This is a genomic window from Parvimonas micra, assembly GCF_021300775.1.
Classification (GTDB): Bacteria; Bacillota; Clostridia; order Tissierellales; family Peptoniphilaceae; genus Parvimonas.
Map to the genome: position 1 here is coordinate 230,687 of NZ_JAJTJP010000001.1, position 115,343 is coordinate 346,029.

The following is a 115,343-nucleotide window of genomic DNA, read 5'->3' on the forward strand; positions in this document are numbered from 1 at the left end:
CTATGGAACATTTGTAAGAGATAAAGACGCTGTTGGAGCTTCTATGATGGTTGTAGAAATGGCTGCATATTATAAAAAACAAGGAAAGAGTTTATTAGATGTTTTAAATGATATTTACGAAGAATTCGGATATTATAATGAAAGACAAGTTTCTCTAGAACTTGAGGGAATAGAAGGACAACAAAGAATTGGAAGAATGATGGAAGACTTTAGGGATAATCCTATTAAAGAAATAGGAGAAATTTCTTTAGAAAAAATAATAGATTTTAAAGATGGATATTTAGATTTTCCAAAACAAAATTGTCTTAAATATTATTTAAACGATGGATCTTGGTATGCTCTAAGACCATCAGGAACAGAACCAAAAATTAAATTATATATTTATACAATAGGTAAAACTGAAAAAGAAAGCATAGATAAATTAGATTTAATAGAAAAAGTATGTAGAGAAAAAATGAATAGTGTTAAATAAAGAAAAAAGGTATGATAACTCATACCTTTTTCGTTATTTAAATTTAAATATAGTATTTGGTAAATTCTATAATTAATTATACTGTTCTAAGATATTTGCCAATCCTTTTTTATGCCAAGAAGCTGCAATAGTAATTTTATTTACTCTACATTTTAACTCAAAATTTTCTCCGCTAATAACTAATTGATATGAGAGAAAATTCTTTTTAAAAATTATACTTTTAATTCTATTATTAGTAATTAAAAAGCTAGATTTAGATTCGATTTTTCCTGTTAAATTATTCAAAAGCATAACAGCAATGCCGTCTTCTCCAAAATGTAAAGCAATATATTTTGTTGTAAATATACCACCAGTTCCAAAAAATAAATCTATTTTACTAGGCATAATAACTCCAACTATTGATTTATTATTAGAAAAATTCCAGCCTTTTTTCGTAAGAAATTCTTCTATATTCTTTTCTTTTAACATTATATATTGCTCCTTTGTTTAAGTTTTTTGTAATAAAAAAACTAACAAAAGTTAGTTTTTAATATGGTGCCGGCAGTGGGACTCGAACCCACACACCCTTGCGGATAACAGATTTTGAGTCTGTCTCGTCTGCCAGTTCCGACACGCCGGCGTATTCAATTACTGGAATAGTATAACATAAAAGTAGAAAGATTTCAATAATTATATTTTAAATTTTTGTATAAAATTTTTATAAATATTATACCGAAATATTCAATAGACTTTACTATTTAATAAAAATTTTGTATAATAGTAAAAATTATAATTTAATAGGGTAAAAATTTTTGTAAAATTATAGGAGGTAATAATATGTCAAAATTAACAGTATTTGACCATCCAGTTATTTCACATAAGCTAGGATATTTAAGAGACAAAAACACTGGTGGAAAAGATTTTAGAGCTTTGATAAATGAAATTTCAATGCTTATGGCTTACGAAGTTACAAGAGATTTAAAAACTGATGAAGTAGAAATTGAAACACCATTACAAAAGACAAAGGTTAAAAGATTATCTGGTAAAAAGTTAGGAGTTGTTCCTATCTTAAGAGCTGGACTTGGAATGGTTGAGGGGATATTAAACATTCTTCCCGCTGCTAAAGTTGGACATATCGGATTATATCGTGATCCTGAAACATTACAACCAGTTGAATATTATTGTAAATTACCTGTTGATGCTGAAGAAAGAGACTTTTTAGTTCTTGACCCAATGCTTGCAACTGGAGGTTCAGCGTCTGATGCGATTAAACTTTTAAAACAAAAAGGATGTAAAAATATAAAATTAGTTTGTATAATTGCCGCACCTGAGGGTGTTGAGGCAGTTCAAAAAAATCATCCAGATGTAGATATTTTTGTAGCTGCTCTTGATGAAAGATTAAATGAACATAGCTATATTATTCCAGGACTAGGAGATGCAGGAGATAGATTATTTGGAACTAAATAATTAATAGATTTAAAAAGTTGGACTTTTCTCCAACTTTTTTTATTCTATTATTAATATACTTTATATATTTTAATATTTGTGATATAATTATCAAAGAAGAAAATTAGAGGTGATAGAAATGTTTAAAAATAAGAGAATTTTATTAGTAGCGTTACTATTTGGAATCTTTACTTTTACCGCATGTTCAAAAAAGGAAATTAGTGAAGTATTAGAAAATGCTAAAAATGTTAATAATACCGTGAATTCATATTATTTAGTAAATGGAATTAGCAATGAAAGTACAGGAAAGTTAAAAACTCAGTTGATGAAAGCTCAGATATTTGTAGACCCTATCAGTAAAAATGTATCTAAAGGGATTGCTGAAATTGATTATAATGGACCTTCGAATGAAGCTGAAAATAGCTATATAGCTAAAATGGTAGGAGATCAAAATAGAACTCTTATTTTAACTAAAATGGTTGATGGTGTAGAAGATACTTCTGAAAAAACTAATGTTACTTATAGTATAAATCCTGATTATTTTAAATTATTAAAAGGAATTTATGCTTTTAATCAAAATGATTTTGAATTAGAAGAAAAAGATGATGAATACCGCATAAAATTTAAAGATGGTGCTAATTCATCTGATTTATATAAGTTATTAGAGACAGAATATAAATTAAAACTTGATAAAGTTACTCCAAATGAAGTTAAATTTTCTTTTGAAGCTGTTTTTATAAAGGATTCATATTATTTAAAAAGAATTCATTGGACAGCAGATTATTCTGGAACTAAAGGTCTTGTAAAAATAGAAAGTACAACATCTTATTCAGATTGGAATTCAGTAAATTTAGAAAAATAATTATTAAAATGTTACTCATTTATGAGTAACATTTTTTTGTTCAATAATTATTTTGTATATCTAAAAAAATAAAATGGGTATAATTTAATCAGGTGATAAATATGAACAATAAAAATGTATTATTTATTGGACATGGCTCACCAATGAACGCAATAGAAATCAATGAATTTAGTGAAAGTTGGAAATTTTTAAGTCAAAAAATAAAAAAACCAAAGATTATTCTTGCGATTTCTGCTCATTGGTATACTGATGGACAATTTGTAAGAACTGCAGAAATTAATGAACAAATTTATGATATGTATGGTTTTCCAAGAGAACTATATGAAATTAAATACGAACCAAAAAATGATGTTGATTTTGCAAAAAGAATAATATCTGAACTTGATGTTAAAGAGGATAATTCATGGGGAATAGATCATGGAATTTGGAGTTTATTATGCAAAACTTATCCTCATTCAGATATACCTGTTGTAATGTTAAGTGTTGATAAAAATAAAAGTCCAAGAGAACAATATGAGTTTGGAAAAGAATTAAAAAAATTATTGAATGATGATATAGTAGTTGTTGCAAGTGGAAATATAGTCCATAATTTACAGTTAATAGATTATAATAAACAAGATGGATTTAACTGGGCCAATAAATTCGATAATTTTATTAAAGAAAATATTATTAATAAAAATATTGAAGCAATAGTTAATTTTAATAATAGCATTTTTGATTACAGACATTCTGTCCCGACTCCTGAGCATTTCTATCCTTTACTCATTGCGTTAGGTTGTGCAGAAGAATATAAGCAAGTAGAAATATTTAATGAAGGATGTTTCCTAGGATCTATTTCAATGACAAGTTATATTTTTGAAAGCTAAATAGTGTAATATTCCAATAAAATGTATCTTAAATTTAGCAAAATGTATTGAATTATATGATATTTTATGTTATAATTTTTAGGTATGTAAATAGAAAATAATATATTTTTATATAGGCATTAGGAGGAATATGTATGAATACTAAATTAGTATCAAGAGATGAAAAGAAAGTTGTTTTCACATCAGAAATAAGTCCAGAAGCATTTGAAGCTTCAATTAATAAAGTTTATAACAAAATGAGATCAAGATTTAACATTCCAGGATTTAGAAAAGGAAAAGCTCCAAGAAAAATTATCGAATTAAACTATGGAGAAGGAATTTTCTTTGAAGATGCTGTTAATGAATTATTACCAGATTTATTTGAAGAAGCTGTTAAAGAATTAGAATTAAACAAAGACATCTGTGGAATGCCAAAGATTGACATTGAAGAATTTGATAAAAATAAATCTATTGTAATCAAATTTGAACAAGAATTAAAACCGGTTCCAGAACTAGGTGACTATAAAAATCTAGTTGCTGATGATGTGAAATTTGAAGTAACTGATGAAATGGTTGAAGATAGAATTAATAAAGAACGTGAAAATAACGCAAGAATAGTTTCAGTAGAAGATAGACCAGTTAAAGATATGGATACTGTAAATATTGATTTTGAAGGAAGCGTTGAAGGTGTTCCTTTTGATGGCGGTAAATCAGAAAATTATGATTTAGTAGTTGGATCACATACATTCATTCCAGGATTTGAAGAACAATTACTTGGAAAAAATATTGGAGATAATGTTGATGTTAATGTTATTTTCCCTGAAGAATACCACTCAGAAGAATTAAAAGGAAAAGAAGCGCTTTTCAAAGTTAAAATAAATTCAATTAAAGAAAAACAACTTCCAGAATTAGATGACGAATTCGCAAAAGATGTTTCAGAATTTGACACATTGGAAGAATACAGAGCTGATATTAAGAAAAATTTAACTGAAGCAGCAGAAAGAAATGCATTAGTTCAAAAACAAAATAATGCGATTGATGCTCTTATAGAAAGTTCAAATGTAGAAGCTCCAGAATCTATGATAAATGAAGAAGTTGATAAAGCTTTTAGAGATTTTGCAGGTAGAATTAGACAATACAATATGGATTTAGATAATTATTTCAAAATGTTAAATACTACAGAAGAAGCAGTTAGAGAACAATTAAGACCAGAAGCTACTAAAAGAGCTAATGCTGAACTTGTTATTGACGCTTTTGCAAAATTAGAAAATATTGAAGTATCTGAAGAAGAAATTGATAAAGAAATTGATGAATTCGGAAAGAATATGAAAGTAAAAGATTTTGAAGGATTCAAGAAGGAATTAAAATCAGGAGAAGGTCTAGAAGGTATTACTGCAAGTTTAATTAGAAGAAAAGCGGTTGATCGTTTGGTAAGTCTTGTTAAATTCCAAGAACCTAAAAAAGAAACTGTTGAAGAATAATTAGTTAAAATATAGCTTGCGTTTTGTTAAGCTATATTTTTTATTAGGAGGTAGTTATGGCACTTATACCTATGGTAGTTGAACAAACTAATAGAGGAGAAAGGTCTTATGATATTTATTCAAGACTTTTAAAAGAAAGAATTATATTTTTAAGTGGAGAAGTGAATGATCAAATGGCAGATTTGATTGTTGCACAACTTTTATTTTTAGAATCAGAAGATCCTAAAAAAGATATTCAAATATATATAAATAGTCCAGGTGGTTCTGTTAGCGCGGGACTTGCAATATATGATACAATTCAATACATTAAACCTGATGTAAGTACAATTTGTATCGGACGCGCTGCAAGTATGGGGGCATTTTTATTAACGTCTGGAGCAAAGGGAAAAAGATTCGCTTTACCAAATGCTGATATTATGATTCACCAACCATTAGGAGGAGCTCAAGGACAAGCTGAAGATATTAAAATTCAAGCTGAAAAGATACTTCAAGTAAGAGCAACTTTAAATGAGATATTAGCAAAAAGAACAGGACAACCACTTAAAAAGATTGAAAAAGATACAGATAGAGATTTCTATATGACTGCTTATGAAGCAAAAGAATATGGAATTATTGATGAAGTAATTGAAAGTTAAGGAGTTAATTTTGGAAAAAAAGATTACAAGATGTTCTTTTTGTGGGAAAGAAGTTGAAGAAGTAGATCAAATTGTAAGCGGGATTAATGCAAATATTTGCAATGAGTGTGTTGAGATTTGTCATTCTATGCTTGAATATCAAGAAAGAACAAAGAAAAGAGAAAGCTTAGAAAAATTACCAACTCCTATAGAAATAAAAAATATTTTAGATGAATATATTATTCAACAAGATAATGCTAAGAAAGCATTAAGTGTTGCTGTATACAATCACTATAAGAGAATTAATAGAGATGTAGAAAGTGAAGTCGAAATTCAAAAGTCTAATATTTTACTTGTTGGACCTACAGGAAGTGGTAAAACTCTTTTAGCTCAAACTCTTGCAAAAGTTTTAGATGTACCTTTTGCAATAGCAGATGCTACTACTTTAACAGAAGCGGGTTATGTTGGTGAAGATGTTGAGAATATAATTTTAAAATTAGTTCAAGCAGCTGACTATGATATAGAAAGAGCTGAAAAAGGAATAATATATATTGACGAAATTGATAAAATTACAAGAAAGAGTGAAAATCCTTCAATAACTAGAGATGTTAGTGGAGAGGGTGTTCAACAGTCTCTTTTAAAAATAATAGAAGGTACAGTTGCTAATGTTCCTCCTAAGGGAGGAAGAAAACATCCTGATCAACAATATATTCAAGTTGATACAACTAATATTTTATTTATTGTTGGAGGAGCATTCCAAGGTATAGATTCGATTTTAAAAGCCAGACTCGAAAAAAAATCAATGGGATTTGGCGCAGATGTTAAAACAGATAAACTTGATGATTTTTCTGAAATAATTAAGAATTTAAGACCGGAAGATTTACTAAAATATGGATTAATACCTGAATTTGTAGGTAGAATACCAATGATAGTAACTTTGGAAAGTTTAAATGAAGATTCTTTAATTAGAATTTTGGAAGAACCTAAAAATGCATTAATAAAACAATATAAAGAACTTTTATCTATGGATAATATTGAATTAGAGTTTGAAAAAGATGCAATAAAAGAAATAGCTAAAATAGCTCTTGAAAGAAAAACTGGGGCTAGAGGGTTACGTGCTGTTATTGAAAGTGCTCTCTTAGATACAATGTTTACATTACCTTCAGAGAAAGATGTAGAAAAATGTATTGTTACAAGAGATGTTGTTTTAGGTAAAGCAAATCCTGTTTTAATATATAAAGAAAGTAAAAAATAAAGGAAAAATATTTATGAGCAATATAAAGTTTAATATTGAAGAAAAATTAAATAGACCAGTAATAGCTCTTAGAGGGCTTTGGATTTATCCATACTCAGTTGTTCATTTTGATGCTGGTAGAAAAAAGTCTATAGATGCAATAGAGTCTGCGTTAAATAAAGATTCAATTTTAGTTGCTTTTACACAAAAAGATATTAGGACAGAAGATCCTAAGTCTGAAGATTTATATGAAATGGGAACTGTTGTTATCGTTAAACAAATTTTAAAAATGAATAATGGAATTACAAGAGTTTTAGCTGAAGGTATATGTAGATGTAAAGCAAAGAAGATATACGATGATGGGAAATTTTTAACAGCAGATGTTCAAGAATTCTATTATGATGAAGTTTCTGAAGAAGTTGATTCAGAATTATCAACTTTAAGAAATATGGTAGAAGTAGCATTTCAAGAATATACTGCAAAGAAAAGACATTTAGATGTTGATACTGAAGTAAGTGTTCAAAATTCTTCAAATATGGACAAGTTTACAAATAATGTAGCTAGTTATATTATGAGATTAACAGATGATGAACATTACGAAAACTTTAAGATTTTTGATATGAGAGAAAGACTTGAAAAGTTGTATGAAACTTTACAAAACTCTATTGAATTATCGTTTCTTGAAGAGAGTTTGTCTAGAAAAGTGTCTTCAAGATTAAATAAAAATCAAAGAGAATATTATTTAAGAGAACAACTTAATATAATAAAAGAAGAACTTGGAGATGGTGAGGACCTTAGCTCTGAATTGGATGAGTATGCAAATACTATAATGAGTTTTGGATTTGATGAGAACATTGAAGAAATGTTATTTAAAGAAATTAGAAAACTTTCTGAAATTCCATCAGGTTCTCCTGAGGGGAATGTAATAAGAAGTTATCTTGATAAAATAGTTTCACTACCATGGAAAAAATCAAAAAAAGAAAAATTAGATGTAGCATATACTAGAAAAGTATTAGACAAAGAACATTTTGGACTTAAAGATGTTAAAGACAGAATTGTTGAGTCAATAGCTTTAAGAAAGATATCAAATAATCAAAAGGGTTCAATTATATGTTTAGTAGGGCCTCCAGGAGTAGGTAAAACGTCAATTGCTAGATCAATAGCTAAGTCCTTAAATAGAGAATTTGTTTCTATGCGTCTAGGAGGACTTCATGATGAAAGTGAAATAAGAGGACATAGAAGAACATATGTAGGAGCAATGCCTGGAAAGATATTAACTCTTTTAGAACAATGTAAGGTTAATAATCCTGTAATGTTACTTGATGAGATAGATAAAGTTTCTAATGATTTTAGAGGGGATCCTTCTAGTGCGCTACTAGAGGTTTTAGATCCTGAACAAAATAATAAATTTACAGATAATTATATAAATATTCCATTTGATCTTTCAAAGGTTATGTTTATAACAACTGCAAATACAACTTCTACAATTCCATCACCTTTACTTGATAGAATGGAAGTTATTCCGGTTTCTAGCTATACTTATGATGAAAAAGAAAAAATAGCTATTAATCATTTAATTCCAAAGGAATTTAAAACTTTTTCTATTAATAAAAAAATGCTAGATATAAAACCAGAAGCGGTTAGAGATATAATTAGATATTATACTAGAGAATCTGGTGTTAGAAATTTAGAAAGAATGATAGAAAAAATTATAAGAAAAGCAGCTGTCATTTTGGTTTCTAAGGATAGTAAAAAAGTAACTGTTAATTCAAAAAATCTAGTTGATTTCTTAGGAAAAAGGAGATTTCATGATGATGTTCTTGAAAAAGAAGATAGAGTTGGATTGGTAAATGGTTTAGCATGGACAGAAGTCGGAGGAGAACTTTTAACAATTGAAACTGATATTGTTAATGGTACTGGAAAAATTCAACTAACCGGACAACTTGGTGATGTTATGAAAGAATCTGCTATGACTGCAATTTCTTTTGTTAGAAGTAAGGCTGAGAAATTTAAAATTGATGAAAATTTCTATAAGGAAAAAGATATTCATATCCATGTTCCAGAAGGAGCTGTTCCTAAAGATGGTCCTTCAGCAGGAATAACAATGACAACAGCTATAGTTAGTGCTCTAACAAATAGGAAAGTAAACAGACAGTTTGCAATGACAGGCGAAGTTACTTTAAGAGGTAGAGTTTTAGCTATAGGAGGTCTTAAGGAAAAAATACTTGCAGCTAATAGATATGGAATAAAAAATATAATAATTCCAAAAGAAAACGAAGTAGATATTGATGAAATTCCTGAAGAAATTAGAGAAACATTGAATATATATACTGTTTCAGATGTTTGTGAAGTATTAGATTTAGTTTTAGAAAAAGAGGTGTAAAGTGAAAATAATCTCAAGTGAATTAGAGCAAATTGCTGCGATTGTTTCACAGTATCCTAATTCGGATTTAAAGGAAGTTGCCTTTGCTGGTAGAAGTAATGTGGGTAAGTCAAGTTTTATAAATGCTTTTATAAATAGAAAAAATCTTGCAAGAACCAGTTCTAAACCGGGAAAAACAAGAACTGTAAATTTCTATAAAATAAATGATTCATTTAGATTAGTAGATTTACCGGGATATGGATATGCACAAGTTTCAAAAAGTGAAAAAGAAAAATGGGGAGTTATTATAGAAACCTATCTTTCAAATAGAGAAAATTTGTGTGAAGTTATACTTGTAGTTGATATTAGGCATGCCCCGAGTAAAGAAGATGTGCTTATGTATAATTGGCTTTTAGAATATGGTTTTACAGGATATGTTATTGCTACAAAAGCTGACAAAATATCTAAAGGTCAATGGAATAAACATATAAAAATAATAAAGGATACACTTAATATAAAAGATGGTAGTTTGGTTTTACCATTTAGTTCGGATTCTAAAGTTAATTTGGAAATGATTCATCAAAAAATAGAAGAAATTTTAATGGAAGAATAAAATTAAGGATAGAGATTGCCCAATAGTCTCTATCCTTTTTTACAACTAATGTTTGTTTTAAGAAAAAAACAATAAATTATATTTAATAGTTTTATTTACTTAAATCCAATTAATATAAAACAGTTAAAATTATTGACAAATTAGTCTGTTATATATATAATTAGAGTGACTAGCAAAAAAATTATTTTTTTGCTACATCTGCATGGGGAAAACTTAGTTTATTTTTTAAAAGATTGATTTCATTATATTGATACTATTAATTAAACAGAAGCTTACAATGCATTTATTAAAAAATTTTTTAGGAGGAGATGAAATGAAAAAATTTTTAAGAAATTTTAAAAAACCATTATTAACATTTATGTTAATGTTAGCTGTGTTGGTTCCTATTATTTCTAGTGTATTTATTAATGCAGAGGATAATATTTATGAAGCTTACACAAAGCCGGGTGAATATCCAGCAACCGATCATATTAAGAATCCAATATATATTAGACCAGAAGGATCAAATGAAAAAGGAATTGTTGGCTATTGTTTTAATGATCATAGATCATTCCCAGAAAGTTTGAATTCACCAAGAAGAATTAAGTACACTAAAGAGCTTGGAACTGCTGAAAGATTTGAAGAACTTGCTGATACTGAAAGATTTACTGGTGAGGACCTTTATAATGGATTAGTAAGAGTTATTTATAATGGATTTCCAAACAATAAATCAGGAATAAAAGAAAAATATGCTTTAACCGATGGACAATTTAGACAAATAACTCAATTTGCTGTTTGGTACTATACAGATAAGTATAATATGCCTAATAGAGATACGAGTGGAAATAATTATACTCAAAATGAGAAAGATGCATTTAATGATTTAGTTAATAGTACAACTGAGATACCGGCAGGATTAAAGCTTGATATTTATAGAAGTAAAAATGCTGATTATCAAAACTTACTAAGTGGTCATTTTCAAGAATCTGAAAAAGTAGAAGTTGAGTTTAGTAAGGTAAAATTAGGTGGAACAGAATTAGCTGGAGCAAAGATAGAAATCTATAAAGGAACACAAAAAGTAGAAGAATGGACAAGTGGAGCAACAAGTCATAAAGTTCAACTTGAACCAGGAGAATATAGATTCCATGAAGAAGCAGCACCAGAAGGATTTTTAGCAGTTACAGACTTTACATTTACAGTAAAAGCAGACGGAACTGTAACACTTGGAGCAATAGCTCAAGGAGAAACAGTAGTAGCAGAGAATGGAAAAGTAACAATAACTGACAATGCTAAACCTAACCCACAACCAACAACAAAAGAAGTTGAGTTTAGTAAGGTAAAATTAGGTGGAACAGAATTAGCTGGAGCAAAGATAGAAATCTATAAGGGAACACAAAAAGTAGAAGAATGGACAAGTGGAGCAACAAGTCATAAAGTTCAACTTGAACCAGGAGAATATAGATTCCATGAAGAAGCAGCACCAGAAGGATTTTTAGCAGTTACAGACTTTACATTTACAGTAAAAGCAGACGGAACTGTAACACTTGGAGCAATAGCTCAAGGAGAAACAGTAGTAGCAGAGAATGGAAAAGTAACAGTAACTGATAATGTTAAACCTGACCCACAACCAGGTCCACAACCTGCTCCAAAACCAGAACCTAATAAACCTAATGTTGAGAAAAATTCAAAATTACCAAAAACAGGAATTACTCAAGTTAGTTCTATAGTAGTTGCTATTATATCAGGTATTAGTATTATTACTGTAAAAAGAAGAAATAAATAATTATTAAAAAGTTAGGATTTTTTCCTAACTTTTTTTGTTAATAATCTTTATTATTTTAAAAATATGTATTGAAATATAAATATTATTGTGATACTATGATTGTGTTATAAATTTTTAATTATGGAGGGAATATTTTATGATTACAAACGAAATGATGAAAAATTTTAAAGAAAGATTTGAAAGTGATTTATCAAGTAAAGTTATTTCAAATGCGATTGCAAAAAACGGTATAGAAGCAAGTTCTTTAAATAATGATGCTTTAAGATTTCATAATTTTAAGTTTTCTAATAGTGTAAAGAAGGCGTCTATTACAAACCAAAAACAATCTGGACGTTGTTGGATGTTCTCAGGTTTAAATGTATTAAGATTAAAAGTGATTGAAAAACTTAATTTAAGTGATTTTGAATTTTCACAAGTATATTTATTTTTTATGGATAAAATGGAAAAATCAAATAACTTTTTAGAAGTAATGATTGAACATATTGACGAACCTATAGGTTCTAGACTTATGGATAGTTTATTATATCTTGGTGCAGATGATGGTAATTATTTTGAGTGTTTTGATGGTTTAATTTCAAAATATGGAATTGTTCCAAAGTCTGTAATGCCTGAAACTTTTAGTTCTTCTAATTCTAATGCTTTTGTTGAACAAATTAATCTTAGACTAAAAAGGACCGCAATGAATATGAGAAAAGCTCATTCAGATGGAGCATCAATTGAAGATTTAAAGAAAATAAAAGAAGAAACTCTTTATGAAGTTTATAATATATGTACAAAAACTTTAGGAAAATTACCTGAAACTTTTGATTTTGAGTATACTGATAAAGATAATAACTTCCATAAAGTTAATAATTTAACTCCTAAAAAATTCTATGAAGAATATGTTGGAGATTATTTTGCGAATAAAGTCGATTTAATTGAAGATCCAAGAGGTAAATATCCATATGGTAAAAAAATAGAATTAAAATATTTTAAATCAGTTAGAGAAGCTAGTCCTGTTGCTTCTTTAAATGTACCACAGGAACAAATCAAAAAGGCAATAATAGAATCAATCAAGTCTGGAGAAGCAGTGTGGTTTGCTTGTGATGTTATGAAAAACTGTGATAGAAAACTAGGTATAATGGATAAAGATTTATTCAACTATGATGAGACTTTAACAGAACTCGGCGAGTTTTCTAGAGCTGATAGAATTGATTATAGATGTACAGATTTAACTCATGCAATGACATTTGTAGGCGTTGATTTAGATGAAAATGGTAATCCGATTAAATGGCAAGTTGAAAATTCTTGGGGAGATGAACTAGGAGATAAAGGAATTTTTTCAATGAGTGACTCTTGGTTTAATAATGAAAACATCTGTGCAATTGTTGATAAAAAATTTGTTGATGAAAAATGGTTAAAAGGTTTGGAAGAAGAATCTATAAAGATTGAGCCATGGGAACCATATGCAATGATGTTAAGAAGATAAATTTAAAAGGAATTACTAAGTTATTTCTTTTTAAAAATTATTATTAAAAAAGTTTTTTATATAATAATTATGTTATAATAGTTTTATAAATTGGATTTATAGGAGGTAGTTATGACTAAAGAAAATTTAGATTTAAAATTTGAGGACTATAAATATATTCGTCCTGATTTAGAAAAATTAACAGCAGATATTAGAGCCTTAACTGAAAGACTTGTAAATGCTAAAACAGTTGATGAAGCTATTGAAACTTATAATGAGCTTAATGAAGTAATATCAGATGCAGATAGTATGGTTTCTTTAGCACATATTAAAAATTCAATAGATACTAAAGATGAGTTCTATGATAAAGAAATGCAATTCATACAAGAAAATTTTCCTAAAGTTGAGGAAGTTTCAGTAGAATATATTAGAGAATTTGTAAATAGCAAATTTAGAAAAGGACTTGAAGAAAAGTTTGGTGTATATTTATTCCAAAAATATGAAAATTATTTATTGACATTCAATCCTTCAATTATAGAAGATTTAGTAGAAGAAGCAAAGGTTGTTATGGAATATCAAAAACTTTTATCTTCTTGTTCAAAAGAATGGAATGGAGAACAATTAAATTTAACTCAACTTTCTAAATATTCTCAAGATAAAGATGCTGATGTTAGAAGAAAAGCTACAAATCTTATTTCAGAAGTTTATGAAGAACAAACTGAAAAATTAGATGAAATTTATGATAAGATTGTTAAGATAAGAGATAGAATGGCTAAAAAGTTAGGCTATAAAAACTTTGTTGAACTTGGTTATAAAAAAATGGGTAGAGTTGACTACAATGCAAAAGATGTAGAATCCTATAGAAAACAAATTGTAGAAACAATAGTTCCTATTTGTAATAAGCTAAGAGAAGAACAAAGAAAGAGAATAGGATTAGATAAACTTACTTTCTATGATGAACCAATTTTCTTTAAGTCAGGAAACCCTGCTCCTCATGGAGAAAAAGATTGGATGCTTGAAAGAGCTGAAAAAATGTACAGCGAATTATCACCAGAAACTAAAGAATTTTTTGATTTTATGAAAAGAAAAAATCTTTTTGACTTAGATGCAAAGAGTACAAAAGCTGCTGGTGGATATTGTACTTATTTAAGTAATTGGAGAAGTCCATTTATATTTGCTAATTTTAATGGAACAACTCATGATGTTGAAGTTTTAACGCATGAAGCTGGACATGCATTTCAAGTTTTCTCATCAAGAGATTATATTCCAGAATACACTTGGCCAGGAATGGAATCAGCAGAAATTCATTCTATGAGTATGGAGTTTTTCACTTGGCCATGGATGGATTTATTCTTTGAAGAAGAAGCTGATAAATTTAGATACAATCATATTACTCATGCATTGATGTTCTTACCTTATGGAGCATTAATAGATGAATTCCAACATGTTGTATACGAAAATCCTGAACTTTCTCCAAAAGAAAGACGTGCAAAATACAGAGAATTGGAAAAGAAATATTTGCCACATAGAGATTACGATGGAATTAAAGTTCTAGAGGAAGGTGGATTCTGGTTTAGACAAAGACATGTTTATCAAATGCCTTTCTATTATATAGATTATACTTTGGCTCAAGTATGTGCTTTCCAATTTTGGAATAAGGATAGAAAAGATCATAAAACAGCATTTGCTGATTATTTAAGATTATGTAAGACTGGTGGAACAAAACCTTTCTTACAACTTCTTGACGTAGCAAAATTAGAAAATCCATTTATTAATGGAACAATTAAAAAAGCTGTTGAACCAATAGAAGAATACCTAAATTCTGTTGATGCAAGTAAATTTTAAGTAATAAGAACCTCGCTGTTCCACGATGCTCTTCATCGGTCGGGTTCCTGAGAACCTTGTTGTTTAACAATAAATTAAAAAACGCTCCAAATGGAGCGCTTTTTTTATACTTGAATTTCTTTTGTCTCTTCAATCAAATTTTTATTTTCTTCTAAAATAGGATTAACTTCGTTTTCTATAAATTCATCAACTTGAGAAGGACATCTTCCTATATATTTCATAGGGTCTAACACTTCATTAAGTTCCTCTTTACTTATATCAAAGAAATCATCATTTACTATTAATTCTAATAAATTATTCTCAAGACCTTCTTCTTTTACATTTTTTCCTGCAATTTGAGAAAGTTCTCTAATTCTTTCGTGAAGTTCTTGTCTATCTCCACCTTTTTTTACTTGATTCATCATGATATTTTCACTTGCCATAAATGGTAATTCTGCCATTAAATGTTTTTCTATTACTTTTTTATATACTACCATTCCATCAACAACATTAGCATAAAGCTCTAATATACCATCTAATGCTAAAAATCCTTGAGATATTGAAAGTCTTTTGTTTGCACTATCATCTAATGTTCTTTCAAACCATTGAGTAGCAAAAGTTATTGAAGGATTAATAACATTTGCAATTACATAATTAGATAGAGCTCCAATTCTTTCTGATTTCATAGGATTTCTCTTATAAGGCATTGCAGACGAACCTATTTGGCTTTTTCCAAATGGTTCTTCAATTTCTTTAAGATGTTGTAAAAGTCTTAAGTCATTAGAAAATTTATGAGCAGATTGTGCTATATTTGATAGTAAGAATAGGACCTTACTATCAATTTTTCTTGAATATGTTTGTCCTGTTACGGCATATACACCTTTGAAGTTCATTTCTTGAGCAATATAATTATCGAGCTTTTTAACTTTTTCTTCATCATTATCAAAAAGTTCCATAAATGAAGCTTGACTTCCAGTTGTACCTTTTGCTCCACGAAGCTTTAAGTTGTCTAAAATAAAATTTAATTCTTCAAGATCTATTAACAAGTCTTGCATATATAGAGTTAATCTTTTTCCAACAGTTGTAGGTTGTGCTGCTTGAAAATGTGTATATGCGAGAGTAGGAATATTCTTATATTTTAAAGCATTAGTTTTTAATAAATTCAAAACATTTATAATTTTTTTCTTAATAACTAGAAGTGCTTCCTTGATAACTATAAGTTCAGTATTATCTCCTACAAAACAACTTGTTGCACCTAAGTGAATAATTCCTTTTGCATTTGGACATTGAATACCATAGGCGTAAACATGACTCATTACATCATGTTTTACAATTTTTTCTCTTTCTAAAGCAACGTCAAAATTGATGTTATCTTTAAAAGATTCAAGTTCTTTAATTTGTTCGTCTGTTATATTCAAGCCTAAACTTTGTTCGCCTTTTGCTAGAGTTATCCATAGTTTTCTCCAAGTTTTAAACTTAAATTCGTCAGAAAAAATATAACTCATTTCTTTGCTTGAATATCTACTTGTTAGTGGATTTGAATAAATGTCTTTCATAAAAACTCCTCAATTGTATTTTTAGTTTAAAAATATTTTTATCCATAATTTATAATAAACTATAAAATAGTATGGATAAATTCTCAATATATGTACATCTTTTTTACAAGATATAATGTTATATTTATTATATCATAAATTGTTTTATTAAAATAGATACAAAAAAAATAAAAAAATGTTGATATAACTTATATTTCAGTTTACAATCTATTTATAAATATGGTATAATAAGCAAAGCGTTAAGCTTTAATTATATGAAAAACAATTAAAATATATTCTAATAGGTAAAGAATATGATGAATATAAACAAGGAGGTCGTTTTAATAATGAATAATGAAGAAAAAATTAAAGTAATGAAAAATAGAAGAAAGAAAAGAAGACGAAGAGAAAATTTTATTATAATAACAGCTGTATTCTTAGCACTTTTTGTGTTTTTAGGTGGGAAATATGCCTTAGGTGTTATTTACCAAAATAAGAAACAAACACAAAACAAGGAAGCTAAGACTGGGAATTCAAAAGAAAATACTGAAACTAATACAAGTGAAAAACAAACTGAGAATTCGAAAGAAAATGCCGAAAAGAAAACATCTAATGGTTTAGAACTTTCAGAATCAGGAAGTCATATAAAATCAGCTGATTCATATGCTTATGATACTGCTGAAATAAGAGATTATATAATGAGTAAAAAAGAATATACAGGAAAGAAGATTGTATTTTTAACTTTTGATGATGGAGTTACGCCAGGAATTACTGATAAAGTTTTGAATATTTTAAAAGAAAAACAAGTTCCTGCAACTTTCTTTATAGTTGGAAAAACATTAAATGATCAAGCTAAACCTTATTTAGAAAGAGAATTAAAAGAAGGTCATGGTATTGCTATTCATAGTTTTTCTCATGATTATAATAAATTATATCCAAACAGAGTTCCTAATGTTTCTGTTATAAAACAAGAAGCTGAAAAAACAATAAGCAGATTAAAAGAACTATTAGGAGAAAACTTCAATACTGGTGTTTGGAGATATCCAGGTGGACATATGTCTTGGAAAGGTCTTGATACTGCTGGAAATGGTGATGAAGTTTTAAAAAGTTTAGGTCTTGAATGGATTGATTGGAACAGTTTATCTGGGGATGCAGAACCTCAAAAGGTTAGACCTACAAATAAAGATGAAATGTTAAAATATGTTAAAACTTCTTTAAGTTATTGGAAACAACAAAATGTAGCTGTTGTTTTAATGCATGACTCTCAAGGAAAGAATTTAACAGTAGAAACTTTACCTAGTATAATTGATTACTTTAAATCAAATGGATATGAATTTGGTATTTTAAAATAGGTGAATTATGAATTATATATTAATTGGAATTTTACTTTTTTTAGTTATGATTTTAATTGTATTAGTTTTGAAACTTTTAAATAAGTCTAATAGTGATGTTATAACTGATGAAGATGTTCTAAAATTAAAACTTAGTTTTTCTGATGAATTTAATAAATTAAGTGAAAAATTAAATGGAAATAACGAAAAAATTTCTAATCAACTACTTGATTTTAAAAATTCCACTAATGATAATATCATAAAAGCGGGAAAAGAAAACATTGATTCTATTTTCAATTTTAACGACAAATTAAAATCAGAGTTAAAAAAAGATTTTTTAAATCTTACTGTTGTTGTTGAGGGAAGACTTGATAAAATTAATGAAAGTGTTGAAGTCAAACTTGAAAAAAGTTTTGAAGACACAAAAAAGACTTTCAGTAATGTTATGCAAAGTTTAGGAAGACTTGATGAAGCTCAGAAGAAAATGGAATTTTTATCTAATAATGTTCAAAATTTGAATAATGTTTTGACAGATAAAAAAACACGTGGTATTTTTGGAGAAGTACAACTATATCAAGTTTTATCTTCTGCATTTGGAAATAATACAGAGATTTATCAAAAACAATATAAGCTTTCTAATGGCGCAATGGCTGATGCGGTATTATTTGCTCCAGAACCTGTGGGAACAATATGTATAGATAGTAAATTTCCATTGGAAAATTATAGAAGAATTTTTGAAGATGTAGCTGATAATAAGCAAGAAAATGAAAAGAGTTTTGAACAAAACTTAAAGAAACATATTGATGATATTTCTACTAAGTATATAATAAAAAATGAAACAACAGATCAAGCTATTTTATTTTTACCTGCTGAAGCTATATTTGCTTACTTGAATGCTTATATGCCAAAAATAGTAGAATATGCATATTCTAAACGTGTGTGGATAACTTCTCCAACAACTATGATGGCTATACTTACAACTATTCAAGCAGTTTCACAAAATTTAAAACAATCTCAATATGCTTTAGAAATACAAAAAGAATTAAATTCTCTTTCTGAAGAGTTTGAGAGATATGCTAAGAGATGGGAAACTTTAGAAAAAGATATAAATAAAGTAAGTAAGGATGTTAAAGATATTTTTACTACTTCTACAAAGATTACAAGACGTTTTGATAATATAAAAAATGTTGATGTTTTCGATAAAGATGAAGCAGAAGAAGTTCTAAAAATTACGGAATAAAGAACAAAATAGGTAGTGTATGACTAATAAAATACACTACCTAATTTTTTGTAAATTTATATTATAAAAAAATTAAAAAAATTTCAATAAAATCTAAAAAAAGTATTGCATTATTGGATTTGATGTAGTATAATATATGGGTGCTCATATGCACATAATAGGCGTTGACGAAATAGGTTGCTCAAATAAATGGCTATTTTACGGTCTTTGAGGTAATTATTTCTGAGTATGTCGAACTAGATTTCGGCGACTGGTCGCCGTATTTTTTGGAAGTGAAAATGGAACACACGGATGAGTTGATACGGAAGACCTAGTTGCATGATGCCAAAACATGCGAAACAAGGAGGTAAAAAAATTGGCAAACAAACAAAAAATCAGAATTAGATTAAGAGCTTACGATCATGAATTAATCGATAGCTCAGCACAACAAATAGTGGAATCTGCAAAAAGAACTGGTGCAGAAGTATCAGGACCTATTCCACTACCAACAGAAAAGGAAATCATTACAATCTTAAGAGCTGTTCACAAATACAAAGATAGTAGAGAACAATTCGAACAAAGAACACATAAAAGACTTATTGATATCCTAAATCCTAACCAAAAAACTTTGGAAAGTTTAAAGAAATTAAATCTTCCAAGTGGTGTAGATATCGAAATTAAGTTATAAATCTTAGAATGATTGTAAAATCAATCCGCTGTAAGTAATAGGAGGTGTACTCAATGAAGAGTATTTTAGGTAAGAAAATTGGAATGACTCAAATTTTTGCTGAAGATGGTTCAGTTATTCCGGTAACAGTAGTTGAAGCGGGCCCTATGTTCGTTACTCAAGTTAAAACTGTTGAAAATGATGGTTATAATGCAATCCAATGTGGATATGTAGACAAGAAAGAAAAGAAGGTTACAAAACCTCTTAAAGGACATTTTGACAAAGTAAGTGTTGGATATAAGAGATTTGTAAGAGAATTCAGATTAAACGAAGGCGAAACTTTTGAACCTGGACAAGAAATAAAAGTTGACTTATTTGCTGAGGGAGATAAAGTTGATGTTATCGGAACTTCAAAAGGTAAAGGTACTCAAGGTGCTATTAAGAGATGGAATTACGGAAGAGGTCCTGAAGGACACGGTTCAAAATCTCATAGAGTAGCTGGTGCTAGAAGTGCTGGTACATTCCCAGGTAGAGTACTTAAAGGTAGAAAAGCAAGTGGAAAAATGGGAAATGCAAAAAGTACTGTTCAAAATCTTGTTGTTGTAAAAGTTGACGTTGAAAAGAACCTAATTCTTGTTAAAGGTGCTATTCCAGGACCTAAAGGTGGTTTAGTAACAGTTAGAGAAGCGGTTAAAAGATAGTTTAAGGAGGATAAATAATGCCTAAGGTTAATGTTTATAACCAACTTGGAGAAGTTGTTGGTGATATAGAATTAAACGAAGCTATTTTTGGTATTGAAGTAAATGAACATGTTGTTTATGAAGTAGTAAAGAACCATTTAGCTAATAGAAGACAAGGCACTCAATCTGCTAAGACTCGTGCAGAAGTACGTGGAGGCGGAAGAAAGCCTTGGAGACAAAAAGGTACTGGTCGTGCTAGACAAGGTAGTATAAGAGCTCCTCAATGGAAGGGTGGCGGAGTAGTATTCGCACCAAAGCCAAGAAGCTACAGATACTCAGTTCCTAAAAAAGTAAGAAGACTTGCTATGAGATCAGTTCTTACTTCAAAAGTTCTTGAAGGAGAATTAAGAGTTTTAGATGCTTTAACAATTGATGCATTTAGCACAAAGAAAGCAAAAGAAATTTTGAAAAATTTAAATTTAGAAACAAAGACTATAATAGTTTTATCAGAAGGAAACGAAAAGATTGTTAAATCATTCGCTAACCTTCCAAAAGTTGAAACTGTTGTTGTAGATTATATGAATGTTTACGATTTATTGAGATTTGATAATCTTGTAATTGTAAAAGATGCCCTTTCAAAAATTGAGGAGGTGTATGCATAATGACAGCATATGATATTATTATTAAACCAGTTGTAACTGAACGTTCAATGGAAAATATGGAATCAAAAAGATACACTTTCAAAGTTGACACTAGAGCTAATAAATCAGAAATCAAAAAAGCCGTAGAAACAATTTTTGGTGTAAAAGTTAAACAAGTAAATACAATGAATATTACTGGTAAGAAAAAAAGAATGGGAGCTAATGTTGGCAAAAGACCTGATTGGAAAAAAGCCATTGTTACTCTTACAGAAGATTCTAAAGAAATTGAATTTTTTGAAAGTATTTAATATAGGAGGTAATATTAATGGCTATTAGAAAGTATAAACCAACTTCTGCTGGTGTACGTGGAATGAGCGTTTTAACTTTTGATGAAATAACTAAGACTAAACCAGAAAAGTCATTATTAGTTTCTTTATCAAAATCAGGCGGAAGAAATTCATTAGGTAGAGTTACCGTTAGACATAGAGGCGGCGGTGCTAAAAGAAAATATAGAATAATAGATTTTAAAAGAAATAAAGATGGAGTACCAGGAAAAGTTGCTTCAATCGAATACGATCCAAACAGAACTGCTAATATAGCATTAATCCATTATTTAGATGGAGAAAAGAGATATATCTTAGCTCCAGAAGGATTAAAAGTTGGAGATAAAATTGAATCAGGGGAAAATGCTGATATCGTAATCGGTAACGCATTAAAATTAAAAGATATTCCAGTTGGTACAAATGTTCATAATGTTGAGTTAAAACCAGGTAAAGGTGGACAACTTGTAAGAAGTGCAGGATCCGAAGCTCAATTAATGGGTAAAGAAGGAAGATTTGCACAATTAAGATTACCATCAGGTGAATTTAGATTAGTTCACTTAGAATGTAGAGCTACAGTTGGTCAAGTTGGTAATTTAAGTCACGAACTTATAACTATTGGTAAAGCCGGAAGATCAAGACACATGGGTAAGAGACCTCATGTTAGAGGATCTGCAATGAACCCAGTAGATCACCCTCATGGTGGTGGGGAAGGTAGAACTCCTGTAGGACGTCCAGCACCTTCAACTCCTTGGGGCAAACCAGCTTTAGGACTTAAGACTAGAAAGAAAAATAAAAAGTCTAATAAGTTCATAGTAAGAAGAAGAACTAAAAACTAATTAAGGAGGAAAACAAATGGGTAGATCTCTTAAAAAAGGACCATTTTGTGATGATCATCTTTTAAAGAAAATAGATGCATTAAATAGTGCAGATGAAAAAAAAGTTGTAAAAACTTGGTCAAGAAGAAGTACAATTTTTCCACAATTTGTTGGACATACTATAGCTGTTCATGACGGAAGAAAGCACTTACCAATATATATTACTGATGACATGGTAGGACATAAACTTGGAGAGTTCGTTTTAACAAGAACTTACAAGGGTCATGTTGGCAAAAACGAAAAAAATAGTAAAGTAAGATAATAGATAAGGAGGATATAACATGCAAGCTAAAGCAATTGCAAAATATCAAAGAATTTCACCTCTTAAAGTAAACTTTATTTGTAGAGAAATAAGAGGAAAGCATGTAGATGAAGCTTTATCTATTCTAAGATTCACTCCTAAAGCGGGTGCAAGATTATTAGAAAAGGTATTAAAATCAGCTGTTGCTAATGCGGAAAATAATCATAATTTAGATAGAAAAGACCTTTATGTATTAGAAGCTTATGCAAATGATGCTCCAGTTATGAAAAGATGGAGACCAAAAGCTAAAGGTTCAGCTTACCCAATATTAAAAAGATCAAGTCATATTGGTGTAACGGTAGCAGAAAGATAGTATAAGGAGGATAAAAAATGGGTCAAAAAGTTAATCCTCATGGGTTAAGAGTTGGAATAATAAAAGATTGGGACTCAAGATGGTTTGCCGATAAAAAAGAATTTGGTGATTTATTAGTAGAAGACCACAATATTCGTAAACTTGTTAAAAAAGAGGTAGCTCTTTCAGGAGTACCAAAAGTTGAAATAGAAAGATCAGCAAATAGAGTAAAGGTAACTGTATTTACTGCTAAACCTGGAATGGTAATTGGAAAATCAGGTGCTGGTGTTGAAGAGTTAAGAGTTAAGATTGAAAAATTAACTGGTAAAAAAGTAATTGTTAATGTTGAAGAAGTTAAGAGACCTGATTTAAGTGCTCAATTAGTTGCTGAAAACATTGCTGGACAATTAGAAAGACGTGTATCTTTTAGACGTGCTATGAAACAAGCTATGCAAAGATCATTAAAATCAGGAGCAAAAGGTATTAAAACTGCTGTTTCTGGAAGACTTGGTGGAGCAGATATGGCTAGAACTGAAGGATATTCTGAAGGAACTATTCCTCTACAAACTTTAAGAGCTGATATTGAATATGGATTTGCTGAAGCAGATACAACTTATGGAAAATTAGGCGTAAAAGTTTGGTTATATAAAGGAGAAGTTCTTCCAGGAATGAAAGCTGCAGTTGTTGAAGAAAAACCTGCAAAAAAAGACAGAAGAAACAAGAAAGACAATAAGAAAAGATTTAATAAAACTGGTGCTAAGAAAGAAGCTTAGTTGCCGGAAGGAGGAAAGAGTCTATGTTAATGCCTAAGAGAGTAAAATATCGTAGAGTTCATAGAGGCAGAATGACTGGTAAAGCTCTAAGGGGAAATACAATTTCTTATGGAGATTATGCAATTCAAGCGTTAGAACCTTGCTGGATGACTGCAAACCAAATTGAATCTGCAAGACGTGCGATGACAAGATATATAAAAAGAGGCGGTAAGATCTGGATTAAAGTATTCCCTGATAAGCCTGTTACAAAAAAACCTGCTGAAGTAAGAATGGGTTCCGGTAAAGGAGCTCCAGAATACTGGGTAGCAGTTGTTAAACCGGGTAGAGTATTATTCGAAATGAGTGGTGTTCCTGTTGATGTAGCTAGAGAAGCTATGAGACTTGCTGCTCATAAGTTACCGGTAAAGACTAAATTTATAACTCGTGAGATGAAGGAAGGTGAAGCTAATGAAAATTAAGGAAATTCGCCAAATGAATGATAGTGATTTACAAGCAAAATTAAAAGATTTAAAAGTAGAATTATTTAATTTACGTTTTCAATTAGCCACTGGACAATTAGAGAATCCTATGAGAATTGGTGGCATTAGAAAAGATATAGCTCGTGTTAAGACTATTATCAGAGAACGTGAGCTTAATGCTGGAAAGGAGGCTTAATACTATATGGAAAGAAATAGTAGAAAAGTCATAATAGGAAATGTAGTTTCTAATAAAATGGATAAGACAATTGTTGTTGAAGTTGCAACTTTTGTATCTCACCCACTTTATAAAAAACAAATGAAAAAGACTACAAAATTTAAAGCACATGATGAAAATAACGAATGTTTAATTGGTGATAGAGTTAAAATTATGGAAACAAGACCTCTTTCAAGAGAAAAGAGATGGAGACTTGTTGAGATACTTGAAAGAGTAAAATAATTTTCATCTGGAAAGGAGTATCGTATGATTCAAACAGAAAGTCGTTTAAAAGTTGCTGACAACTCTGGCGCTAAAGAACTTCTTGTTATCAGAGTACTAGGTGGTACTAATAAGAAATATGCAAAAGTTGGCGATATAGTAGTTTGTACTGTTAAAAGTGCTACACCAGGTGGAGTTGTTAAGAAAAGTGACGTTGTAAAAGCGGTAATTGTTAGAACAACAAACAGCATAAAAAGAAATGATGGAAGCTACATTAGATTCGATGATAATGCAGCAGTAATTATAAAAGATGATAAAAACCCAGTTGGTACAAGAATTTTCGGTTCAGTTACAAGAGAGCTAAGAGCTGGTAACTTTATGAAAATTATATCTCTTGCACCTGAAGTATTATAATAGGAGGTGTTAGAATGAAAATAAAATCTGGAGATACTGTTATTGTAATTGCAGGAAAAGATAAAGGTAAAACTGGTAAAGTTATAAAAACTTTAGTAAAAGAAAATAGAGTAATAGTAGAAGGAGTAAACATTCAAACTAAACACAAGAAAGCTAAAAGTCCTAAAGATGAAGCTGGTTTAATTAAAATTGAGGGAAGTATTGATGTTTCAAATGTAATGTACTTTGATACTAAAGTAAATAAACCTTCTAGAATTGGTTATGCTCTTGAAGGAGACAAAAAAGTTAGAATCAGTAAAAAAAGTGGTTCAAAAATAGATAAATAGTTGAAAGGAGGAATCTTAAGTGACTTCCAGAATGCAAGTTAAATATAAAGAAGAAATAGTTTCTGCTTTAATGGAACGTTTTAAATATAAAAATATTATGGAGGTTCCTAAACTTAATAAGATTGTTATCAATATTGGTTTAGGTTCAGCTAAAGATAATCCAAAAGTTTTAGAAAGCGCTTTAAGAGACTTAGAAATAATCTCAGGACAAAAGCCTGTAATAACTACTGCTAAGAAATCAATTGCTAATTTCAAATTAAGAGAAGGTATGAAAATTGGTACTAAAGTTACTCTTAGAGGAGAAAAGATGTATGATTTCCTAGATAGATTAGTTAACATAGCTCTTCCACGTGTAAGAGACTTTAGAGGTGTTAGCGCGTCAAGCTTTGATGGAAGAGGAAATTACGCATTAGGTATAAAAGAACAATTAATATTCCCAGAAATCGTATATGATATGATTGATCAAATAAGAGGAATGGATATTATAATAGTTACTACAGCTAAGACTGATGAAGAGTCTAAAGCATTATTAGAGCTATTAGGAATGCCTTTTAAAAAGTAGTAGGGGGAGAAATTTAATGGCTAAAAAATCAATGGTACAACGTGAATTAAAACGTCAAAAGTTAGTTGAAAAATATGCTGCAAAACGTGCAGAATTAAAAGCCAAAGGGGACTATGTTGGTTTAAGCAAATTACCAAGAAATGCTTCACCAACTCGTTTACACAATCGTTGTAAAATAACTGGACGTCCTCATGGATACATTGGAAAATATGGAATCAGCCGTATTGTGTTCCGTGAATTAGCTTACAAGGGAGAAATTCCTGGCGTTAAAAAGGCTAGTTGGTAATATTAAATAAAGGAGGAAGCTTATATGATGACTGATCCTATAGCAGATATGCTTACAAGAATTAGAAATGGTAATAACGCAAGACATTCATCTGTTGAAATACCTGCATCAAAAATGAAAAAGAATCTTGTTCAGATTTTATTAGATGAAGGTTTTATTGAAGGATATAATGTAATTGAAGATGACAAACAAGGAATCATCACAGTTGACTTAAAATATGGAAAAAATAACGAAAAAGTTATTTCAGGACTTAAGAGAATTTCAAAACCTGGCTTAAGAGTTTACGCTAGAAGCCATGAAATTCCTAAAGTTTTAGGAGGACTTGGAATCGCAATTATCTCAACATCAAAAGGAGTTGTAACTGATAAAGTTGCTAGAAAAGAAGGTATTGGTGGAGAGGTTCTTTGTTACGTTTGGTAACATGTTTAAGGATTAAAACTAAGGAGGTAAACCAATGTCAAGAATTGGATTAAAACCAATTGTTGTTCCTGCTGGAGTTGAGGTAATTTTAGGTGAAGAAAACTTCGTTGAAGTAAAAGGACCTAAAGGAAAATTAGCTCAAAAATTAAGCAGTGAAATGAACATTAAAATAGAAGGAGATACAATTAGTATAGAACGTCCTTCTGAAATAAAAAGACATAAATCACTTCATGGTTTAACAAGAACTCTTCTTGCTAACATGATTGAAGGTGTTTCAAAGGGATTTACTAAAACTTTGATTATAGAAGGAACTGGATATAGAGCAGCAAAAGCTGGAAATAAATTAACTTTAAACTTAGGATATTCTCATCCAATTGAAGTTTTAGATCCAGAAGGTATAACTGTAGAAGTTCCTGAACCAACTAAGATAGTGATTAATGGTATAGATAAACAAAAACTTGGAAACTTTGCGGCTAATATTCGTGCTCATAGAAGACCTGAACCATACAAAGGTAAGGGTGTAAGATATGAAGGAGAATATATCAGACGTAAAGTTGGTAAGACTGGTAAATAGGAAGGAGTGAAATTTAATGTTAAAGCAAATTAGCAAAAATGAAAATAGAAAAGCAAGACATGCTAGAGTAAGAAAAAAAGTTTCTGGAACTCCTGAAAAACCAAGATTAAATTTATATAGAAGTAATACTAATATATATGCTCAAATTATAGACGATACTAAGGGCGTAACTTTAGTTTCAGCTTCAACATTAGATAAAGAATTTGCTTCATTAGAATCAAAATCTAATAAAGAAGCTGCTAAAGCTGTTGGTCTAGCAATTGGTAAAAAAGCTGTTGAAAAAGGCATTACAGAAGTAGTTTTTGATAGAAGTGGTTATTTATATCACGGAAAAGTTAAAGAATTAGCTGAAGGTGCCAGAGAAGCTGGACTTAAATTTTAGTATCAGGAGGGTAATTAATGGAACTTTTAATTAAAGAAGTAGAAGGATTAGAATTAGAAGAAAGAGTAGTTGCCATCAACCGTGTTACTAAAGTAGTAAAAGGTGGTAGAAACTTTAGATTTAGCGCTCTTGTAGTAGTTGGAGATGGAAATGGACATGTTGGAGTAGGTGTTGGTAAAGCACTTGAAGTTCCTGAAGCTATCAGAAAAGGTGTACAAGATGCTAAAAAACATGTTATCAGAGTACCTCTTGTAAACACTACAATTCCTCATGAAATTGTTGGAGTTTTTGGAGCTGGTAGAGTTTTATTAAAACCTGCTGGAGCTGGTACTGGAGTTATCGCGGGTGGTCCTGTTCGTGCGGTTTGTGAACTTGCAGGAATTAAAGATGTTAGAAGTAAATCTTTAGGAACTACAAATGCTAGAAATATAGTTAATGCAACTATGGAAGGGTTAAAGAATCTTAAGAGAGCTGAAGATATAGCTAAATTAAGAGGAAAATCCGTAGAAGAAATATTAGGTTAAGGGGGGCTTTTAAAATGGCAAAGCTCAAAATAACACTTAAAAAGAGTAAAATCGGTAGAATACAAAAACATATTAAAAATGTTGAAGCTTTAGGTTTAAAAAAAGTTGGTCAAACAGTTGTTAAGGAAGATACTCCATCAATTAGAGGTATGATCAATCAAATAAGTTTTATGCTTGAAGTTGAAGAAATTTAAGGAGGTATAAAGCGTGAAGTTACATGATTTAAGACCTGCTGAAGGTGGAGGCTCAAAAGCAAGAAAAAGACTTGGTAGAGGTTACGGTTCTGGGCTAGGTAAGTACGGCGGTAAAGGACGTGACGGCCAAAATTCAAGATCAGGCGGAGGAGTAAGACCTGGATTTGAAGGTGGACAAATGCCACTATTTAGAAGACTTCCAAAAAGAGGTTTTACTAATATTTTTGCTAAACAATATGCAGAAGTAAATGTAGAACAATTAAATATTTTTGAAGATGGTACAGAAGTTACTGAAGAATTAATATTTGAAGTTAATTTAGCTAAAAGAGCTAAAGCAAAAGATGGTGTTAAGATTTTAGGTAATGGAGAATTAACTAAGAAATTAACTGTATCTTGCAGTAAATTTACTAAGAGTGCTATCGAAAAAATAGAAAGCACTGGAGGAAAGGTAGAGGTGATCTAATATGTTCAAGACTCTATCTAATGCGTGGAGAATAAAAGAAATCAGAAGTAAAATGATTTTTACATTATTGATGATTGTTGTTTATAGACTTGGTAATATAATTCCAATTCCATTTATAGACAAAAAGGTTGTTAGTCAACTTATGAGTTCAAACGCTGGTGGCTTAGTAAATCTATTAGATTTACTTGCCGGAGGTAGTTTAAAACAAATGAGTGTTTTTGCTCTAAGTATTTATCCTTACATTACAGCATCAATAGTTGTACAACTTCTTACTATTGCATTCCCAAGACTTGGAGAAATTGCAAGAGATGGTGAAATGGGTAAGAAAAAAGTTGCAAAATATACTAAAATAGGCGCAGTAATACTTGGAATATTTGAAGCTATGGCAATTGCAAATGGATTATTTGCTAAAGCTATTGTTGCTAATGGATATATTCAATCAGCATTGATTATTACATCTTTATTAGCAGGCTCAATGTTCTTAGTTTGGTTAGGTGAAATAATTACAGAAAAAGGAGTAGGTAATGGTATTTCAATTATTATCTTCCTTGGTATTGTTTCAAATTTACCAACACAAATCGGAACTTTTATTTACGGAATAATAACTGGAACAGTTGGAATTCTTACTATAATAGGTGTAGTACTAGCGGCTATTGCAATAGTTGTAATTGTTGTACTTATAAATGAAGGTGAAAGAAAAATAACAGTTCAATATGCAAAAAAAGTTGTTGGAAGGAAAATGTATGGCGGACAAGCTACTCATATTCCTGTAAAAGTTAATATGAGCGGTGTAATGCCAGTAATCTTTGCATCATCTTTATTAGCAATGCCACAAACTCTTTCATTATTATTTTCTGGTGGAACTCCAAATTGGATTAGTTCATACTTAACAGTTGAAGGTTCAGTTGGTGTGTATGTATATTCAATATTGAATTTTATATTGATAATATTGTTTGGATTCTTTTATTCATCAATTCAATTTAATACTGTTGAATACGCAAAAAATTTACAACAATACGGTGGATTTATTCCTGGAATTAGACCTGGAAAACCAACCGGAGAATATTTACAAAAAATATCAAATAGAATTACTTTCTCAGGTTCTATTATTCTAGCTTTAATTGCTTCAGCGCCAATTGTTATTTCTCGTATAAGTGGAATGAAAATTAACTTTGGTGGAACATCAGTTATAATTATAGTTGGTGTAGTAATTGAAACAATGAAGCAAATAGAATCTATGATGTTGATGAGACACTATAAAGGTTTTTTGAATAAATAGTTTATAGGAGATATAATATGAGACTAATTTTGTTAGGGCCCCCGGGAGCCGGAAAGGGAACTCAAGCGTCAAGTATCGTTGCTGAATATGGAATAACTCATATTTCAACAGGAGATATATTTAGACATAATATTAAAAATGAAACAGAACTTGGAAAAAAAGTTAAGTCTTATTTAGACAATGGACAATTAGTTCCAGATGAACTTACTATTGATTTAGTATGGGATAGACTTTCAAATGATGACTGTAAAAATGGATTCTTATTAGATGGTTTTCCAAGAACAATTAATCAAGCAGAAGCCTTACAAAAAGGCTTGGAAGAAAGAGGTCTTAAACTAGATAGAGTTATTAATATTGATGTTGATAAAAATATATTAGTAAAAAGACTTTCTGGAAGAAGAGTATGTAAGAATTGTGGAGAAACTTATCATGTTGACAACAAACCAACATCAAAAGATAGTGTTTGTGATAAATGTTCTGGTGAAGTTATTCAAAGAGCGGATGATAATGAAAAAACAGTTTTAGATCGTATAGAAGTATATGAAAACCAAACTTTTCCACTAATTGATTTTTACAAAAATTTAGGATTGATTTTAACTGTTGATGGTACTTTACCTATTGAGGATGTCTTTTCACAAATTAAGGAGTCTCTTTCTTAAAATGTCAATCATTTTGGAGAGTATACTATGGATCTAAATTTTGATTTTAAAGTAGGTCAGGTTGTAAAATCACTTAAGGGCCGGGACAAGGGCGAAGTAATGATCATAGTTGAGGTAATTAGTTCATCATTAGTAAAAATTGCTAATGGTAGTAACAGACCTCTTTCTAAACCTAAACTTAAAAAGTCAAAGCATTTGCAAATTTATAATGACGTGCTTAAAGATTTTAGTTTGAATCCATTATCATTTAATGATTCTAATTTGAGAAAATTATTAAAATCATATATACAAGATAATGTAGAAAAATAGGAGGTTCTTTAAATGTCCAAAAAGGATGTTATAGAAGTTGAAGGAACTGTTATTGAAGCTATGCCGAATACTATATTCAAGGTTAAACTTGCAAATGGTCATGAAATAACAGCTCATATATCAGGAAAATTAAGAATGAATTATATAAGAATTCTTCCAGGTGATAAGGTATTGGTTGAACTTTCACCTTATGACTTAACAAAAGGAAGAATAACTTGGCGAAACAAGTAGCATAGGAGGGACTTAAATGAAAGTAAGACCATCAGTAAAGAAAATGTGCGAAAAATGTAAAATCATCAGAAGAAAAGGTAGAGTAATGGTGATTTGTGAAAATCCAAAGCACAAACAAAAACAAGGTTAATGAAGATGGAGGTGTAGGTAACAGTGGCAAGAATTGTAGGTGTCGACTTACCAAGAGAAAAAAGGGTAGAAATAGGTTTGACTTATATCTATGGTATAGGTAGAAAGACTTCAAATGATATTCTTAGAAATGCTGGAATCAATCCAGATACAAGAGTTAAAGATTTAACTGAAGCTGAAGTTGCTTTAATAAGAGCTGAAATAGATAAATATCTTGTTGAAGGTGATTTACGTAGAGAAATCGCTATGAATATTAAGAGATTAAGAGAAATTAACTGTTACAGAGGAATCAGACATAGAAGAGGTTTACCTGTAAGAGGACAAAATACTAAAAATAATGCCAGAACTAGAAAAGGTCCAAAGAAAGTTTCTGGAACAAAAAAAGGTAAATAAGGAGGGGATTTAATTGGCAATTAAGAAACAAAAAGCTCGTGTTAAGAGAAGAGAGCGTAAAAATATTGAAAAAGGACAAGCTCATATCGTTTCTTCATTTAATAACACTATGGTAACTCTAAGTGATTTAAACGGTAATGTAATTTCTTGGGCAAGTGCTGGACAATTAGGTTTTAGAGGATCAAGAAAATCTACTCCATTTGCTGCACAACAAGCTGCTGAAGAAGCTGCAAAAAAAGCTATGGAACATGGACTAAAAGTTGTAGAAGTTTATGTTAAAGGACCTGGATCAGGTAGAGAAGCTGCTATCAGATCATTACAAGCTACTGGACTTGAAGTTAGTTTAATTAAGGATGTTACTCCAATTCCACATAATGGTTGTAGACCACCAAAGAGAAGAAGAGTGTAATTGTAAACTTTTAAAAGTATTTAAAAGTTTCAATATGAATTAGACTAAGGAGGATAAAGTCTATGACAGAAGATTTAAATACAAATATTGAAGTTTTAGATATAGATCTTGAAAAAAACTATGGTAAATTTGCTATTATGCCTCTAGATAGAGGATATGGTACTACATTAGGTAATTCTATGAGAAGAGTTCTTTTGGGGTCTCTTCCTGGATCTGCCATAGCAACTGTTAAAATTGATGGTGTTGGACATGAGTTTACAACTATTAAAGGTTCAATAGCTGATGTTCCAGAAATTTTAATTAATATAAAAGGAATTGCATTAAAGAAATTTAATGATGAGCCTGTAGTATTAGAATTAAATGTAAAAGGGCCAAAAGTTGTAACAGCTGGAGATATTTCTGAAAATCAAAATGTTGAAATAGCTAATAAAGATCATTATATAACAACTCTTAATGAAGAGGGAGAAATCAGAATGGATTTATTAGTCTTAAATGGTAAAGGCTATAGAGTTAGCGATTTGAATAAAGAATACTGTGATATTAATTCAATAGCAGTTGATTCTTCTTTCTCTCCTGTAAAGAAAGTTAACTTTACAGTAGGGAATACTAGAGTTGGACAAAGTATAGATTTTGATAAACTTGAAATTGAAGTTTGGACAAATGGAACTATAACTCCACAAGAAGCTCTTTCAACAGGTGCTGGAATTTTTATAGATTACTTAAGTCTATTTAGATCACTACCAGACATTAACCTTGATAATTCAAGTATAAAAGATGGTAAAAATTTAGACACTAATAGTGTTTTATCAAAGAGTGTTGAAGAATTAGATTTATCCCTTAGAAGTTTTAACTGTTTGAAAAGAGCAAATCTTGATACAGTTAAAGACATTATTTCTCAAGATATAGAACAACTAAAGAAAATTAAAAACTTTGGTAAGAAGTCTGTAGAAGAAGTAATAGATAAAATTCACGAATTAGGTTTAAAATTTTTAGATGAAGAATAAAAAGAGGAGGTAGTACTTTGGCTAATTTAAGAAAACTTGGACGTAGAGCAGATCATAGAGATGCAATGCTTAGAAATCAAGTTCAATCTCTTTTTGAAAATGGAAAGATTGAAACTACGTTAACAAGAGCAAAGGAAACTAGAAGAGTAGCTGAAAAGATGATAACTCTTGGTAAAAAGGGTGATCTTCATGCAAGAAGACAAGCCTTAGCTTATATTTACAAGACTGAAACAGTTCATAAGCTATTCGAAGAAATTGCTCCACTTTATAAAGAAAGAAACGGTGGATATACAAGAATATTAAAGCTAGGACCTAGACAAGGGGACTCAGCTGAAATGGCGATTTTAGAATTAGTTAAATAATTTGCTTAAAAACTAATATTAGATTTTAATATAAAATTATAAAAAGACACTGATTAAACAGTGTCTTTTTTATTTTTAAAAATGAAAAACTATTGTTTTTTACGTACATTACAAAGTAAGTTTTTAAAGCATGGAAATCCTGATATAATATCAATATTATTATTATCAGTTAATGAATTCACGTTTGCCTTACTCCATTCTTTGCTTTGATATGGAGATCCTCCTCCTATGTTAACTTCTAAATCTCCTTTTTGAATTTTGTCAGTAACTTTTGCATACATTTCTATACATCCTCTTGAATTATAAATTTCAATACAGTCACCATCTGAAATATCTCTATCGAAAGCATCAATAGGATTAATTAAAACTTCTGGTTTTGGTTGGAAATTTAATAATCCTTGTATATTTAAATGTTGTGTTCTAAACGTTGATTTTATTCTTGAGCCAGTATTTAGTATTAATGGATATTTTTCAAACAAATCTGGGGTATTTATTTGACTTTCTTCTGCATTTATATACTTTGGAAGTGGTTCATATCCATAAGATTTTAGAAGAGTTGAGTATATTTCAAATTTTCCAGTTGGTGTTGGGAATCCTATTATACCATTAGGTGTTAATAATCCTTTTTTATATTTTTCATATTGAAATTCAACTGAATTTTTTGGAAAATAATAAACACCATCTTTTTTTAGAGCATCTAATATTTCTGGAGTATTATAAAATGAAAATTCCAATAGTTCTTGATCATTTTTTGGATATTGTTCTCCAAAACCTAATTCCTCAGCAATTAATTGTAAGATATAGATATTAGATTTTGATTCTCCAATAGGTTCTATTACTCTTTCTCTTTTTTCAACTCTATCTGGATATATTACAAAACTCTCATCTTCATAATAAGTTGTAGCTGGAAGAACAACATCAGCATATAAAGAATCTTTTGTTAGAAATCTATCTACATTTACAAAGAAGTCTAAATTTAATAGTGCTTTTTCAAATAATTCTGAGTTTGGATAGTTATTTGTTATTGCAGCACCAACATTTAATAGTCCTTTTATTTCGTAAGGTTCCTTACTCAAAACTGCTTTAGGAAACATCATAAATTGTGGTTGAGAAAGAAGTTTTATAAAAAGTGGGAATTCTTTTTCTCCAATCATTCTTAAATGCATATCTTTAATATTTGGAGTTTTAACTCTATCATACATATTTTTTGTTTTTGGCTTAATTAGAAGCCCACCTTTAACATCTAAATTTTTAGACAGAGCCCATAGAGTATATAAACTTCTTATTGTTTGAACCCCAGAATTTGAATATTCAAGTCCAGTATAAGTTATTAATGCAGCAGGTTCATTTGTAATAAGTTTTGCAAATTTGATAAAATTATCTTCGCTAATATTTGTCATCTTAATACAGGAACCAATAGAAAAATCTTTAATATATTCTAAAAAGTCTTTTTTACCATAAGTGTATTTTTCTAAGAATTCTTTATCTAACATATTATTATTAAACATATAATTTAATAATGATAATATAAAATATCCATCAGTTCCAGATTTAATTGGTATGTATAAATCAGCAATTTCGGCAATATCACATTTATAATGGTCTATAACAATAATTTTACAGCCTCTTCTTTTTGCTTTTAATATTCTATCATATTTAAATGGGGGAGAATCTGTTTTTGGATTTGTTCCCCAAATAACAAGGAGATTTGTGTTTTCAATATCAGGTTCCAACCATGTTGCAGGGAATCCCATTGTTGTTATTGGGGCAAAAACACCATAACTTACATAACAAAGAGAACCTACACTACTATTATTTAGTGATCCTATTGGAGAAAAAAATCCGCCAGGTGCTTTGCCGGGAGATTTTACATGGACATAATCATCTGTACTATATTCAAATCCGCCTCTACCAACATGACTCATAAGAGCATGAGGACCATTTGATTTAATAATTCTATTAAAATTTTCTCCTATATACTTAATAGCTTCGTCCCAACTAGCTTCTCTAAATTTACCTTCACCTTTTTTTCCAACTCTAATAAGAGGTTTTTTTAGTCTATCATTAGAATTTACAATCTCATCTGAATATAATCCTCTTAAGCAAATTGCAGATGGTTTTTTTTCGCCAGAAGGTTTAATATTTTTAATATGTCCATCTATTAATTCAATTTCAACTTGGCAATCTCCAGGACAAATTCCGCAAATGCAATTTTTCTTAGTCAAAATATTATCTCCTTTATTTTACTTTTCTAGGTTTATATATCTTATTTAGAATGTCTTGTGTACTTACATCTTTTGTAATTATTCCAAATTCTTTATAGTCATTAATTACTTGATTTAAAGTTTTTTCCATTTGTTCATCAGTTACTTTAAAGTTATATGTTTGTAAAAACTTATAATCTGATTCTATATCTCCTGATCCCCAGTTATTTGCTTTCATTAACTTTGCTGCATCATATTTGTTATCTTCAATCCAATTACTAGCTTCTTTATGAGCTTCTACAAGTTTAGCAGCAGTAATAGGATTTTGTTCAACAAAAGTTTTATTTAATATTAATGTGCAGCAAGGTTCTTCTTTAAAATCATCATCAAAAGTTATTGATCTTATAGATCTTAATTCACCGCTATCAACAAATTTTTTTGCAAATTGATCAGATAATATTGCAGCATGAACTTCTCCGTTTTTCATAGCTTGAATTGTTGCAGCTGATTCTATAGGTTTAAATTTAACACTTTTATAGTCAACACCATCTCTGAATAAGAATCTAAGAGCGATATTATGATCATGTCCTCCAATACCACCACCAGATATTGCAACTTCTTTTCCAACTAAGTCTTTTGTTGATTTTATATCTGAATTATTAAGAACATATAAACTTCTACAACCAGTTTGAGCTGCTCTAGCAAAAACCATATCAACACCATTAAATGCTGGGACCATTGAAGCTGCAATATGATTTGTTGTTGCATCTAATTTTCCAGTACCAATGGCATCAAGCATATTAGGAGTATTAATAATTTCAGCATCTAGTCCATATTTAGCAAAAAAACCTTTAACTTGAGCTACTCCAAGACCACTAGTACATAAGGCGCCTTCAAATCCAACTTTAATTTTTTTTCCATAGTATGGTTCTTTTTTCCACTGTTCCTCTAAATTAGGATCATTTAAATTAACAGTTTCCATTTTTAAATTAGAATTGTTTACTTCAGTAGATTCGTTTTTTGACGAACTGTTTTCTACTTTCTTTGCAGTTTGTCCACAAGCACTTAGTCCAATACTTATACAAACTAACATACATAATTTTGAATACATTTTTTTCATAGTTTTCCTCCTAATAAAATTTATATATTATATTAATATATTTACATATTTATTATAACACAATAAATGTTTATTTTTTAATATTTTATTATATTAATTTCTAATAAAAAATTTTTTATAATTAATAAAACTTATAATTAGAAATAATTAGTTAAAAATAAAAGACATATGTTATTGTTTTCTTTTAAAAAACATATAGTAAGAAGTATAAAATATTATAGTAAAATACATTAAGATAATTTTGTTAATAATTACTAAAAGTAGTTTTTATTTAAATGACTTTTTATTAGATTTTCTTGTATTTTATAGCATATTAGAGTATAATTATAGTGATATATTTTATTTTAAAAATGGAGTTTTGTGCATATGGATAATATTATTTATTTTGATAATTCTGCAACTACAAGTTTATATGAAGAAGTTTACGATGCAATGGATGAGTTTATGATAAAAAATTACTCAAATCCATCTTCAGTTTATGAATTTTCACAAAAATCTAGAGTTGCAATTGAAAAATCAAGAGAGAATATTTCAACATATATAAATGCAGATAAGAATGAATTATTTTTTACATCAGGAGGAACAGAAGCAGATAATTGGGCATTGATCGGACCTACATTATTTAAAGGTCATAATACTGGTCATATTATTGTTAGTTCTTTTGAACATTCGGCAGTAATAGAAACATCAAAATTCTTAAATAAATTAGGATTTGATGTTACTTTTATTAATCCTAATAAGGAAGGTTTTATAGATGTAAAAGATGTAGTTAATGCATTAAGAAAAGATACAGTTTTAGTATCTATAATGTATGTAAATAATGAAATCGGAACTATTCAAGATATAAAAACGATATGTAAAGCTGTTAAAGATAAAAATCCTAATATTATATTTCACACAGATGCAGTTCAAGCTTTACCAGAGATTAGAATCAATGTCAAAGACTTAAATGTTGATTTGCTTTCTATATCTGGTCATAAAGTGCACGCACCAAAAGGAATTGGAGCCTTATATATTAAATCAGGTATAGATATTGAAAATTTTATATTTGGCGGAAGTCAAGAACGTTCTAGACGTGCTGGAACAGAAAATGTAGCAGGTATTGTAGGGTTTTCTAAAGCTATTGATATTTTGAGAAAGTCAATAGATATAAATATTTCAAAAAGATTTTCTTTAAGAGATTATTTTTTAACTAAATTACAAGATAATATACCAAAATATGTTATCAACGGATCTCTAGATAACAGAGCTTCAGGGAATATAAACATTTCTTTTCCTGGAGTTGATAAAGAAATGATAATCATGAGTATGGATCTTCGAGGAATTTGCATTTCGGGAGGATCAGCTTGTAGCAGCGGTGCTGTTGAGAATTCACATGTTTTAGAATCGATGGGCTTAGATGATGAATTAAAAAATAGCGCAATTAGAATTAGTTTTAGTGAAAATAATTCATTTGAAGAAATAGATGAGTTTATTATAGCTTTAAAAGAAATAATTGATTAGATGGAGGTAACATGCCAAATTTTGATTTGTTTTTAAATATTACTATAAAGATATTGATTGCAATTTTATTAGTTGTTGGAATATATGTTTCAATTCAATTTTCTAATAAAAGGCTAGAAAATGGAGAAAAAATAAAATTTAATAAATATAAGGTTTTAAGAATTACACTTTGTATTCTATCTATATTTATAATGTATATACTATTTAGAACATATACTATTTTAAAGGTTACTTTATATACTTTTTTAGCATCTGTAATTATAGCATATATTTTAAATCCTTTTATGAAATTTTTAGAGAAAAAGAATATAAAAAGATTGTATGCAATAATACTTATTTATGTTATAATAGCACTTTCAATCTTTATTTTAGCAATAGGAATATTTCCAAGTACATTTAAACAGTTTAAACATTTACTATTTTCATTACCAGATATGGTAAGAAATTTTGTTGATTATAGTGAAAGTATTAGACAAAATTTATTTACAAATGTTCCTTTTATTAATCAAATGATAACAAGTGTAAATGGTCAACTTGTAAAAATTGCGAATACCATGCTAGCATCCTCTGGAACTTGGATAACAGGAATGGTTGCAGGAATATCAAATTTTATTGGTATCATAATTCAGTTAATTTTAATTCCTGTTATAACGTTTTATTTGTTGCTTGAAAAAGATAAAATATTGAATGCGATTAGTAAAAGTGTGCCAGATAAGTATGAGAATTTTTTTGTTAAAGTTTGGAAAGAAATTGATGAATCTTTATCTATGTTCGTAAGAGGTAGAATTATAATGGCAATATTTGTTGGTGTTGCTACTATGATATACTTAATGGTATTTAGAATTGAATTCTCCTTTGTAATAGGGGTTATTACATGTGTAGCAGATATTATACCTTACATAGGACCGTTTTTAGGATTTATTCCTGCAGTTTTACTTGCATTATTTAAAGGACCATTTACTGCATTATGGGTTGCAGCATTGTTTGGTTTTGTACAATGGTTAGAAAATAACATATTAGGACCAAAAATACTTGGAGACAGCACTGGAATGCATCCTCTTATAGTTTTAATTTTATTAATTGTTGGTGGAGGAATGTTTGGAGTATTAGGAATGATTTTCTCTGTACCAGTCGCAGCTGTAGTTAAGATAATTTATGATAATACTAAACCGTATGTAAAAAAATATTTATATAAAGATAAAAATGAGAATTAAGAGGGAAATATGAGAAAATTAGGATTAAATGAAATTAGAGAAGAATATTTAGATTTTTTTGAAAGTAAGGGACATTTACGTTTAAAAAGTTATCCTTTAATTCCAAATAATGATAAAAGTTTATTACTTATTAATGCTGGAATGGCTCCTTTAAAAGACTATTTTACAGGTGTAAAAAAAATGAGTAAAAATAGAGCAACTTCAAGTCAAAAATGTATTAGAACTGCTGATATTGATAATGTAGGAAAAACTCAAAGACATGGAACTTTCTTTGAAATGTTAGGTAATTTCTCCTTTGGTGATTATTTTAAGAGGGAAGCTATTACATGGGCTTGGGAGTTTTTAACTGATAGATTGGAAATTAATAAAGATTTATTATCTGTTACAGTTTACGAAGAAGATGATGAAGCTTATAATATTTGGAAAAATGAGATTGGATTACCTGCAGAAAAAATTCAGAGATTAGGAAAAGAAGATAATTTTTGGGAATTAGAAGTTGGCCCTTGTGGTCCTTGTTCTGAAATTATGTATGATAGAGGAGAAAAATATACAAATCCAGATGATAGATTTATGGAAATTTGGAATTTAGTATTCACTCAATTCAATAAAGATAAAGATGGAAATTATCAAAGATTAGAGCATCCAAATATTGATACTGGTATGGGGCTTGAAAGAATAACTCTTGTTTTAGAAGAAAAAGATAATATATTTGAAATAGGATTAATTGATACTATTATTAAGAAAATTGAAGAAATTTCTGGAGTTAGATATAAATCAAATGAAATTTCAGACATATCAATAAGAGTAATTGCTGATCATGCTAGAGCTATGACATTCTTAATTTATGATGGAGTAATTCCAAGTAATGAGCAAAGAGGATATGTTTTAAGAAGACTTATTAGACGTGCTGCAAGACATGGTAAATTATTAGGTATCAAGGAAAATTTCTTAGTAGATGTTTCAAAGGTTGTAATGGAAGCATATAATATGGAATATCCTGAATTGTTAGAAGATAGCGAAAGAATATTTAAAATTTTAAACGCTGAAGAATCAAAATTCCAAGAAACTATTGAACAAGGTTTAGGAATTTTAAATGCATATATTGAAGAAGAAAAATCTATACATTCAAATGTTTTACCTGGAGATAAAGCCTTTAAATTATACGATACTTATGGTTTTCCTTTAGATTTAACAAAAGAAATATTAGAAGAAGAAAAAATGACAGTAGATGAAGAAGCTTTTAATAAAAACATGCAAGATCAAAAGATAAGAGCCAGAGAAGGAAGAAATGTTTCATCTGCTGGATGGAGTGAAAAAAATACTGATTATTTGAAAGCTTTAGAAACAACTGAATTTTTAGGCTATACTGATAATGAGTGTACTGGAAAAGTTATAAAATTATTCAAGGATGAAAAAGAAGTTTCAACTTTAAAACAAGGTGATAAAGCTCTTTTAGTATCTGATAGAACTGTTTTTTATGGTGAAGGTGGTGGACAAGTAGGAGACATTGGAACTATAGAAGGTACAGATTGTGAAATTAAAGTATTAGATACAAAGAAAAATAAAAATAATGGTATATTTCATAGTGTAGAAGTAGTAAGTGGAACAGTTAATTTAGGAGATGAATTAACATTTAAAATTGACATTAATAATAGACGTGACATTATGAAAAACCACTCTGCAACTCATTTATTACATCAAGCATTAATTGAAGTATTAGGAAATCATATTAATCAAGCTGGTTCTTTAGTAGATGCAAATAAATTAAGATTTGATATTACTCATTTTGAAGCTGTAAGTCAAGAAGATTTAAAGAGAGTAGAACAAATAGTTAATGATAAAATTGCTTTGAATTTAAATACTATTATTAAAGAAATGACTTTAGAAGAGTCTTCAAAAATGGGAGCAATTGGACTTTTTGAAGATAAATATAAAGATGTTGTTAGAGTAGTATCATTTGGTGGTTGGTCAATTGAACTTTGTGGTGGAACTCATGTTAAAAATGTTAGTGAAATTCAAATGTTTAAAATAACTTCCGAATCAAGTGTTGCTGCTGGAGTTAGAAGAATTGAAGCTATTACTGGAAGAAGTGTATATGAATATTTAAAGAAAACTGAAAATCAAATTGATGAAGTATCAAATATTTTGAAATGTAAAAAGCCTGAGCTTGTTTCTAAGGTTGAATCTGTAAATGAAGAAATAAAATCTTTAGAAAAAGAATTAAAGGAATTAAAATCACAAATAGCTTTAAATAGTTTAGATTCATTTATAGCTGAAAAGAAAGATATAGATGGAATATCTTTCATTGCAAAAAAAGTAGAATTTGAAAATCAAAATGATTTAAGAGATCTAATTGATAAATTAAGGGATAAATTGGGTACAAGTGTAATAGTATTTGCTAATGTTTATCAAGGAAAACTTACTTTCACTGTTGGTGTAAGTAAAGACTTAAATGCAAGAAAAATAAATGCTGGAAATATTGTTAAAGAAGTTGCAAAATTAGTTGGTGGAAATGGTGGAGGTAGACCAGATATAGCATCAGCTGGTGGAAAAGACTTAAGTAAAGTTGATTTTGCTTTAGAAAATGCAGAAGAAATTTTAAAAGCTCAATTTTAGAAAATATAGGAGGGATTATATGTCAAACGAATTTAATGAAACAATGAGAATTGAAATACCAAGTGATAAAAAAAGTGTTAAAGAAATAATAAAAATTGTTTATTCAGCACTTGAAAATAAGGGATATAATCCTAAAGATCAAATAATAGGATATATTCTTTCAGGAGATCCTACTTATATAACTAGTTATAATAATGCTAGAGGCTTAATTAGACAAGTAAGTAGAGATGAAATTCTTGAAGAGTTTCTAGAAAATTATATAAAAGATTAAAAGTTTCCCGGCAATAATCTTGCCGGGGCTTTTACATAAGGAAAAAGAGGTATTTATGAATAGATATATGGCTTTAGATGTAGGTGATAGAACAATAGGGGTAGCAATAAGTGATCCTTTATTCATCATGGCTCAAGGACATAGTACAATATTTAGAGAAACACTAGAAAAAGATCTAGACTCATTAAAAGAAATAATTACAAAAGAAAATATAATTAAGATTATAATTGGTCTTCCTAAAAATATGAATAATTCTATAGGTCCACAAGGCGAAAAAGTTTTAACTTTTGTTAATGATTTGAAAAATTTTTTATTGGAAAATAAATTAGATATAGAGATAATTATGCAAGATGAAAGACTTACAACAGTAAGTGCTGAAAGAATTTTAATAGAAGGAAATATGAGCAGAAAAAAAAGAAAACAAGTAATTGACAAAGTAGCTGCTACATATATTCTACAATCTTACTTAGATAGAAAATAGGAGTGACATAGTGGAACGTTTTGAAGCTTATGATGAGAATGGAAAAAAGATAATTTTTGAATTAGTTGAAACTTTTGGTATGAATGATAGTGAATACGCAGTTTTAAATTCAGAAGATGATGTAAACACATATATTTTAAAAATAATATATGATAAAGATGGAAATATAAATTTAGAAGGAATAGATGATGAAGAACTTTCTGATGCAATAGAAGTTTATGAGGAGTTAAAGTCAGAAAAAGAATAAAATAAAAAGGAGAATTGTTATGGATGTTAAAGATATGAAAAAGTTGTTAGTAGAAAACAACTATAAGATTACAAAACAAAGAGAAATTGTTTTTAATGTCTTAAACGAAAATAAAGGTAATCATTTAAGTCCAGAAGAACTACATGAAATCGCAAGTAAATACGATAAAGATTTAGGTATAGCAACTGTTTATCGTACGCTTGTAATTTTTGATAAGATGAATTTAGTTCATAAATTGGATTTTGATGATAAAAGATATAGATATGAAATTATAAGAGATGATGACAAACATCAACACCACCACCTAATTTGTAAGAATTGTGGAAAAATTATAGAAGTTGAAGAAGACTATCTAGATACTTTAGAAGAAATTATTGAAGATAAATATAAATTTAAAGTTTCAAACCACGATTTAAAATTCTATGGAAGTTGCTCAGATTGTTTAAATCTTGAAAAAAAATAGGAGATTATTGTTGTGCAAAAAAATAAAAAGAAAACTTTAAAGATGATACCTTTAGGTGGAGTTGGTGAAATAGGTAAGAATATGTCTATTTTGGAATATGATGATGAAATTATCATTTTAGATTGTGGTATGACATTTCCAGATGATGATATGCCAGGGATAGATATTGTAATTCCAGATATTACCTATTTAATGAAAAATATAGACAGGGTTAAAGCACTTTTTTTGACACATGGTCATGAAGATCATATAGGTTCTGTTCCATATATACTAAAAAAAATAAATGTACCAGTTTATGGAACTAAGTTAACTTTAGGTTTAGTTGAAAGCAAATTACAAGAACATAATTTGAGCAAAGAAAATTTGCATTTAGTAAATGCAGGAGAAACAATTAAAACTAAACATTTTTCTGTTGAATTTATAAGAGCTTGTCATAGTATTCCAGATAGTGTTAGTTTTGGGATAAAGACACCGGTTGGAAATATTCTTTTCACTGGAGATTTTAAAATTGACTATACACCTATTGATGGTGATAAAATGGATTTGCATCGTATTGCTCAATGGGGAATGGATGGCGTAATGCTTTTATGTGCTGATAGTACAAATGTAGAAAGACCAGGTTATACAATGAGTGAAAGTTCAGTAGGAGATACTTTTGTTGAACTTTTCAGCAAAGCTCAAGGTAGAATTATTGTTGCAACATTTGCGTCAAATTTACATCGTGTTCAACAGATCATAAAGGCTGCTGAAAAATTTAATAGAAAAGTTGCAATTTCAGGTCGTTCTATGGTTAATGTTATTAAAGTAGCTACTGAATTAAATAAATTAGAAATAGAAGAAGGTACTTTAATAGATTTGAATAATATTAATAAATATGATGAATCTAAAATTGTACTTTTAATGACAGGTAGTCAAGGCGAACCTATGAGTGCTTTAAATAGAATGGCTTATGGAGAACATAAAAAGCTAGTATTAACAGAAAATGACACTGTAATTATTTCTGCATCACCGATACCTGGAAATGAAAAAATATTTTTTGGTCTTGTTAATCGTCTTGTTGAAATGGGAGTTAAAGTTATTCATTCTTCACTAGCAGAAGTCCATGTATCTGGCCATGCTTGTCAAGAAGAATTAAAATTAATTCATACATTAGTAAAACCTAAGTATTTTATACCTGTTCATGGAGAATCAAGACATTTAAAAAGACATGCAAAATTAGCGGTTGAGATGGGAATGCCAAAAGAGAATATTTTTATAGGACGCAACGGTACAGTTTTTGAATTTAACTATAAACAAGAAGGTTTTATATCTGGAACTGTTGAATCTGGGAACATATTAGTAGATGGCCTTGGTGTTGGAGATGTTGGTAGTGCTGTTTTAAGAGATAGAAAACATCTTTCTGAAGATGGAATTATCATTGTAATGGTTGTACTTGAGAAATCTAGTAAAGAAATAATATCTGGACCTGAAATTGTTTCAAGAGGATTTATTTATGTAAAAGAAAATCTAGATCTAGTTTCTGAAATGAGAAAAGTTGTAGAAAATACTTTATTAATGTGTAAAGAAGATTCAATAACAGATATTGGAACTATGAGATATAATATTAGAAAAGATTTGAATTCATATATTTATCATGAAATAAAAAGAGGACCAATGATTATTCCAATAATTACTGAACTATAGGAGGGATTATGAATATTTATAATAGTATTTTAACTTTTTCGAATGATTTTAAAAATTGTGATGAAGTTAAAGAATTTAAGCGTTTAAAGAAAAAAATAGATGAAAATGCTGAAAATAAAAAGATTATAGATGATTTTCATAAGAAATTATATGATTATCAAATTGCAAAACAAAATGGTGAAGATGTTAGTGATAGAGAAAAGCAACTTAATGATTTAAATGTAATTTTGATGAGTAATTCTGAAATATCAGAATTTATGGCTGCAGAGGTAAGAATCTCCACTATAATGAATGATATAGTTAAAATGTTGGAAGATACAATTTCAGAATAATGGAAATAGTAGCAAATTATGTTTCTGAATATATCAGAAGTTTAGAACAAAGTAAAGAACCAGTTTTAATTGAAATAGAAGAATTCGCAATAAAAAATAAGGTTCCAATAATAGAGGTTGAAGTAGCAAGATTTTTAGAATTTCTTGTAATGTTAAAGAAACCTAAAAGAATCTTAGAGATTGGAACAGCAATTGGATATTCTTCAATTATAATGAATAGGGCTTATCCTGATTCTAATATAACAACAATTGAAATTGATGAAAAAAATTTTTTAAAAGCAAAAGAATTTATAAAAAAAGCTGGTTGTGAAAAAAATATAGATATTATATATGCTGATGCAAATGATGCTCTTGATTTTATAACAGATAAATATGATATGATATTTATGGATGCTGCAAAAGGACAATATATGAGTTTTTTTGAAAAATCAATAGAAAGATTAAATCAGGGAGGAATATTGATTTCTGATAATATTTTATTTAGAGGTCTTGTTGCAAAAGAAAAAAATAATATAAGAAGAAAAAATACGATAGTTAGAAGGTTAAAAGAATTTTTAAAAATTATAACTAATAGTGATGAATTTAGTACTACTATTATTCCAATAGATGATGGAATGGCTATATGTTATAAAAAATAGGTTAAATATTTAATGGGAATCCTCTTTTTGGATTCCTATTTAATAGTTAAAGGAGAAAATATAAATGAAAGATGTTGAATTATTAGCCCCCGCAGGGGATATTGAAAAATTAAAAATGGCAATTATATATGGGGCGGATGCAGTTTATTTAGCTGGAGAATCATTTGGTTTGAGAAAAGCATCCAAAAATTTTACTGTTGAACAATTAAAGGAAGCAACAGATTTTGTCCATGAAAATGGGAAAAAAATATACATTACTATGAATATTATTCCTCATAATGATGACTTAGTAGGATTGGAAGAATATGTAAAATCACTAGTAGATATTGGTGTAGATGCATTAATTGTTGCTGATGCAGGGATATATACTGCAGTTCGTTCTGTAAGTAAAGATATTGAAGTCCATATGAGTACACAAGCGAGTGTTACAAATTATAGAACAGTAAAATTTTGGCATGATTTAGGAATTAAAAGAATTGTAATGGCAAGAGAATTATCTTTAGAAGAAATAAATTTAATTCATAAAGAAGTGCCTGAAGTTGACATTGAAGCATTTGTTCACGGAGCTATGTGTATTTCATATTCAGGAAGATGCTTATTGAGCAACTATATGTGTGGTAGGGATGCAAATAAGGGAGATTGTGCCCATGCTTGTAGATGGAAATATAACTTGGTTGAGGAGAGAAGACCAGGAGAATACTATCCAATAGAAGAAACTGAACAAGGAACTTTTATTTATAATAGTAAAGATTTATGTATGTTAGATTCTCTTGAAGATGTAATTAATGCAGGAATTCATAGCTTAAAAATTGAGGGAAGAGTTAAGACTCAATATTATGTAGCTACTGTTATAAGAAGTTATAGACTTGCACTAGATGCAATTAAAAATGGAACTTATACAAAAGAAATGTCAGAAAGACTACTTCTTGAGATAAAAAAAGCTAGTCATAGAGATTTTACAAAAGGATTCTACTATAAAAAGCCGGATGAAAATGACCAACTTTATAATTCAAGTTCATATATAAGAACCTATGATTTTGTTGGACTTGTTTTAGATTATGATAAAGAAACAAAAATAGCAACAATAGAACAGAGAAATAGAATTTTTGTTGGAGACGAAGTTGAATTTTTTGGTCCTAGAGATGGTTTTGAAACATTTAAAATAGAAAAAATGTATGATGATAAAGGCGAAGAAATAGATGTTGCTCCAAGAGCAAAACAAATTATAAAAATGCCTTTACCATTTGAAGTAAAACCTTGGGATATAATGAGAAAGCAATTATCTGATGAATAAATTAAGGAGAAATTTATGATTGAACTAAAAAGAATTCAAAGAGATGAATTAAGACGATTATATGATATAGAATATTCAAGTAAAACACCTAAATGGAAAGAATATGATGCTCCATATTTTGATGATTTTGAATTTAAAACTTATGATGAATTTATTCTATCAGGCGAAATAGAATTCTTCTTGGGAGAAAGAGTAAAAGGAGTTTATTTTAACGATATTCTAGTAGGAATAGTTTCAAAATATTGGGAGAGCGAAAAAACTAGATGGCTTGAAATAGGAATTGTAATTTTTGATGAACATTTTTGGAGTAAAGGAATTGGATCTAAGGCACTTTCATTATGGATAGATGAAATTTTTAATACCGAAGAAAATTTAGAGCATATAGGTCTAACAACTTGGAGCGGAAATATCGGAATGATGAAATGTAGCTTGAAAATTGGGATGACACTCGAAGGAAGAATTAGAAAAGTTAGATACCATAATAATAAATTTTATGATTCAATGAAGTATGGAATTTTAAAAGATGAGTGGGCAAAACAAGTAAAGAATTAATAATAATTGTAAATTTATAATATACGATAACATAAAAATTCGATGATAACCGGTAAAATTTTTTAAAAATAGTTTACTTTTGTTGCGTTTTATGTTATACTTATCAAGTACTGTTGCTATGTTTATGGAAACTCCGACCTTTACATTGCTACGGTGAATTATATTTTAGGAGGTAGTTACAATGATAACTAAAGAAGACAAATTAAGAATTATTGACGAATTTAAAAGAAGCGAAGGAGATACAGGTTCTCCAGAAGTTCAAATTGCATTATTAAGTTTCAGAATTAAATACTTAACTGAACACTTAAAAGAACATAAAAAAGACCATGCTACAAGAAGAGGTTTATTCAAATTAATCGGACAAAGAAAAGGTCTTTTAAAATATCTTAGTAATGTTGATATCGAAAGATACCGTGAATTAACTAGTAAATTACAAATAAGAGGATAATTATTAAAGGGCGATTTATTCGCTCTTTATTTTTAGAAGACCATAGGAGGATTAAATGGTTAGAGAATTTATATATGACTTAAGTGGAAGAGAACTTAAAGTAACAATAGGAAAGGTTGCAGAACAAGCAAACGGATCTTGTCTTGTACAATGTGGAGAAACTGTTGTATTAGTAAATGCTTGTGCCTCTAAAGAACCTAGAGAAGGAGTTGACTTTTTTCCATTAAGTTGTGATTTTGAAGAAAAACTTTATTCTGTTGGTAAAATACCAGGTGGATTTATTAAAAGAGAAGGACGTCCAAGTGAAAAATCAATATTGACATCTAGATTAATAGATAGACCACTTCGTCCGCTTTTTCCAGAAGGATATAGAAATGATGTTCAAGTTATAGCAACAGCATTGTCAGTTGAACAAGATAATCAACCAGATATACTTGCAATGATAGGTTCTTCTATTGCTCTTACAATATCAGATATTCCTTTTAACGGACCTACAGGATCTGTTAATGTTGGATATGTTGATGGTGAATATGTAATCAATCCAACAATTGCTCAAAGAGAAAAATCAAAACTTAATATTACTGTTTCTGGTACAAAAGAAGCAATAATGATGGTTGAAGCAGGGGCTGATATTTTAAGTGAAGAAGAAGTTTTAAATGCTATACTTTTTGCTCATGAAGAAATTAAATCAATTTGTAATTTTATAGAATCAATTAGAGAAGAAGTTGGTAAAGAAAAATCTGAAGTTATATTAAAACAAAGAAATGAAGAATTATTTAACTCAATAATTGAATTCGGTAAGGAACAAATTATTTCTGCTCTTAGAACTACAAATAAAATGGAAAGAGAAGAAAAGTTAGATAAAATTACAAAAGAAATCTTCGAAAAATTCTTACCTGATTATGAAGATAAAAAGGGAGAAATAAATGCAGCTATCGAATCAGTAATAGTTGATGAAGTTAGAAGATTAATAATTGAAGATGGAATTAGACCGGATGATAGAGAACTTGATGAAGTTAGAAAGATTTCTTGTGAAAGAGGATTACTACCAAGAACTCATGGTTCAGGATTATTTACAAGAGGACAAACTCAAGTTTTAACTTTAACTACTTTAGGAGCTCCAGGAGAAGTTCAAGTTTTAGATGGAGTTATTGATGAAGATGATAAGAGATATATGCATCAATATAATTTCCCTCCATTTAGTGTTGGTGATGTAAGACCACTAAGAAGTCCAGGAAGACGTGAAATAGGACATGGTGCACTAGCTGAAAGAGCATTAATCCCAGTTCTTCCAACCGAAGAGGAATTCCCATACACAATGAGATTAGTTTCTGAAGTATTATCTTCAAATGGTTCAAGTTCACAAGCGAGTATTTGTGGTTCTACACTTTCATTATTAGATGCTGGTGTTCCAATTAAGGATTCTGTTGCAGGTATTGCAATGGGACTTATTAAAGATGAAAAAACAAATAAAATTGCTATTCTAACAGATATTCAAGGTTTAGAAGATCATTTTGGAGATATGGACTTTAAAGTTGCAGGTACTAAAGATGGTATCACAGCTTTACAAATGGATATAAAAATTGATGGTATTAGTAGAGAAATTTTAGCGACTGCTTTAGAAAAAGCTAAAAAAGCTAGACTTCATATTTTATCAATTATGAATGAATGTATTGCAACTCCAAATGAAGAAATGTCAAAATATGCACCAAAGATATTTACTATGCAAATTTTACCTGAAAAAATTAGAGAAGTAATTGGACCTGGTGGAAAAGTAATCAATAAAATTATTGATGAAACAGGAGTAAAAATAGATACTTTTGATGATGGACGTATTGCAATAACTGCTGACTCTAAAGAAAATGGAGAAAGAGCTAAAGAAATGATTAACGAAATTGTTAAAGAAATAGAAGTAGGAGAAATTTACAATGGTGTAATCACTACAATTACTAACTTTGGAGCATTCGTTGAATTAATCAAAGGAAAAGAAGGTTTACTTCATATTTCAAATATGACTCATGAAAGACTTGATAAAGTTGAAAACTTATTTAAAGTTGGAGATGTAGTTGAAGTTAAAGTAATAGAAATTGACAATCAAGGAAAAATTAAGTTGTCAAGAAAAGCATTACTTGAAAAACCAAAAAAAGAAGAAAAATAAATAACATTAATAGGTCAATATTCTAACTAAATTAGGATTGACCTTTTTTGTTAGTGTTTTATAATAGGAGGAATGGAATATGGGAAAAATAGTTTATAGTGCATTACAGCCATCAGGACAACTAACAATAGGAAATTATTTGGGTTCAATTAAGAATTTCAAGAGCTTACAAGATCAATATGAATGTTTCTTTAATGTTGCGGATTTACATTCTATTACAGTTCCTCAAGAGCCAAAATTATTAAGAGAAAGAACGTTAGACTTAATGGCGATATTTTTAGCTTCAGGATTAGAACCTGAAAAATCAACACTCTTTGTTCAATCACATGTTCCTCAACATGCAGAATTATCTTGGGTATTAAGTTGTATGAGTTATATGGGACAGCTTAGTAGAATGACTCAATTTAAAGAAAAATCTCAAAAATCAGAAGAAAATTTAAATGTGGGTTTATTTACTTATCCCGTATTAATGGCTGCTGATATTTTACTATATCAAACAGATTTAGTTCCTGTTGGTATTGATCAAAAGCAACATTTAGAACTTGCAAGAGATTTAGCAGAAAGATTTAACAATAAATATTCTGATACTTTTGTTATTCCAGATGGAATAATTGGGAAAGAGACAGGTAAAATTATGAGTCTTAAAAATCCTGAAAAAAAGATGAGTAAATCTGATGAAGATGTAAATTCATTTATATTACTACTTGATGATGAAGAAACTATAAAGAGAAAAATTAGAAAATCTGTTACAGATAGTTTAGGACATTTTGATTATAATGATGACCAAAAGGGATTAAAAAATTTAATTAATATGTATATTGGTTTTAGTGGACAAGCTAGTGATGAGATTGTAGCAAAATATAAAAACGAAAATTATTCAGTATTTAAAGAAGATTTAGGTCAACTAATTGCAGATAGTTTGAAACCTATAAGAGAAAAACATAAAGAATTTATTTCTGATAAAGCATATCTTGAAAAAGTTATGAAAGAAGGTGCAGAAAAAGCATCTTACTTTGCAAATAAAACACTTAGGAAAGTTTATAAAAAAGTTGGATTTTTACCAAGATAAAAAATAAGACAGAAAATTTTAATTTTCTGTCTTTTTCTTTTAATTATTTATAATCTTCAACAATCATTTTTGCAAGTTCGTGTGGATTTCCACATCCTGTTGTTATAATTGTATCTTTATCTTTAAATGTTTCAAAAATATAATCTCTTGCTTCTTCAAATGTTTTTAAGTATATTGAATTAACACCGTTATTATTTAATTTTTCAACTAAATCTATAGAATGAATAGTTGGATCAAATTTCTCTCTTGCTGCATAAATTTCAGTAACAATAACTTCATCACAATCATCAAAACATTTTGCAAAATCATTTAATAAAGTTTTTGTTCTTGAATAAGTATGAGGTTGGAAAATACATACAAGTCTACCTTCTTTATGTTCAGCTATTGAGCTTAAACAACTTTTAATTTCTCTAGGGTGATGTCCATAATCAGTTAGAATGGTAGCTTTTTTATTATTTCCAATCACTCCATAAACTTCCATCCTTCTGTGTAAATTTTTATACTTAGATATTGCTTCTTTGATATATTCTACATCAATACCTGTTTCATAAGTAGCTATTATTGCTGCTGCAGCATTATAAATATTATGTCTTCCAATAATATTTAAACAAAAATGATGTTTACCAAATTTTTCGTTTTCAATATCAAAACAAGGATGACCAACTCTATCAAAACTAATATTTGTAATTTTATAAGTAGCATCCTCATTATTTACACCAAAAGTAATAGTTTCTCCTTTTATATGTTCTAGGAGAGGAATGCAGTTTGGATCGTCAATATTTATAATTGCTTTTGAATTCTCATCAAGATTTTTCATATAGCCTATGAAAGTATCTACAATATGATCAAGATTTTTGTAAAAATCTAAATGATCTTCATCAATATTTAATATGATTGCCATACTTGGATAATAATGTAAAATATTTGCTTTGAATTCGCAAGCTTCTGTTACAAGGTAATCTTCATTTCCACATAGTACATTACCATCAATTTCATCTAAATTTCCACCAATTAAAATAGTTGGTTGGAAAGGTGAATTAATTAGTATTTTAGAAATCATACTAGTTGTTGAACTTTTTCCATGAGAACCTGAAATTGCTATAGAATGAGTGTAATTTCTCATCAAGGCTCCTAAAAATTGTCCTCTTGTTACACAAGGGACTCCAATTGTTTTTGCTTTAACTAATTCTTCATTATCTGGTAATATTGCATCTGTATATATAATTAAATCAGGATTTTCAATATTTTCCTTTTTTTGTCCAATAAAGATCTTTGCACCATTTTCTTCTAATATTTGAATTTCTTTAGAAGTGTTTCTATCACTACCAGAGATATTATAACCTTTTTTTAAAAGTAGTTTTGCAATTCCACTCATACTTATTCCACCAATACCGATGAAATGTATATTTTTAATACTCTTATCATCAAAATTAAACTTAAACATATTAACTCCATTCAAAATAATATAATTAATGTAATTATATCATAAAAATATTATATATGCCAATTTTTTTAAAAATCGATGATACTTACTTTAAAAAATTTAATAACATTTATATAACATAAAATGAGATTTTTCATTATTTTGATTTAGACATTATATATAAAAATATGTTATAATATCTATGTATGTACTTTATAATACATTTTGGTAATAAATTTTATTATAATTTTGGAGAATAAAATGAAAAAAATACTTTTAATAGATGGATCAAGCCTTATTTTTAGGGCTTTTTATGCAATAAAAAATTTAACAACAAAAGATGGTGTTTTTGTAAATGGAGTTTATGGATTTTTAAACATGTACTATAAAGCACTAGAGTTAACAAATCCAACACATGTTTTTGTAGCTTTTGATAAAGGTTCAAAAACATTTAGACATACAGAATATTCTGATTATAAGGGAACTCGTGATAAAGCTCCTAATGAAATAACTTATCAATTTGGAATTTTAAAGGATTTGCTTTCTTCTATGAATGTAAATTATTTAGAACTTGATGAATATGAAGCAGATGATATATTAGGAACTATTGCTAAATTGGCTCAAAAAGAAGGTTTCGAAGTAGATATTTTTACAGGAGATAGAGACTATTTACAATTAGTAGATGATAATATTTTTGTGTATTTAACAAAGAAGGGCATAAGTGAAATTAAGCTTATGGATAATAATGCTATTTTTGAAGATTTTGGAATTTCTCCTAAGCAATTAATTGATGTTAAAGCACTTCAAGGGGATAGTTCTGATAATATTCCAGGTGTTAAAGGTGTAGGGGAGAAAACAGCTTTAAAGTTGATCCAAGAATACGGAAATCTTGAAAACTTATATAAAAATTTAGGAAAATTAAAAGGAAAATTAAAAGAAAATCTTGAAAATGAAAAGGATAAAGCATATTTAAGTAGATACCTAGGAGAGATATATTTAAATGTTCCTATAGATAAAAATATTGAAGATTTTGAATTAAAAGATGTTAATCTAAATGAATATATTGAAAAATTAGAAAATTTAGAATTTAAAAGCATAATAAATAAGTTCTTTAAAGACGTAAAGAAAGATAATTCAAATAGTATAAATCATATAATAGATTCAGAAGTTATTAATTTTTCAGAAATTTTTGATAAAATAAAGAATGATAAATCAATAGCAGTTAAATTTTTCTCAGATAAAGAATATATATATAGAGAAAAGTTTTATATAGGAGTTTATTCCGATTACAATAAGAAGTCATATATTTGTAAAGAATTTAATTTGGAAGATTTTGAAAGACTTTGTAATTCTGATATCAAAATAGTAGGATATGATATAAAGGAAGAATTATTTTTCTTATTAAAAAACAATTTTGAAGTTAATAACTATGAAGATGTTATGATTTTAGAATATTTAGTAGATTCTAATAAAGGAAATTATGATATAACTAAAGTTAGTGAAGAGTTACTTCATTTAGAAATCATAGATTTAAAAGAAAGATTTGGTAAGGGTAAAAATAAAAAGACATTTTTTGATTTGGATGAAGATATTATAGTAAAATATATTTCACAGTATGTTTTTGCTATTTCTGAATTATACAGTATTTTTGTTCAAAAAGTAAAAGAAAATAATTTGTATTCATTATACGAAAATGTTGAAAAACCTCTTGTTAAAATTCTTGCAGATATGGAAAAAACTGGAGTGAAAGTTGATAAGAATAAAATATTGGAATTAAATGAAGAATATTCAAAACTTGCAGATGAATATGAACAAAGAGTATATGAACTTGCTGGAGAAGTATTTAATTTAAATTCTCCTAAACAATTAGGTGTTATTTTATTTGATAAAATGAAATTACCAGTAGTAAAAAAGACTAAAACTGGGTATTCAACAGATGTTGAAGTTTTAGAAAAATTATCAGAGGATTATGAAATAGCAGAATATATATTAAAATATAGATCTTTAAATAAATTAATCTCAACTTATTTAGTTGGAATTTTGGATTATATTATGGAAGATGATAGAGTTAGGACATCTTATAAGCAGATGATAACTGCAACAGGTAGACTAAGTTCTGTTGATCCAAATTTACAAAATATTCCAGTAAGAACTCAAGAAGGAAAAAATATTAGAAAAGTATTTGTTGCAGACAAAAATAAAGTTTTTATAGATGCTGACTATTCTCAAATAGAACTTAGAGTTTTAGCACATTTATCTAAAGATTTAGTTATGATTGATTCATTTAAAAATGATTTAGATATACATTATAAAACTGCTAGTGAAGTATTTGGAGTTCCTATTGAAGAAGTTACAGATAATCAAAGACGTAGTGCGAAAGCAGTAAATTTTGGAATTGTATATGGAATTAGTGATTATGGTCTTTCTAAAGATTTAAATATTACTAGAAATGAAGCAAGACAATATATTGACGGATATTTAAATACTTATCCAAATATAAAGAATTATATGGAAGAAATAGTTAAAATAGCAAAAAAAGATGGTTATGTAACAACTATATTGGGCAGAAAAAGATATATTCCTGAAATAAAATCAAAGAATTTTAACATTAGAAGTTTTGGTGAAAGGATTGCTTTAAATACTCCAATACAAGGAAGTGCAGCAGATATTATAAAGCTTGCAATGATTAAAGTTTATAAACGATTGAAGGAAGAAAAAGTAAATGCAAAATTAATTTTACAAATTCATGATGAATTAATAATAGAATGTGATGAAAAAGAAAAAGATATTGTTAAGAATATTTTAAAAGAATCGATGGAAAATGTATATAAATTAGATTTACCATTAAAAGTTGATGTTTTTGAAGGGAGGAATTGGTTTGAGTCGAAATAAAAAGTATATTATAATTACGGGACAAATTGCTAGTGGTAAAAGTAGTATATCAGAACTTATTAAAAAGAGAAATAAAAATTATTTAGTATTAGATGCAGATGATCAAATAAAAGAATTATATAAAAGAGGTGCTGAACTTTATAAAGTTTTAGTAAATGAATTTGGAGATAGTATTTTAAATGAAAAAGGAAATATTTCTAAAGCTAAACTAAGAAGAACAGTATTTTTAAATGATGAAAATAGAGAAAAATTAAATGAACTAACTCACCCTGTAATTTTAAAAAATATGGTTAGTCTTGCAAAAGAATCTGAAGCAGATGTTGTGTTTTTACAAATTCCTCTATTAAACGAATCAATAAATATACTAAAAAAATTGGTTAATATTGATGAAATATGGAATATTACTGCAAGTGATGAAGTGAGATTCAATAGGCTAATGAGTAGAAAGGGAATGACAGAAGAAATTGCTCATAGAATTATGGAAATTCAATCTGATTTCGAAAGTGATGATTTTGATATTTTATCTATCGAAAATAATGGAGATTACGAAGAATTAAATAATAAACTTAATTTACTTTTTGATAACAGCTGTATTAAAGAAGAAAAGAAAATTGGATTTTTTGGTAGGTTTAAGAAAAATAAAAAAGAAGAAATTGAGGAACTTAATGAAGAATCTGAAGATACATCTGAAGAAGAAAGTGATGTTAGAAAAATATCAGAAGATGAAATTATTACTGAAGAAAAGGTAGAAGAAAATACTGAGGAATCATTAGTTGAAAATGAAAACAATTCTGAAAGATTATTACAAACTATTTTTACAAATGAACAAAAAACAGAAAATATTGATCTAAAAGAAATTGAAGAAAAGGATTTAGAAAAAACAAAATTGACAGACTTAAGTCCTTTACGCGAAGATAAAATAGAAAAAATTGAAAATGATATAAAAAATTCTGTTGAAGAAACTTTAGATGAAGAAATTAATGAAGATAATGGAAAAAAGAAGAAAAAAATGAAGATTTGGAAAAAAATATTACTTTCTATTGTAAGCTTTTTAATAATTATTAACGCTCTATTTTTAGGAGCTATATATTATGGTGGAGTAAATTATCCTGTAAATTATTTAGAAGAAATTCAAAAATATTCAAATGAGTATGGAGTTGATCCTAAAGTAGTTTTAGCTATTATGAGAGTTGAAAGTAATTTTAAAACTGATGCAACAAGTAAAGTAAATGCGAAAGGATTGATGCAAGTTTTACCAGATACTGCTAAGCATGTAGCTAAGTTGTTAAATATTGATGCAAACTCTATAGATTTAAATGACGCTGAAACAAATATTAAAATAGGGACTTATTATATTAAGTATCTAATGCAAAATTTTAGTAATATGGATACAGTTTATGCTGCATATAATGGTGGAATAGGTAATGTAAATACTTGGTTAAAAGATTCAAAATATTCAAGTGATGGAGTTAGTCTATATAATATTCCATCATCAGAAACAAAACATTATGTTAATAAAGTTAATAAAGCACTAAAAGCTTATGAAATTTTATATGGTAAAGAATTTCCAACTAAGAAGACTAAAGGTTTTTCAAAGTTTGTTGAAAATGTTAAAAATACCATAAGATATATTTTGAGTAGTTTTTAAGATTAAATTATTATAAAAACAACGAAATTTAATTTCGTTGTTTTTTTATTGCTAAGTATAACATAATATAAAAAGTTTTTAAAATGTAAAAAAAAATATATTATTGGGTATAATATTATAAAAGGTCAAAGTAGGTCAGGGGGTGTTCTTTTGGCAGGTATTAGTGATATTATAGAAAAATTTCTTAAAGAAATGCTAGAAAATTCAGAAAATGGAATTATTGAGATAGGTAGAAATGACCTTGCAAGTAAATTTTCTTGTGCTCCTTCTCAAATTAATTATGTTTTAACAACTAGATTTTCTTCAACAAATGGTTACTATATAGAAAGCCATCGTGGAGGAAGTGGTTATATTAAAATTTCTACTCTTTCAAATGAGGATGTATTTTTTAATTCTATAATTGAGTATTTAGAAAATAATGAAATTACATTCAATGAAGGAAAAAGAATAATTGATAGAATATTTGAATTAGGTTATATATCAAAAAGAGAAAGACTTATTATTTTACATGCTATTAGTGATAATTCACTTTTTGTTGATAATAAAATAAAAGATAATTTAAGAGCAAATGTATTGCTTAATGTTGTGTATTCTTTCGGGAGGAAAAATGAGTAAAAAGATTATTACAATTGGTTATGAAAAAGAAATTCCAGAAGATGAATACAATAATTTATTTAATTCATTAAAAACTACAGATGATATTAATATTTTGTTAGAGTTTAAAGATCAAATTATTAATTCTAATATAAAATGTAAAAAATGCAAAACTTCGGTAAAAGATATTTTATATACAAATATGACAGTATGTCCTTGCTGTTTTGAAACTATATATAAAATTATAGAAAAAGAGAAATTAAAACCATCACTTATATATTCAAATTTTTTAAATAGAATATTAAATAATGATTTTAAAAAATATAAGGGGAAAGTCCCTGAGTATACTAAAGATTTTTATGATAATAGTATTAAAATATCAGACTTAAAAAGAGAACTAGAGTATTGTATAGAGATTGAAGATTTTTTAAAATGTAATGTATTAAAGAATGCAATTGAAGAATTAGAAAAGAAAAATCTTAAACTAAGGAGGGAAATTAATGAGTAGTTTCTTAGGAAAAATTTCTGAAAAGTATGTCTCTCTTTCGAGTCAAGTTGACGTATATAGAAATATTAAAGGATATAAATTTAATTATATGCTTTCATATGAAGATGAAATTAGTCTTTATAATAAAATTTGCTCTTCGTTTTATAAGCTGTATTATAGTGATAGATTTTATTTTGAAAAAATAGATAGTAGAAAAAAGATTCTTAAATATTATAATAAGGGATTATTCTTGGATTCTAATGATATTTTTAGAGAGAATTCATATATAGCATCAAGAGATGATGGATTTGTTTATATGAATATAAATATTAAAGAGCATTTACGACTAACTGGAAAACTACCAGGCGTTAATTATTTTAGATGTGGACATTTTGCATATGGACTTGAGGCTGATTTGGATGAAAAAATAAAATTTTCATTTAATACTAATTTTGGCTATATTTTTGAAGATTTAAATTTAGTAGGGAATGGTTTAAAAATGACGGGAGTTTTGCATATACCTTCATTAAGGTATTATAAAACTACTGATTTTTTAGAAAAAAAACTGGCCAGTTTAGGTATTAAAATTTATTCTCTATTAAGTATTGGATTATGTGAAGATTTTTATATTGTTGAATTTTGTAATGAAAATTCTGAAGAATTTTCAGCTATTCGAAAAATGGATAAGTATATAACAGAAATAGTAAATTTAGAAATAGATAATCGTAGAAAATTATTAGGTATAAAAACTGAATATTTTAGAGATAAATTTGAAAAATATAGAAGTATATTAATGAATAGAGAAAATGTAACTCCATATATAGTTACAAAATATATTTCTCTTTGTATTTTGTTACAAAGTTTAGAACTTATAGTAGAATATGATTTAAAACTTCTATATGAAAGTCTTATGACAGTTAGAAGTTCTGTCTTTTTAAATGAAGAAGAACAAAATGAAGAACTTTTAAAAGTGATTTTAAAATTGATATAGGTAGGTGATTTTATGTATGAAAATGTAATAAGAAGTGTTGATGAATTCATTAGATATGCAGTAAATGAAGCTTTTTATTTAAAAAACGATTATATAGGTACTGAGCATATTCTACTTGCGTTTTTAAAAATAAATAGTAGAGAGACGGAAAGTCTTATTTCTGCTGGAGCAAATTATAATTATTTAAAAAGCTACATATTGGAAAAAAGGGGAGTAGGTAATTTTTCTAATGTTGCTAGCAAATTATCAAAGAATGCAAAAAAAGTGGTAGATAATGCAGTAAATATTGCAATGGAATCAGATAATGTTCAAGTTTTACCTTGTCATCTTTTGATTTCTTTAATGGAGTTAAAATCATCTCTTGCATACAAAATGTTAATTGATTCTAATATAAGTCCTGAAAGTATTTCTTTAGATATTAAAGAAAAAATAAATTTTGAGAATACTTCAAATGTTTCTACAGAAATAACAACAGAAACTTTAGAAAAATATACTGTTAATCTCAACGAAAGAGCGAAAAGCGGAAAAATTGATCAAGTGATAGGTAGAGACAAGGAGATAGATAGAATTTTACAAATTTTACTAAGAAGAACAAAAAATAATCCTATCCTTATTGGTGAAGCAGGAGTTGGAAAAACTGCAATTGTAGAGGGACTTGCTCTTAGAATTGTTGAATCTAAAGTTCCTGAATTTTTAGAAAATAAAATAGTATATAGTTTAGATTTACCAGCTATGCTTGCCGGAAGTAAGTATAGAGGTGATTTTGAAAAAAGAGTTAAAGATACTTTAAATGAAATTATAAAAAATAAAAATGTAATTATATTCATTGATGAATTCCATAATATTGTTGGTACTGGTGGAAGTGAAGGATCTATTGACGCTGCTAATATACTAAAACCATTTTTAGCAAGAGGAGAAATTCAACTTATTGGTGCGACTACAATAGACGAATATAGAAAACATATTGAAAAAGATTCAGCTCTTGAAAGAAGATTACAACCAATTGAGGTCTTAGAGCCAACAGTAAGTCAGACGATGAATATCTTGTATGGTCTTAAAGATAAGTATGAAAATCACCATGGGATAGTTATAACAGATGAAGCTATCAAAGCTGCGGCAGAATTATCTCATAGATATTTAACAGACCGATTTTTACCGGATAAAGCTATTGATTTAATAGATGAGGCTGGTTCTATGTTAAGAATTAAATCATTTTTAAATACTGATGATATTTCATTACTAAAAGATGAAAATGAAGACTTAAAAAAATATATAAAAGAATATGTTGAAAGTCAAGAATTCTTAAAAGCGCAAGAATGTAAAAATAAATATGAAGAAAATTTAGAAGAAATAAAAAAACTAAAAGAAATTAAGAAAGATAAGAAAAATAATGAAAATTTAATTTTAAAATATGATGATATTGCAAAAATTATATCGGATTGGAGTAAAATCCCTGTTAATAGACTAACAGCTAAAGAGAGCCAAAAGTATTTGTCCTTATCAGATAATTTGAAAAATATTGTTATAGGACAAGGAACTGCTATTGATAGAGTAACGAATGCCATAAAAAGATCTAGAGCAGGTGTTTCGTTAGGTAGCAAACCAATTGGAAGTTTTATTTTTGTTGGAGCAACTGGAGTTGGTAAAACATATTTAGCAAAATCTTTAGCAAATCTTTTATTCGAATCTGAAGAAAATATGATTAGAATAGATATGAGTGAGTATATGGAAAAACATACAGTTTCAAAATTAGTAGGTTCTCCACCAGGATATGTTGGATATGGAGAAGGTGGATATTTAACTGAAGCCGTTAGAAGAAAACCATATAGTGTTGTATTATTTGATGAAATCGAAAAAGCTCATCCTGATGTATTTAATATGTTATTACAAATTCTTGATGATGGAAGACTTACAGATTCCCAAGGAAAAACTGTAAATTTTAAAAATACTGTTATTATAATGACGTCTAATGTTGGAGCTTCAGCAATTGAAAAGAAAAATTCATTAGGATTTTCAGCTAAGAAAAATGAAGAAGAAAAAGAATATGATAGAATGAAAGAAATTGTAAATTCTGAATTAAAAATAATGTTTAAGCCTGAATTTTTAAATAGAGTTGATGATATTATTGTATTTTCAAAATTGGATGAAAAAGATATACTAAAAATTACAGAATTATTACTTGAAAAGTTAAAGAAAAGATTAAAAAATATGGGTCTAAACATTGGATATAGCAATAAAATTGTAAAAAAATTGTCTGATATGGGATTTGATAAAGCTTACGGAGCTAGGCCGCTTGAAAGAATTATTAAGTCTGAGCTTGAAAATAAAATTGCAGATGAAATTTTAAAAAATCAGATTCTTAATGATGAAAAATTATTTTTAGATGTAAAAAAAGGAAATATAGTACTTGAAAAGGTAAAAGTTAAAACAAAATAAAATGTTTTAATATATTTTTTAAATAGAAGGTGTTTGTTTAAACATCTTCTATTTTTAAAATTATAAAATTATACTTGAAATAAATATTCAAATTTAGTATAATATATTTAATAAAGGGGAGTAGCTATTTTTGTTTAGTCGTCAGTACGGTTTATCCCGGCTAAACACCTAACTATTTCAATAGGAAGCAAGACCTTTGTTTAATTTTATTAAACAAGGTTTTTTTATGCAAAAAACCTTAACTTAAGGAGGAAAATTATGTATTGGTACAACAAAAGTGTTGATGAATGTATCAACGAACTTGGAAGTGATATAAAAAATGGACTTTCAAGCGAAAAAGCAAAAGAGCTTTTAGAAAAAAATGGAAGAAATGAATTGAAACAAAAGAATAAAAAATCACTTCTTTCAAAAATTATTGACCAATTTAAAGATCCGATGATTTTAATATTAATTGGTGCTTGTATAATGTCTGCTGTTGTAGGTGAAATAACAGATGCTTTTATAATTATTGCAATTGTAGTTGTAAATGCAATTCTTTCACTTAATCAAGAGGGAAAAGCAGAAAAATCAATTGAAGCTTTACAAAAAATGGCAAGTCCAATGGCTAAAGTTTATAGAAATGGAAAATTAATTCATATTCCATCTCCAGAACTTGTTGTTGGTGATATTGTTGAACTTGAAACTGGAGATATTATACCAGCAGATTTAAGATTGATAGAAAGTTTTATTTTAAAAATTGATGAATCTTCATTAACAGGAGAATCTGTACCGGTAGAAAAATTTGCTGATAAAATTTATGATGGAGAAATTGAAATTGGTGATAGAGAAAATATGGCTTATTCATCAACTATTATCTCATATGGTAGAGGTCTTGGAGTAGTAGTTTCAACTGGTGAAAATACTGAAATTGGAAAGATTGCAACAACACTTGATTCTTTTGAAGATGAAGATACACCGCTTCAAAGAAAGCTTGCAGGTTTATCAAAATCATTAGGACTAATAACAGTGGGAGTTTGTATTGTTGTATTTATTGTAGGACTTTTATATAAACAACAATTTTTACTAATGCTTTTAACTGCAATATCTCTTGCTGTTGCTGCTGTACCTGAAGGTTTACCAGCTATAGTTACAATAGTACTATCTCTTGGTATGACAAAAATGGTTAAAAAGAATGCGATTGTAAAGAAACTATTAGCTGTTGAAACATTAGGAACAACTACAGTAATTTGTTCAGATAAAACAGGAACTCTTACTCAAAATGAAATGACAGTAAAAAAAGTTTATGTTGATAATTTAGTTTATGATGTAGAAGGAACAGGCTATGAACCTATTGGTGAAGTATCGTTAAATGGAGAAAATGTTAATGCTAAAGAAATAGACGATTTTATTTCGATTTCAACTATTTCAACATTAGTTAATGATGCAAAACTTATTAAAGATGAAAATAACTATAGAATAACTGGGGATCCCACTGAAGGTGCGTTACTTACACTTTCTGAAAAAGTTGGTATTTTAAAAGATAAATTAAATGATAATCATAAAAGGATTGCTGAAATACCTTTCGATTCAACTAGAAAGATGATGACAACATTTAATGAGAATATTTTTTCATCAAATGTTATTTCTGCTACAAAAGGTGCACCAGACATAGTAATAGATAATTGTAAATATATTTTAATAAATGGAAAAGTAGAAGAATTTACAAATGAATTAAAAGAAAAAGTTCTTTTACAAAATAGTGAATTTGCTAAACAAGCCCTTCGTGTATTAGCATTTGCATATAGAAAATTTGATTCTTTACCAGATGATAAAACTTCAGAAAACATTGAAAGAGATATGATTTTTGTTGGATTAATGGGAATGATTGATCCAGCTAGACCGGAAGCAAAAGAAGCAATTAAAGAATGTAAAAAAGCTGGTATTATTCCAATAATGATTACAGGAGATTATCTTGAAACTGCAGTTGCAATTGCTAAGGATTTAGGAATATTAGATGAAAATTCAAAAGCTATAATGGGTCGTGAGCTTAATAAGATGACTGAAGAAGAAATCTGTGAAGTAGTAAAAACTACAAGAGTATTTGCAAGAGTAAGTCCTGAGAATAAAGTACAAATTGTTAGTGCATTAAAGAAAAATGGTCATATAGCTGCTATGACAGGTGATGGAGTAAACGATGCACCAGCAATTAAAAGAGCAGATATTGGTGTTTCAATGGGAATTACTGGTACTGATGTTGCGAAAAATACTTCAGATGTAATCTTAACAGATGATAATTTTGCTACAATTGTTTCAGCAGTTCATGAAGGACGTATTATATATTCAAATATTAAAAAGTTCGTATCATTCTTATTATCTTGTAATGTTGGAGAAATATTAATAGTACTAATTTCTATTTTATTAAATATTCCAGTACCATTTATACCAATTCAACTACTTTGGTTAAACTTAGTTACAGATAGTTTTCCAGCTCTTGCACTAGGGGTTGAAAAAGGTGATGAAGATATTATGGAAGTTCCACCAAGAAATCCTAACGAACCAATTTTAGATAAAGAAATGATTTATAGTATTGTTTCTCAATCTATAGCTATAACAGTAGCTACACTAGGAGCATATTTCTATGGAATGCATCATTATCCTAATCATATCGAAGGTGCAAGAACAGTTGCATTCTTTACACTAATTACTGCGGAACTTTTAAGAAGTTATTCAGTTAGAAGTAGTAGATTTACTTTATTCCATATTGGTGTGTTTTCAAATAAAACATTAGTATATGGAACTGCCTTATCATTTGTAATGATGCTAATAGTTGTTTATGTACCTTTCCTACAACCATATTTTGATACGGTAACTTTAGGAATAAAAGAATTATCAGTAGCAATACCACTCGCTTTTGTTCCATTTATAGTAGCTGAAGTATCAAAAATAATAAAAAAGAAGTAAAATAAAAATAATAAATAATGCTAAGTCGAATTATATGCATAGATAATTCGACTTTTTTATTTGAATATAAATAAAATAATATTTATAATTTTAAGTGTAAAACGTTCATTATTATAAACATTATTAAAAAGTTTTAAAAATTATTGTGTTATATATTATTTATAAGGGTATTTTGTAATTAAAGTGTATATTTGATTTTAAACATGTATAATAAACTTTTTATATTAAAAGATATTGACATATTAATAAATAAATTGTATACTGAATAGAGGGAATAACGATTCCCTAAAAATTGTTTTGTTAATAAAAAGGAGGAATTTTTATGAAAACAGATGTGCAAATTGCTCAAGAAGCAAAAATGAAACCTATCAGAGAAGTAGCTGATTACTTAGGATTTCCGGAAGAAGCTATAGAGCTTTATGGAAATTATAAAGCAAAGTTAAATATACATGAATTGAAAGACTATAACGAAAGACCAAATGGAAAGTTAATTTTAGTTACTGCTATCACTCCAACTCCTGCAGGAGAAGGTAAGACAACAACTGTTGTAGGTCTTGGTGATGGTTTAAATAAAATTGGAAAAAGAACAGCTCTTGCACTTAGAGAACCTTCTTTAGGACCAGTTTTTGGTGTTAAAGGTGGTGCTGCAGGTGGTGGATATGCTCAAGTAGTTCCAATGGAAGATATTAACTTACATTTCACTGGAGATTTCAACGCTATAGGAGCTGCAAACAACTTATTAGCTGCAATGTTAGATAATCATATTAATCATGGAAATGAGTTAGATATTGATGCAAGAACAATTACTTTGAAAAGAGTTGTTGATATGAATGACAGACAACTTCGTTTCATAGTTGATGGATTAAATGGAAAATCTAATGGTGTTCCTAGAGAAGATGGATTTGAAATCGTAGTTGCATCAGAAGTAATGGCTATTTTATGTCTATCAAATGATTTAAGAGATTTAAAAGAAAAACTAGGAAAAATTATTGTTGCTTATAATAGAAAAGGCGAACCTGTAACTGCAAAAGACTTAAATGCTCAAGGCGCAATGGCAGCTTTACTAAAAGATGCTATTAAACCAAATCTTGTCCAAACATTAGAACATACTCCAGCATTTATTCATGGTGGACCATTTGCAAATATTGCACATGGATGTAATAGTATAATTGCTACAAAATTAGCTTTAAAATATGCAGATTATGTTGTAACAGAAGCTGGTTTCGGAGCTGACTTAGGAGCAGAAAAATTCCTTGATATTAAATGTAGATTTGCTGGTTTAAACCCAAATGCAGTTGTAGTAGTTGCTACTGTAAGAGCATTAAAAATGCATGGTGGACTTGCTAAGACTGAACTTGGTAATGAAGATTTAGTAGCATTAGAAAAAGGTCTTCCAAACTTATTAAAACATGTTGAAAATATGCAAAATCTATTTGGTATTCCTTGTGTTGTTGCTATTAACAAATTCCCATTAGATACTGAAGCAGAATTAAAATTAATAGAAGATAAATGTAAAGAATTAGGTGTTAATGTTGTACTTTCAGATGTTTGGGCAAAAGGTGGAGAAGGTGCTGTTGATTTAGCAAATGAAGTTGTAAGACTTGCTGAAAATAGTAAACCTATTAACCAAATTTATGATATAGAAGATTCACTAGAAGAAAAATTAAATAAAATTGTTCAAAAAGTTTATGGTGGTTTAGGAGTAACATTCTCTCCAGGAGTTAAAAAGAAAATTAAAACTATTGAAGAATTAGGATATAAAAATGTTCCAATATGTATGGCTAAAACTCAATATTCTTTCTCAGATGATAAGAATAAGGTAGGTAGACCAGAAGGATTTAAAGTAAATATTAAAGATATTAAGATTGCTGCAGGAGCAGGTTTTGCTGTTGCTTACAGTGGAGATATTATGACAATGCCTGGATTACCAAAAGTACCAGCTGCTAATAATATTGATATTACAGATGATGGAAAAATAGTTGGATTATTCTAGTTAATAGGAGGAATTTATGGAACAAAAAATGTGTGATAAAACCATAAATTTATTTATACAAGAATTATCAGATAAACAACCTGTACCAGGGGGCGGAGGAGCTTCTGCCCTTGTTGGCGCTTTAGGAGTAGCACTTCTAAATATGGATGCAATTTATACAACTGGTAATGAAAAATTTAAAGATGTTGAAGAAGAAATTTTGGAACAAATTAAGAAATACAATGAATTAATTGTTTCATTAAAAGAACTTGTTCAAGGAGATGCAGATGCATTTTATCCACTATCTCAATGTTACAAGATGCCAAGAACAACTGATGAAGAAAAAAGATTAAAAAGAGAAGCTTTAGAGGTTAATCTTTATAATGCTGCTATGATTCCATTACAAATTATGGAAAAATCTTATGAGGCACTTTGTTTAGTTGATAGACTAATAAGAATTGGAAATCAAAATCTTATTGGAGATGTTGCAACTGGAGCTGTATTCTTAGAATCTGCGCTTAAAGGTGCAAGTTTAAGTGTATTCGCAAATACTTCTTCAATGAAAAATGAAGAAAATATTAAAACTATAAATGAAAAATCCATGAAACTATTAAAAGATGGAACTGAACTTGCTAATAAAGCTTTTGAAGAAATTTTTAATGGATTTTTAAAATAAGGAGATTGTTATGACAACAATAATGAAAGGTAAGGATGTAGCTATAGCTTTAAAAGAAAAAATTAAAGCTGGAGTTGCTGAATTAAAAGAAAAAGGAAAAATTACAACTTGTGGTTTTATTAGAGTTGGAGATAGAAGCGACTCAATTGGATATGAAAAAGCAGCAATTAAAGTATTATCATCTTTAGGAATTGAATGTGTGCAATTTCATTTTCCAGAAGATATTTCTGAAGCTGATTTTATTGCTGAACTTGAAAAAATTGGTAACGATGATAATGTTGATGGTTTCTTACTATTAAGACCATTACCATCACATATTGATGATGATTTAGTTGGTATGAAAATTAATCCTAAAAAGGATATTGATGGAGTTAGCCCATACAATATTGGGGAAGTTTTTTATCCTAAAGAAGATAGTTTTATTCCTTGTACAGCTGCTGCAGTAATTAAAATGTTAGAATTTTATGATTTAGATTTATCTGGAAAAAATGCAGTGGTTCTTGGACGTAGTAATGTTATTGGAAAACCAGTTGCCATGTTATTATTAGCAAAAAATGCTACAGTTACTGTATGTCATAGTAGAACTCAAAATTTAAAAGAAGTATGTAAAAATGCAGATGTTCTTGTTTCAGCTATTGGTAAAGCTCATTTTGTTACAAAAGACTTTGTTAAAGAAGGTGCAATTGTTGTTGATGTTGGAACAAATTATGACGAAAACGGAAAGGTAACAGGAGATGTTCATTTTGATGAAGTTTCTGAAATTGCTAGTTATATAAATCCTGTACCTGGTGGTATTGGATCAATTACAACATCAGTTTTAGCTGAAAAATGTTTAATTGCTGCTAGAAAAAAGGTAAAATAATATGGACTATGAAACTGCAATGATAAAACTTAGAGGAGAAGTTTGCAGTGGAGTTAAATTAGGTTTACAAAATATAAAAATTCTTATGGAAAAATTAGGAAATCCACAAGATAAATTAAAAGTTATTCATATTGCAGGAACCAATGGAAAGGGTTCCTGCACTTCTTTTGTAAACTCTGTTTTAGTTTCACAAGGATATAAAGTTGGTATGTTTACTTCTCCATCTATATATAACTTTGAAGAAAGAATTAGAATTAATAATAAGAATATACCAGAAGATAAATTAATAGAATTAATGAATGAAGTAAGAAATGTTGCAAATACTCTTGAAGTATTTCCAGCTGATTTCGAACTTATAACGGCAGTATCTCTATTGTACTTTTACCGTGAAAAGTGTGATTTTGCAATTATGGAAGTTGGTCTTGGTGGAAGACTTGATGCTACAAATGTAATAGAGAGACCTCTAATAACTATGATTACTTCAATAAGCTTTGATCATCAACAATTTTTAGGAAATACAATTTCTGAAATTGCACTTGAAAAAGCTGGTATAATTAAAAAAGGAATTCCACTAATATTATATGCTCAAAGCAACGAGATTATGGAAACAATTAATAAAGTTGCAAAAGAAAAAAATTCAAAAGTCATAGTGAATGATTTATCAAAAATAGATATTTTAGAAAATAAAAAATCTGGACAAGTTATTAACTATAAGAATTTTAAAAATTTAAAAATTAATTTATTAGGTTCTCATCAGGTTAATAATGCAACTATTTCTTTAGAATTACTTATTGAACTTAGAAGCATGGGATTTGATATATCTGATGAAAGTATATATAAAGGATTTTCTACAGTTAGTTGGCCATGTAGATTTGAATTAGTTTCAAAAAAACCTGATTTTATATTAGATGGAGCGCACAATATTGATGGAGTTGAAAAGTTTATATCTAATATGAATTTTTATTATAAAAATACAAAAAAAATAGCAATTTTTGGTGTTTTAGAAGACAAAGATTACAATGAGATGCTTGAAAAAATAATTCCTTGTTTTGATGTATTTTTAACTGTTAGACCAGATTCGGATAGAGCCATGAATGCTTCTGATCTAAGAGAAAAAATAAGATGCTTAACTGATAAAGAAGTGTATAGCTTTGAAGATTATCAAGAAGCTATAGATAAATCTTTTAGTATTTCTAACAAAGATGATGTTATCTCTGCATTTGGCTCATTATATTTTGTAGGAGAAGTTCGTAAACTACTAGGAGTTAGTGATTATTAATGGACAAAAAGATTTTAAGAAAAGATATATTAGAAAAATTAAAAACAATTAATAGTAAAGAAAGATTATCATTTGAAAAAGCTATATATAATAAACTATTTGAAAATGAAAATTTTAAAAAAGCAAAATGTATAGCTCTTACTATTCCTTTTGGTACAGAAATAAATACTTATCCAATAATTGAAAAATTATTGAATGAAGGTAAGACTGTTTGTTCTCCAATATGCGAAAAAGAAAGTAGGAATATGATTTTTTATAAAATCAATTCTTTAGATGAACTAGTTGAAGGTTATTATGGAATAAAAACACCTCCAGAAAAAAAAGAAAATATCGTTGAAAAAGATATGATTGATTTAATATTAGTTCCAGGTGTTGGATTTGACAAAGATAATTATAGGATTGGTTTTGGTGGAGGATATTATGATAGGTATTTAAAAGACTATAAAGGTTATACAATATCCCTTGCATTTAAAGATCAAATTATTGATAAAGTTCCTATAAATGAATTTGATTTACCTGTTAATTTAGTTATTACAAATTAATATATTTATTTTAAAAATAGTTTTATCACAAAACTATTTTTTTCTTGCAAAAAACTAAAAAATAGTATATTATATAGACTAGGTAAATTTTAAAATGGAGGTAGAAATGATAAAGTTATTTTCAGATATGGGAGCAGATATTCCAGTAGAAATTGCCCAAAAATATAAAATTCATATATTTAATATGAGTGTTACAGACGGAGAAAATGAATATATTTTAAATAAAGATATTGATAAGTATAAATTATTTGATAATATGGCTAAAGGGGTTAACTACAAAACTTCTCAGGTTTCTTATAAAGATTTTTATGATGCTTTTAAAGAAGAACTTTTAGCCAATAATGAAATTATTTATATTTCATTATCTTCTGGACTTTCTGGAACTTTTAATACTGCAAATATGGTAAAAAATGATTTACTTGAAGAATTTCCTGATTCAAAAATCCATATAGTAGATAGTTTAGGTGCAAGTTTTGGATATGGTGTTTTGGCTATAAAAGTTGCACAAATGATAGATAATAATGAAACGGTAGAAGATATTATAAAATATACAGAATTTTTCAAAAAACATATAAATTATATATTTACTTTAGATGATTTAACTTATTTATATAGAGGTGGAAGATTAAATAAAGCTAAATTCATTTTAGGTAATTTATTAAATATATGTCCAATATTAGATATTTCAAAAGATGAAGGAAAACTTAACTTTTTTGATAAAGTTAGAGGAAATAAAGCTTTTAAAAAGAAGTTTTTAGATATTATAAAAAGTAGATCAAGTGTATTGGATAAACAAACTATACTGATTCTTCATGGAGATTGTGAAGAAAAAGCTAATGAAATAAAAGAATTATTAAAAACTGAATTTAATAATGACAATATAATAATTAGTGGAGTAGATGCTGTTATAGGTTGTCATACTGGTCCAACTGTTCTAGCAATAGTATATTTGGATGAATTGTATGGTAAATATGATATATTTGAAATTTAAGGGTTAGTAATAACCCTTTAATTATTTTGGGAGATGATAAGTATTAAACATATTTATGAATTTTTAATTATTTTAATTTTTTTGTTTATTGGAACTGTTTTGGAAATATTTTTAAAGTCTCCAATTCCAGCTACAATTTTATCAATGTTATTTCTAGTTGCATTATTATATTTTAAAATAATTGATTTAAAAAAAATAGAAAAAGTTTCAGAGTTTTTACTTGAAAGTATTACACTTTTCATGACCCCATTAGTAATTGGAGTTATAGATAAGTTTCACTTTTTTAATGGAAAGTTTTTACAAATATTTCTAATTTTATTTGTAAGTGTAGTAGTATCAATAACTATTACTTCATTTGCTACTTCGTTTTTTGTAAAGATTTTTGTAAAAGGAGAACAAAATGCAGATAATAATTAATAGTCCACTTTTTGGAATATTCTTAACAATTATAACATTTATTATAGGATACGAAATTCAAGTAAAATTAGGACTAAAATTTCTAAGTCCCATGGTTACATCTTCTGTTCTTATAATTTTAGTACTTTTGACTTTTAAGATACCTTATTCAAATTATAAGATTGGAGCTGATATAATTATTTTTTTTGTAGCACCAGCAACAGTAGTATTAGCAGTACCTCTTTATAAGAATTTAGAAATTATAAAAAAGTATTTTCTTCCAATATTACTAGGATGTATCATTGGAATAAGTATTGGAGTAATAATCGGAATATTTTTATGTAATATATTTGGTATAAACAAAGAAATTATATTATCTATGTTACCAAAATCTGTGACATCTGCAATAGGCTATGAAATATCTAAGAAAATAGGAGCTATTACTGAAATAGCTATGGTTTTTATAGTTATATGTGGAATTATTGGTTATAGTGTAGGGGAGATAATTTTTAAGATTTTTAAAATAGATGATAAAGTAGCAAAAGGAGTTGCACTTGGTTCTTGTAGTCATGTTCTAGGAACTGCAAAAGCGATGGAGATTGGAGAAATTGAAGGATCGATTGCAACAGTTTCAATTTCAATTTCAGGAATTTTAGCTGTAATTTTAATTCCTTTAATAATAACTTTTATTTAGCAAAGAAAAGGTATAGAATAGTATTTTCTATACCTTTTTTAATTGTTTAAAAACATAAAGTATTTATGGTGAAACTGTTGACATTTAATTATTTTTTATTTAAAATCTAACTAAATTAACACAGTTATGGTTTGTTACACTTTATAGTGATAGGTATAAGGATGAATTATAGAAATTATTATAGGTATAAGAATGGAGACACCAGTAGTCCCATAAGGGAGTTATTTAAGATATAAAAACGGAGATGGTTTTAGCTCATATGTAAACAGATATAGTGATTTTAAAAATCTTAATAAAAAAAGTATATAATAGAAAATTAAATAGGAGTAGCGTTATGAAAAATAAAGTATTAAAAGGAATAATATTTTTAGTAATTATTTTACGATAATTATAATTTATTAAATTGCTGTAAGAATAGGGGATGTTTGTATGTCGAGTAATGTTAATTTTACTTTTACTAGTATTATATTGTTAGGTAGTATATTTTCTTTATTTAGTTTAATTGATGATTGTATTATTTTAAAAAGATTAAAAAGAGATGATACAATTTCAAAAGAAGAAAATAAATATTTAAAAAGATTACTAGTGAAAAATATACTAGTAATTTTAAACATATTGTTTATAGACTTTTTTCTAATAAGCTTTCTTGATTATATTGTGAAATTAGAGTTTCTGAATAAGTTTTAATTAACAAAAGTATAGTAAAAAGCTAATTTTGTGTTGATAATTAGAAAATCTAATATTATGTAAATTTAAAATAACTACCGAAAATTCGGTAGTTATTTTTGTAAAAAATTTATAAACTCAGTTTTATTTATGTTATTAGTGAAAAGCTTATAAAATTTTCTTGATTTTTGTTCAATTTCAAATTTGTTTTTTTGAAAATCCGATAGATTTTGTGTGCTTTTATTTGTTGTTATAATTTCTAGATTGGTTTTATTTTTTATTTCTTTAAGCAGTTCTTGTCCTTTTTTATTAAAGCCTAAAACTGTTATATATTCAATATCTTTTGAATAAATTTCCTTTATTTCCTTATTAATATTTAATAGATAATTATAAATAAATCTTTTTATTCTAACTTTTTTATATCTTTTACTTTGAATTTTTTCTGCTAATTCTTCTATAGAATTTACTGAATGAATATTTTTCTTTATTAAATTTAAAATTCCATTTTCGTAATTTACTATATTTTCAGGATTTATTTGATTTAATAAAATATTATATTTTAAAATTTCTAAAATAATTTTTTCGTTTGGTAAGGTCATATTCTTTAGAGAATTATTTAACTCAATAAAAGTATTTTTATCTATAAATTTTTCGATTTTTTCTATATTATTCTCATAAATTGCTTTTCTTATTGCAGAAGCACTTAGTTGCTCATTTGAACGATAATTATCATCATTATAATTTTTCCCTTTTCTTTTTATTGGAAAAGGAGTAATTTTAGAGTTTGATAATATTAAGTTTTTAACATATTCTATTGAAAGAATATTATTTGAAATAAAAAAATCGTCTTGTAGTTCTAAAATTTTATATTTACTATTGATTTCTACACAAGCATTTTTATATGCAACAGCATAGCTATTTCCTAATTTCATTTCATAATTTAAAATTTCTTCAATTTCATCTCTGTATTGAAGTTGAAAGTTTGCAATCTTTATGATATCTTCTTTTTTATCACATTCGAAACCAAAACAAAGATAGTCAACTATATTTAATTTGTTTAAGATTGAAATTCCACCTTTTGAAAAATTTTCTGCACTTTGTAAACTGTAAAAAAAAGGAAGTTCTATTACAAGGTCAATTCCATTATTTATTGCAATTTTAGCTCTTGTATATTTATCTAATATAGCACATTCTCCACGTTGAACAAAATCGCCACTCATTATTGCAATTACAGAGGTATCTATCTCATTTTTTAGGGTGTCTATTTGATACTTATGTCCTAAATGGAATGGATTATATTCTGATATTATTCCAGAAACTTTCATATTATCTCCTTTTGTGTATAAAATTAGTATTATTTTAAATAATCTTTTTATATTAATTATACCATATATTAAAATTAAATATAAAAATAATTTAACTAAATTATCAGAAATTTATCAATTTTATATACTGGTAATTATTGACTAAATATTAAAAAAAATATATAATAGTTATACTATTTTAATATATACTTTTGGAGGTTTATTATGGATATTAGAGTAGTTAGTGAAAGCATATTCGATATTGAATCTGATTGTATTGTTTATTTTGTTGATAATGCTTTTTCAAACGATGATACAATGGAGATTATTTCTAAAGCTGGTAATAGACTACTTGATGTTTTTAGTAAATTAAGTTCTTTAGCAACAGGGGAATATAAGATTATTCCTGCATTTAATCTAAAAACAATTTATACTATTATAAGCTCGATTCCTAAAAAAATAGAAACTTCAGAAGATGAAAAATTTTTAGAAGAAATTTTTGAAGATATTTTTGCTGGAATAAAAAAACGTGAATTTAATACAGTTGCTGTTGATATAACACGACTTTCAAATAGTTATAGTTTCAAACATAGTGAAATTTTCAAAAAATTTTTAAGAAATATTGATGATGATATTGTAGTTTTTATGTGCAAATAGATTAGAAACTATATTTTTATGTTTTAATTTAAAAATAGATTAGAAAAAGGGGGGGAGAGAAAATTATGAATGCTTTATTAGATAAAGACACAAGAATAGCTTTAGAATACAATTTTTTATATTTAAAAGATTCCGTAGCATTTGATATTTTTATTTCCTCACTTTCAATTGAACAACGTGGCTTTAATGTTAGGTTTAGACAAGCAATTTTTAATAAAATTTCAAAAAGTTTAGATGTATTCTACAAAAATAGATCTGATAAGGAATATATAAAAAGTGCCGTTCAAAAACTAGTTTATGATGATATTAATAGATTAGAAATAGTTTTAGCAGTTGATTCTTATATCTATGGTAAAAAATCAAATGTTTTTGCTAACGAAGTAGAAAACTATTTTCTACTTAATTATCCTAATTTAAAGATAAGTAAAAAGCAAAAATTAATTGTTAGAAAATTATCTTCAAAAGACTATAGATTTAGAAATAGAGTTATAAATAATGTTATAGACTACTATAACCTTAACAAAATGTTTGAAGAAAAAACTAATGAATTTTTTGAAAATGTAATAAAAGAATATATTTTTAATCTTAATAATTATATTGTTAAACAATTAAAATTAGAGTTTAAAGGTAATAATTATTATGTTTTACAAAAGGAAAAATTTTTGACAAAGAAAGATTTGGAAAATCTTTATAACCATATATATAAAGTTTTTATGGAACATTTACATAAAACTTCAAGAATATTTATATGGTATGGACTTAATGACAAAGTAACAAGTAGATATAAAAACTAAAGTCAAAAACTTATGTTTTTGACATTTTTTTATGATAGGAGATGTTTATGGGTTATACAGCTTTTTTACTTATGGTTATTAATATTTTATCTAAAATATTTGGTTTTTTTAGAGAAATATTATTATCATATTTTTATGGAACAGGTGAGGTTGCAACAGCATTTCAAATTTCGCTTTTAGTTCCGTATACAATTTTAGGTTTTGTAATGTCAGGTATTTCAATTAATTTTATACCAACATATACAACTATAGAAAGAAATAAAGGTAGATCAGAATCTGAAAAATTTACAAGTAATATTATAAATATAATTTTTTTAATATCAATTTTTGCAACTATTTTAGCATATATTTTTGCTAGACAAATAGTATTTATTTTTGCAATGGGCTATTCGGGCGAAATTTTTGAATTATCTGTACAATTTACAAGAATTACGATTCTTGGAATGTTTGCTCAACTTTTAAATTCAATTTTTAAGGGTTACTTGAATATAAAAGGAAATTTTATTATTCCAGGGTCTACAGGATTTTTATATAATATAATAATTATTATATTTTTAATTATTAGTTATAAAATTAATCCTATTTTAGCTCCAATTGGTGTTACTGTTGCAACAATTTTTCAGTATATTCCATATATATGGGCAATTAAAGATACTGGTTATAAACATAAATTTTTTGTTGATTACAAAGATAAAAATATAAAGAAACTCTTGGTTTTGGCACTTCCCATAATTTTTGGTGTTGCTGTAAATCAGATTAATCAACTAATAGATAAAAATTTAGCATCATTCATTTCTGTTAGAGGAATTTCAGTTTTATCATATTCAGTTAAACTAAATGAATTTGTTTGGGGAATTTTGGTAGTATCAATAGTAACTTCTATTTTTCCAACTCTTAGCAAATTAGCTATAGAGTCAAAACAAAAGTTTAAAGTTCAGATTGCAAAAACTCTTTCAACAATTATATACTTAGTAACACCGGCGTGTGTTGGTATATTAATTTTTTCTAAAGAAATAGTAACTTTAATTTTTAAAAGAGGAAAGTTTGATGAAAATGATGTTATTTTAGTTTCTGGTGTTTTATTTTATTATGGTCTAGGACTTATAGGTTTAGGGATAAGAGATGTACTTTCAAATTCATTTTATGCACTTAAAATGACAAGAATCCCTCTTATAAATTCTATTGAAATGGTAATTTTGAATGTAGTTACTTCTATAATACTATCTAGATTTATGGGACTAAATGGACTTGCATTGGGATCAAGTATTGCAACTATTTTTGGTGCTATTAATTTATATATGAAACTTGAAAAACAAATTGGTAAGATAAAAACTAAAGGTATTATTAATAATGGTAAAAAAGTTATTATATCAGCTTTTGCTATGGCACTTGTTTCAAAATTGTGTTTTATAATATTAAATTTAAAATTATCTACTAATTTAAGTTTTTTAATAGCCCTCATTTTAGCTGGAATAACTTATGCGGTTGTTTCTGTTTTACTTAGAACAAGACAAGCTATTGATATTTTAAAAGTGATTTTAAAGAAATTTTAATTATATGTATTATTAGAAAGGAGAATTATTATGAAAAAAGGAAATGTTTTATTTGGTACTATAGGTGCTATCATAGGTAGTTTTGCTGGTGTAGCCCTATATGTAGGTATTTCTTTATTAAAAGTATTTAGTTCTTGGTCAGGAGCTATTTCTTTGTATTGTGCAATTTTTATGTATACTTTATTTTCAAGAAAATTAACAAAACTTGGAGTTGTAATATCAATTATAGTATCATGTGCATCTATGATTTTAGCTGAAGTAATAACAACTTGTATTCTTATTGCTAACAAATACCATATACCATTTTTTGAAGTATTTAAGAACTTTTTAAAGGTATATCCAAAATTAACAAATAAGGGCTTATTTTGGCTATATCCAATATTAGCTTGTGTATTTGTAATTATAGGAGGTTATGGATACTTAGTTAATAAAAATAAAAATGACGTTGAATTCTTTGATGATGATTATATTGATGATGAAGAATACGATGACGACGAAGATGACGAAGATGAAGAATAAAATTTTCTTTTAATAAAATTATAAAAGAGCAATATATTGCTCTTTTTTTATACTTAGTTGACTTTTTTACTATTTATTGTTATAATTATCATTAATTGAATAAAATGCTTTGAAGGAAAAAAATTTAATTGAAATTTTAAGAGAGGTAATGTTTGGTGTGATTTACTAATGGATATTAAATGGGACAATCTGGAGCTAATATTTTAAAGAGAGATACTTATAATTAGGGTGGTACCGCGGATTAATTTCGCCCCTGCATTTTGCAGGGGCTTTTTTTTATAAGGAGGATAATATGGCACAAATGGGAAACTTAAGAAGAACACATATGTGTGGAAACTTAAGAAAAGAAGATATTGGTAAAGAAGTAACTTTAATGGGTTGGGTTGCAAAAGAACGTAATTTAGGTTCATTAATATTTATGGATTTAAGAGATACAACTGGAATATCACAGATAGTTGTAAGAGATACTTTAGGTGAAGAAATTTTTAATAATGCTAAAGAAATTAGATCTGAATATGTTTTAGCAGTTAAAGGTATAGTATCTGAAAGAGAGAGTAAAAATCCAAAAATGGCAACAGGAGATATTGAAATAGAAGTAAATGAACTTGTTATTTTAGACACCGCTCAAACTCCTCCAATATATGTAAAAGATGATGATAATGTAGCAGAAAGTTTAAGATTAAAATATAGATTTTTAGATTTAAGAAAAGAGAGTTTACAAAATAATTTAAAATTAAGAGCAAAGGTGTGTAAAGTTATTAGAGATTTTTACACTGAAAATAACTTTATAGAAATAGAAACACCATATCTTAATAAACCTACTCCAGAGGGGGCTAGAGATTATCTTGTACCTTCAAGAGTAAATCCTGGTAATTTTTATGCTCTTCCACAGTCACCACAAATTATGAAACAACTTTTAATGATTTCTGGAATGGATAGATATTTTCAAATCGTAAAATGTTTTAGAGATGAAGATTTAAGAGCAAATAGACAACCTGAATTTACACAAGTTGATTTAGAAATGAGTTTTGTTGATGTTGAAGATGTTATAGATGTTAACGAAAGAATGCTAAAAAAACTATTTAAGGAAATTAAAGGAATAGATATTGAACTTCCAATTAAGAGAATGAAATATGATGATGCAATGGAGAAATATGGTAGTGATAAACCAGATTTACGTTTTGGCTTTGAAATTAAAGATATTACTGATTGTGTTAAAAATGTAGAATTTGATTTATTTAAAAACGCAATTTTATCAGGTGGAAGTGTTAGAGCTATTTCAATAGGTGAATACTCAAAAGAATATACTAGAAAGAAAATATATAAATTAATTGATTCTATTAAAGATTTTGGAGCAAAGAATCTTTTTTGGATAAAAATCTCAAATGGAGAAATTACATCTTCAATTTCTAAATTTTTAAATGAAGAAATAATTTCTGAAATAAAATCTAAAATGGATTCTAAAAATGATGATTTAATTTTAATACTTGCTGATAAAAATGATATAGTCTTAAATTCTTTAGGAGCTTTAAGATGTGTAATTGCTAAAGAAATGAACTTGTTAAATCCTAATGAATACAATCTTTGTTGGATTGTAGATTTTCCTCTTTTTGAATATGATGATGATGAAAAAAGATTCGTTTCAAAACATCATCCTTTTACTCATCCTAAGGATGAAGATATACAATATTTAGAAAGCAATCCTGAAAAAGTATATGCAAAAGCTTATGATATTGTTATAAATGGTGATGAACTTGGTGGAGGGTCAATTAGAATTAATAATTCTGAATTACAAAATAAAATGTTTAAAGCTTTAGGTCTTACAAAAGAAGAAACAGAAGTTAAGTTTGGTTTTTTACTTGAAGCATTAAAGTATGGAACACCACCACATGGAGGTTTAGCCTTTGGTTTAGATAGACTAATTATGTTGCTTGCTGGGACAAATAATATTAAAGATGTAATTGCTTTTCCAAAGACACAATCTGCATCTGATTTATTAACTGATGCACCTAGTATGGTATCTGAAGCACAACTTGAGGAGTTAAATTTAAAAATTGGAAAATAATATTTATACAAGAACAGAACTTTTAATTGGGCAAGATTCACTTAATACACTAAAAAATTCCAAGGTTATTGTTTTTGGAATTGGTGGAGTTGGTAGTTTTACCGTAGAATCCCTTTGCAGATGTGGAATAGGAGAAATTTCACTTGTAGACTTTGATACAATTGATATTACTAATATTAATAGACAAATTCATGCATTTATATGCAATGTGGGTAAATATAAAGTAGATGAAATGAAAAAAAGGATAGAACTAATAAATCCAGATATAAAAGTAAATATTTTTAAAGTAAAGTTAGAAAAAGATAATATAGATAGTTTTAATTTAAAATATTATGATTATGTTGTAGATGCAATAGATACAATTACTTCTAAAATATATCTAATAAAATATTGTTATGAAAATAATATAAAAATAATTAGTGCAATGGGAGCGGGAAATAAAATGGATCCTACTAGATTCAAAGTTTCAGATATCAATAAAACTTCAGTTTGTCCACTTGCAAGAGTTATAAGAAGAGAATTAAAAAAATTTGGAGTAAAAAAATTAAAATGCGTCTACTCTGATGAAATATCAGTTGGAGAAAAAATAGAATCAGAAGAGAGAAGAAAATCATCTCCATCAAGTATTAGTTTTATTCCTTCAGCAATGGGACTCATAATTTCTTCAGAAGTTGTAAAGGATTTGATATTATGGAACAAATAGGATATATTACAAAAATTTTACCTGAAAATCAATGTAAGGTTTTAATTTCTAGAATTAGTGGCTGTAAAGGTACATGTAAATCATGCAGTGGATGTCCTACGCCGACTATGCATATCGTAATGAATAATAATTTAAATGTTTCGGTTGGAGATCAAGTAAAAATTGGTGTTGATAGTAATATTGTATTAAAATATTCGATATTTTTATATGGATTTCCTGTGCTAATGTTTATATTATCAATACTTTTAGTTAATTTATTTTTCCCAACATTAAAAGCAATTGATACTATTGGATTTGTAGTAGGATTTATTACGATGATTATATCATTTATAATAGTTAAATATGTGGATAATAAATATGCATATTTAGCAACAAGGGCAATGTATATGGAAGCAATTATTTCAAAGAATGATTAGATATCAGTGAATATATTTTCCAGTATCAATATATATTAGAGATTTTATATGATGTATATTGTAGCTATAGTATTTATTAGAGGAGGGATTATTATTAAGATATTTCCTCTAAAGTTTGATTCGGGAATATATGGTTTTAGAACTAAAAAATTAATGAAAATTGAGAAATAGCTCAAAAAAATCATCAAACTATGTTATATTTTTTGGAATATTAGTTTTTGTTTTTGTGTTTATAAATGATATTTTTATTAAAAATAATATATATTATAATTTATAAGGACTTTTTGCAATTGTCTATTCAATTTTAATATATGTTCTAGTTCAAAGAAAATTGATTTACAAATCAATTTGAAATTTATATATTTAAACTTTAAGACATATCTTTAATATTAATTAAAGATATGTCTTTTTTTGTAAAAGAAAAATTTAAGTAATACGGCTAAAGAAGATATTATTTTGTTTTTAAAATATAGGCAGTAGGCAGATTAATGATATCTTTAAAAAATATCATTAATAAAACCACAAATTGTTTATTTTTTAATAAAAATTTCTTATACATAAAAAATTTCATTAAATTATGTAAAAGTTAACTTAATAATATTTAATTGTAATAAATATCTTTAATAACTATGAAAAAATATTTTTAAATAATTAATAAATTTTTAAAAATAATAGAATAAAATATGAAATTAGTTAATAAATATATCTATTTAGAGTTTATTAATAAGAATAATTAATATTAAAATTATTGTTTTTAGTTGAAAAAAATTATTAATTTTAGTAGAATTGATAATGTCTATTGTTAAATTTATAAATAAGTGACAAATTTATAAATTTAACAAAATAAATATTGGAGGAATTTATGAAAAAAAATAGTATTATTGCAGGTTTATTTGTTTTTTGTATTACAACAGCTGGAATAGGTTACACTGTATATAATAGTATTTATTCTGACAAACAAAGACACAGAATAAATGAAACTACAAAACTTGATAGTGTAAAGTCTCCAAATGAATTGAAAGATGGAGAATATACTGCCAGTGCCGAAGGTTATGAAGGGACTGTAACAGTAAAAGTTGTAATTAAAGAAGGTAAAATTTTTTCAGTTGAGGTGCTTTCACATAGTGAAACAGATGAATATTATGAAATGGCAAAAAAAATTTTAAAAACCATTGTAGAAAAAAACACATTTAATGTTGATTCAATTTCTGGAGCAACAGTTACTTCCGATGCGATTAAAGTAGCTGTTTATAAAGCTCTTGTTCAAGCTGGAGCAAAAACAAGCGATGTAGCTACGAATCTTGAAAAGGAAAATAAAGAATTAAGAGATAGAGAAAAAGCAAAGTTGTTTGCAAAACAAACTTCAGCCATTGCTGGTAAAGTCGGATTTAACAGAAATAATTTAAAAGACGGTACATTTATCGGTGTAGGATATGGATATAATGGACCAATCAAGGTTTCAATTTCCATAAAAAATGGAGTAATATATGATGCAAGAGTTATAACTCATAGTGATGATTATCCATATTTCACTTGGGCAAAAAGTGTGCTAAATAAAGTTATAAATGGTAGTAGCAATATTGATACAGTATCGGGGGCAACTGTTTCTAGTAGGGGAATATTGAATGCTGTAAAAGATGCTTTAAGAAAAGCAAGTAACGGAAATAATAGTCCTGATATTAATATACCTGAAGAAACTGAACAAAACATTCCAAGACAAAATAGCCGTGAAATCGAACAAATAAAAAAATATTTTAAAGGTTTAAAAGACGGTGTTTATATTGGAAAATCAAGTGGATACTATACAAATTCACTTGAAGTTCAAGTGACTGTTAGTGGTGGTAAAATAACAAAAATAGAATTAATTAAAAATAATGATGACAAGTCATATTTTGATAATCAAAAAGCAGGATTATTGGAGAGTAGGATTATTTCTAATCAATCAACAAATATTGACACAATTTCCGGAGCTACAACGTCATCAAAAGGTTTTATAAATGCAGTTGTTAATGCCTTAGAAAAAGCGGTAGATTCTAATGGAAGTGATGCTGATAAATATATTTATTCTCCTAAGACTATAATTGTAGAAGTAGGAGAAACTATCGGATTACAAAAAATAAGAAATTCATTGGAAAAATTACCTAAAGACGTTCAAATTAATATAAAAAATAATGCAGATACAAGTTCTACAGGAAATACGAAAATTATAGTTGAACTTATATTCAAGGACAATAGTAAGAAAGTAGTAGAGATTCCTGTATTAGTAAATGATAAAGCTGATGGTATCTTTAAGTTTTTATCTGCTGAAGAAGTTATAAATTTAGATAAAAATATAAATTATCCTGATGGAGTATACTATGGAGATAGTTATGGATTTGTTTCTAATAAACCTATACCTGTTAAAGTTACAATTAAAAACAATAAAATAGTTGATGTAGAACTTGTACCCGAAGAATTAAGTAGATTAAAAGGTGTAACAGCTCCAGGAAAAATAGATGATGGGGGGGTATTCCAAGATAAATTTTATACTGTAATTAATAGAGTTAAAAATATTCAAAAATTTGAATCTCTGATATATAAATTTGAAGTAATAAGGACAGCTGCCGGAGAGGTTATGAAAGAAGCTCAAGGAAAAGAGCAAACGGTTGAAGTTTATAGAGCTGCATTGGATAAAGTTATTGGAAAACATAATTTTGGCAAATGGGGACTTTCTATAGATCAATCTCATTTAACAGGAGAGAGAAATATTCATGACAGAATATTCACATTGCTAAAAATATATGTTAGAGAAGAATTAGGGTATGAAGGGGAAGATTATGATGCAGTAAGTGGTGCTACTTTCACTGCAACTGGAACAGCAACTTCTATTAAAAATGCATTATTGAAAGCTAAAAAATTTGATTTTTATGATATGAGAGTTGATGATAGTAAATTTAAAACTTCTTATGAAGAAGGAGAAAAACTAAATTTAAAAAATTTAAAGGTTACTATATATAAAAAAAATAATCAAGAAGTTACAGTTTCTTACTCTGATTTTAACAAGTATGGTTTAAAAGTAATTGATGAGTACAAGAATGAACTGAAAGATGGATTAGTTTTGAATAAAGAAAATTTAGGATACAATGTTACAGATGGATTAAGACTAAAAGTTATTCATGAAGATAGTAAGAGTTTTAAATTTTTAAATACTATTCTAATAACAAAGAATAAGATTAAGAATTTCGAGATTTCTGGAATTAAGATAAAATCTAAAGATAGTGAGGAGTGGCACGACACAAAAGGTTATAATACTTCTGATTTTATTCAAAATATTACTGTTTCAAAGATAGTTGCAGAAAAACTTAATAATAAAGAAATAGAATTTAAAATAATTGCTAAAGATAAAAAATCTTCAGAAGAAATTGAAATTCCGTTATTCCAATCTCAAAATAGGTCTTTGATTGCAAACTTTGTTGATGGTGAATATACATTAGATGTTATCAAAAAGTATAAAGGTGTATTATTTAATAATACTTTCCGAATTAAAACAAAAGTTGAAGGAGAAATTCCTAAAGCATTTTTATATAAAGAAGTTCCTGAAATATTGGCTATATCGAAAGGATCAGAAATAACAGAAGATAAAATAAGAAGCGTTCTTAAAAATTTACCTGATAAAACAGACATATCTATTTTAAAAAATATTGATATAAATAAAGTAAATGAAAGTATTCCACAAAAACTATTAATTAAAATTAAATTTGACGATGGTAGTGAAAAAGAATTAGAAATAGATGTCATAGTTAAAGATAAAGTTATTTCTATGGCAGATAAATATATTTATAAGCCGAAAGATTTAATTGCAATAAAAGATAAAGAAGTAATGATAAGTCATTTGAAAAAACATCTTAATGATTTGCCTGAAGGTACTAAAATTGAAATCATTGAAGAAGCTGATGTAACTGAAGTAAATGAAGAGGGTACTTTTATGGAAGTAAGGCTTGAATTTAGTGATAATAGTATAAAGGATATATTAATTAATGTTATAGTAAAAGATACAGCTCCAAACAAAGCAGAAGAATTTAAGATTTTATATCCTGAAATAAAAAATGAAATAGTAAATGTAGTGGTAAAAGACCCTAAGTATGGAAATAAGGAAAATTTTGCAGAAACAGTTAAATGGGGTGCGTTTTCAGACTTTGCTATAAATAGAGATTTGAAATTGAAATCTCGTTCTTCAGATATTTCACGTATTGAAGTAATACAAGAACCGGACAGATCAAAACTAGGAAATCAAAAAGGAAAGATAAAATTAAGCTTTAATGATGGATCTAAACTTGAATTAGAAATTTCAGTTAAAATAGTTCCATATCCTGTATATAGAATATTCAGATTAATGTCAAATAAGGCACAATATGATTTACAAGATAAGTTCAATTTAAATGATTTAAAAGTAACATTATTTATGTCTAACAAATTGGAAAATGAATCCGATTGGGCAACTACCGGAACACCTATTTTAAATATACCTTATTCAGATTTTCACTTATTTGGAATTAAAGTTGTAGATTTAGATTCAAAGAAAGAAATAGAAAATGACAGTATTATAAGTTCACTGATTAAGAATAAAAAATTATCAGTTGGAGCTTACTGTGAAAATTTAATTCAAAAAAATGATTATCAAAGTGGAAATAAATTGGTTGAAATTTTCAATATAAAAATACGAAATATTGATGAATTGAAAGAACCTGAAAAAAATCCAGAAGAAAATAAAGAAATAAAAAATAGTGTAGAAAGCAATAAGAATCAAGATTCAGAAAAAGTTATGAATTCAAAAAAAGAAACTAAAAATGTTGATGAATTGGAAAATTCTTCTGCAGAAAATAAAATTACTGAAACAGGATATACAACTAAAGAAAAAGTATCTGAAACAGATTCGAACAATTTAGGAAAACCATCCGACGACTCAGTCCAAAAACAAAATTTAAAAAATAATGAAAAGGAAGATTAGATGAATTTAATAGTAGGATTAATTACAATAACATTGTTTTATATTTTATTTGCAAATATTATAAAAAAGTATCCAATTCTGTTTTATATGGCGACTTATATATTAATAATTCCGATTGTATTGTATTATCAAACAAAGTTTTATAAAAATATGCCAATTTGGTTTACAAAATATATTATGGATATTTTTAAAAGAGGCATATTTTCAACAGTAACATTTATGATAGTAATGTTTTTAGGAGTTATTACAACTCATAACAAATATACACGAAAACTTATGAGTATAAGAGGTGAAATGTCAATTATAGGTTGTTTTGCAGCAATTTGTCATAATGTAACATATGGGATAAGATATTTTGTAGAATTTTTTACAAATGCATCAAAAATGAATATTTATACTAAGACAGCAACTATAATAAGTTTAATCCTTATATCAATGATGTTACCGCTTATGATAACTTCATTCAAGTGTGTGAGAAAGAAAATGAAAGCTAAAAATTGGAAAAATTTACAAAAGTTAGCATACCCGTTTTTTTATCTAATATATGTACACTTGATGATTCTATTTATGATTAAGCCTGAAAAACATATGCTGTCAATAGTGTTATATACAGTTATTTATATGTTATATACAATTCTTAGGGTTAGAAAATATTTTGTAACTAAAAATAAGCAAAAATAAGAGCCCATCATTCTATGATGCTTTGCATCTGGTAGTTATCGGTAATGTTATTATTTCACAATAAAAAAAGACTATTGTAAAGTAAAAAAATGCAATGGTCTTTTTTGTGAAATGATAATTTGATTTAAAATAGTAATTTATCATTTATATTTATATGAATAAAATTTTTAAAAAGGTTTATATTAACAATGAAAATTTTTATTAATTTCTTGAAATTTTTTGTTGAATATGATAATATATATTTGATAAGATTAATATTGATATTAAAGCATTAGTTAATATAATTAGTGCTTAACTTTTTCATATCTTTTTGATATGTATTATCTTTATCATAAATTGTTTTTGGGAGGTGCAAAGTTATAAAAAGAATATTTTCATTTTTTCTAATTCTTTGTAGTATTTTATTTGTATGCAATATTGGAAATGTTGAAGCTAAGGTTGAAAAGAAAAAGTACAATAATTGGCAAGAGGTTGCTAAAGACATGCATTTAAAATTTACAGAAGCAAAAGAGTATGCGGATAAAAAAGATTTTCAAAGTGCTTATAAAGCAATTGATTCTGCTTATTTTGATTATTATGAAGTTCAAGGATTTGAAAAGAACGTAATGGTAGCAATTTCAAATAGCAGAGTAAATGAAATTGAAGCGCATTTTAGAGAAATTAAGCATGCTTTTTTAGGAAACACAAGTGATTCAGTTGAAAAGTTAAAGTCTTCAATAGATGAGCTTGATATGAAAGTTTATAGAGATGCACTTGTTTTAGATAAAGTTATTTCAAAAAACGCACCAGACTCTGAAGGAAAAGTTGTATTTGGTAATGTTGAGGTTAAACAAGGTGATGAAAAAGCAAAAAATATTCAGGATTTTTTCACATCATTCGGTTTAATGCTTAGAGAAGGATTAGAAGCAATTTTAGTCTGTGTTGCAATCATAGCTTATCTTGTTAAGACAGGGAATAAACATCTTTGTAAATCAGTTTATTTAGGTATGGGTGCAGCTGTTGTTTGTAGTTTTGGTTTAGCTATTATGATAAATTATTTATTAGGTGGAGTTGGACAAGAGCTACTTGAAGGCTGGACTATGTTTTTAGCAGTTATAGTTTTGTTTTATGTTAGTAACTGGATTTTATCTAAATCTGAAGAAGAGGCATGGGAAAATTATATACAAACTAAAGTTCAAAAATCTATAGATAATAAGAGTAAGTGGACATTAGTTTTTGCAGCGTTCTTAGCAGTTTTAAGAGAAGGAGCTGAACTTATATTATTTTATAAAGCTTCGTTTTCAGGCGGAAGGAATGTAATATATCCAATTGGAGGACTTGTTGCAGCTTCAGTAATATTAGTTGTAATTTTTCTTCTATTTAGATTTACATCAGTTAAGTTACCTCTTAAACCATTTTTCCTATGTACAAGTATACTATTGTATTTAATGTGTATTTCATTTATGGGAAAAGGTGTAGTAGAGTTAACAGAAGCAGGAGTGATTTCCGGATCAACAATTATACCTGCAATGCAAGGTTGGAGTATTCCAATTTTAAATATTTATGATAGGGCTGAAACGTTAATTCCACAAATTATGTTGGTTATAATAACTGTTTGGATATTGGTAGGTCACTATTTTAAATTAAAAAAATTAAAAAAAGAAAACTAAATTTTTATTAGTTTTAACTTAGGAGGATTAATATTATGAAAAAGTCAAAAATGGTGGTAACATTAGCATTATTAACATCAGTGGGTTTAGTTGGATGTCAAAAGAATGATACAGCTAAATTAAATGAATTACAAAAGTCAATTGAAGAGAAAGATAAAAAAATCTCTGAATTAACTGAAAAATTAAAAGAAGCCGGTGTTGAAGATGGAAAAGCTGAAGATGCTGAAAAACCAGGAGAATCAGGTTTTGAAGAAATTAAAATTGGAGAAGAAAAAATAGTAGGTCCTTTCCAAGTTGCAGCAGTATATTTCCAAGGAGTTGATATGGTTCCTGAAGGAAGACAACCAAGTGCAGCTGAATCAGATATGCACTTAGAAGCAGACATCCATTTAACTAAAGAAGCAGGTAAAAAATTTGGTTTTGGTAATGGAAAAGATATCTGGCCTGCATATTTAACTGTAAATTATAAAGTATTATCAACTGATGGAAAAGAAGTAACTTCTGGTTCAATGATGCCAATGAATGCTGATGATGGTGCTCATTACGGAACAAATATTAAAAAGAATGTTTTAAAGGTTGGTAAATATAAATTAGTTATAGAAATTCAACCATCTGCTGACTATTTATTACACACTGATGAAGAAACTGGTGTACCTGCAGTAAAAGATGGCGGAAAAGATGCAGCATCAAAATATTATGAAAAACAAACAGTAGAATTTGATTGGGATTATACTGGTCAACAATTACAAAATAAATAGTAAACAATTATTATTTTATATTTTAAAAATAGGCAACCCTCTCTTATGAAATTAAGAGAGGTTTTGCCATATTTTAGGAGTGAGGTTTTATTTTGGGAAAATTTTATGTTGATGTAATTTTTACTATATGTACTTTTTCTTTTTTCTTTGCATTGGCTTTGTCTTATTTAAAGAAAAATATTTCAATAGTTAATAAAATTATATCTTTATCTATTTTAATTATTGGGATTTTTTTAGGCTTTTATATACATTTCCTTAGAATTAAGAATAAAAAAGAAATGATACATATAGTTACAAAACTTAATAGATATGTTTTAGCATTATGTTTATTTATTCTTATTCTAATAACCGTATCATTATTAGTAAGTATAACTTTGAAAACTGGTACAAGACTAAAAAAAATAGTTAGTTCAATTGTATTAACTTTAATGTTTGTAGAGATTGCATGCATGTTGTATTTAATAATACCAAGACTTTTAACTCTATCAATGGAATTTATTGCCTTTGGAGAAGATTCAGTTAGTACATTGACTTTATTTAGAGTAAGTGGTTATATTTTAGGAATACTAACAGGAGTATTACTTATATTAGCTGTTTATAAATTTTTAATTAGATGTAGTAAAAGACAATATACTCTAATGTTTGGCGCTATATTTTTAAATGCTTTTTTAGAGTATGGGTTGAAGGGGATTACTGCAACAGTAAGACTAAAAGAATATTTAAAAAAAGATTTTAATATGTCACCTATACTAACAGAAAAAAGTAAAGTTTTTGGAATTAAAGTGTTTGATTTAATGATTTTTGAGGATAAGAGTGAATCGTATTTTATTGGAATTGCTTTTTTAATAATTTTAATAGGAGCTATATTTTTTGCTTATAATAACTTAAAGGTAAAAGGAAATTTCGAAAATAGTGCAAGTTTAAGAAAAGAAAAGTGGAGACTAATTGTTAATAGGAGATGGGCATATTTTTCGATATTTTTATCTTTTATTATGATTTTTTCTGCAACATACTTAAATTATCTTATTACAAAACCTGTAGAATTAACTGCTGCACAGCCATACCAAGAAGAAGGAAATAATATTGTTATTCCATTATCTGAAGTGGATGATGGTCATTTACACAGATTTTCTTATAAAGTAGATGGACATGATATTAGATTTATTATTGTTAAAAAGCCTAATAGTACTTCTTATGGAATTGGACTTGATGCTTGTCAAATTTGTGGTATTGCGGGATATTATGAAAGAAAAAATGATATAGTATGTAAAAGATGTGACGTAGTTATGAATAAAGCTACAATAGGATTTAAAGGCGGATGTAATCCAATACCTTTTGAATATAAAATAGAAAATTCAAAGATAATTATAGATAAAAAAGTTTTAGAAAAAGAAAAAGAAAGATTTCCAATAGGTGAATAGTATGTTTTTGAGAATGGTATTTGGAACTTTAGTCAGACAACGAAAAAAAATGTTTATGATTGCATTTACAGTAGCTCTAGGAGTTTCATTAGCTACTGGAATGTTAAATGTAATGCTTGGAGTTGGAGATAAAGTTAATAAAGAACTTAAAACTTATGGGGCTAATATAAATGTAGTTTCTAAAGATGCATCTCTTATTTCTGATTTATATGAATTAGAAAATTCGGAAACAATATCTAATGATAAATATTTAAAAGAAGAAGATTTACCAAAAATAAAGCAAATATTTTGGGGATTTTCAATTGTTGATTTTACTCCATACTTAGAAAAAACTATAAAAGTAAATAATCAAAAAACAAAATTTATTGGTACTTGGTTTGAAAAACATATGGATTTATCAACTGGTGAACACATTGATACTGGAATGAAAAATTTAAAAAACTGGTGGAAAATTAATGGTGAATGGTTGACGGAAGATGATAATGACAGCGTTATGGTTGGAAGTTTATTTGCTGGAAAAAATGAAATTAAAGTCGGAGATAAAATTGAAGTTAACTCAGGTTTAAAATCTAAAATACTTAAAGTTAAAGGTATTTTTGAATCTGGAGGAAATGAAGATTTAAATATATTTTCAACATTAAAAACTGCTCAAGATTTATATGGAGTAGAAGGAAAAATATCAAATATTGAAGTTTCAGCATTGACAACACCTGATAATGAATTGGCAAAAAAAGCTACTAGAGATCCGAATAGTTTAACTCCTACTGAATATGAAACTTGGTATTGTACTGCTTATGTTAGTTCAATTTGCTATCAAATTCAAGAGGTTGTTGAAGATAGTGTAGCTAAGCCAATTAGACAAGTTGCAGAGTCTGAAGGAAAAATCTTAGATAAGACAAAATTACTAATGATTTTGATTACTGCTTTAGGTTCAATTGGATCTGCACTTGGTATTTCTAATCTAGTTACAGCTACTGTTATGGAAAAAAGTCAAGAAATTGGTCTTATTAAAGCTATTGGAGGCTCAAATTTAAGAATTATGCTTCTTATATTAACAGAGATTATAATCACAGGAATAATTGGTGGTATTGCTGGATATTTTATTGGGCTTGGATTTACACAAATAATTGGGATAACAGTATTTGGATCATATATTGAACCTGCGATTATGGTAATTCCTATAGATGTTGCTTTGGTAATAGGAGTTTCACTAATTGGAAGTATTCCAGCTATTCATTATTTATTTAAATTAAAGCCGACAGAAGTTCTTCATGGAAGGTAGGATTAAAATGACTAAAAGAAAAATGTATTTAAAAATGATTTTAAGCTCTTTCATTAGAAGAAAATCTAGAATGATTGTAGCTTTATTAGCAGTTATAATTGGATCTACTATTATGTCAGGCTTAATAACTATATATTTTGATATTCCAAGACAGTTAGGAAAGGAATTTAGATCTTATGGAGCCAACTTTATCTGTTTACCAAATGAGGGAAAAATAAGTGAGGACGATTACAATAAATTTAAAGAATTAATAAAAACTAAGAATATTGTTGGAATTGCTCCTTATAGATATGAGACAACAAAAATTAATCAAAAACCATATATTCTAGCTGGTACTGATATGGATGGAGCAAAAAAGAATAGTCCATTTTGGTATGTTGAAGGAGAATGGTCAACTAATAGCGATACAAACGAAGTAATGGTTGGTAAAGAAATAGCAAATACTTTAGGTTTATCTATTGGAGATAAATTTAAAGTAAGTGGTGTTAAACATGGGAAGAGCGCTATTGCATCTGATGTAAATGATTCTGCAGAAAAAAGTAAGAATAAAGATACTGGTGATGATTATTATGATGTTACTTTAACTGTAAAAGGAATTATAACTACAGGTGGAAAAGAGGAATCTTTTATTTTCTTAAATTTAGAAACGCTTAATAATATAGTTGAAGATTCAACTAAGATTGATACTATTGAGTGTAGTATTGAAGCTAATCATAATGAATTAGATGAATTTGCTAAAGAATTGAGTGGTAAATTACCAAATGTTATAGGTTCAGCTGTGAAGAGAGTAACTCAATCACAAGATACAGTATTAAATAAATTAACAGCTCTTATATTACTTGTAAATATTGTAATTTTAGTTTTAACAACAATATCTGTTTCAACAACTATGATGGCCATAATTGCAGAAAGAAGAAAAGAAATTGGTCTTAAAAAGGCAATTGGTGCTCATAATAAGGAAATTATTATGGATTTTATTGGAGAAAGCGTGTTACTTGGATTAATAGGTGGTTTAATAGGTGTAGGTTTTGGATTTGTATTTGCTCAAAGAGTAAGTCTTAGTGTTTTTGGAAGAACAATAACTTTTCAATATTTATTAATTCCAGTAATAGTTATTATTTCTGTATTTGTAACAACAGCAGGTTGTATATTACCTGTAAAAAAGGCAGTTGAAATAGATCCTGCATTGGTATTAAAAGGAGAATAAGATATGGATAATGATGTAATATTAGAACTTAGAGATGTTTCTAAAATTTATGAGTCAGTTAATGCTCTTAGTAATATAAATTTAAAAGTAAAAAAAGGTGATTGGATTGCTATCATGGGTTCATCGGGTTCTGGAAAGACTACAATGATGAATATAATAGGATGTATGGATAGACCATCTAACGGACAGGTTTTAATAAATGGTGTGGATATTTCAAAAGAGAATCAAAAGAATCTTACTAATATAAGACGTGAAAAAATTGGACTTATTTTTCAACAATTCCATTTAATTAGTTATCTAACTGCTCTCGAAAATGTTATGGTTGCTCAGTATTATCATAGTATGATCGATGAAAAAGAAGCTTTAGAAGCACTTAGAAAAGTTGGTCTTGCTGATAGAGCAAAACATTTACCAAGTCAACTATCTGGTGGAGAGCAACAAAGAGTTTGTATAGCAAGAGCCTTGATAAATAATCCTGAAATAATTTTAGCGGATGAGCCAACAGGAAATTTAGATGAAGCAAACGAGGTTATGGTTATTGAAATTTTTAAACAACTTCACAAAGAAGGTGCAACTATAATTGTTGTTACTCACGATCCTGAAGTTGGAGATGAAGCCATGAGAAAAATAACTTTAGATTATGGAAAAATTGTAGATGATAAATTATTGACAATATAAATTGTTGATGTTATAATATGTTTGGTGATATATATGAAAAATATAAAAAATAAGATTTCTATTATTCTAATTTTATCTCTTATATTTGTTACAGGATGTAGTTCAAAAAAAGAGTTAAAAGATGGAGTTTATGAAGGAAATTATAAGGATGAAAGTGCAACTGTTAAAGTTGTAATTACTATAAAAGATAAAAAGATTGTAGATTGTGTAAGAGAAGAACGAGATAATAAAAATAATAAGATTAAAGATGAAAATTACGGAAAAGATGATGCTGATTTTAATTACAAACAAGCACAGAAAGCAGTAAAAAATAGTGAAGGATATGCGAAAAAGCTTGTTGAAGTACAAGACATTGACAAAGTAGATTCTGTAAGTGGAGCTACTGTTTCTTATAAAAGATTTAAAAGTGCTGTAAAAGATGCTTTAAATAAATAAATTTTTAGGAGGATTTTTTCGTGAAAATATTGAAGAGCAAAACAGTAAATATTTTAGTTTTATTTTTAGGTCTAGTTTTAGCTTTAACACCATTTGTTATTGCACCTGTTTGTCCGCCTATGGCAAATGGGATGAGAATGAGTTGTTACTATAGCGGATTGTTAGCCACAGGTGCTGGAATTGGAATAATTATAACATCAATAATTTCAATTTTTGTTAAAAATAAAGTAATTAATGTTATTTTATATATTGTTAATGTAGTTGCTGGATTAAGTGTGCATTTAATCCCTAATAGAATTATAAAAATTTCTATTGGAATGGGTATAGATGGAAATCCAAGATTTATGGGATATTGTATGAAAGATAGTATGGAGTGTATAAAGCATAATACATTTACAATTGTTTCTATACTTGGAATAGCAATATCTATTGTTTCTTCAATATATATTGTTTATGTTTTAATAAAAAAAGACAAATAAGTTATAAAGAAAAGAGTATAAAATGAGTAATAAAAAAATTGATATTAAGTTTTTGGCTAAAGAAAATATTAGGAAAAAACCACTTAGAAGTATTTCTTTAATCAGTATAATTGCTATTTTTGTAATATTTTTATTTTGTGGAACAATATTATCTACTAGTATTTCTGGGGGAGTTAATAATTTATCAAATAGACTTGGTGCTGATATTATAGTAGTTCCGGAAGGGTACAAAGCTAATATTGAAAGTGTACTTTTAAAAGGTGAACCTAGTGAATTTTACTTACCAGACAATTCTTTAGAAAAAATAAAAACTATTGAAGGAATTGAGTCAGCGACTCCACAACTTTATGTAGCAACTCTTTCAGCTTCTTGTTGTTCTTATCCGGTACAAATTATTGGCATAGAGTACAGTTCTGATTTTATAATAAAACCTTGGTTACAAAAGACTCTAAATAGAGAGTTAAAAGATGATGAGGTTATTGTTGGAAGTAATATTGTTGGAGAAGCTAATTCAAAAGTGAAATTTTTTGACGAAGAACTTAATATAGTTGGAAAACTAGAACAAACTGGAATGGGATTTGACGCTACAGTATTTGTTAACATGAAAACTGCAAAAAAACTAGCAAAAGCTAGTGAAAGAATACAAAAAAATCCTGCATCAGAAGGAGAAAAAATTTCAACAATTCTTTTGAAATTGAAGCCTAATTACAGTGCAGCAGATGTTTCTAATAAAATTATGAAGGCCTATGCAAAAGATGGAATATTTGCAATGTATAGTAAGAAGTTTGTAAATGAGGTATCTTCTAACTTAAAGGTAATATCAAGTTATATTTATATTTCCATTTTAGTTATTTGGATTATGTCAACGATTCTTTTAGCAGTTGTATTTTCAACAATTTTAAATGAAAGAAAGAAAGAACTTAGTATTTTAAGAATATTAGGTGCATCAAAGAAAAAATTATCCAAGATAATTATGTATGAATCTTTATATATAGGATTATATGGGTCATTACTTGGAATAATCATTGGTATTATAGCAATTTTTTCTATAATGCCTATAATTCAAAAAAACTTAAATTTACCATTTTTAACTCCTTCTTTTACAAACATATTTATGATATCAATTTTTAGTATGTTTGTGGGAACTGTAGTTGGTTGTTTATCTTCTTTAAGTGCAACAAGAAAAATAAGCAAAGCAGATGCGTATTTAACGATGAGGGAGAATGACTAATATGCTAAAAATAGAAAAATTAATAAAAACTTATGTAAGAGCAAATGAATTTAATGCGGTTGATGATGTAAATTTAACTGTAAAAAAAGGTGAATTTGTAGCTATAATTGGAAAATCTGGAAGTGGGAAATCAACACTTTTAAATATAATATCTGGAGTATTAAGTCCTACAAATGGGACTGTTATTTTAGATAATAAAGAAATTAGTTCTTTATCGGATGATGATAAATCTTTCATAAGAAATGATTCAATAGGATTTATTCCTCAATCTACTGTTGTTATATCTACTTTAAATGTATTAGATAATATTTGCTTGCCATTCTTTTTAAGTAAAAGGGAAGGAGATTCAATCGGTAGAGGGAGATATCTTTTAAAAGAATTAGGAATTGAACATTTAGAAAATTCTTATCCTAGAGAATTATCAGGAGGAGAGTTAAGAAGAGTTACTATAGCCAGAGCTTTAATGAATTATCCAAAGATTATTTTAGCAGATGAACCTACTTCGGATTTAGATGTAAGTACTACAAAGGAAGTTTTAGAAATTCTAAAAGAAATAAATAAAAAGTTAGAAACTTCTATTATACTTGTCACTCATGACCTTGCATGTTTAGATTATGCTGATACGATTTATACTATGGTTTCTGGGAAAATTACAGAAGGCAATAATATATAGCTATAAAAACTGATTAAATATTTTTAATCAGTTTTTAATTTGAATAAAAATAATATTATGAAAACATTATTTACAAAAAAATATTACTTTAAAAAATATTATAAATATATGGACTTTTTTTTCTATATTTGATATAATTTGTCTAAAGTAAGAAAAATAAAGGAGGCAGTTATGTTAAAGGAAAAGGTTGTAGTCAATTCAGAAATTGGGCTAAACGCTAGAGTAGCTTCTATGTTTTTAAGAAATTCAGTAAAATTTAATTCAGATATTATACTAATTAAAAATAATAACAGATATAATGGTAAGAGTATACTAAGTATCTTATCAATGCAAGCTGCAAATGGTGAGGAAATCGAAATTGAAATAACTGGTGATGATGAAAAAGATGCAATGGAAAGTTTAACTTCATTTTTTGATAAAGACTTAAAAGAATTTTACACTATATAGAAAAATCTCTGAGAAGAGATTTTTTATTTTTAAAAAAGTTGTAAATAATAATAGATTTCAAAATTAATCAAAGTAAATAATATTGTTAAATTATATAGTATAATTGAGTGTGAAATAAAGAATTTCTTTTAAAAATCCATCAAAAATATTAATACTTAAAAGCTAAAATGCTTGAAAAATCTTCTTTTTTTTGCTATACTTTATTTAGAATATAGTTTATATTTTCACTATATTTTACATAGAATAACCGAGTATTAGTTATATACTAATAAAGAGTACATATTTAAAATTACATGCATTACAATTTAATAATAAATGTTTTAAAACATATACTATTTATTTTTTTAATATATAACTGTATCTGGTATTTCTAAAACTATTTAAAAGGAGGCAAATTATGGCTTTTGTTTTTAATGTTGAAGAAAATCAAGATAAAATAAATGAGCTATGTGAATTTATTGATAAGAAAAAAGATATTCCTGGAGCATTAATGCCAGTATTACAGGAAGCACAAAGTATTTTTGGATATCTTCCAGAAGAAATTATGGATTTGATAGCTAAAAGAATGAAAATATTTCCTGCTAAAGTTTTTGGAGTTGCTACTTTTTATTCACAATTTTCATTTATTCCTAAGGGCAAGTATCAAGTTGCTGTTTGTATGGGAACTGCTTGTTATGTAAAAGGAGCTCAAGAAATATTAAATGAGTTTTGTGACAGAATAGGTGTTGAAGTTGGAGGAACTAGTGAAGATTTAAAATTTTCAGTTGCTCAAACACGTTGTATAGGTGAATGTAACTTAGCTCCAGTAGTTACTATTAATGAAGACGTTTACGCACATATTAAAAAAGCAGATATCAGAAGAATAATGAGAAAATATAAATAGGGGTGATTTTATGATAAAAACTGAAGTTGATTTTAAGATACTAGATTCTATAAAAGAAGAAAACTATCCTCTATTAATTGAAAGGTTAAAACAAGAACCAGATAAGTACATAATTGACGATAAAGGTATTCGTCTAAAAGGGGAATTTTTTGAAAAACAAACGAGAATCGCATTAAAGAATTTTGGTGTTGTTAATGAACATAGTGTTGAAGAATACGTTGCTCTAGGTGGTTATTATGCTTTAGCAAAAGTAATTAGTAGTTATTCACCTGAAGAAGTAGTTAATGAAATGAAAAATTCAGGACTTAGAGGACGTGGTGGCGCTGGTTTCCCAACTGGTAAAAAATGGGAAGGTGCCATGCAACAACCAGAAGGACAAAAATATGTAGTATGTAATGCAGATGAAGGAGATCCAGGCGCATTTATGGATAGATCTATATTAGAAGGAGATCCACATTCTGTATTAGAAGGAATGGCTATTTGTGGGTATGCAATTGGTGCTGACAGAGGATTTATATACGTTAGAGCTGAATATCCTAAGGCTGTTATAAATTTAAAAGAAGCTATTAAAAAGGCAGAAGAAAAAAATCTTCTTGGCTATAATATAATGGGAACAGATTTTAGTTTTCATGTTGAATTAAGACTAGGTGCAGGAGCATTCGTATGTGGTGAAGGTACAGCACTTATAGAATCTATTGAAGGTAAACGTGGTATGCCTAGAACAAAGGTTTATAGAACAACTGTTAAAGGTCTATTCCAAAAACCAACAGTACTAAACAACGTTGAAACTTTTGCCAATGTTCCTCAAATAATGGAAAAAGGTTCAGAATGGTATAAATCAATAGGAACAGAAGATAGTTCGGGAACAAAAGTATTTGCTCTTGTAGGAAAAGTTGCTAACGCTGGATTAGTTGAAGTTCCGATGGGAACAACTATTAATGAAATTGTTTATAATATCGGTGGTGGTACTGGTAATGACAAAAAAGTTAAAGCAGTACAAACTGGTGGACCATCCGGAGGATGTATTCCAACTGACTATTTTGATACTCCAGTAGATTTTGGTTCTCTTGCTAAGATTGGATCAATCATGGGATCAGGTGGAATGGTTGTTATGGATGAAACTGACTGTATGGTTGATATAGCTAGATTCTTCTTAGATTTTACAGTTGAAGAATCTTGTGGTAAATGTGTTCCTTGTAGAGAAGGTACAAAGAGAATGTTAGAATTATTAGAAAAAATCACTTCTGGTAAAGGTGAAGATGGTGACATTGAAAGACTTGAAGACCTTTCAGAAACTATTACTGTTGCATCTCTTTGTGGTTTAGGACAAACTGCTGCAAATCCTGTAGTAAGTACACTTCATTATTTTAGAAATGAGTATGAAGCACATGTATATGATAAAAAATGTCCTGCAGGTGTTTGTCAATCACTTCTTGAATTCTTTATTACAGACAAATGTATTGGATGTACTAAATGTGCTAAAGCGTGTCCAGTAGATTGTATTACAGGAGTTCAAAAAGAATTACATGTTATTGAACCATCTAAATGTATCAAATGTGCATCTTGTGAAGAGGCATGTCCAGTTGATGCTATAATTAGAAGATAGGTTCAGGAGGTATATTATGGCTAATATGATTAATTTAACTATAAATGGTAAAAATGTTAGTGTTGAAAAAGGAACTACTATCATTGAAGCTGCTAAACAAGTTGGAATAGATATTCCTAACTTATGTTATGAAAAGAGTCTTACTGCTTTTGCTGGTTGTAGAATGTGTGTTGTAGAAATTGAAGGAAGTAAAAAATTAGAAACAGCTTGTTCTACTCTTGTTAAAGAAGGTATGGTTGTTACTACTGAAACTGAAAAGTTAACAAAAATTAGAAGAAATATCTTAGATTTGCTATTTTCTAATCACCCAAGTGACTGTTTAACTTGTGAAATGGTAGGAAACTGTAAATTACAAGAATATTGCTACAGATATGGAATGAAAAAGGGAACTTGGATTGGGGAAGTTCAAAATCATGAAATTGATGCTAATAACCCAGTAATGATAAGAGACCAAAATAAATGTATATTATGTGGTAAATGTGTAAGAGTATGTCAAGATGTTCAAGTTACTGGTGCAATTGACTTTGTAGATAGAGGTTTTCAATCAAAAATAGGAACTCATAAGAATTTAGATTTAAATACAGAAAACTGTAGATTCTGTGGGCAATGTATTAGTGTTTGTCCAACAGGTGCGTTACTAAATAAACAATTAATGGGAACAAGACCATGGGAAATTAAAAAAGTTAGAACAACTTGCCCATTCTGTGGTACTGGTTGTAACTTTGATTTAAATGTAAATGTTAAGACTGGAAAAGTTATAGGTGTTACTCCAAATGAAGATTCTCCTATAAATGGAACAGAACTATGTGTTAAGGGACGTTTCCATACAGACTTAATTAATAGTCCAGATAGATTAACAGATCCATTAATTAAGAGAAATGGAGTTTTTGAAAAAGCTACTTGGGAAGAAGCTTTAGATTTAGTTGCTTCTAAATTAAATGAAACTAAAGAAAAATTTGGACCAGATTCAATTGCCGGTTTAAGTTCTGCTAGAACATGTAATGAAGATAACTTTGCATTCCAAAAAATGATGCGTGTTGCTATTGGTACAAATAATGTTGACCACTGTGCTAGAACCTGACATGCTCCTACAGTTGCAGGTCTTGCAACAACATTAGGTTCAGGAGCGATGACAAACTCTGTAAACGAAGTTTTTAAAACAGATTTAATGTTTGTAATTGGTTCAAATACAACTGAAGCGCATCCAATAATTGGTAATAAAATGCAACAAGCGCATAGAAAAGGTAAAAAATTAATTGTAGTAGATCCTAGAAAAACCGAATTAGCTAGGGAGGCTGATTTACACATTTCATTAAAATCTGGAACAGATGCTGCTTTAATCAATGGTATAATGCATATTATAATTGAAGAAGAACTGTATGCAAAAGAATATGTTGAATCTAAAGTTGAAAGATTTGAAGAAGTTAAAGAACTTGTTTCAAAGTATAATCCAGAGCTTGTAAGTAAAATTACTACTGTTCCAGTAGATCAAATTTATGAAGCTGCTAGAATGTATGCAAATGCTGAAAGAGCTGGAATATTCTATACATTAGGTATTACTGAACATACAACTGGTACATCAAATGTAATGAATTTATCTAATTTAGCTTTGTTATGTGGAAATATTGGAATTGAAGGAGCTGGTATAAACCCACTTCGTGGACAAAATAATGTTCAAGGTGCTTGTGATATGGCTGCTTTACCAAATTATTTCCCTGGATACCATAAAGTATTAGAAGAAGAAAATGTTAAAAAATTTGAAGAACATTGGAATTGTACGTTAAATAGGAAGATGGGTTTAAGAATTCCGGAAATGTTGGACGGTGCTGCCGAAGGTTCTGTTAAAGCAATGTATATTATGGGAGAAGATCCTGTATTATCAGATCCTGATGCAAATCATGTTAAACACGCTTTAAATAATTTAGATTTTTTAGTAGTTCAAGATATTAACTTAACTGAAACAGCTAAACTTGCAGATGTTATTTTACCTGCTACATGTTATGCTGAAAAAGATGGTACATTTACTGCTTCTGAAAGAAGAGTTCAAAGAGTAAGAAAAGCTGTTGAAGCTCCTGGACAAGCTAGATTAGATTGGTCTATATTGGCAGATGTTTCTACTAGACTTGGAGGTAAAGGATTTGATTGGAAATGTGCAGAAGATATTTTCAATGAAATTAGAAAATGTATTCCTACTTATAGTGGAATTACTTACGAAAAAATCGAAAGGTTAAATGGAGTTCAATGGCCTTGTACTTCTGAAGAACATGAAGGTACTAAATATCTTCATAAGGGAAGATTTACAAGAGGAGAAAGAGCTCTTATGATACCTGTAGAATATGAAGGACCAAAAGAACTTGAAAATGAAGAATATCCTATTATTTTATCAACTGGTAGAACATTATATCATTATAATGTTATGACAAGATATTCTGATGCTCTTGATGGAATTCTTCCACATGAATTAATAGAAATTTGTGCAGAAGATGCAGCTAAATATGGTTTAGAAGATGGAGACTTCATGAGAGTTACTTCTAGAAGAGGTAGTGTAGTTGGTAGAGCTAAGATTACTGAAAAAGTAAAACCAGGATTAATTTACATGACATTCCACTTCTCTGAAACACCGGTAAATCAACTTACAAGTGCTCACTATGATCCAATAACTAAGACAGCAGAATATAAAGTTACTGCAGTTAATATTAAAAAGGTAAATAAACTTGATAAAGAATTAGAAAGTGAAAAGTTTGTTGACTTAAATGAATTAGTGGAAGAAATAGTATAGTTCTAGTTAAATGATATTTTTAAATTTTAGATTGGGAAGTTAAAACTTCCCAATCTTTTTATGTAATTTTAGTTTTATTATTGAAACTTATCTAATTTTAATATATACTAATAGTAATCGGTTTTAAATTTTAAAGGAGGCAATAATGACAAAAATTTTATTAGTTGAAGATGAAGAAAATATTAGACTATTTACAAAAATAAATTTAGAAAGAGATGGTTTTGAAGTTCTAGAGGCAGAAAGTGGAGAAATTGGTGTAGAGCTTGCTCTTAAATATAATCCTCAAATTGTAATTTTAGATGTTATGTTACCTGGAATAGATGGTTTTGAAGTTTGCAGAATTTTAAGAGAAAAACTTCCAAAAATTGGGATAATAATGTTAACTGCTAAAACTCAAGATGTCGATAGAATAAATGGACTTGAAAGTGGAACGGACGATTATTTAAGTAAACCTTTTAATCCGGTAGAACTTATTTTAAGAATAAAATCTTTAATTAGACGTCTTGATTCAATTCAAAATAGTAGTGATTTAATAAGTATTTATCCGTTTAAATTAGACTTATATTCTAAAAACTTTTATAAAGATGGTAAAGAAATAGAATTAACTCCTACAGAACTTACTATTATTACTATTTTTATGTCAAATCCAGGAAGGGCATTTTCAAGAAATGAGTTACTGAATATGACATGGGGAGAAGAATTTGAAGGTGATATTAAAATAGTAGATGTTAATATAAGAAGACTAAGAGCTAAAATAGAAGATAATTCAAGTAAACCAAAATATATTGAAACAGTTTGGGGGACTGGATATAGATGGAATTCAAATTAGTATATGAGAAAATATCAAAAAGAATCAATATGCTTAAGGATTTTTTATTAAAAAAATCTTTAAAGACTAGAATAATGACTCAGTTTTTCTTAGTTATTGTATTAATTGTAGTTTTTTTTGAGATTTTTTTAATATTTACTATAAAAAACTATTATTATTCCGGTGTTACTGGGATAATACAAAGTCAAGCAAAATATAGCGCTAAACTTTATGAGGTACATTTAGCAAATTCTAGTTTATCTGAAATTGTACTAGATGATATTGAAGAATTTTATAGTGAAGTTAATGCTCAGGTTCAAATTCTTAATAACTCGGGAAAAGTATTAGTAGATACAGTTAATGGGAATGAAATTGGAAACGTATTATCAACAAATGATGTAACATCAGCTAAAAATGGAAGTTATGGATCTAATATATATAAGAATCCTATTACAAATAATAATGAATTAGCTGTTTCAATTCCACTAAATAATGGTAATGAACAAGTTGGTATAGCAAGATTTATTATTTCCATGGAAAATGTTGATAGTATTATTGCTCAAAGATATCTAGTATTTTTCTTGTTTGGATTTTTTGTAATTGTTATAGGAGTAAGTATTAGTATCTTTATGAGTACCAAGATAGTTAATCCTATTGAAAAACTTACTAATGTTGCTTTAAAATTAGCAGATGGACAATTAAATGAAAAAGCTGATGAAGTTGGTGATTATGAAATTTCTAAATTAGGAAGTACAATGAACTTGATGAGTGAAAATTTGGTGAAGAAAGAACAACTAAAAAAAGATTTTATCTCAAGTGTTTCTCATGAGTTGAGAACTCCATTAACAGTTATAAAAGGATGGGCATTTACTTTGCAGCCAGAAGCCAAAGGAAATAAACTTTTAGAAGATGGATTGAGTATTATAGAAAAAGAAAGTGATCGTTTAGGTAATATGGTTACAGAACTTTTAGATTTTTCTGAACTAAGTAGTGGAAGACTTATAATGAATAAAGAGCTATTTGATTTAAATGAACTTGGTATATTCATCAATAAACAATTAATGCCAAAATCTAGTTCAAAGAAGATTGATATGTTATTAAATTATGATGAATCTAGAAGAGTTATGGTTATGGCAGATAGAGATAGAATAAAACAAGTATTTATTAATATTTTAGACAATGCACTAAAGTTTACTGATGAAGGTGGAGTTGTATTAACAGATATTAAAATAGAAGATGATAAAGCTGTAGTAGAAGTAATAGATAATGGTTGTGGAATTTCAGAAGAAGAAATTTCTTTAGTAACAGGTAAATTTTATAAAGGATCAAATAGTAATTCACATACAGGGTTAGGTTTATCTATTTGTGAAGAAATAGTAAAAGCTCATAATGGTAATTTAATAATAAGAAGTGTTCTGGAAAAAGGTACAGTTGTTAGAATAGAATTACCATTAGAAAAGGGAGAAATTCAAAATGAAGTATAAAAAATTAATATTTAGTAGTATAGGTATAAGTTTATTCTGCTTGGTAATTTTACTATTCTTTGTTCTTAGAGGTAATTTTTTTAAGTATACAGATATTAATTCTATGATTTCCGAACCTAAAACAAATTCTTTGATAGTATCAGGAACTTGGGAATTAAGCTCTATTACATCTTTAAGCGATGGAAGTGAAGTTAAAAGTTCAGAAGAAAAATTATATATAACAGAAAATTTTGTATATTTTGAAAAAATGGGAACAACAAATCCAAAATTTAAGTTTAGACAAGTTAACTTCAAAAACTATTTACTATATAATGGAGTTGTAACTGATAAGATAAATATTGATACAGATGATGTGATAGTTGTATCTATTAGAGACGAGAGAAATTTTTATAAAGAGTTTATTGTTTTGGATAAAAATAAAATAGCAACTATATATAATAAAAAATATTATATTTTTGAAAAAAAATCTGATAATGTTGATAAAAGTATAATTGAAGAACTTAGTTTAGATGAAAGTTCAATTAATCCTAAAAAAGATATTTCATTTTTAATAGGTGTTAAAAGTATCGGAACTAAGGATGTTGATTATGAAACTTTTTTAATAAGAAAAAATGGCGATGAAAAACCTACTGTAGATAAAGTTGAAGGTCTTTTTGTAAATAATAAAAATAAGTTTTTTCTTGTTAATGCTAATGAAGATGAAGTTTTTGTTACTAATGATTATATAAATAATACTAATAAAATTAGTTTAGGAGTAAAAAATGCAACTATAAATTTTTTAAGTAAAAATTATATTAGTCTTGAATCCTATAATGCTGAGACAAACAAAAAAAACTATTCAATTTATAAAATAGGAGAACTTTCTGATGAAAGTCAAATGTCTATTAAGGATATAGCAGGAGATAAGGGAGAAAAAGCTTATTTTAATGACATAAGAAAACTTGGGTATTCAAGTGATAATATAAATTTATATGATATGAAAAATTTTGGAGTTAAAAGAAGTAATTTTAGTTGGGTATTTAAAGGGATTTTAAGTAATTATTCTCATGATAATTTTGTTTCAAGTGAGATAGATTTGGATTTGATACCAAATGTTGATATATTTTCTAATAAGTCTAGTAAAATTTCAAAACTTAGAGTTAAAGAAAAAGTTCCAGATGTTCTTGATTATTTCGTTTCTCCAGACGAAAGTGTAATTGTAATTTTGACAGCAGATGATATTTCTATGTATGAGATAAAAAATCAAGAAATTGCTACATTACCAATTTTTACAACAAGTTTAAAGAATAGAAGAGAAGTTGTAACATTTCAATGGACAAATGCCATAAGTAGTGAACTAACTTATACAGAATTTATGAAAATAAAACAAAGTAATTAGGAAAAATAATAAATAATTTATAAAAAAACTCTATGCATAGCATAGAGTTTTTTTTATAACGAATTTATATCTAATTCTTTCTTTAATTCATTTATTTCATCCATCATAAAGTCTTTAAATATTTTATTAATGTTTGAAAATTGTAAATTTTTGTTATAAACAAAATAGAATTTTCTATTTAAGTAAAGATTCTTTATATTAAGTATTTTTACACTATCTTTATAAGGTGATATATTTAACATTCTTTGTGAAATAAAACCACTACCAACGCCTTTTGAAATTAATTCCAAAATCGTATTTGTATCATGAATAGTCGCAACACTATTAGAAATAACATTTAAAGAGTTATTTCTCTTTAGTTCATCTTCAACAATTTGCCTAGTTCCTGAACCTATTTCTCTAAGTATTATTTTATCGTTACTTAAGTCTTCAATGTTAATAACTGAATAATTTTTCAAATCAGGATAAGCATCTTTATTTACTACATAAACAATATGATCATCCATTATTTGTGTATATATTAATTTTGGATTAGAGATTTTTAATCCAACAATACCAAAATCAGTTTCACCAACTAAAATACTATCAATTACAGTTCTAGAATCATCATTACTTATATTAAAAGAAATATCAGGAAATAAATTAGAAAATTTTTCAATTAAATTTGGTAATATAATTTTTCTAGGAACAGATGATACACAAATATTTAAAGTACCTTTTAAATTTTGAGAATATATGTCTAAATCTCTAATAATTTCATCATAAGAAGCTAAAATATTAAGAGCATGTTTATAAACAATACTACCAGCTTGTGTAAGTGTTACACTTCTTCTTGTTCTTACAAATAGGGAAGTATTTAGTTCAGATTCAAGTGCTTGAATATGATTTGTTACAGAAGGTTGAGTTATATATAACACATCCGCTGTTTTTGTAAAAGATTTAGTTTTTACAATAGTAATAAAAGTTTCTAATTGCTTAAAGTCCATAAAATCCTCCGTATTATAAAGATAAATTAAAAATATAATAAATTACAAGTAAATTTTTTATTTATACAATAATTTTAATTTAAAATGTAAATTTCATATAATTTTTTATATTATAACATTTTTTTAACAAAAAGTAAATATTAATAAAATATTATAAATTAATTTAAGAAAATTATATTATTTATTGAATTTGTATTTTTATAATACAAATGAAAATATTTAGAAAACGTGTTGACTAATAATATAAAATATGTTAATATATCTGTGTTAGGGGGTATGAAAAATGTTTTCAAACGAAAATATAAAAAAGGTTGATCCAGCTATTGCTGAAGTTTTAGAAAAAGAGTTACAAAGACAAAATAGTCATATTGAATTAATTGCTTCTGAAAACTGGGTAAGTGATGCAGTTTTAGAAGCAACAGGAAGTATATTAACTAATAAGTATGCTGAAGGATATCCTGGAAAAAGGTATTATGGTGGTTGTGAAGTTGTTGATGAAGCTGAAAGATTAGCAATTGAAAGAGCCAAAGAACTTTACGGTTGTGAATATGCAAATGTTCAACCTCATTCAGGGTCTCAAGCTAATTTTGCTGTATTTTTTGCTGTATTAGAACCTGGTGATACTTATATGGGTATGAATTTAAACCATGGTGGACATTTAACACATGGAAATCCAATTAACTTTTCAGGAAATATTTATAATCCAGTACCTTATGAAGTTGATGAAAATGGTTATATCGATTATGACGAAGTTCTTAGAATTGCTAAGGAATGTAAACCAAAAATGATAATTGCAGGTGCTTCAGCATATGCAAGAAAAATAGATTTTAAAAGATTTAGAGAAATATGTGATGAAGTAGGAGCAGTATTAATGGTAGATATGGCACATATTGCTGGATTAGTTGCTGCAGGATTACATGAATCACCAATACCATATGCAGATGTTGTAACATCAACTACACACAAGACTTTAAGAGGTCCTAGAGGTGGATTAATTTTATCAAATAATGCTGCAAATGAAAGATTTAATTTTAATAGAGCAATATTTCCAGGATCACAAGGTGGACCATTATTACACGTAATAGCTGCAAAAGCTATTGCTTTTAAACAAGCTTTAGAACCAGAATTTAAAGAGTATCAAAAACAAGTATTAAATAATGCACAAGCCTTAGCAAAGGGTTTAATGGATAGAGGAATTAAACTTGTTTCTAATGGTACAGATAACCATTTAATGTTAGTTGATTTAAGAGATTGTGATATTAGCGGAAAAGATCTTGAAAAAGCATTAGATTCTGTTCATATTACTTGTAATAAAAATACAATTCCAAATGATCCAAGATCACCATTTGTTACAAGTGGTATAAGATTAGGAACACCTGCTATTACTACTAGAGGATTTAAGGAAGAAGAAATGGATTTAGTAGCTGAAGCAATTGCAGAGGTTATTAAAAATGGTGAAGAAGGAAAAGCAAAAGCATTAAAAATTGTTGATGAATTAACTAAGAAAATTCCTTTAAGATAAAATATTTAGAAATAAAAAACGTCATTATATGACGTTTTTTTTATGGTATTAGTGAAAGTATCTTATCTATAATTATCTGCTTAATATTTATTTTATCTTTTTCAGACTCCAGTATTTCTTTAGCAAGAATAACTTCATCTGTTATTATACCATTTGCACCACTAGAAAATGCCTTTGAAATTTCATCATTAGTATTTGTAGTCCAAATGTATATTTTTTTTCCTTTTTTTTGTATTTTTCTTATAATTTCATTATTTACAATTTCTTTTTCAATACAAAAGAAATCTACAAAGTCTATATTATAAAATTTACCATAACTAAAAGCAATAATTAAACCAGTTGATATATCAGTGTTATTATTTTTTATTTCTCTCAAGGCTTTTGGATCTAATGACGAAACAACAACATCATGTGGTCTATCGGCTACTAATTTAGCAACTTCTTTTGCTATTTTTTTTTCGTTATTCTTATATGGCTTTAGTTCAATGTTTAGTTTAATTTTTCCTGAGGTTTTTTCTATAACTGTTTTAAGATCTATAAAATCATATTCTTTTAAAGATTTTTTGTCTTTAATTTTATAGTTTTTAAGTTCGTCAAAATTTAAATTTTCTATAATAATTTTTTCACCAGTTAATCTTTTTAAATTATGGTCGTGTGATAAAACTACAACATTATCTTTAGTAAGTACAACATCAATTTCCACAAACTCAGCTTCATTTTCGATTGCTTCATTTACTGCTTCTAATGTATTTTCAAAAGAATTTTTTGTGCTTCCTCTATGAGCCATAATATCTGGTTTAATGCTTCTAATAGTATGATAAAACTTAATTTCTTCATTAGAATTTTTGTATTTACTAAATACACCTGCAAATATTAATAGAACTAATAATAATGATAACTTCAATCTAATTTTATTTGTGGGATATACAATATCAGATATTTCTGTATTCTTTAAATTCATAAAATAAAATTTAGATAAATCATAAAAAGTAATAAAATTGGATAGTACATTTGTTATTACTTTTAAAATTGTCGCAGTGCTTAGATAAGCAATAAATGCAAAGTCACTTAAAGTTTTATCTTTTGCTTGATAGTAAAATATTAGTACAATAAAAGTTAAAAAAATAATGTTAATTACTTGTATAAATATATATTTTATACCAATAAAAAATAATACTTTTATACTTTTAAAAATATTTCCTCTGATTCTTTGAAAACTAATTTTAACACTATCTATAAAATCTTTATTTTCTAAGAAGAAAATATGATAAATAAATAAAAGAAAAATAGAAACAATTAAAGCTATAATTATTAATATGCTAAATATCATAACACCTGTTTTCGTGTTAAAAATATTTTCAGTAACAAAATGAGGGATTTTAAGTCCTTTATGTATTGATGTTGGTACTGGTATATTAATTGATACTAATATCAGAATTAGATAATTTTGAAATCTTTTAATCTTACCCTTTATTTGTTTATATGAATTATTAAATATTTCTAAAATTGAAATATCCTTATCTAGTCTTATTTGATTTGATGTAAAAATAAAACTACTTACTTCAAATAATTTTATTATTGAAAATGAAAAAATTATTAATAAAATTGAAGAAATTTTTGTTGGAGATTTAAAAAAAATTCCTGGACTTTCGATATAAATAAATCCAAATTTTGTAAGTCTTAAAACTAATGAAAATACCTCTTTTGAAAAAGGTAATAGAATTACTATAAAAGCTAGCTGGAATAGTATATCAAAAATTAATAAGTTTTGAAAACTTTTCTTTTTTATTAGTTTAAACATTATAACTCCTTTATAAAAAATATAATAATAATAATAATAACACAAATAATGAAATTTTAAAAGAATAATTTCAAGAAGATATGATTTTACAATAAATAATTAAAATAAAAGGCTAAAAATTATACTTTATATTTTGATAAATTTTTGATAAAAATATTTTATATTTATATTGACAAAATATAAATTTCTTGCTATTATTTACATGTAAGTTAAATATAATAACTTGAATGAAATAAAATCAAAAGAGAAAGAGTATCTAGGGTTCCGAATATAATTGCTGGTCCGAGCGATACGAATACTTTATAAGTATTACACCTAAGGGAGAAAAGCCCAGGAGGTAGGTTTCGCTTGAAGCCTACTTGCTGGGCTTATTTATTTCTTATGTTAAATTAGGAGGTATTTTATGGAAAAAATCTATACTGGAAAGACAAAAGACATCTATAAGGGCGATGACGGAAACTACATTTTAAAGTTTAAAGATGACGTAACTGGTGAAAATGGAGTTTTTGATCCTGGTGCAAATACTGTAGGATTATCTATTGAAGGTGTTGGTCATGAAGGATTAAAAATAACTAAATTTTTCTTTGAAAAATTAAAAGAAAAAGGAATTAGAACTCACTATGTTGACTGTGACTTAAGTGAAAATACAATGACTGTTAAACCATGTGAAGTATTTGGAAAAGGAATTGAAGTTATTTGTAGATTTAAAGCTGTAGGAAGCTTCATAAGAAGATATGGATTATACGCTAATACAAATGATGATTTAGATACTTATGTAGAAATAACATTAAAAGATGATGAAAGATGTGATCCTTTAATTACTAAGGATGCACTTGTTATGTTAAATATATTAACAGAAAAAGAATATGAAGATTTAGTATCACTTACTAAAGAAATTTGTACAATTATTAGAGATGTTTTAAAAGAAAAAGGACTTACATTATATGATATCAAGCTTGAATTTGGTAAAACAGATGGGGAAGTTGTATTGATTGATGAAATATCAGGTGGCAATATGAGAGTTTATAATGGAGATAAAATTGTTGCACCAACTGATTTATATTCTTTTTTGCTTAAATAATTAAAGTCGGAAGAATATCCGGCTTTTTAATATTAAAAATTTTATGGAGGTTTTTTATGAAAGTAGCTGTAATTATGGGTAGTATTTCTGATAAGGATATTGCTAAGAAAACTTGTGATGTTTTAAATAAATTTGGGATTGAATATGATGCAAAAGTTATATCTGCACACAGATCTTTAGACTTTGCAATAGATTTTGTAAATAAAATGGAAGAAAATAATATTGAACTTATTATTGCATTTGCAGGAAAGGCTGCTCATTTAGCGGGAGTTCTAGCTGGAATTTCAACAACTCCAGTAATTGGTGTTCCTGTTAAAGCTTCTACTCTTGATGGTTTAGATGCATTATTATCAACAGTTCAAATGCCAAAAGGGGTTCCAGTTGCAACAGTTGCTATAGATGGAGCTGAGAATGCTGGTATTTTAGCAGCACAAATTCTTTCATTAAAATATGATGAACTAAAATCTAAACTAAAAGAATATAAGATAGAGATGAAAGAGCAAGTAAAAAAAATGGACAATGATCTAGATATTTAAATGGAGGATATATAAATGGCATTAACATATGAATCAGCAGGCGTAAATAAACACGAAGGGTATAATGAAGTAAATTTAATAAAAAAGTTTATTAAAAATACTTATACTAAGGGAGTTCTATCTGACTTAGGTGGATTTTCTGGTCTTTTTGAATTAGGAAATGATTTTAAAAATCCGGTATTAGTTTCTGGAACTGACGGAGTTGGAACAAAGGTTAAACTAGCTCAAATGATGGATATTCATAATACTGTTGGAATAGATTGTGTAGCAATGTGTGTTAATGATATTCTTTGTCAGGGTGCTAAACCTTTATTTTTCTTAGACTATATAGCTACTGGAAAACTAGTTGCAGAAAAGATGGCTAGTATTGTTGAAGGGGTAGCAGAAGGATGTATTCAAGCAGGAAGTGCTCTTATTGGTGGAGAGACAGCTGAAATGCCAGGAATATATAAAGAAGAAGATTATGATATTGCGGGCTTTTGTGTAGGAGTGGTTGAAAAAGAAAAAATAATAGACGGTAAGAAAAATGTGAAAAAAGGAAATATAATTTTAGCATTACCATCTTCAGGAGTTCATAGTAATGGATTTTCATTAGTAAGAAAGATAATATTTGATCATAAAAATTTCTCATTAAATGATGTAACTGAAACAGGAAAAACTCTTGGTGAAGAACTACTAATACCAACAAAAATTTATGCAAAACAAGTTGTTAATTTGTTAGAAAAATTTAATGTAAATGGACTTTGTCATATTACAGGTGGAGGACTTTATGAAAATGTTCCTAGAGTATTAGGTGAAGATGTTGATGCTAAAATTTTTGAAAAAAATATTCCTCAAAAAGAAATTTTTACACTACTTCAAAAATGGGGAGAAATTTCAAAAGAAGAAATGTATGGAACTTTTAATATGGGAATAGGAATGCTAATTTTTGTTGAAAAAGAAGACGTTGATGGAATTAAGAGTTTATTTGCTGATATGAATGAAGAAATATACGAAGTTGGAGAAGTTGTCGAAGGAAATTCTAAAGTGATTTTATATTAAACAATTTGGAGGAATTATGGATAAGAGAATTTTTGTAAAAAAAAGAGAAGGATTTAATAAAGAAGCTTTAGATCTTAAAGACAGTTTGAATTTAGAATATAAATTAGGTATCAAAAATCTTGAATTATATATAATCTATGATATTTATAATATAAATGAAAGAACTTATGAACTTGCAAAAGATTCTGTATTTTCAGAAGTTATGGTTGATGAAGTTTTTGATTCTATTACATTACAAGATGGAAAGTATTTTGCATATGAAACATTACCAGCTCAGTATGATCAAAGAGCAGATAGTGCTACTCAATGTGTATCTTTATTAGATAATAATTCAAAAATAATTGTAAGAAGCGGGAAACTAATAACTTTTGATAGAGCATTAAATGAAGAGGAATTGTCAAAAATTGAAAAATATTTAGTTAATCCAATTGAATCTAGAGTAAAAGATATGAATATATTGAATTTTTCAATGAATTCAGAAATGAAAAAAATGAAAGACTTATCACAATTTAATTCTTTGACAGAAAATGAATTGCTTTTATTAAAAAAAGAAATGTCTTTAGCTATGAATATAGAAGATTTACTATTTATTCAAGATTATTTCAAAAGTATAGGTAGAACACCTACTGAAACTGAAGTATATGTTCTAGATTGCTATTGGAGTGATCACTGTAGACATACAACATTTGAAACTGTATTAGATGATATAGAAATTAAATCCGAATTATTCCAAAAAGAAATGCAAAATGCTTTTGATATTTATTTAGAGATTAGAAAAGAATTAAATATAACTAAACCAATAACTTTAATGGATATGGCTAGTATATTTGGAAAATATCATAAAAGAATTTTAAATGATCAAAATATTGAAGTAAGTGAAGAAATAAATGCTTGTTCATTTTTTACAGATATTGAAAATAATGGAAAACTTGAAAAATGGTTAATTCAATTTAAAAATGAGACGCATAATCATCCAACAGAAATTGAGCCATTTGGTGGTGCTAGTACTTGTATTGGTGGCGCTATAAGAGACCCATTGTCAGGAAGAAGTTATGTTTATCAAGCTATGAGAATAACGGGATGTGGAAATATTTTACAGAGTAGAGAAGATACTTTAAATCACAAACTACCTCAAGTTGATATTTCAACAAAAGCTACAAATGGGTATTCATCATATGGTAATCAAATAGGGTTAGCAACAACATATGTAAAAGAACTTTATGATGATTCATATATTGCTAAACATATGGAAGTTGGTGCTGTAGTCGGAGCTGTAAAAGATGGAAATTTCAAGAGAGAAACTCCAGTGAAAGATGATATAGTTATTTTAATTGGTGGAAGAACAGGAAGAGATGGGATACAGGGAGCAAGTGGTTCTAGTTTAATTCATACTAATGATTCTCTTGAGACAGCATCTAGTCAAGTCCAAAAAGGTAATGCTATTGAAGAAAGAAAAATTCAAAGATTATTTAGAAAACCAGAAGTAACTAAGTTAATAAAAAAATGTAATGACTTTGGTGCTGGAGGAGTTTGTGTTGCAATAGGAGAATTATCAGAAGGAATTGAAATTCATTTAGATAAGGTATTATTAAAATATGATGGATTAAATCCTACAGAAATTGCAACTAGTGAATCACAAGAACGTATGGCTGTAGTAATTTCACCAAGTGATTACGATTTTTTCATAAAAGAATGTGAAAAAGAAAATATAGAACATTCAAAAGTTGCTATTATTACTGATAGAAGAAGACTTGAGATGTATTACTACGACGAAAAAGTTATGGACCTTAGTGCAGATTTTCTGTCTACAAGTGGAGTTAGACAACATTCAAAAGCTACATTATATGATAATAGTGGAGATAATCCTTTTGAAAATAAGGTTTTTACAAAGGAAAGTGTATTGAATGAATTATCTTATTTAAATGTTACTTGTCAAAAAGGTATTTCACAAAAATTTGATGCATCAATAGGTGCAACAACTGTTTTAATGCCTTTTTCAGGAAAAAATCAGTTAACTCCAGTTCAAGTAAGTGTTCAAGCACTACCAACTGTACATTCAACAAGCGATACTGCTACTGTTTTAAGTTATGGTTTTATCCCTAAAATTTCATATTATTCTCCATTCTTATCTGCGATTTATGCAGTTTTAGAATCTGTAGCTAAAATTTATGCTATTGGTGGAGAAAAAAGTAGTCTATATTTTTCTTTTCAAGAATATTTTGAAAAACTTGGAAAAGATGAAAAAAAATGGGGAAAAGTTACTCAAAGTTTACTAGGTACTATATATGCTCAAAAAGAGATAGGATGTCCTAGTATAGGTGGAAA

At 27.7% G+C, this 115,343-nt stretch carries 114 protein-coding genes and 1 tRNA gene (2 of these 115 running past the window's edge); 106 read left to right on the forward strand and 9 right to left on the reverse strand.

What is annotated here, in order from left to right:
- Nucleotides 1-472, forward strand: the end of a protein-coding gene (locus tag LW893_RS01195) for a phospho-sugar mutase (RefSeq protein ID WP_233055795.1). It extends 1,223 nt beyond the left edge of the window; the window shows 472 of its 1,695 coding nt (coding positions 1,224-1,695); the start codon falls outside the window, past its left edge; its stop codon occupies nucleotides 470-472.
- Nucleotides 473-544: 72 nt separating this feature from the next.
- On the opposite strand, the gene LW893_RS01200 is transcribed toward LW893_RS01195, so the two are convergent.
- Nucleotides 545-940 carry a hypothetical protein gene (locus tag LW893_RS01200; protein ID WP_233055415.1) on the reverse strand — a complete coding sequence of 132 codons (396 nt, stop codon included), beginning with the start codon at nucleotides 938-940 and terminating at the stop codon, nucleotides 545-547.
- Nucleotides 941-1,004: 64 nt separating this feature from the next.
- Nucleotides 1,005-1,091 (reverse strand) — tRNA-Leu (locus LW893_RS01205).
- 197 nt (nucleotides 1,092-1,288) lie between these two features.
- Between LW893_RS01205 and upp the strand changes: the two genes are divergently transcribed.
- The 11 genes from upp (at nucleotide 1,289) to LW893_RS01260 (ending at nucleotide 14,962) form a co-directional block, all read left to right on the forward strand.
- Nucleotides 1,289-1,918: a uracil phosphoribosyltransferase gene (gene upp, locus LW893_RS01210; RefSeq protein WP_233055416.1), complete on the forward strand. Its 630-nt coding sequence runs from the start codon at nucleotides 1,289-1,291 to the stop codon at nucleotides 1,916-1,918.
- A gap of 118 nt (nucleotides 1,919-2,036) precedes the next feature.
- Nucleotides 2,037-2,759, forward strand: a complete 723-nt coding sequence (locus tag LW893_RS01215; protein WP_233055417.1) for a hypothetical protein — start codon at nucleotides 2,037-2,039, stop codon at nucleotides 2,757-2,759.
- Between the two features lie 101 nt (nucleotides 2,760-2,860).
- On the forward strand, nucleotides 2,861-3,625 hold the full coding sequence (locus tag LW893_RS01220) for a DODA-type extradiol aromatic ring-opening family dioxygenase (protein ID WP_233055418.1): 765 nt from the start codon (nucleotides 2,861-2,863) through the stop codon (nucleotides 3,623-3,625).
- A gap of 134 nt (nucleotides 3,626-3,759) precedes the next feature.
- Nucleotides 3,760-5,085 carry a trigger factor gene (gene tig, locus LW893_RS01225; protein ID WP_233055419.1) on the forward strand — a complete coding sequence of 442 codons (1,326 nt, stop codon included), beginning with the start codon at nucleotides 3,760-3,762 and terminating at the stop codon, nucleotides 5,083-5,085.
- A gap of 56 nt (nucleotides 5,086-5,141) precedes the next feature.
- The gene (gene clpP / locus LW893_RS01230) at nucleotides 5,142-5,720 is read left to right on the forward strand and encodes an ATP-dependent Clp endopeptidase proteolytic subunit ClpP (protein ID WP_233055420.1); all 579 of its coding nucleotides are present in this window, start codon (nucleotides 5,142-5,144) and stop codon (nucleotides 5,718-5,720) included.
- Nucleotides 5,721-5,730: 10 nt separating this feature from the next.
- A complete protein-coding gene (gene clpX / locus LW893_RS01235) occupies nucleotides 5,731-6,954 on the forward strand; it encodes an ATP-dependent Clp protease ATP-binding subunit ClpX (RefSeq protein ID WP_233055421.1) in 1,224 nt (407 codons plus the stop codon).
- Nucleotides 6,955-6,967: 13 nt separating this feature from the next.
- Nucleotides 6,968-9,316 carry an endopeptidase La gene (gene lon, locus LW893_RS01240; RefSeq protein WP_233055422.1) on the forward strand — a complete coding sequence of 783 codons (2,349 nt, stop codon included), beginning with the start codon at nucleotides 6,968-6,970 and terminating at the stop codon, nucleotides 9,314-9,316.
- Nucleotide 9,317: 1 nt separating this feature from the next.
- A complete protein-coding gene (yihA, locus tag LW893_RS01245) occupies nucleotides 9,318-9,908 on the forward strand; it encodes a ribosome biogenesis GTP-binding protein YihA/YsxC (RefSeq protein WP_233055423.1) in 591 nt (196 codons plus the stop codon).
- A 313-nt stretch (nucleotides 9,909-10,221) separates the two neighbouring features.
- The gene (locus LW893_RS01250; RefSeq protein WP_233055424.1) at nucleotides 10,222-11,670 is read left to right on the forward strand and encodes a thioester-forming surface-anchored protein; all 1,449 of its coding nucleotides are present in this window, start codon (nucleotides 10,222-10,224) and stop codon (nucleotides 11,668-11,670) included.
- Between the two features lie 136 nt (nucleotides 11,671-11,806).
- Nucleotides 11,807-13,138 (forward strand): aminopeptidase C, encoded by a 1,332-nt coding sequence (locus tag LW893_RS01255; protein ID WP_233055425.1) that lies wholly within the window; start codon nucleotides 11,807-11,809, stop codon nucleotides 13,136-13,138.
- Between the two features lie 111 nt (nucleotides 13,139-13,249).
- Nucleotides 13,250-14,962, forward strand: coding sequence for a M3 family oligoendopeptidase (locus LW893_RS01260; RefSeq protein ID WP_233055426.1), 1,713 nt, complete (start codon nucleotides 13,250-13,252; stop codon nucleotides 14,960-14,962).
- Between the two features lie 104 nt (nucleotides 14,963-15,066).
- On the opposite strand, the gene purB is transcribed toward LW893_RS01260, so the two are convergent.
- The gene (gene purB, locus LW893_RS01265; RefSeq protein WP_233055427.1) at nucleotides 15,067-16,497 is read right to left on the reverse strand and encodes an adenylosuccinate lyase; all 1,431 of its coding nucleotides are present in this window, start codon (nucleotides 16,495-16,497) and stop codon (nucleotides 15,067-15,069) included.
- Between the two features lie 326 nt (nucleotides 16,498-16,823).
- Between purB and LW893_RS01270 the strand changes: the two genes are divergently transcribed.
- The 32 genes from LW893_RS01270 to rplQ all read left to right on the forward strand — a co-directional run bounded on the left by LW893_RS01270 (nucleotide 16,824) and on the right by rplQ (nucleotide 33,392).
- Nucleotides 16,824-17,828 (forward strand): polysaccharide deacetylase family protein, encoded by a 1,005-nt coding sequence (locus LW893_RS01270; protein ID WP_233055428.1) that lies wholly within the window; start codon nucleotides 16,824-16,826, stop codon nucleotides 17,826-17,828.
- 7 nt (nucleotides 17,829-17,835) lie between these two features.
- Nucleotides 17,836-19,047, forward strand: a complete 1,212-nt coding sequence (locus LW893_RS01275) for a DNA recombination protein RmuC (RefSeq protein WP_233055429.1) — start codon at nucleotides 17,836-17,838, stop codon at nucleotides 19,045-19,047.
- 331 nt (nucleotides 19,048-19,378) lie between these two features.
- A complete protein-coding gene (gene rpsJ / locus LW893_RS01280) occupies nucleotides 19,379-19,714 on the forward strand; it encodes a 30S ribosomal protein S10 (protein WP_004833624.1) in 336 nt (111 codons plus the stop codon).
- Nucleotides 19,715-19,767: 53 nt separating this feature from the next.
- Nucleotides 19,768-20,394, forward strand: a complete 627-nt coding sequence (rplC, locus tag LW893_RS01285; protein ID WP_233055430.1) for a 50S ribosomal protein L3 — start codon at nucleotides 19,768-19,770, stop codon at nucleotides 20,392-20,394.
- A 17-nt stretch (nucleotides 20,395-20,411) separates the two neighbouring features.
- Entirely contained in the window at nucleotides 20,412-21,035 is a 624-nt protein-coding gene (rplD, locus tag LW893_RS01290) for a 50S ribosomal protein L4 (protein WP_233055431.1), read from the forward strand.
- Nucleotides 21,032-21,322, forward strand: coding sequence for a 50S ribosomal protein L23 (rplW, locus tag LW893_RS01295; protein WP_172965474.1), 291 nt, complete (start codon nucleotides 21,032-21,034; stop codon nucleotides 21,320-21,322). Before rplD ends, rplW begins: the two co-directional genes overlap by 4 nt.
- 17 nt (nucleotides 21,323-21,339) lie before the next feature.
- Nucleotides 21,340-22,173: a 50S ribosomal protein L2 gene (gene rplB / locus LW893_RS01300; protein WP_233055432.1), complete on the forward strand. Its 834-nt coding sequence runs from the start codon at nucleotides 21,340-21,342 to the stop codon at nucleotides 22,171-22,173.
- Between the two features lie 16 nt (nucleotides 22,174-22,189).
- The gene (gene rpsS / locus LW893_RS01305; protein ID WP_009372520.1) at nucleotides 22,190-22,474 is read left to right on the forward strand and encodes a 30S ribosomal protein S19; all 285 of its coding nucleotides are present in this window, start codon (nucleotides 22,190-22,192) and stop codon (nucleotides 22,472-22,474) included.
- A gap of 19 nt (nucleotides 22,475-22,493) precedes the next feature.
- Nucleotides 22,494-22,826 (forward strand): 50S ribosomal protein L22, encoded by a 333-nt coding sequence (gene rplV / locus LW893_RS01310; protein WP_004833617.1) that lies wholly within the window; start codon nucleotides 22,494-22,496, stop codon nucleotides 22,824-22,826.
- 17 nt (nucleotides 22,827-22,843) lie between these two features.
- Nucleotides 22,844-23,578: a 30S ribosomal protein S3 gene (rpsC, locus tag LW893_RS01315; RefSeq protein WP_233055433.1), complete on the forward strand. Its 735-nt coding sequence runs from the start codon at nucleotides 22,844-22,846 to the stop codon at nucleotides 23,576-23,578.
- A 23-nt stretch (nucleotides 23,579-23,601) separates the two neighbouring features.
- Nucleotides 23,602-24,036, forward strand: a complete 435-nt coding sequence (gene rplP, locus LW893_RS01320) for a 50S ribosomal protein L16 (protein ID WP_004833615.1) — start codon at nucleotides 23,602-23,604, stop codon at nucleotides 24,034-24,036.
- Nucleotides 24,026-24,232 (forward strand): 50S ribosomal protein L29, encoded by a 207-nt coding sequence (gene rpmC, locus LW893_RS01325; protein ID WP_009448199.1) that lies wholly within the window; start codon nucleotides 24,026-24,028, stop codon nucleotides 24,230-24,232. Before rplP ends, rpmC begins: the two co-directional genes overlap by 11 nt.
- A 6-nt stretch (nucleotides 24,233-24,238) precedes the next feature.
- Nucleotides 24,239-24,493: a 30S ribosomal protein S17 gene (gene rpsQ / locus LW893_RS01330; RefSeq protein ID WP_004833613.1), complete on the forward strand. Its 255-nt coding sequence runs from the start codon at nucleotides 24,239-24,241 to the stop codon at nucleotides 24,491-24,493.
- A gap of 24 nt (nucleotides 24,494-24,517) precedes the next feature.
- A complete protein-coding gene (gene rplN, locus LW893_RS01335) occupies nucleotides 24,518-24,886 on the forward strand; it encodes a 50S ribosomal protein L14 (protein WP_009372516.1) in 369 nt (122 codons plus the stop codon).
- Nucleotides 24,887-24,900: 14 nt separating this feature from the next.
- A complete protein-coding gene (rplX, locus tag LW893_RS01340; protein ID WP_233055434.1) occupies nucleotides 24,901-25,212 on the forward strand; it encodes a 50S ribosomal protein L24 in 312 nt (103 codons plus the stop codon).
- Between the two features lie 19 nt (nucleotides 25,213-25,231).
- Complete coding sequence (gene rplE / locus LW893_RS01345) at nucleotides 25,232-25,774, forward strand: 50S ribosomal protein L5 (RefSeq protein ID WP_009372736.1); 543 nt, start codon at nucleotides 25,232-25,234, stop codon at nucleotides 25,772-25,774.
- Between the two features lie 16 nt (nucleotides 25,775-25,790).
- Nucleotides 25,791-26,060 carry a 30S ribosomal protein S14 gene (gene rpsN / locus LW893_RS01350; RefSeq protein WP_004833609.1) on the forward strand — a complete coding sequence of 90 codons (270 nt, stop codon included), beginning with the start codon at nucleotides 25,791-25,793 and terminating at the stop codon, nucleotides 26,058-26,060.
- A 24-nt stretch (nucleotides 26,061-26,084) separates the two neighbouring features.
- Entirely contained in the window at nucleotides 26,085-26,480 is a 396-nt protein-coding gene (rpsH, locus tag LW893_RS01355; protein WP_004833608.1) for a 30S ribosomal protein S8, read from the forward strand.
- A 34-nt stretch (nucleotides 26,481-26,514) separates the two neighbouring features.
- Nucleotides 26,515-27,054: a 50S ribosomal protein L6 gene (rplF, locus tag LW893_RS01360; protein ID WP_233055435.1), complete on the forward strand. Its 540-nt coding sequence runs from the start codon at nucleotides 26,515-26,517 to the stop codon at nucleotides 27,052-27,054.
- A gap of 16 nt (nucleotides 27,055-27,070) precedes the next feature.
- Entirely contained in the window at nucleotides 27,071-27,436 is a 366-nt protein-coding gene (rplR, locus tag LW893_RS01365; protein ID WP_233055436.1) for a 50S ribosomal protein L18, read from the forward strand.
- Nucleotides 27,437-27,453: 17 nt separating this feature from the next.
- Nucleotides 27,454-27,960 carry a 30S ribosomal protein S5 gene (gene rpsE / locus LW893_RS01370; RefSeq protein ID WP_269836877.1) on the forward strand — a complete coding sequence of 169 codons (507 nt, stop codon included), beginning with the start codon at nucleotides 27,454-27,456 and terminating at the stop codon, nucleotides 27,958-27,960.
- 14 nt (nucleotides 27,961-27,974) lie between these two features.
- Entirely contained in the window at nucleotides 27,975-28,154 is a 180-nt protein-coding gene (rpmD, locus tag LW893_RS01375; protein ID WP_233055437.1) for a 50S ribosomal protein L30, read from the forward strand.
- Between the two features lie 13 nt (nucleotides 28,155-28,167).
- A complete protein-coding gene (rplO, locus tag LW893_RS01380; RefSeq protein ID WP_233055438.1) occupies nucleotides 28,168-28,617 on the forward strand; it encodes a 50S ribosomal protein L15 in 450 nt (149 codons plus the stop codon).
- A gap of 1 nt (nucleotide 28,618) precedes the next feature.
- On the forward strand, nucleotides 28,619-29,896 hold the full coding sequence (secY, locus tag LW893_RS01385; RefSeq protein ID WP_233055439.1) for a preprotein translocase subunit SecY: 1,278 nt from the start codon (nucleotides 28,619-28,621) through the stop codon (nucleotides 29,894-29,896).
- Nucleotides 29,897-29,913: 17 nt separating this feature from the next.
- Nucleotides 29,914-30,555 (forward strand): adenylate kinase, encoded by a 642-nt coding sequence (locus LW893_RS01390; protein ID WP_233055440.1) that lies wholly within the window; start codon nucleotides 29,914-29,916, stop codon nucleotides 30,553-30,555.
- A 27-nt stretch (nucleotides 30,556-30,582) separates the two neighbouring features.
- Nucleotides 30,583-30,864 carry a hypothetical protein gene (locus tag LW893_RS01395; protein WP_233055441.1) on the forward strand — a complete coding sequence of 94 codons (282 nt, stop codon included), beginning with the start codon at nucleotides 30,583-30,585 and terminating at the stop codon, nucleotides 30,862-30,864.
- A gap of 12 nt (nucleotides 30,865-30,876) precedes the next feature.
- A complete protein-coding gene (gene infA / locus LW893_RS01400; protein ID WP_233055442.1) occupies nucleotides 30,877-31,095 on the forward strand; it encodes a translation initiation factor IF-1 in 219 nt (72 codons plus the stop codon).
- A gap of 16 nt (nucleotides 31,096-31,111) precedes the next feature.
- Nucleotides 31,112-31,225 carry a 50S ribosomal protein L36 gene (rpmJ, locus tag LW893_RS01405; protein WP_004833592.1) on the forward strand — a complete coding sequence of 38 codons (114 nt, stop codon included), beginning with the start codon at nucleotides 31,112-31,114 and terminating at the stop codon, nucleotides 31,223-31,225.
- Nucleotides 31,226-31,248: 23 nt separating this feature from the next.
- Nucleotides 31,249-31,617, forward strand: coding sequence for a 30S ribosomal protein S13 (gene rpsM, locus LW893_RS01410; RefSeq protein ID WP_004833591.1), 369 nt, complete (start codon nucleotides 31,249-31,251; stop codon nucleotides 31,615-31,617).
- A 13-nt stretch (nucleotides 31,618-31,630) separates the two neighbouring features.
- Entirely contained in the window at nucleotides 31,631-32,026 is a 396-nt protein-coding gene (rpsK, locus tag LW893_RS01415; protein ID WP_004833590.1) for a 30S ribosomal protein S11, read from the forward strand.
- Nucleotides 32,027-32,088: 62 nt separating this feature from the next.
- Complete coding sequence (locus LW893_RS01420; protein WP_233055443.1) at nucleotides 32,089-33,030, forward strand: DNA-directed RNA polymerase subunit alpha; 942 nt, start codon at nucleotides 32,089-32,091, stop codon at nucleotides 33,028-33,030.
- Nucleotides 33,031-33,047: 17 nt separating this feature from the next.
- Nucleotides 33,048-33,392 (forward strand): 50S ribosomal protein L17, encoded by a 345-nt coding sequence (rplQ, locus tag LW893_RS01425; protein ID WP_233055444.1) that lies wholly within the window; start codon nucleotides 33,048-33,050, stop codon nucleotides 33,390-33,392.
- A gap of 89 nt (nucleotides 33,393-33,481) precedes the next feature.
- Here rplQ and LW893_RS01430 read toward each other — a convergent pair whose 3' ends face one another.
- Nucleotides 33,482-35,617: a molybdopterin-containing oxidoreductase family protein gene (locus tag LW893_RS01430; RefSeq protein WP_233055445.1), complete on the reverse strand. Its 2,136-nt coding sequence runs from the start codon at nucleotides 35,615-35,617 to the stop codon at nucleotides 33,482-33,484.
- A gap of 13 nt (nucleotides 35,618-35,630) precedes the next feature.
- A complete protein-coding gene (locus LW893_RS01435) occupies nucleotides 35,631-36,716 on the reverse strand; it encodes an ABC transporter substrate-binding protein (protein ID WP_233055446.1) in 1,086 nt (361 codons plus the stop codon).
- Nucleotides 36,717-37,082: 366 nt separating this feature from the next.
- Between LW893_RS01435 and LW893_RS01440 the strand changes: the two genes are divergently transcribed.
- From LW893_RS01440 to trpS, 15 genes are all read left to right on the forward strand, one after another.
- Nucleotides 37,083-38,219 (forward strand): cysteine desulfurase family protein, encoded by a 1,137-nt coding sequence (locus LW893_RS01440; RefSeq protein WP_233055447.1) that lies wholly within the window; start codon nucleotides 37,083-37,085, stop codon nucleotides 38,217-38,219.
- An 11-nt stretch (nucleotides 38,220-38,230) separates the two neighbouring features.
- Nucleotides 38,231-39,433 carry an AI-2E family transporter gene (locus LW893_RS01445; RefSeq protein ID WP_233055448.1) on the forward strand — a complete coding sequence of 401 codons (1,203 nt, stop codon included), beginning with the start codon at nucleotides 38,231-38,233 and terminating at the stop codon, nucleotides 39,431-39,433.
- Between the two features lie 9 nt (nucleotides 39,434-39,442).
- Nucleotides 39,443-42,049: an alanine--tRNA ligase gene (alaS, locus tag LW893_RS01450; protein ID WP_233055449.1), complete on the forward strand. Its 2,607-nt coding sequence runs from the start codon at nucleotides 39,443-39,445 to the stop codon at nucleotides 42,047-42,049.
- A 19-nt stretch (nucleotides 42,050-42,068) separates the two neighbouring features.
- The gene (locus LW893_RS01455; RefSeq protein WP_233055450.1) at nucleotides 42,069-42,320 is read left to right on the forward strand and encodes an IreB family regulatory phosphoprotein; all 252 of its coding nucleotides are present in this window, start codon (nucleotides 42,069-42,071) and stop codon (nucleotides 42,318-42,320) included.
- A gap of 55 nt (nucleotides 42,321-42,375) precedes the next feature.
- Nucleotides 42,376-42,801: a Holliday junction resolvase RuvX gene (gene ruvX, locus LW893_RS01460; protein ID WP_233055451.1), complete on the forward strand. Its 426-nt coding sequence runs from the start codon at nucleotides 42,376-42,378 to the stop codon at nucleotides 42,799-42,801.
- Between the two features lie 10 nt (nucleotides 42,802-42,811).
- On the forward strand, nucleotides 42,812-43,048 hold the full coding sequence (locus tag LW893_RS01465) for a DUF1292 domain-containing protein (RefSeq protein WP_233055452.1): 237 nt from the start codon (nucleotides 42,812-42,814) through the stop codon (nucleotides 43,046-43,048).
- A gap of 19 nt (nucleotides 43,049-43,067) precedes the next feature.
- The gene (locus LW893_RS01470; protein ID WP_233055453.1) at nucleotides 43,068-43,511 is read left to right on the forward strand and encodes a Fur family transcriptional regulator; all 444 of its coding nucleotides are present in this window, start codon (nucleotides 43,068-43,070) and stop codon (nucleotides 43,509-43,511) included.
- Between the two features lie 42 nt (nucleotides 43,512-43,553).
- Nucleotides 43,554-45,194: a ribonuclease J gene (locus LW893_RS01475; RefSeq protein ID WP_233055797.1), complete on the forward strand. Its 1,641-nt coding sequence runs from the start codon at nucleotides 43,554-43,556 to the stop codon at nucleotides 45,192-45,194.
- Between the two features lie 8 nt (nucleotides 45,195-45,202).
- Nucleotides 45,203-45,526 (forward strand): YlbF family regulator, encoded by a 324-nt coding sequence (locus tag LW893_RS01480; protein WP_233055454.1) that lies wholly within the window; start codon nucleotides 45,203-45,205, stop codon nucleotides 45,524-45,526.
- A complete protein-coding gene (locus LW893_RS01485) occupies nucleotides 45,526-46,164 on the forward strand; it encodes an O-methyltransferase (RefSeq protein WP_233055455.1) in 639 nt (212 codons plus the stop codon). The genes LW893_RS01480 and LW893_RS01485 overlap by 1 nt, the downstream gene beginning before the upstream one ends.
- Nucleotides 46,165-46,228: 64 nt before the next feature.
- A complete protein-coding gene (locus LW893_RS01490; RefSeq protein ID WP_233055456.1) occupies nucleotides 46,229-47,458 on the forward strand; it encodes a peptidase U32 family protein in 1,230 nt (409 codons plus the stop codon).
- A gap of 15 nt (nucleotides 47,459-47,473) precedes the next feature.
- The gene (locus LW893_RS01495) at nucleotides 47,474-48,010 is read left to right on the forward strand and encodes a GNAT family N-acetyltransferase (RefSeq protein WP_233055457.1); all 537 of its coding nucleotides are present in this window, start codon (nucleotides 47,474-47,476) and stop codon (nucleotides 48,008-48,010) included.
- 181 nt (nucleotides 48,011-48,191) lie between these two features.
- The gene (gene rpsO, locus LW893_RS01500; protein WP_004833566.1) at nucleotides 48,192-48,458 is read left to right on the forward strand and encodes a 30S ribosomal protein S15; all 267 of its coding nucleotides are present in this window, start codon (nucleotides 48,192-48,194) and stop codon (nucleotides 48,456-48,458) included.
- 55 nt (nucleotides 48,459-48,513) lie between these two features.
- Complete coding sequence (locus tag LW893_RS01505) at nucleotides 48,514-50,616, forward strand: polyribonucleotide nucleotidyltransferase (RefSeq protein ID WP_233055458.1); 2,103 nt, start codon at nucleotides 48,514-48,516, stop codon at nucleotides 50,614-50,616.
- A gap of 79 nt (nucleotides 50,617-50,695) precedes the next feature.
- Complete coding sequence (trpS, locus tag LW893_RS01510) at nucleotides 50,696-51,685, forward strand: tryptophan--tRNA ligase (RefSeq protein ID WP_233055459.1); 990 nt, start codon at nucleotides 50,696-50,698, stop codon at nucleotides 51,683-51,685.
- A gap of 43 nt (nucleotides 51,686-51,728) precedes the next feature.
- Here trpS and murC read toward each other — a convergent pair whose 3' ends face one another.
- Nucleotides 51,729-53,129 carry a UDP-N-acetylmuramate--L-alanine ligase gene (gene murC, locus LW893_RS01515; protein ID WP_233055460.1) on the reverse strand — a complete coding sequence of 467 codons (1,401 nt, stop codon included), beginning with the start codon at nucleotides 53,127-53,129 and terminating at the stop codon, nucleotides 51,729-51,731.
- Nucleotides 53,130-53,369: 240 nt separating this feature from the next.
- Between murC and polA the strand changes: the two genes are divergently transcribed.
- From polA to LW893_RS01595, 16 genes are all read left to right on the forward strand, one after another.
- The gene (gene polA / locus LW893_RS01520; protein WP_233055461.1) at nucleotides 53,370-56,000 is read left to right on the forward strand and encodes a DNA polymerase I; all 2,631 of its coding nucleotides are present in this window, start codon (nucleotides 53,370-53,372) and stop codon (nucleotides 55,998-56,000) included.
- The gene (gene coaE, locus LW893_RS01525; RefSeq protein ID WP_233055462.1) at nucleotides 55,987-57,648 is read left to right on the forward strand and encodes a dephospho-CoA kinase; all 1,662 of its coding nucleotides are present in this window, start codon (nucleotides 55,987-55,989) and stop codon (nucleotides 57,646-57,648) included. Before polA ends, coaE begins: the two co-directional genes overlap by 14 nt.
- A 150-nt stretch (nucleotides 57,649-57,798) precedes the next feature.
- Entirely contained in the window at nucleotides 57,799-58,263 is a 465-nt protein-coding gene (locus LW893_RS01530; RefSeq protein ID WP_233055463.1) for a CtsR family transcriptional regulator, read from the forward strand.
- A complete protein-coding gene (locus LW893_RS01535; RefSeq protein WP_233055464.1) occupies nucleotides 58,256-58,750 on the forward strand; it encodes a hypothetical protein in 495 nt (164 codons plus the stop codon). Before LW893_RS01530 ends, LW893_RS01535 begins: the two co-directional genes overlap by 8 nt.
- Entirely contained in the window at nucleotides 58,743-59,720 is a 978-nt protein-coding gene (locus LW893_RS01540) for an ATP--guanido phosphotransferase (protein ID WP_233055465.1), read from the forward strand. Before LW893_RS01535 ends, LW893_RS01540 begins: the two co-directional genes overlap by 8 nt.
- Nucleotides 59,721-59,732: 12 nt before the next feature.
- Nucleotides 59,733-62,156, forward strand: a complete 2,424-nt coding sequence (locus tag LW893_RS01545) for an ATP-dependent Clp protease ATP-binding subunit (RefSeq protein ID WP_233055466.1) — start codon at nucleotides 59,733-59,735, stop codon at nucleotides 62,154-62,156.
- 258 nt (nucleotides 62,157-62,414) lie between these two features.
- Nucleotides 62,415-65,096 (forward strand): calcium-translocating P-type ATPase, PMCA-type, encoded by a 2,682-nt coding sequence (locus LW893_RS01550; protein ID WP_233055467.1) that lies wholly within the window; start codon nucleotides 62,415-62,417, stop codon nucleotides 65,094-65,096.
- A gap of 322 nt (nucleotides 65,097-65,418) precedes the next feature.
- On the forward strand, nucleotides 65,419-67,089 hold the full coding sequence (locus LW893_RS01555) for a formate--tetrahydrofolate ligase (protein WP_233055468.1): 1,671 nt from the start codon (nucleotides 65,419-65,421) through the stop codon (nucleotides 67,087-67,089).
- A 16-nt stretch (nucleotides 67,090-67,105) separates the two neighbouring features.
- Nucleotides 67,106-67,744 (forward strand): cyclodeaminase/cyclohydrolase family protein, encoded by a 639-nt coding sequence (locus LW893_RS01560; RefSeq protein ID WP_233055469.1) that lies wholly within the window; start codon nucleotides 67,106-67,108, stop codon nucleotides 67,742-67,744.
- Nucleotides 67,745-67,754: 10 nt separating this feature from the next.
- The gene (locus tag LW893_RS01565) at nucleotides 67,755-68,606 is read left to right on the forward strand and encodes a bifunctional 5,10-methylenetetrahydrofolate dehydrogenase/5,10-methenyltetrahydrofolate cyclohydrolase (protein WP_233055470.1); all 852 of its coding nucleotides are present in this window, start codon (nucleotides 67,755-67,757) and stop codon (nucleotides 68,604-68,606) included.
- Nucleotide 68,607: 1 nt separating this feature from the next.
- Nucleotides 68,608-69,885 carry a bifunctional folylpolyglutamate synthase/dihydrofolate synthase gene (locus LW893_RS01570; RefSeq protein WP_233055471.1) on the forward strand — a complete coding sequence of 426 codons (1,278 nt, stop codon included), beginning with the start codon at nucleotides 68,608-68,610 and terminating at the stop codon, nucleotides 69,883-69,885.
- A complete protein-coding gene (locus LW893_RS01575) occupies nucleotides 69,885-70,427 on the forward strand; it encodes a 5-formyltetrahydrofolate cyclo-ligase (protein WP_233055472.1) in 543 nt (180 codons plus the stop codon). Before LW893_RS01570 ends, LW893_RS01575 begins: the two co-directional genes overlap by 1 nt.
- A 106-nt stretch (nucleotides 70,428-70,533) precedes the next feature.
- Nucleotides 70,534-71,418: a DegV family protein gene (locus tag LW893_RS01580; RefSeq protein ID WP_233055473.1), complete on the forward strand. Its 885-nt coding sequence runs from the start codon at nucleotides 70,534-70,536 to the stop codon at nucleotides 71,416-71,418.
- Between the two features lie 33 nt (nucleotides 71,419-71,451).
- A complete protein-coding gene (locus LW893_RS01585) occupies nucleotides 71,452-71,835 on the forward strand; it encodes a CidA/LrgA family protein (protein ID WP_233055474.1) in 384 nt (127 codons plus the stop codon).
- Nucleotides 71,819-72,508 (forward strand): LrgB family protein, encoded by a 690-nt coding sequence (locus LW893_RS01590; RefSeq protein ID WP_233055475.1) that lies wholly within the window; start codon nucleotides 71,819-71,821, stop codon nucleotides 72,506-72,508. The genes LW893_RS01585 and LW893_RS01590 overlap by 17 nt, the downstream gene beginning before the upstream one ends.
- Before the next feature lie 429 nt (nucleotides 72,509-72,937).
- A complete protein-coding gene (locus tag LW893_RS01595; protein WP_233055476.1) occupies nucleotides 72,938-73,195 on the forward strand; it encodes a hypothetical protein in 258 nt (85 codons plus the stop codon).
- 92 nt (nucleotides 73,196-73,287) lie between these two features.
- Here the strand turns inward: LW893_RS01595 and LW893_RS01600 are convergent, their stop codons facing one another.
- Nucleotides 73,288-74,499 (reverse strand): nucleotidyltransferase family protein, encoded by a 1,212-nt coding sequence (locus LW893_RS01600; RefSeq protein ID WP_233055477.1) that lies wholly within the window; start codon nucleotides 74,497-74,499, stop codon nucleotides 73,288-73,290.
- Between the two features lie 204 nt (nucleotides 74,500-74,703).
- Between LW893_RS01600 and LW893_RS01605 the strand changes: the two genes are divergently transcribed.
- The 26 genes from LW893_RS01605 (at nucleotide 74,704) to LW893_RS01730 (ending at nucleotide 106,051) form a co-directional block, all read left to right on the forward strand.
- Complete coding sequence (locus tag LW893_RS01605; RefSeq protein ID WP_233055478.1) at nucleotides 74,704-75,135, forward strand: hypothetical protein; 432 nt, start codon at nucleotides 74,704-74,706, stop codon at nucleotides 75,133-75,135.
- Nucleotides 75,136-75,200: 65 nt separating this feature from the next.
- A complete protein-coding gene (locus LW893_RS01610; protein ID WP_233055479.1) occupies nucleotides 75,201-75,929 on the forward strand; it encodes a hypothetical protein in 729 nt (242 codons plus the stop codon).
- A 47-nt stretch (nucleotides 75,930-75,976) separates the two neighbouring features.
- A complete protein-coding gene (murJ, locus tag LW893_RS01615) occupies nucleotides 75,977-77,482 on the forward strand; it encodes a murein biosynthesis integral membrane protein MurJ (protein ID WP_233055480.1) in 1,506 nt (501 codons plus the stop codon).
- Between the two features lie 30 nt (nucleotides 77,483-77,512).
- Nucleotides 77,513-78,001, forward strand: a complete 489-nt coding sequence (locus tag LW893_RS01620) for a hypothetical protein (protein WP_233055481.1) — start codon at nucleotides 77,513-77,515, stop codon at nucleotides 77,999-78,001.
- 292 nt (nucleotides 78,002-78,293) lie between these two features.
- Entirely contained in the window at nucleotides 78,294-80,066 is a 1,773-nt protein-coding gene (gene aspS / locus LW893_RS01625) for an aspartate--tRNA ligase (RefSeq protein WP_233055482.1), read from the forward strand.
- Nucleotides 80,056-80,769, forward strand: coding sequence for a tRNA threonylcarbamoyladenosine dehydratase (locus LW893_RS01630; RefSeq protein WP_233055483.1), 714 nt, complete (start codon nucleotides 80,056-80,058; stop codon nucleotides 80,767-80,769). Before aspS ends, LW893_RS01630 begins: the two co-directional genes overlap by 11 nt.
- Entirely contained in the window at nucleotides 80,757-81,185 is a 429-nt protein-coding gene (locus tag LW893_RS01635) for a SoxR reducing system RseC family protein (RefSeq protein WP_233055484.1), read from the forward strand. Before LW893_RS01630 ends, LW893_RS01635 begins: the two co-directional genes overlap by 13 nt.
- 862 nt (nucleotides 81,186-82,047) lie before the next feature.
- Nucleotides 82,048-86,172 (forward strand): FMN-binding protein, encoded by a 4,125-nt coding sequence (locus LW893_RS01640; RefSeq protein ID WP_233055485.1) that lies wholly within the window; start codon nucleotides 82,048-82,050, stop codon nucleotides 86,170-86,172.
- Nucleotides 86,173-86,853: a ferric reductase-like transmembrane domain-containing protein gene (locus tag LW893_RS01645; protein ID WP_233055486.1), complete on the forward strand. Its 681-nt coding sequence runs from the start codon at nucleotides 86,173-86,175 to the stop codon at nucleotides 86,851-86,853.
- A gap of 482 nt (nucleotides 86,854-87,335) precedes the next feature.
- A complete protein-coding gene (locus LW893_RS01650) occupies nucleotides 87,336-88,502 on the forward strand; it encodes an FTR1 family iron permease (RefSeq protein WP_233055487.1) in 1,167 nt (388 codons plus the stop codon).
- A gap of 35 nt (nucleotides 88,503-88,537) precedes the next feature.
- A complete protein-coding gene (locus LW893_RS01655; protein ID WP_233055488.1) occupies nucleotides 88,538-89,260 on the forward strand; it encodes an iron transporter in 723 nt (240 codons plus the stop codon).
- Nucleotides 89,261-89,352: 92 nt separating this feature from the next.
- The gene (locus LW893_RS01660; RefSeq protein ID WP_233055489.1) at nucleotides 89,353-90,681 is read left to right on the forward strand and encodes a Fe-S-containing protein; all 1,329 of its coding nucleotides are present in this window, start codon (nucleotides 89,353-89,355) and stop codon (nucleotides 90,679-90,681) included.
- A 1-nt stretch (nucleotide 90,682) separates the two neighbouring features.
- Nucleotides 90,683-91,963 (forward strand): ABC transporter permease, encoded by a 1,281-nt coding sequence (locus LW893_RS01665; RefSeq protein ID WP_233055490.1) that lies wholly within the window; start codon nucleotides 90,683-90,685, stop codon nucleotides 91,961-91,963.
- Between the two features lie 7 nt (nucleotides 91,964-91,970).
- On the forward strand, nucleotides 91,971-93,170 hold the full coding sequence (locus LW893_RS01670) for an ABC transporter permease (protein WP_233055491.1): 1,200 nt from the start codon (nucleotides 91,971-91,973) through the stop codon (nucleotides 93,168-93,170).
- 3 nt (nucleotides 93,171-93,173) lie between these two features.
- The gene (locus LW893_RS01675) at nucleotides 93,174-93,848 is read left to right on the forward strand and encodes an ABC transporter ATP-binding protein (protein ID WP_233055492.1); all 675 of its coding nucleotides are present in this window, start codon (nucleotides 93,174-93,176) and stop codon (nucleotides 93,846-93,848) included.
- A gap of 33 nt (nucleotides 93,849-93,881) precedes the next feature.
- Nucleotides 93,882-94,283, forward strand: coding sequence for an FMN-binding protein (locus LW893_RS01680; RefSeq protein WP_233055493.1), 402 nt, complete (start codon nucleotides 93,882-93,884; stop codon nucleotides 94,281-94,283).
- Between the two features lie 20 nt (nucleotides 94,284-94,303).
- Nucleotides 94,304-94,762 carry a DUF4418 family protein gene (locus LW893_RS01685; RefSeq protein ID WP_233055494.1) on the forward strand — a complete coding sequence of 153 codons (459 nt, stop codon included), beginning with the start codon at nucleotides 94,304-94,306 and terminating at the stop codon, nucleotides 94,760-94,762.
- A 22-nt stretch (nucleotides 94,763-94,784) separates the two neighbouring features.
- Nucleotides 94,785-95,993, forward strand: a complete 1,209-nt coding sequence (locus tag LW893_RS01690; RefSeq protein ID WP_233055495.1) for an ABC transporter permease — start codon at nucleotides 94,785-94,787, stop codon at nucleotides 95,991-95,993.
- Nucleotides 95,986-96,666: an ABC transporter ATP-binding protein gene (locus LW893_RS01695; RefSeq protein WP_233055496.1), complete on the forward strand. Its 681-nt coding sequence runs from the start codon at nucleotides 95,986-95,988 to the stop codon at nucleotides 96,664-96,666. Before LW893_RS01690 ends, LW893_RS01695 begins: the two co-directional genes overlap by 8 nt.
- 171 nt (nucleotides 96,667-96,837) lie before the next feature.
- Entirely contained in the window at nucleotides 96,838-97,113 is a 276-nt protein-coding gene (locus tag LW893_RS01700; protein WP_233055497.1) for an HPr family phosphocarrier protein, read from the forward strand.
- A gap of 397 nt (nucleotides 97,114-97,510) precedes the next feature.
- Entirely contained in the window at nucleotides 97,511-97,996 is a 486-nt protein-coding gene (locus LW893_RS01705) for an NAD(P)H-dependent oxidoreductase subunit E (protein WP_233055498.1), read from the forward strand.
- Nucleotides 97,997-98,006: 10 nt separating this feature from the next.
- On the forward strand, nucleotides 98,007-99,602 hold the full coding sequence (locus LW893_RS01710; protein ID WP_233055499.1) for an NADH-ubiquinone oxidoreductase-F iron-sulfur binding region domain-containing protein: 1,596 nt from the start codon (nucleotides 98,007-98,009) through the stop codon (nucleotides 99,600-99,602).
- Between the two features lie 25 nt (nucleotides 99,603-99,627).
- Nucleotides 99,628-102,381, forward strand: coding sequence for a formate dehydrogenase subunit alpha (fdhF, locus tag LW893_RS01715; protein WP_233055798.1), 2,754 nt, complete (start codon nucleotides 99,628-99,630; stop codon nucleotides 102,379-102,381).
- A gap of 145 nt (nucleotides 102,382-102,526) precedes the next feature.
- A complete protein-coding gene (locus tag LW893_RS01720) occupies nucleotides 102,527-103,210 on the forward strand; it encodes a response regulator transcription factor (protein ID WP_233055500.1) in 684 nt (227 codons plus the stop codon).
- Nucleotides 103,195-104,673 carry a sensor histidine kinase gene (locus tag LW893_RS01725; RefSeq protein WP_233055501.1) on the forward strand — a complete coding sequence of 493 codons (1,479 nt, stop codon included), beginning with the start codon at nucleotides 103,195-103,197 and terminating at the stop codon, nucleotides 104,671-104,673. Before LW893_RS01720 ends, LW893_RS01725 begins: the two co-directional genes overlap by 16 nt.
- A complete protein-coding gene (locus LW893_RS01730) occupies nucleotides 104,663-106,051 on the forward strand; it encodes a hypothetical protein (protein WP_233055502.1) in 1,389 nt (462 codons plus the stop codon). Before LW893_RS01725 ends, LW893_RS01730 begins: the two co-directional genes overlap by 11 nt.
- 53 nt (nucleotides 106,052-106,104) lie before the next feature.
- On the opposite strand, the gene LW893_RS01735 is transcribed toward LW893_RS01730, so the two are convergent.
- Nucleotides 106,105-107,037 (reverse strand): selenium metabolism-associated LysR family transcriptional regulator, encoded by a 933-nt coding sequence (locus LW893_RS01735; protein WP_233055503.1) that lies wholly within the window; start codon nucleotides 107,035-107,037, stop codon nucleotides 106,105-106,107.
- Nucleotides 107,038-107,320: 283 nt separating this feature from the next.
- On the opposite strand from LW893_RS01735, the gene glyA reads away from it, so the two are divergent.
- A complete protein-coding gene (gene glyA / locus LW893_RS01740; protein WP_233055504.1) occupies nucleotides 107,321-108,559 on the forward strand; it encodes a serine hydroxymethyltransferase in 1,239 nt (412 codons plus the stop codon).
- A gap of 40 nt (nucleotides 108,560-108,599) precedes the next feature.
- Here glyA and LW893_RS01745 read toward each other — a convergent pair whose 3' ends face one another.
- Entirely contained in the window at nucleotides 108,600-110,360 is a 1,761-nt protein-coding gene (locus LW893_RS01745; protein ID WP_233055505.1) for a glycerophosphodiester phosphodiesterase family protein, read from the reverse strand.
- A gap of 403 nt (nucleotides 110,361-110,763) precedes the next feature.
- Here LW893_RS01745 and LW893_RS01750 point away from each other — a divergent pair, with 403 nt between their 5' ends.
- The 4 genes in view from LW893_RS01750 to LW893_RS01765 are tightly spaced (at most 56 nt apart) and all read left to right on the forward strand, a layout consistent with a single transcriptional unit that may run on beyond the window.
- Complete coding sequence (locus tag LW893_RS01750) at nucleotides 110,764-111,441, forward strand: phosphoribosylaminoimidazolesuccinocarboxamide synthase (protein ID WP_233055506.1); 678 nt, start codon at nucleotides 110,764-110,766, stop codon at nucleotides 111,439-111,441.
- A 56-nt stretch (nucleotides 111,442-111,497) separates the two neighbouring features.
- The gene (gene purE, locus LW893_RS01755) at nucleotides 111,498-111,977 is read left to right on the forward strand and encodes a 5-(carboxyamino)imidazole ribonucleotide mutase (protein ID WP_233055507.1); all 480 of its coding nucleotides are present in this window, start codon (nucleotides 111,498-111,500) and stop codon (nucleotides 111,975-111,977) included.
- Between the two features lie 15 nt (nucleotides 111,978-111,992).
- On the forward strand, nucleotides 111,993-113,018 hold the full coding sequence (gene purM, locus LW893_RS01760; protein ID WP_233055508.1) for a phosphoribosylformylglycinamidine cyclo-ligase: 1,026 nt from the start codon (nucleotides 111,993-111,995) through the stop codon (nucleotides 113,016-113,018).
- Between the two features lie 16 nt (nucleotides 113,019-113,034).
- Nucleotides 113,035-115,343, forward strand: partial view of a phosphoribosylformylglycinamidine synthase gene (locus LW893_RS01765; protein ID WP_233055509.1) — the 5' portion only. 1,360 nt of this gene lie beyond the right edge of the window; 2,309 of the gene's 3,669 nt are visible here — the first part of the coding sequence; its start codon is at nucleotides 113,035-113,037; its stop codon lies off the right edge, out of view.

Coding starts and splice junctions, on each gene's coding strand:
- rplB (WP_233055432.1), top strand. CDS start 21,340: ATGGCTATTAGAAAGTATAAACCAACTTCTGCTGGTGTACGTGGAATG.
- rplP (WP_004833615.1), top strand. CDS start 23,602: ATGTTAATGCCTAAGAGAGTAAAATATCGTAGAGTTCATAGAGGCAGA.
- trpS (WP_233055459.1), top strand. CDS start 50,696: ATGGGAAAAATAGTTTATAGTGCATTACAGCCATCAGGACAACTAACA.
- rplR (WP_233055436.1), top strand. CDS start 27,071: ATGTTAAAGCAAATTAGCAAAAATGAAAATAGAAAAGCAAGACATGCT.
- rpsH (WP_004833608.1), top strand. CDS start 26,085: ATGATGACTGATCCTATAGCAGATATGCTTACAAGAATTAGAAATGGT.
- rpmC (WP_009448199.1), top strand. CDS start 24,026: ATGAAAATTAAGGAAATTCGCCAAATGAATGATAGTGATTTACAAGCA.
- LW893_RS01585 (WP_233055474.1), top strand. CDS start 71,452: ATGATAAGTATTAAACATATTTATGAATTTTTAATTATTTTAATTTTT.
- LW893_RS01260 (WP_233055426.1), top strand. CDS start 13,250: ATGACTAAAGAAAATTTAGATTTAAAATTTGAGGACTATAAATATATT.
- LW893_RS01675 (WP_233055492.1), top strand. CDS start 93,174: ATGGATAATGATGTAATATTAGAACTTAGAGATGTTTCTAAAATTTAT.
- LW893_RS01635 (WP_233055484.1), top strand. CDS start 80,757: ATGGAACAAATAGGATATATTACAAAAATTTTACCTGAAAATCAATGT.
- LW893_RS01215 (WP_233055417.1), top strand. CDS start 2,037: ATGTTTAAAAATAAGAGAATTTTATTAGTAGCGTTACTATTTGGAATC.
- LW893_RS01390 (WP_233055440.1), top strand. CDS start 29,914: ATGAGACTAATTTTGTTAGGGCCCCCGGGAGCCGGAAAGGGAACTCAA.
- clpP (WP_233055420.1), top strand. CDS start 5,142: ATGGCACTTATACCTATGGTAGTTGAACAAACTAATAGAGGAGAAAGG.
- rpsN (WP_004833609.1), top strand. CDS start 25,791: ATGGCTAAAAAATCAATGGTACAACGTGAATTAAAACGTCAAAAGTTA.
- LW893_RS01200 (WP_233055415.1), bottom strand. CDS start 940: ATGTTAAAAGAAAAGAATATAGAAGAATTTCTTACGAAAAAAGGCTGG.
- LW893_RS01480 (WP_233055454.1), top strand. CDS start 45,203: ATGAATATTTATAATAGTATTTTAACTTTTTCGAATGATTTTAAAAAT.
- purB (WP_233055427.1), bottom strand. CDS start 16,497: ATGAAAGACATTTATTCAAATCCACTAACAAGTAGATATTCAAGCAAA.
- LW893_RS01670 (WP_233055491.1), top strand. CDS start 91,971: ATGACTAAAAGAAAAATGTATTTAAAAATGATTTTAAGCTCTTTCATT.
- rplD (WP_233055431.1), top strand. CDS start 20,412: ATGCCTAAGGTTAATGTTTATAACCAACTTGGAGAAGTTGTTGGTGAT.
- murC (WP_233055460.1), bottom strand. CDS start 53,129: ATGTTTAAGTTTAATTTTGATGATAAGAGTATTAAAAATATACATTTC.
- LW893_RS01250 (WP_233055424.1), top strand. CDS start 10,222: ATGAAAAAATTTTTAAGAAATTTTAAAAAACCATTATTAACATTTATG.
- aspS (WP_233055482.1), top strand. CDS start 78,294: ATGGCACAAATGGGAAACTTAAGAAGAACACATATGTGTGGAAACTTA.
- LW893_RS01700 (WP_233055497.1), top strand. CDS start 96,838: ATGTTAAAGGAAAAGGTTGTAGTCAATTCAGAAATTGGGCTAAACGCT.
- LW893_RS01655 (WP_233055488.1), top strand. CDS start 88,538: ATGAAAAAGTCAAAAATGGTGGTAACATTAGCATTATTAACATCAGTG.
- LW893_RS01475 (WP_233055797.1), top strand. CDS start 43,554: ATGATACCTTTAGGTGGAGTTGGTGAAATAGGTAAGAATATGTCTATT.
- LW893_RS01750 (WP_233055506.1), top strand. CDS start 110,764: ATGGAAAAAATCTATACTGGAAAGACAAAAGACATCTATAAGGGCGAT.
- tig (WP_233055419.1), top strand. CDS start 3,760: ATGAATACTAAATTAGTATCAAGAGATGAAAAGAAAGTTGTTTTCACA.
- LW893_RS01640 (WP_233055485.1), top strand. CDS start 82,048: ATGAAAAAAAATAGTATTATTGCAGGTTTATTTGTTTTTTGTATTACA.
- purE (WP_233055507.1), top strand. CDS start 111,498: ATGAAAGTAGCTGTAATTATGGGTAGTATTTCTGATAAGGATATTGCT.
- polA (WP_233055461.1), top strand. CDS start 53,370: ATGAAAAAAATACTTTTAATAGATGGATCAAGCCTTATTTTTAGGGCT.
- alaS (WP_233055449.1), top strand. CDS start 39,443: ATGAGAAAATTAGGATTAAATGAAATTAGAGAAGAATATTTAGATTTT.
- secY (WP_233055439.1), top strand. CDS start 28,619: ATGTTCAAGACTCTATCTAATGCGTGGAGAATAAAAGAAATCAGAAGT.
- LW893_RS01605 (WP_233055478.1), top strand. CDS start 74,704: ATGGATATTAGAGTAGTTAGTGAAAGCATATTCGATATTGAATCTGAT.
- LW893_RS01485 (WP_233055455.1), top strand. CDS start 45,526: ATGGAAATAGTAGCAAATTATGTTTCTGAATATATCAGAAGTTTAGAA.
- LW893_RS01665 (WP_233055490.1), top strand. CDS start 90,683: ATGTTTTTGAGAATGGTATTTGGAACTTTAGTCAGACAACGAAAAAAA.
- LW893_RS01735 (WP_233055503.1), bottom strand. CDS start 107,037: ATGGACTTTAAGCAATTAGAAACTTTTATTACTATTGTAAAAACTAAA.
- LW893_RS01730 (WP_233055502.1), top strand. CDS start 104,663: ATGAAGTATAAAAAATTAATATTTAGTAGTATAGGTATAAGTTTATTC.
- LW893_RS01595 (WP_233055476.1), top strand. CDS start 72,938: ATGTCGAGTAATGTTAATTTTACTTTTACTAGTATTATATTGTTAGGT.
- rpmJ (WP_004833592.1), top strand. CDS start 31,112: ATGAAAGTAAGACCATCAGTAAAGAAAATGTGCGAAAAATGTAAAATC.
- LW893_RS01455 (WP_233055450.1), top strand. CDS start 42,069: ATGTCAAACGAATTTAATGAAACAATGAGAATTGAAATACCAAGTGAT.
- LW893_RS01725 (WP_233055501.1), top strand. CDS start 103,195: ATGGAATTCAAATTAGTATATGAGAAAATATCAAAAAGAATCAATATG.
- rpsQ (WP_004833613.1), top strand. CDS start 24,239: ATGGAAAGAAATAGTAGAAAAGTCATAATAGGAAATGTAGTTTCTAAT.
- LW893_RS01275 (WP_233055429.1), top strand. CDS start 17,836: ATGAATTATATATTAATTGGAATTTTACTTTTTTTAGTTATGATTTTA.
- rplX (WP_233055434.1), top strand. CDS start 24,901: ATGAAAATAAAATCTGGAGATACTGTTATTGTAATTGCAGGAAAAGAT.
- purM (WP_233055508.1), top strand. CDS start 111,993: ATGGCATTAACATATGAATCAGCAGGCGTAAATAAACACGAAGGGTAT.
- rplF (WP_233055435.1), top strand. CDS start 26,515: ATGTCAAGAATTGGATTAAAACCAATTGTTGTTCCTGCTGGAGTTGAG.
- LW893_RS01545 (WP_233055466.1), top strand. CDS start 59,733: ATGTATGAAAATGTAATAAGAAGTGTTGATGAATTCATTAGATATGCA.
- LW893_RS01255 (WP_233055425.1), top strand. CDS start 11,807: ATGATTACAAACGAAATGATGAAAAATTTTAAAGAAAGATTTGAAAGT.
- upp (WP_233055416.1), top strand. CDS start 1,289: ATGTCAAAATTAACAGTATTTGACCATCCAGTTATTTCACATAAGCTA.
- LW893_RS01710 (WP_233055499.1), top strand. CDS start 98,007: ATGATAAAAACTGAAGTTGATTTTAAGATACTAGATTCTATAAAAGAA.
- LW893_RS01565 (WP_233055470.1), top strand. CDS start 67,755: ATGACAACAATAATGAAAGGTAAGGATGTAGCTATAGCTTTAAAAGAA.
- rplV (WP_004833617.1), top strand. CDS start 22,494: ATGCAAGCTAAAGCAATTGCAAAATATCAAAGAATTTCACCTCTTAAA.
- LW893_RS01680 (WP_233055493.1), top strand. CDS start 93,882: ATGAAAAATATAAAAAATAAGATTTCTATTATTCTAATTTTATCTCTT.
- LW893_RS01445 (WP_233055448.1), top strand. CDS start 38,231: ATGCCAAATTTTGATTTGTTTTTAAATATTACTATAAAGATATTGATT.
- rplN (WP_009372516.1), top strand. CDS start 24,518: ATGATTCAAACAGAAAGTCGTTTAAAAGTTGCTGACAACTCTGGCGCT.
- LW893_RS01570 (WP_233055471.1), top strand. CDS start 68,608: ATGGACTATGAAACTGCAATGATAAAACTTAGAGGAGAAGTTTGCAGT.
- rplC (WP_233055430.1), top strand. CDS start 19,768: ATGAAGAGTATTTTAGGTAAGAAAATTGGAATGACTCAAATTTTTGCT.
- LW893_RS01435 (WP_233055446.1), bottom strand. CDS start 36,716: ATGAAAAAAATGTATTCAAAATTATGTATGTTAGTTTGTATAAGTATT.
- rpmD (WP_233055437.1), top strand. CDS start 27,975: ATGGCAAAGCTCAAAATAACACTTAAAAAGAGTAAAATCGGTAGAATA.
- infA (WP_233055442.1), top strand. CDS start 30,877: ATGTCCAAAAAGGATGTTATAGAAGTTGAAGGAACTGTTATTGAAGCT.
- LW893_RS01505 (WP_233055458.1), top strand. CDS start 48,514: ATGGTTAGAGAATTTATATATGACTTAAGTGGAAGAGAACTTAAAGTA.
- LW893_RS01690 (WP_233055495.1), top strand. CDS start 94,785: ATGAGTAATAAAAAAATTGATATTAAGTTTTTGGCTAAAGAAAATATT.
- rpsE (WP_269836877.1), top strand. CDS start 27,454: ATGGAACTTTTAATTAAAGAAGTAGAAGGATTAGAATTAGAAGAAAGA.
- rpsO (WP_004833566.1), top strand. CDS start 48,192: ATGATAACTAAAGAAGACAAATTAAGAATTATTGACGAATTTAAAAGA.
- LW893_RS01580 (WP_233055473.1), top strand. CDS start 70,534: ATGATAAAGTTATTTTCAGATATGGGAGCAGATATTCCAGTAGAAATT.
- LW893_RS01705 (WP_233055498.1), top strand. CDS start 97,511: ATGGCTTTTGTTTTTAATGTTGAAGAAAATCAAGATAAAATAAATGAG.
- LW893_RS01490 (WP_233055456.1), top strand. CDS start 46,229: ATGAAAGATGTTGAATTATTAGCCCCCGCAGGGGATATTGAAAAATTA.
- LW893_RS01720 (WP_233055500.1), top strand. CDS start 102,527: ATGACAAAAATTTTATTAGTTGAAGATGAAGAAAATATTAGACTATTT.
- LW893_RS01540 (WP_233055465.1), top strand. CDS start 58,743: ATGAGTAGTTTCTTAGGAAAAATTTCTGAAAAGTATGTCTCTCTTTCG.
- LW893_RS01555 (WP_233055468.1), top strand. CDS start 65,419: ATGAAAACAGATGTGCAAATTGCTCAAGAAGCAAAAATGAAACCTATC.
- LW893_RS01600 (WP_233055477.1), bottom strand. CDS start 74,499: ATGAAAGTTTCTGGAATAATATCAGAATATAATCCATTCCATTTAGGA.
- LW893_RS01745 (WP_233055505.1), bottom strand. CDS start 110,360: ATGTTTAAACTAATAAAAAAGAAAAGTTTTCAAAACTTATTAATTTTT.
- LW893_RS01395 (WP_233055441.1), top strand. CDS start 30,583: ATGGATCTAAATTTTGATTTTAAAGTAGGTCAGGTTGTAAAATCACTT.
- LW893_RS01440 (WP_233055447.1), top strand. CDS start 37,083: ATGGATAATATTATTTATTTTGATAATTCTGCAACTACAAGTTTATAT.
- LW893_RS01535 (WP_233055464.1), top strand. CDS start 58,256: ATGAGTAAAAAGATTATTACAATTGGTTATGAAAAAGAAATTCCAGAA.
- rpsS (WP_009372520.1), top strand. CDS start 22,190: ATGGGTAGATCTCTTAAAAAAGGACCATTTTGTGATGATCATCTTTTA.
- LW893_RS01695 (WP_233055496.1), top strand. CDS start 95,986: ATGACTAATATGCTAAAAATAGAAAAATTAATAAAAACTTATGTAAGA.
- lon (WP_233055422.1), top strand. CDS start 6,968: ATGAGCAATATAAAGTTTAATATTGAAGAAAAATTAAATAGACCAGTA.
- LW893_RS01550 (WP_233055467.1), top strand. CDS start 62,415: ATGTATTGGTACAACAAAAGTGTTGATGAATGTATCAACGAACTTGGA.
- LW893_RS01645 (WP_233055486.1), top strand. CDS start 86,173: ATGAATTTAATAGTAGGATTAATTACAATAACATTGTTTTATATTTTA.
- rpsC (WP_233055433.1), top strand. CDS start 22,844: ATGGGTCAAAAAGTTAATCCTCATGGGTTAAGAGTTGGAATAATAAAA.
- ruvX (WP_233055451.1), top strand. CDS start 42,376: ATGAATAGATATATGGCTTTAGATGTAGGTGATAGAACAATAGGGGTA.
- LW893_RS01560 (WP_233055469.1), top strand. CDS start 67,106: ATGGAACAAAAAATGTGTGATAAAACCATAAATTTATTTATACAAGAA.
- LW893_RS01610 (WP_233055479.1), top strand. CDS start 75,201: ATGAATGCTTTATTAGATAAAGACACAAGAATAGCTTTAGAATACAAT.
- LW893_RS01620 (WP_233055481.1), top strand. CDS start 77,513: ATGAAAAAAGGAAATGTTTTATTTGGTACTATAGGTGCTATCATAGGT.
- LW893_RS01220 (WP_233055418.1), top strand. CDS start 2,861: ATGAACAATAAAAATGTATTATTTATTGGACATGGCTCACCAATGAAC.
- LW893_RS01575 (WP_233055472.1), top strand. CDS start 69,885: ATGGACAAAAAGATTTTAAGAAAAGATATATTAGAAAAATTAAAAACA.
- LW893_RS01650 (WP_233055487.1), top strand. CDS start 87,336: ATGCATTTAAAATTTACAGAAGCAAAAGAGTATGCGGATAAAAAAGAT.
- LW893_RS01495 (WP_233055457.1), top strand. CDS start 47,474: ATGATTGAACTAAAAAGAATTCAAAGAGATGAATTAAGACGATTATAT.
- glyA (WP_233055504.1), top strand. CDS start 107,321: ATGTTTTCAAACGAAAATATAAAAAAGGTTGATCCAGCTATTGCTGAA.
- LW893_RS01420 (WP_233055443.1), top strand. CDS start 32,089: ATGACAGAAGATTTAAATACAAATATTGAAGTTTTAGATATAGATCTT.
- rpsJ (WP_004833624.1), top strand. CDS start 19,379: ATGCGAAACAAGGAGGTAAAAAAATTGGCAAACAAACAAAAAATCAGA.
- LW893_RS01470 (WP_233055453.1), top strand. CDS start 43,068: ATGGATGTTAAAGATATGAAAAAGTTGTTAGTAGAAAACAACTATAAG.
- LW893_RS01590 (WP_233055475.1), top strand. CDS start 71,819: ATGCAGATAATAATTAATAGTCCACTTTTTGGAATATTCTTAACAATT.
- LW893_RS01270 (WP_233055428.1), top strand. CDS start 16,824: ATGAATAATGAAGAAAAAATTAAAGTAATGAAAAATAGAAGAAAGAAA.
- murJ (WP_233055480.1), top strand. CDS start 75,977: ATGGGTTATACAGCTTTTTTACTTATGGTTATTAATATTTTATCTAAA.